The sequence below is a fragment of the Streptomyces sp. NPDC107517 genome (assembly GCF_055582645.1).
In genome coordinates, this window is the sequence record NZ_JBVJPM010000015.1 from 53,877 (window position 1) to 169,219 (window position 115,343).

Consider the following 115,343-nt stretch of genomic DNA (forward strand, 5'->3'; position numbering starts at 1 on the left):
CGTCAGCCACGTCAGCCACGTCAGCCACGTCAGCCACGTCAGCCACGTCAGCCACGTCAGCCACGTCAGCCACGTCAGCCACGTCAGCCACGTCAGCCACGTCAAGGATCCGGGAGCACTCGCCGGAGCGGATGCTCACCCGCGAGCATCCGCTCGCTCCGGGCCGCCGAACTGATGGCCCGCCTGTCCGCCGTCGCACGCGAACTGACGGCCGCCCCCTGCCTGACGCGGCCGAACGGCGCCGCCAGGTGACGCAGTCGGAGGAGCTGTTACGAGAGATGCGCCGCGCCCGCACACCGTGGTGGCGGACCGCGACGCATCCCTCAAGCGGCGACGCGGGGCGTCACTTCTCGCGTGAACCCGCGTACATCTCGTCGATCAGGTAGCCGTACTCACGCTCGACGACCGGCCGCTTCAGCTTCAGGCTCGGGGTCAGCTCGCCGTGCTCGATGTCGAGGTCACGCGGCAGGAGCTTGAACTTCTTGATGGTCTGCCACTTCTGGAGGCCCAGGTTGAGCTCCTTGACGTAGCCCTCGACCAGTTCGACCGTGGCGGGGGCCGCGACCACATCGGCGTACGACTTGCCCTCCAGACCGTTGTCCTTGGCCCACTCCAGGATGGACGGCTCGTCGAGAGCGATGAGCGCCGTGCAGAAGTTCCGGTCGGCGCCGTGCACCAGGATGTTCGAGACGTACGGGCAGACGGCCTTGAACTGGCCCTCGACCTCGGCGGGCGCGATGTACTTGCCGCCCGACGTCTTGATCAGGTCCTTCTTACGGTCGGTGATCTTGAGGTAGCCGTCGGGCGACAGCTCACCGATGTCGCCGGTGTGGAACCAGCCGTCGGACTCCAGGACCTCGGTCGTCTTCTCGGGCAGCCCGTGGTAGCCCTGCATGACGCCGGGGCCGCGCAGCAGGATCTCGCCGTCGTCCGCGATCCGCACCTCCGTGCCGGGCAGCGGCTTGCCGACCGTGCCGGTGCGGTACGCCTCACCGGGGTTGACGAAGGACGCGGCGGAGGTCTCCGTGAGGCCGTAGCCCTCCAGGATGTGCACGCCCGCACCGGCGAAGAAGTAGCCGATCTCGGGGGCGAGCGCGGCGGAGCCGGAGACGCAGGCGCGCAGCCGGCCGCCGAACGCCTCGCGCAGCTTGGAGTAGACGAGCGCGTCGGCGACCTTGTGCTTGGCGCCGAGCCCGAACGGCACCGAGGCCGAACCGGTCCTGCGGAAGTTGTCCTGGCTGGCCTTCGCGTAGTCGCGCGCGACCTCGGCCGCCCACTGGAAGATCTTGTACTTGGCGCCGCCGCCGGCCCGCGCCTTGGCCGCGACCCCGTTGTAGACCTTCTCGAAGATGCGCGGCACCGCGGCCATGTAGGTCGGCTGCACGACGGGCAGGTTCTCGATGATCTTGTCCACGCGGCCGTCGACGGCGGTGACGTGTCCGACCTCGATCTGCCCGGAGGTGAGGACCTTGCCGAAGACGTGCGCGAGGGGCAGCCACAGGTACTGCACGTCGTCCGGGCCGACCAGACCGGTCGAGGCGATGGCCTTCGCCATGTACGACCAGTTGTCATGCGGGAGGCGCACGCCCTTGGGCCGGCCGGTGGTGCCGGAGGTGTAGATCAGGGTCGCGAGCTGGTCCGCGGTGATCGCGCCGACCTTCTCCTTGATCAGGTGCGGGTGCTTCTCCAGGTACGCGGCGCCGCGCTTCTCCAGGTCGGCGAGCGTGAGCACCCAGCCCTCGGGGTCCGCGGCGTCCGGCTCGACCCCGGCCTCGTCGATGACGACGACATGCGCGAGATCGGGCAGGTCGGCCCGGCGCTCGCGGGCCTTGGCCAGCTGGGCCGCGTCCTCGGCGATCAGGACCTTGCTGTCCGAGTCCGCGAGGATGAACCCCGACTCCTCGGCGTTGGTCTGCGGGTACACGGTGGTCGTGGCGGCGCCCGCGCACAGGATGCCGAGGTCGGCCAGGATCCACTCGACCCGCGTGGAGGAGGCGAGCGCGACCCGCTCCTCCGGCTGGACGCCGAGCTCGATGAGGCCGGCCGCGATGGCGTAGACCCGCGTCGAGGCCTGCCCCCAGCTCAGCGACTTCCACTCCTCGGGGCCCTCACCGGAGGCCGATGGCACCGGGTAGCGGTAGGCCTCGGTATCGGGCGTGGCCGCCACGCGCTCCAGGAAGAGGGCCGCCACGGACGGCGGACGGTTCTCGATCAGGGTCTGTGTGTCGCTCACGACGTCCTCCGGGGGCCCGCGGCAGCGCGGCGAGACTGGGCGCGGCTGGCTGTTGGCGGATTTTGTTTAACTGGCGAGTAACTACCGAGCAGTGATCAGAGTAGAGCGCAGTCGCCCGGTGCGTAAGGGGCCGCAGCCTGTCACTTCTTGTCGACAGCCGCTGTACACACAGCCCCCACAAAAGACCCGCACGACAAGGCCGGGAAATCAAGAGGCCCGCCGCACTGACGTGCGACGGGCCCCCGGACTGCTGTGACGCGGCCTACTTCTTCTTCGAGCCGCTGTCGTCGCTGGAGAGCACGGCGATGAAGGCTTCCTGCGGCACCTCGACGGAGCCGACCATCTTCATGCGCTTCTTGCCCTCCTTCTGCTTCTCGAGCAGCTTGCGCTTACGGGAGATGTCACCGCCGTAGCACTTGGCGAGGACGTCCTTGCGGATGGCGCGGATCGTCTCTCGGGCAATGACCCGGGATCCGATGGCGGCCTGGATCGGCACCTCGAAGGCCTGCCGCGGGATGAGCTCGCGCAGCTTGGCGACCAGCCGCACGCCGTACGCGTACGCCGCGTCCTTGTGCGTGACCGCGGAGAAGGCGTCGACCTTGTCGCCGTGCAGCAGGATGTCGACCTTGACCAGGCTGGAGTCCTGCTCGCCGGTGGGCTCGTAGTCCAGGGACGCGTAGCCGCGCGTCTTGGACTTCAGCTGGTCGAAGAAGTCGAAGACGATCTCCGCGAGCGGCAGCGTGTAGCGGATCTCGACGCGGTCCTCGGAGAGGTAGTCCATGCCGAGCAGCGTGCCGCGGCGGGTCTGACAGAGCTCCATGATCGAGCCGATGAACTCGCTGGGGGCGAGGATCGTGGCCCGCACGACGGGCTCGAAAACCTTGTCGATCTTGCCTTCGGGGAACTCGCTCGGGTTGGTGACCGTGTGCTCGCTGCCGTCCTCCATGGCCACGCGGTAGACCACGTTGGGCGCGGTGGCGATGAGGTCGAGACCGAACTCGCGCTCCAGGCGCTCACGGATCACGTCGAGGTGGAGCAGGCCGAGGAAGCCGACGCGGAAGCCGAAGCCGAGAGCGGCCGAGGTCTCCGGCTCGTAGACGAGCGCGGCGTCGTTGAGCTGCAGCTTGTCGAGAGCCTCGCGCAGGTCCGGGTACTCCGAGCCGTCCAGCGGATAGAGGCCCGAGAAGACCATCGGCTTCGGGTCCTTGTAACCGCCGAGCGCCACGGTGGCGCCGTTGTGCAGGGAGGTGATCGTGTCACCGACCTTGGACTGACGGACGTCCTTCACGCCGGTGATGATGTAACCCACCTCACCGACGCCGATGCCGTCGGCCGAGGTCATCTCCGGCGAGGAGACGCCGATCTCCAAGAGCTCGTGGGTGGCGCCGGTGGACATCATCCGGATCCGCTCACGCTTGTTGAGCTGACCGTCGACGACTCGCACGTACGTCACGACGCCGCGGTAGGAGTCGTACACGGAGTCGAAGATCATCGCGCGGGCGGGCGCGTCGGCGACGCCGACCGGGGCCGGGATCTCGGCGACGACCTTGTCGAGCAGCGCCTCGACGCCCATGCCGGTCTTCGCGGAGACCTTCAGCACGTCCTCCGGCTCGCAGCCGATGAGGTTCGCGAGTTCCTCGGAGAACTTCTCGGGCTGGGCGGCCGGCAGGTCGATCTTGTTGAGAACCGGGATGATCTTGAGGTCGTTCTCCATCGCCAGGTAGAGGTTGGCGAGAGTCTGCGCCTCGATGCCCTGGGCCGCGTCGACGAGCAGGACCGTGCCCTCACAGGCCGCGAGGGACCGCGAGACCTCGTACGTGAAGTCCACGTGCCCCGGGGTGTCGATCATGTTGAGGATGTGGGTTTTGCCCGGGTCCTCGCTCGGGGCCCAGGGCAGTCGCACCGCCTGGGACTTGATCGTGATGCCGCGCTCGCGCTCGATGTCCATCCGGTCGAGGTACTGAGCACGCATCTGCCGCTGCTCGACCACACCGGTCAGCTGGAGCATCCGGTCGGCGAGCGTGGACTTGCCGTGGTCGATGTGCGCGATGATGCAGAAATTGCGGATCAGAGCCGGGGCAGTACGGCTCGGCTCGGGCACATTGTTAGGGGTCGCGGGCACGCAGGGTCCTGTCTCTTGAGGCGCCTGTCGCCTCGGGTCGGATCTATACGTAGGTTCCATGGTCCCACGGACGCGGGGCTGCGCCCGGTTTGGGCCGCTCGGAGCACGGCTGGTAACGTTGACAGCTGTGTCTCATGCCCTCTCGGCACGAGGCACTTCAAGAGAAATCACCGGCACGTGGGCGTGAGCTCGCGTGCCTGAACCTGAAAAGGCTCATTTCGTGGCGAACATCAAGTCCCAGATCAAGCGGATCAAGACCAACGAGAAGGCTCGTCAGCGCAACAAGGCTGTCAAGTCCTCCCTCAAGACCGCGATCCGCAAGGCCCGCGAGGCCGTTGCCGCGGGTGACACCCAGAAGGCCGAGGAGCTCACGCGCGAGGCTTCGCGCAAGCTCGACAAGGCCGTCTCCAAGGGCGTCATCCACAAGAACCAGGCCGCCAACAAGAAGTCGGCGCTTGCTTCCAAGGCTTCTTCCCTCAAGGGCTGAGTACCCACTCCCTCACGGGACGGCACTCCTTTGATGTGATCGCCGGACGGACCCGAGCGGGCCCTCTCTCTCCGCTCCCGGCCGGCACCCCGGATCTGCACGCGACTGCGTTCGCCACGCGGGTGCGGATCCATCGAGCTTGAACCTGAGACCCCGCACGGCTGTCCTTCCCCAGGATGGCTGGGCGGGGTTTTGGCGTGTTCGGGGGCTTGGGGCTTACGGGTTGCGGGTGGCCTGAGGGCGGGCCCTGCGGGGCCGGGGGCTTGTCTGTGGTGTGCGTGGGCCGAGGGCTTGTCTGTGGTGTGCGTGGGCCGGGGGCTTGTGAGTGGTGCGCGCGGGCGGGCGCCTACGAGAGGTGCGCGCGGGCCCGGGAGCTAGCGAGGGGTGCGCGCGGGCCGGCACATACGAGAGGTGCGCGCGGGAGCTTGCGAATGCCGGGTGTGGGCCTGTGTGACTCGAGCCGCGGCACTCAGCCGCGACGGGAGCGGGCGGCCCTTGCGATGGTGACCACGGCCTTCTCCAGGGCGTACTCGGGATCGTCCCCGCCACCCTTGACGCCCGCGTCGGCCTCGGCGACGGCCCGCAGCGCGACGGCCACACCGTCCGGCGTCCAGCCGCGCATCTGTTGACGCACCCGGTCGATCTTCCACGGCGGCATCCCCAGCTCGCGGGCGAGGTCAGCGGGCCGGCCGCCGCGTGCCGACGAGAGCTTGCCGATGGCGCGGACTCCCTGGGCGAGCGCGCTGGTGATCAGCACGGGCGCCACCCCGGTCGACAACGACCACCGCAGCGCCTCCAGCGCCTCCGCGGCACGGCCCTCGACGGCCCGGTCGGCGACGGTGAAGCTGGAGGCCTCCGCCCGGCCCGTGTAGTACCGGGCGACGACCGCCTCGTCGATGGTGCCCTCGACGTCCGCGCCGAGCTGCGTGACGGCGGACGCCAGCTCCCGCAAGTCACTGCCGATCGAGTCGACCAGCGCCTGGCACGCCTCCGGCGTCGCGGAACGGCCGATCGCCCGGAACTCGCTGCGCACGAACGCCAGCCGGTCCGCGGGCTTGGTCATCTTGGGGCAGGCGACCTCGCGGGCCCCGGCCTTGCGGGCCGCGTCGAGCAGCCCCTTGCCCTTGGCGCCGCCGGCGTGCAGCAGCACCAGCGTGATCTCCTCGGCGGGCGCCGCGAAGTACCCCTTCACGTCCTTGATCGTGTCGGCCGAGAGGTCCTGCGCATTGCGTACGACCACGACCTTGCGCTCGGCGAAGAGCGAGGGGCTGGTCAGCTCGGCGAGCGTGCCGGGCTGAAGCTGGTCGGATGTGAGGTCACGCACATCCGTGTCCGCGTCGGCGGCGCGAGCTGCCGCCACCACCTGCTGCACCGCGCGGTCGAGCAGCAGGTCCTCCTGCCCCACGGCGAGGGTGACAGGGGCGAGCACGTCGTCTGTTGCAGTCTTCCTGGCCATCGCGGTCAAGCATCCCACGCGGCACTGACAGCGCCCGCCGTGCCGGAGAATGGCCGGGTGACCGACGCTCGACATGTACTGGTGCTGCCCGACCGCGACGCCGCGGAGGAGGTGGCCGAGGAGCTTCCCGACCGGTTCGGCGTCACCGAGGAGCCCCAGCTCGTACGCGACGCGCTGGCCGGTGAGGACGACGCCGAGGACGCCCAGTGGCTCGTGGTGATCGAGGACCCCACCGGCCGCCTCGACCCCGCCTCACTCGACGAATTCGCCGCGGAGCACGAGGGCTGGCTCGAGGCGCCCTAGCCGCGGCGGCATCGGGGCGGCGGCTCGGGTAGGCCGCATCAGGGCGGCGGTTGAGGGCGGACCTTCGAGGGCTGACCGTTGAGGGCTGACCAGTGAGAGCTGACCGTCGAGGATGCCGCGGGGCGTCAGCCCTTCGGGACGATCTGGATGTCGAGTTCGATCTTCACGCTGGAGCCGACCGCCGCGATCCCGCGGGCCAGCATCGTCTGCCAGTTGACCGTGAAGTCGTCGCGGTGCAGCTCCGTGGTGGCGCGGCAGGCGGCGCGGGTCTCGCCCTCCATGCCGTTGCCCAGGCCCAGATACTCCGCGTCGAGCGTGACCGTGCGGGTCACACCGTGCAGCGAGAGCGCGCCGGGGATCGCCCAACGGCTGCCGCCCTTGTGCACGAACCGTTCGCTGTAGAACTCGAGCGTCGGGAACCGGTCCACGTCGAGAAAGTCGGCCGACCTGAGGTGGTCGTCGCGCATCTTCACGTTCGTGTCGATGGACGACGCATCGATGACCACATGCATCGCGGACCGCTCGACCCGCTCGGCGATGCGCAGCGCGCCCGCGAACGTGTTGAACCGGCCGTGGATCCGCGCCAGCCCGATGTGCCGCGCCGTGAACCCGACCGACGAGTGCATCGCCTCGATCTCCCACTCCCCGACGTCGGGCAGGGCCGGCGGCTGGGCGACCTGGAGCATGACGTCGCCGAGTGAGGAGTGCGCGCTCTCGGCGACCGAAGCGTTTCCCCGGTACGGCGTGTAGCCCTCCGCCGTGACCGCGAGCCGGTAGTCACCGGCGGGCACGGCCGCGACGAACGAGCCGAACGGGTCGGCCCCACCGCTCACGACCGTGCGCCCCATGACGTCGCTCACCGCGAACTCGGCGCCGCGCACCGGCTCGTTGACGGGATCGAGCACCCGGCAGCTGACGAATCCCGCACCGGGCGGCACGCTCAACCCCGCGAGGGGACTTGTTCGTTGAGCCCGGTTCGTACGGTTTCCCAGCCAGCGGCCGACCATGTGCGAGACACCCCAGTGAAGCTTGACACCACCATCAACGAAGATGCATTCGACCATCGTTGTGGCATTCGGGGCAACACAGGCCCACATCGCGGGAATGCCAGAGACTGTTACCGCCTGTATAGAGATGCCTGAATTAGTCATTCCGCTTACCGTTTCGCCAGCTCGGGGGCATTTCTACCGGCCGGTAATGACATGGGAGCCGCAGGGGCACGGCCGCCATGGGAACAGCGGGGGCACGGCTGCCACGGGAGCCGCAGAGGCGCGGCACCTGCCATCACCCACCCGTCACCACACCGAGCCCCGCCCCCTCCCCCGGCGCCTCCCCGGAACGGACCGAGCCGGATCTGTCCTGCCCCGATCCGGTGACCGCCAACGCCCCGTCCCGGTCCGTCCGGAGGACCGCCGCTCCACCGGCCCGCAACTCCGCGACCGTGCGCGCCGACGGATGCCCGTACGGGTTGTCCTCGCCACACGAAATCAGGGCAAGACGGGGCGCGACCCGCCGCAGAAGTACCGGATCCTGGTAGGCCGAGCCGTGGTGGGCGACCTTGAGAACGTCCACGGGTGGCAGGGACGCCGCCACGGGAGCTCTCAACAGGGCGCGCTGCGCCGGTGGTTCGAGGTCACCCAGGAGCAGCAGGGTGAGGCCCGCAGTGCGGACCAGCAGAGTGACGCTCGCGTCGTTCGGGCCGTCCGGGTCGGGAGCGGGTCGCGGCTGCGGCCACAGCACCTGCCATGCGAGCCGGCCCGTCCGCCGCTCCTCCCCCGCGACGGCCCGGCTCATCGTGATGTGCCGAGCGTCCGCCAGCCCTCGGACGAAACGCACCTGCTCCGGCGGCTCGGCGAACCCTGTCGTCTCGATCGCCCCCACCTCGCGCCCCCGCAGCACCCCGGGCAGACCCGCGACATGGTCCGCGTGAAAGTGGGTCAGCAGGACGAGCGGGACCCTGGTGATCCCGAGCGAGCGCAGACAGCGGTCGACCAGCACCGGATCCGGCCCCGCGTCGACCACCACCCCGGCCCCGGCGCCCGCCGCGAGCACCAGCGCGTCCCCCTGCCCCACATCGCACATCACCATCCGCCATCCCGGCGGGGGCCACCCCGTGATCACCCGGGTCAGGGGCCTCGGCTGCACGACCACGAGGATCAGGAGCAGCACACACATCCCTATGGCCCACGGGGACTTGAGTACCCGGCGGCCCACGAGGACCACGCCCAGAGTGACCACGGCCAGCAGCAGTCCACCGCTCGGGCCACCGGGCCAGTCCACGCCTCCGCCGGGCAGTGCGGCCCCCGCGCGGGCGATGTCCGCGATCCATCCGGCGGGCCAGCTCGCGCACCAGGCGAAGACTTTCGCGACCGGTATCGCCAGCGGCGCGGCGGCCAGGGCGGCGAACCCCAGCACCGTCGCGGGCGCGACGGCGAACTCCGCGAGCAGATTGCACGGCACCGCCACCAGGCTCACCCGGGACGCGATGACCACGACCACCGGCGCACACACGGCCTGCGCCGCCCCGGCCGCCGCGAGCGCCTCCGCCAGGCGCGGCGGGCATCTCCGCCGCCGCAGTGCCGCACTCCAGCGCGGGGCGAGGGTCAGCAGCGCGCCGGTGGCCAGGACGGACAGCAGGAACCCGTAACTCCGGGCCAGCCAGGGGTCGTACAGCACCAGCAGCAGTACGACCGTGGCCAGTGCCGGGATCAGGGACCTGCGTCGCCCGGTGCCGATGGCGAGCAGTGCGACGAGCCCGCAGGCCGCCGCCCTGAGGACACTCGGCTCCGGCCTGCACACGATCACGAAGCCGAGCGTGAGCGCGCCGCCGAGCAGAGCGGTCGCCCGCAACGGGATCCCGAGCCTCGCAGCGAGCCCACGGCGCTCCGCCCGGTGCGCCGTGCCGGGCGGACCGATCAGCAGAGCGAGCAGGATCGTGAAGTTCGCCCCGCTGACCGCCGTCAGGTGCAAGAGGTCAGTGGCCTCGAACGCCTCGTGCAGCTCGGGCGGGACACGAGACGTGTCCCCGACCACGAGCCCGGGGAGCAACGCGCGGGCATCCGCCGGCAGCCCCTCGGTCGCTTCCCGCAGCCCGCCCCTCAGCTTCCCCGCGAACCGCTGAGCCGTGGAGGGTGCGCCGACGGTCCGAGGGCTCTCGTCGCGTCCGACGCGGAGCAGGGCAGCGACCCGGCCGCCGCCGGCCGACGCGGGCGCCAGCCCTCCGTGCACGACCAGCCGCGTGCCGGGCAGGAGCGACAGCCACGGCGTCCTCCCCGGCGCGGCGCGGTCCACGTCGACGAGGACCAGGACCGGCGTACGCACCCGCGTCCCGACGCCCGAGTGCCTGCCCCGCCCCGCGTCGCCGACTCTCAGCACATCGGCGGCGATGACGACGGACGAGGGAGCCGCGTGGTCCCCCTTCACGCGGGGGCGTGTCAACCGCGGGTCGGCCGTCACTTCCAACTCGACCGTTACCCGGGCGAATTGCCGGGCAAGTCCGGGAACGGGACCGCGCGTCAGATCCGCACCGTGCAGCGTGGCCGAGGCCCCGGACGCGGCGACGCAGAGCAGCACGGCGGCCACGGACATACGAGGCAGGAGCGAGAACACTCTGCGGGGAGGGCGGGGTGGTGGTGGCCGCAATTCCGGGGGCGGGGGCTGTAGTGGCGGACGCGGTGGCTCCGTGCTCCCCTGCCGTCCCCGTGTCGCCCCTCCCAGTAACAACGCTCCCGCCACCGCCACGCAGGCCAGTGCGAGGGCCGTCACCCAGGCCGCCGGAGCGTCCAGTGTCACCGCTGCCGTGGCCCATGCCGCGAGCGCCGGAGGGACGAGACGGAGATCCGCCGGGCCTTCCTGCCTGGGGTTGGCGTCATCCGAAGTGAGGTCCACGGGCGGTGCGACTCCCGTGCTGTTCATGGCCGTACGAGGTTCTGGAGGTCGGAGAATCGACGGTCGCCGATGCCGTTGACCTCGCGCAGTTCATCGACGGATCGGAAACCTCCGTGCTCGGTGCGGTAGTCGATGATGTGCTGGGCCAGCACGGGTCCGACGCCCGGTAGCGTGTCGAGCTGCTCCGCGGAGGCGGTGTTGAGGCCGATGGGCCCCGCCGCCGCAGCTCCGGTTCCGGCACCCGTCCCGGCAGAACTCGCCGAACCCACGGAGCCGCCCGAGCCGGTCCCTCCGAGTGCCGCCGGTGCGCCCACGACCACTTGCTCACCGTCCGCCAGCAGTCGCGCCCGGTTGATGCCCGTGGGGTCCACTCCCGGACGGATCCCTCCGGCGGCGCGCAACGCGTCGGCGACCCTGGATCCGGCCGGCAGCCGATGGATCCCGGGGCTGCGCACCTTCCCGCTGACGTCCACGACGATCGCCGCCGCAGCCTCCCCGGCAGGCCCAGCCGTCCCGCCCGCAGCCGACGCCCCGGCGGGGGCAGGTGCCGGCCCGGTGTCCGGCTCCTGACCGGCCCCGATCTGACCCGCCGCCCCCTCGGGCGCCGCCGATCGCACCACCTCGGGCGCGCTCACCGGCTGAGCCCGGCCGGTCCAGAAGTGGTGCACGGCGAAGCCCGCCGCCGCGACCAGGACCACGACCAGAGCGATCACGCTCCGCCGCTCCAGCCCGCACCGCGTCTGCATCCACAGCGGCAGCCGCTCCCGCGCGGCAAGCCCCGCCCGCTCCCGCCACGAGGGCGTGTCGCTCTGGGCCTCGCCCTCCGGTTCGTCCCGCTCCTCCGTGTACTCCCCCGGCGCCGCACCCACCACCTGGACCCCGCAGTCGCCGGAATCAGCATCGGCATCCGCCCGAGCCCACCGAGGAGGACGTGAGGACACCGCCCCGGCCCACCGTGGAAGAGGCGGCCGCACCCACTCGGGCGGATCCGGCGAACTCGGCCCACCCGGTGAACCGGGCAAAAGGCTCGGCGCGCCGGACCAGCCCGGCGGCCCATCCCGCCCCTCCGCGAACAACGCCTGTGCCCGCAGCCTCAATGCCTCGGCCGACGCCTGCCGATAGCGCCGCCGCACACGCCTACGCCGCTGCCACGTCCCCGACGCTCCTCCCGGCGCCACATCCCGGGCAGCTGCCTCAAGCGTCTCCGAACGTACTGCTGTCTCTGAAAGTGCTGATCCAAGTGCCATGCCACGAACGCTAGGCACTCCGCCGAATCCGCGGTGATCTTGCTCAATTCCCGGGGACAACCCGCCAGTTGTGGATAACTCCGTCACCCACAAGAACCCCCAGACTCAGAGCACCGCACCGCGAAGCACCTCATCGAGGCGAAACAATCGCCCCCAGCAAACCCGGCCCCGTGTGCGCCCCGATCACCGCGCCGACCTCGCTGACATGCAGGTCCAAGAGCCCCGGCACCCGCTCCCGCAGCTTGTCCGCGAACGTCGCCGCCCTGTCCGGCGCGGCGAGATGGTGCACCGCGATGTCGACCTCGCTCGTGCCCGCGCGCTCGGCGACGATCTCCTGGAGACGGGCGATCGCCTTCGACGACGTACGCACCTTCTCGAGCAGCTCGATACGGCCACCTTCGAGCTGCAACAGCGGTTTTACGGCGAGCGCCGAGCCGAGGAGGGCCTGGGCGGCGCCGATACGGCCACCGCGGCGGAGGTAGTCGAGGGTGTCCACGTAGAAGAAGGCGGACGTGGCGGCGGCCCGCTTCTCCGCCGCGCTCACGGCCTCGTCGACCGTGCCGCCGCCGTCGGCCACCTCGGCGGCGGTGAGCGCGCAGAAACCGAGGGCCATCGCGACCATGCCGGTGTCCACGACTCTGACCGGCACCGGCGCCTCACGCGCGGCGAGTACCGCGGCGTCGTAGGTGCCGGAGAGTTCGGACGACAGATGGAGCGAGACGACGCTGGTCGCACCCTCTTCGGCCAGCTTGCGATAAGTGGCGGCGAAGATCTCGGGACTGGGCCGGGACGTGGTCACCGGCCGGCGCTTCTGCAGGGCTTCGGCGAGTGAGCGGGTGGAGATCTCGGCGCCCTCTTCGAGGGCCCGGTCGCCAAGGACCACGGTCAGGGGGACCGCGATGATGCCGTGGCGCTCCATCGTCCGCTGCGGCAGGTAGGCCGTTGAATCCGTGACGATCGCGACATGGCGGGACATGAGCTGGAGATTACCTGCCCGGGCCGGTGGACGGCAGCCCGGCCCCGGTGGCCCGGTCACACGTCAAGTCGTGCTCTCCGGACGGGCTTTCTTCTGCCAAGGATAGGACGGGCGCGGGTCGGTGGGCGAGAGCGCGGGCCGGTCGGACGCCTCGGGCTGTCCGCCCTGCGGAGTCCCTGGCCAGGTCTGATGTGCGGCAGGGCGCTCCGGGGCCGCTGCCTCGGGCCACGAGGACGGCGTCTGCGCGGGCTCGGACGACGGTTCGGTCGTCCAGTGCCGCAGGGCTCCCGCCTCGATGTCGATCTGGGCGCTCAGCGAATCGAGGTCATCATCGGCGATCCGGTGGGCACGGTCCATGGCCGCCCGGCGCAGGGAGTCGGCCGACGCGGTGATCTGCTCCGTCCGCTTGCGCAGGCTGGGCAGGAGCTCGGCGAGATGCGCCTTGTCCGGCTCGGTCTCCAGACGCTTGAGGTCGTCGTCCAGCTCGTGCCCGTGCACGCTGAGCCGGCCGAAGAGGTCCAGCGACTCCTTGAGCGAGGCGTCCTCGGCCACGCGCGCGTGGAGCGCCTCCTGCGTGGACCTCATCGACGTGCGCAGCTTGAGCCGCAATTGCGCGAGCTCCCCGGCCGCGCCCGGCTGCACGAAGGTACGTGCCTTGAGCGTCGTGTCCTCGACGGACCGGCGGGCCTGCGCGACCGTGCGGTCCACTCCCCGCTTGGCGGCGCCGACGACCTTCACCGTCACGTACCCGCCCAGGGCCAGGAACAGTACGAACATGAGCGCCACGATTGCGATCACGGCCTCTCCCATGACGCTCCTCCCGACAAGGTCGACGGTCCGTCCGCCTCTTCCACGGTAAACGGAAAAGGCAGGCTGGAGGTTCCAGCGGAACCCCCAACCTGCCCGTAGGGAACAACCCTGATCGTCCGGCTGGACGCAGCGGCTGTCGCTCACGCAGGAACGATGTTCACCAGCTTCGGCGCCCGCACGATGACCTTGCGGATACCGGCGCCGTCCAGCGCGGCGACGACCCGCTCGTCGGCCAGGGCCACCTTCTCCAGCTCCTCGTCGGAGATCGACGGGGAGACCTCCAGACGCGCCTTGACCTTGCCCTTGATCTGCACGACGCAGGTCACGGACTCGTCCACGACGTACGCGGGGTCGGCGACGGGGAAGTCCTGGTGGACGACGGAGTCGGTGTGGCCCAGCTTGCTCCACAGCTCCTCGGCGATGTGCGGGGCCAGCGGCGCGACCAGCAGCACCAGGCGCTCGGCCACGCTGCGCGACAGCGGGCCGCCGACCTTGGTCAGGTGGTTGTTCAGCTCGGTGACCTTGGCGATGGCGGTGTTGAACCGCATGCCCTCCAGGTCCTGGCGGACCCCGTCGATCGCCTTGTGCAGGGCGCGCAGCGTGGTCCCGTCGATGGCGGAGTCCTCGGTGTCGACGACCGTGACCTCGCCGCTCGCCTCGTCGACGATGTTGCGCCACAGGCGCTGCAGCAGACGGAACTGGCCCACCACCGCGCGCGTGTCCCACGGCCGCGACACGTCCAGGGGGCCCATCGCCATCTCGTACAGACGCAGGGTGTCCGCGCCGTACTCGGCGCAGATCTCGTCCGGCGTGACGGCGTTCTTCAGGGACTTGCCCATCTTGCCCAGCAGGCGGGAGACCTTCTCGCCCTCGAAGTAGTACGCGCCGTCGCGCTCCTCGACCTCGGCGGCGGGCACCGCGATGCCGCGGCTGTCGCGGTACACGTAGGCCTGGATCATGCCCTGGTTGTACAGCTTGTGGAACGGCTCGGCCGACGAGATGTGGCCCAGGTCGAACAGCATCTTCGACCAGAAGCGGGCGTACAGCAGGTGCAGCACGGCGTGTTCGGCGCCGCCCACGTACAGGTCGACGCCACCGGTCGGCTGTCCCTCGCGGGGGCCCATCCAGTACTGCTCGATGGCCGGGTCGACCAGCTTCTCGCTGTTGTGCGGGTCCAGGTAGCGCAGCTCGTACCAGCACGAACCCGCCCAGTTGGGCATGGTGTTGGTCTCGCGGCGGTACTTCTTGGGGCCGTCGCCCAGGTCCAGCGTGACGTGGACCCAGTCGTCGTTGCGGGACAGCGGGGTCTCGGGCTGGGTGTCGGCGTCGTCCGCGTCGAACGTGCGGGGGCTGTAGTCGTCGACCTCCGGCAGCTCCAGCGGCAGCATCGACTCGGGCAGCGAGTGCGCGACGCCGTCCTCGTCGTAGACGATCGGGAAGGGCTCGCCCCAGTAGCGCTGGCGGCTGAACAGCCAGTCGCGCAGACGGAAGTTGACGGTGCCGCGGCCGATGCCGGTGCGCTCCAGCCACTCCGTCATGCGCGCCTTGGCGTCGGTGACGCCCATGCCGTCCACGGAGATCTGGTCGCTCGCGGAGTTGACCAGCCGCGCGTCGTAGGAGGCGAACGCGTCGTCCCACGTGGCGGTGTCGGTGCCGCGGTCGTCCGAGGGCTCCACGACGCAGCGCATCGGCAGCTCGAAGGCGCGCGCGAACGCGAAGTCGCGGGTGTCGTGCGCGGGGACGGCCATGATCGCGCCGGTGCCGTAGCCCATCAGGACGTAGTCGGCGATGAAGACGGGGACCTGCTCGCCGCTGACCGGGTTGGCCGCGTACGCGCCGGTGAAGACGCCGGTCTTGTCCTTGGCCTCGGCCTGGCGCTCGACGTCGGACTTCGAGGCGGCCTGCTTGCGGTAGGCGGCGACGGCTTCGGCGGGGGTCGCGTGACCGCCCGTCCAGACGTCGTGCGTGCCCTCGGGCCATGCGGCCGGGACGATCCGGTCCACCAGGTCGTGCTCGGGCGCCAGGACCATGTACGTGGCGCCGAACAGGGTGTCCTGACGGGTGGTGAAGACGGTGATGGCCTCGTCGCCGACGGGGAAGTCGACGCGGGCGCCCTCGGAGCGGCCGATCCAGTTCCGCTGCTGCAGCTTGATCGCCTCGGGCCAGTCCAGGGCGTCCAGATCGTCCAGCAGGCGGTCCGCGTAGGCGGTGATGCGCATGTTCCACTGGCGCAGCTTGGCCTTGAAGACGGGGAAGTTGCCGCGCTCGGAGCGGCCGTCGGCGGTGACCTCCTCGTTGGCCAGGACGGTGCCCAGGCCGGGGCACCAGTTGACGGGCGCCTCAGACGCGTACGCCAGCCGGTACTCACTCAGTACGTCGGCCCGCTCGGCCGCGTTCAGCTCGTGCCACGCGCGCGTGGAGTCCGGTACGGCGCGCTCACCGCTCTCGAACTGCGCGATCAGCTGGTCGATCGGCCGGGCCGTCTTCGCCTCGTCGTCGTACCAGGAGTTGAAGATCTGGACGAAGATCCACTGGGTCCACTTGTAGTACTCGGGGTCGATCGTGGCGAACGACCGGCGCTTGTCGTGGCCCAGGCCCAGCCGACGCAGCTGGGACTTCATGTTGACCATGTTGGCTTCGGTGGACGTGCGCGGGTGGGTGCCCGTCTGCACGGCGTACTGCTCGGCGGGCAGGCCGAAGGCGTCGAAGCCCAGGGTGTGCAGGACGTTGTGCCCGTTCATGCGCTGGAAGCGCGCGAAGACGTCCGTGGCGATGTAGCCCAGCGGGTGGCCGACGTGCAGGCCCGCGCCCGAGGGGTACGGGAACATGTCCATGACGAACTTCTTGGGCCGGGCGGCCATGGCCCGGTCCGCCTCGGTGTCCCCCGCCAGGTCACCGCTCGGGTTCGGCGCCTCGTACGTGCCGTCGGCGTCCCAGAAGTCCTGCCAGCGTGCCTCGATGTCGGCGGCCATCGCCGCCGTGTAGCGGTGCGGCGCGGCCACCTCGGAAGCGGCAGCGGAATTCGTCTCGCTCATGATCCTCAAAGCTCCATCGATCGTCTCTGCTTACGGAACTGACCGCGCTGGCCAAACAAAAATGCCCCTCGCACAGGAGGGGGCGCCGCGCCGATTCCGATCCGCGATTCGTCAGCGGTCGGGACTGATCAGCGCGGCTCGCTAAGCAGAAGGCGTACGGCACGCATGGCGTCAGGGTACCGCAGGGCCCGCACGGGCCGCGACGGGCTTCCCGGGGAGCCCGTCGCGGGGCTGCGGGCGGACCACGGGGGGCCTTCGAAAGGTGCATGGGCCAAGGGTTACCCCGCGTACCGACCCCTATCGGGGCAACACAAAGTCCACACCTCCGATAGATAACAACGAGATAACTCAAACCCCGTACTGGCTGGTATGGGTCGACCTAGAGTGCGGCAGCGGGACCACTTTGCCGAACCATTCGGAGTCGCCCCCATGAACCCTCCACTGAACTCCCCGTTGAACTCCCCGACGAACGGGCAGCCGCTGAATCCGTTCCCCCAGCGTGGAAATACCCAGCGCCCCCGGCGCAGGATCCGCCCGTCCCCCGCACCCAGCCGGGCGACCCGAGGGGCCCTGTGCGCAGCGGCACTGCTACTGATACCCCTCGTGGTCCTCGTCGGGAGCGACGCCTTCCGCGCCGCGCTCGACTTCACCACCGGGGTGCTGTCCCTGGTCTCCCTGACGGCGTCCGTCGTCTGGGGCCTGGTCGCCTCCGACCGGCTGTTCCTGACCTCGCGCCAGCGCCTGCTCTCCCAGGGCGTGCACCGGGCCACGGCGGTCGCCTCGATCGGCTTCCTGCTCCTGCACGTCACCGTCAAGCTGGCCCTCGACCATGTGTCCGTGGTCGGCGCGCTGATCCCCTTCGGGCTCGGCGTGACCGGCAGCGCGGGCCTGATCGGCCTCGGCTCGCTCGCCGGGCTCCTGATGGTCACCACCGGCGTCACCGGCGCCCTGCGCAAGGCCTTCGCGTCCCCCGCCCAGATCGCCTCCCGCTGGCGCGCCCTGCACATGCTGGCCTACCCCGCCTGGTGCTCCGCGCTGATCCACGGTCTGTACGCGGGCCGGCAGCCCAAGACCTACGTAGTGGTCATGTACTGCCTGTGCCTGGTCGCGGTGGGCGGTGCGGTCGCCCTGCGCGCGGCGCCGGGACCGGTCAAGCGCAAGGTCGCCGCCCGCGTCCTGGCACTCCTCGACGGCGACGGCAGAACGCAGGGCACCCGCCGCAGGGACGTCACCCGGTCCCCGCTGCCCGGCGGCGCCGGCCGCCCCGCACCGTCCGACGCCCGCTTCGACGTGAACCGCGAGCCCCCGCCGCGGCCACGCGAAAATCCGCTCCCCATGCCGTCCCCCGACATTCCACCGCTCCACGAGGCTCCGGCGCGCCCCACGTTCGAGCCGCGCCCCGCCACCGCCGGCATCGGCTTCTCGGCCGCCTACCGCGCGGTCTCGGCCCCGGTGGACCCCCTCTTCGGCGCCCCGCCCCCCGGGGAGCCCCTGACCCTTCTGGACCTCCAGCCCACCGAGTCCCTCCCGTTCGTCGACCCCGAGCCCTCCGAGCGCTGGCCGGCCCCGTCCCCGCCGCCCCCCGCCCCGGCACCCCCCTCGGCGTACGACCCCACTCTCGACACCCCCTACGGCGGCATCCCGAGCTTCGAGGAAGAGGCCGCCACCGAAACGCTGCCCGGCCCGTTCCAGGCCCCCGCCGCGGGTGAGCCCTGGAGCACGCCGCCCGGAGGCATTCAGTGAACACCGCGCTGCCCGACGTCCCCGAAGTCCGCGTCGTCGGTCTCCCCCAGCTCACCTCGGGCTTCGACCTGGTCGAGCGACTCGACCTCGACATGCATCTCAAAGTGCACGGCCCGCTCGAACCAATGGGCGGCGAGCAACTGGCCGCGCTGGCCGGGCAGATATCCCTGCGCGGCCGCGGCGGCGCCGGCTTCCCCTTCGCCAAGAAGCTGCGCGCCGTCGCCCAGTCCGCGATACGCCGCGGGGTGCGCCCCGTCGTCGTGGTCAACGGCAGCGAGGACGAACCCGCCTGCCGCAAGGACACGGTCCTGATCAACCGCGCCCCGCACCTCATCCTCGACGGCGCGCTCCTGGTCGCCGAGGCCCTCGGCGCCCGCACCCTCGTGGTGGGCGTGACCCGCGACTCCACCGAGGCGTCGATGCAGGCCGCGCTCCTCGAAAGAGGCCTGTCCAACCGCCGTGGCGCCCCGCTGCGCGCGCGTGTGCAGCGCAACCCCGTACGCATGGTCACCGGGGAGTCCTCCGCGCTGATCCGCTCGGCGGACGGCGGGCCCCCGGTACCTCCGGGCCGCAAGGTGCGCGCCTCCGACTCCGGGGTGGGCGGCGCGCCCACGCTGCTGTCGAACGCCGAGACGTTCGCCCAGCTCGCCGTGGCGGCCCGCACCGGACCCGAGCGCTACTGCCGCACGGGCCTGCGCGACGAGCCCGGCACGATCCTGCTGACCCTCTCCGGAGCCGTCGCCCGCCCGATGGTCCTCGAAGTCCCTGCGGGGGTTCCCCTGCGGTACGTGCTCCAGCTCGCGGGCGCCCCGCCGATGCCCCAGGGCGTGCTCACGGGCGGTTACCACGGCAAGTGGCTCGACGCCTTCACCGCGCAGGAGGCGGTGGTCTCCCGCGCCTCCCTTGAGGCCGCCGGGGGCGCGCTCGGCGCGGGCGCGATCCTGCCGATCGGCCCGGACACCTGCCCGCTCGGCGAGGCGCTCCGGGTGGCCCAGTGGCTGGCCTCGGAGAGCGCGGGCCAGTGCGGTCCCTGCTACCTGGGTCTGCCGGCGGCGGCGCGCGGCCTGGAGGACGTGCTGAACGGCGGCGGCCCCACCGCCCTCGAAGCCCTTCAGCAGGTCACCAGGGCGGTGAAGCGGCGCGGCGCGTGCAAGCACCCCGACGGTTCGGCGGCGTTCCTGGAGTCGACGATCTCGGCGTTCACGGACGATCTCGCCGCACACGTCCTGGGCGGCGGCTGCGGGCGCCCGGTGCAGGGCGTGCTGCCCCTGCACACGGAGGCGCCGCAGGGCGAGTCCCCCAGTGGCCGGCGGCTCGCGGTGGACTGGACGCTGTGCGAGGGCCACGGCCTGTGCGCGGACATCGTCCCGGAGCTGATCCAGCTGGGCCCGGACGGCTATCCCTCGGTCGCGGAGGCCCCGGTGGCGCGCTATTCGGAGGCGCGCGCCGTACGGGCCGTGCGCCGGTGCCCCGCGCTGGCGCTGCGTATCGAGGAGGACCCGGCGGCGGCTCCGGCCCGCCCGGCCCTGCCGCCCGCGCTCCCGCCGGGCCGCGGGCGCAGGGCCCTGGGCAGCGGGCGCGGCTGACGCCCGCGGGACTGCGTGACGGCATACGAAAGCGGGCCACCCTGTTCGGGTGGCCCGTCTTCATGTCCATCTACTGTGGAGCTAAGGAGAATTGAACTCCTGACCTCCTGCATGCCATGCAGGCGCTCTACCAACTGAGCTATAGCCCCTCGCGTCCATCCGGCGGAGCCGCATGTTCACCGTGTCGCCCGGTTTCCCCGGCGGCGACGCCAACATTACCGGGCACCCGGTGCATCACCAAATCGTTTCCACCTTGGTACGGTTTGCCCGAATTTAAGGCACCCTCAGGCCGTGGCGAACGAGTAGAACCGCTTGAGCGTGCAGTGCTCGTCGAGCAGCCGGCCGTAGATCGGCTCGCCCTCCAGTTCCCGATACGTCTCGATCGGGTCGCCTTTTATGATCAGCGCCCGCGCGCACTCCTCGCACCAGTACTGGTAGTCGGGGTTGACCGGCTCCATGTCCCTGACGATGGGCGTGCCGCCGCCGCACCAGTCGCACTTCCTCCTGTGTGCACCCATCGATCAGCTCCAGCTGTGGCCGCAGGCCGTGCACACGTACGAGATCCCGCCGTTGTCGCCGAGCATCTGCGCGACGTGGAGGGAGCCGCAGGACGGACAGTCGAGGAAAGAGAACGAAGACGGAGAAGAGGAGAGGGAAGGAACGTGCCGCCCGGAATGGGCTGCTTCGGCCGGTCTCACTGTCACGCCGAGGGGGCGGTCGGCCGCCTCGGTGATGCGCGCGGGCATCGCGTTCTCCCTCCCGTCGGGCCGACTTCGTCGATCGGACGCGGCCCTCTACCGGCCGTCCGATTCTGCCACGGCCGGAGCGTCACGGTCAGCGACGCATGGGTACCGGTCCGGACACGGCGCCGAGTTCGCCCGCTCCGGCCAGCACTTACGCACACACCGACACACGAGGACCACATCCACAGACCTATACGCCCCCGGGACACCAAGCGCCTCAAGGCAGTTGGAAAGAGTGTTCCGGGTAACAAAAAATCCCGCCCTTACCCGGACGGGATCTTTGTGAAGCGGACGCTTCGAATGTGGAGCTAAGGAGAATTGAACTCCTGACCTCCTGCATGCCATGCAGGCGCTCTACCAACTGAGCTATAGCCCCTTGCGTTCTCCCCGCTCTGCGCGGCTGCGAACAAGAAGAACTCTAGCCTGCGACCTGCCGGAAAGTGAAATCCGGCCGTCCGGCCCCTGTCGGGGGGCTCAGTCGTCGTCGCCGAGCACAGGCTCCGGGAGCGTGCCCGCGTTGTGCTCGAGCAGCCGCCAGCCGCGTGCGCCCTGGCCGAGGACGGACCAGCAGCAGTTGGAGAGGCCGCCGAGGCTTTCCCAGTGGTGGGACTCGAGACCGAGGAGACGCCCGATGGTGGTGCGGATCGTGCCGCCGTGGCTGACCACGACGAGTGTGCCGTCCTGCGGCAGCTTCTCCGCGTGACCGAGCACGACGGGAGCGGCCCGGTCGGCGACCTCCGTCTCGAGCTCGCCGCCGCCGCGGCGCACCGGCTCGCCGCGCTTCCACGCGGCGTACTGGTCGCCGTAACGGGCGATGATCTCGTCGTGCGTGAGGCCCTGCCACTCACCGGCGTAGGTCTCGCGCAGGTCCTCGTCGTGCGTGACGCCGAGGCCCGTGAGCGCGGCCAGCTCGGCGGCCGTGGCGGAGGCCCTGCTGAGGTCGGACGCGACGATGGCGTCCGGCTTCAGCGAGGCGAGCAGCCGGGCGGCCCGGCGGGCCTGGGCGACGCCGGTCTCGGTCAGGCCGATGTCCGTGGAGCCCTGGAAGCGGCGCTCCAGGTTCCAGGCGGTCTGGCCGTGGCGCCACAGGATGACGCGCCGTCCGCGGGCCACTCCCCCGGCCGGTCCGGTGCCGGCCCCCGCGGCGGTCAACGCAGCTCTCCGCCGAGCTCGCGAAGCTCCTCGGCCTCCTCCGCGGCCTGCGTCGCCCGAGCGTGCTCCGCCGCCTTGCCGCGGGTGGCCTTGGCGTCCGCGGGAAGCTCCAGCTCGGGGCAGTCCTTCCACAAGCGCTCGAGGGCGTAGAAGACACGCTCCTCGCTGTGCTGGACGTGGACGACGATGTCGACGTAGTCGAGGAGGATCCAGCGGGCGTCGCGGTCGCCCTCGCGGCGGACCGGCTTGGCGCCGAACTCCTTGTTCAGGCGCTCCTCGATCTCGTCGACGATCGACTTGACCTGGCGGTCGTTGGGCGCGGAGGCCAGCAGGAAGGCGTCGGTGATCGACAGCACATCGCTGACGTCGTACGCGATGATGTCGTGCGCGAGCTTGTCGGCAGCCGCCTGTGCGGCGGCGGTGATGAGCTCGATGGAGCGGTCAGTGGCGGTCACTACAAGGCTTTCCGTCGGCGGGCAGTAATCCCTTGAAGGGATACCCCAAGGGTCTCACGGACCGCCGACGGCCCTTACTGGATTGCCCGGCCGGGAAAACGCGCCCCCGCGGCCGGGCACGCGCCTACTGTCCGCCCGTGTAGTTCTGCCCGAGGACCACGGACACGTCCGCGTTCGCCACGGTCTTCCCCTTGCGCACCGCGCTCGTCGGCAGGCCCAGGGTCTTGGCGACCTCGACGGCGTCCTGCTTGCGGTCGTCGTCCTGATACATGACCTGCGACGCGGCCTGGGCCGGGGTGCCCGTCCCGGCGTCGACGAAGGTGTAGCCGCCGTTGACCAGCGTGACCCTGGCCTTCTCCGTGCGGGTCTTCACGCCCGTGGCGTTCTTGATGCCGACGCGTACGGAGGCGTCCTTGCCGGGGCTCTTCACCGTGCCGCCGAGGACGTCCTTGACGACGCTGTCGGTGGCCTGCTCGGAGAGGGTGCCGTCCTGCTGCACGGGCAGGAGCGCGGTCTTGTAGTCGCCGCCCTTGGCCCGGTCGGCGAGCTTGGCGAGGAACGCGCCGAGGTCCTTCTCGCCCAGCGAGGGGTCGAGGATCTGGGCGAGGGACTGGACGGTGATGGTGGCGGCGTGCGGGTCGGACGACAGCTTGCGCAGCACGCCCTGCATGACCTGGCCGAACCGCATGAGCTGCGCGGTGCCGGACTCGCCGGGCGCGCGGTAGGTGGCGTACGCGACGGCCATGGGGCCGCTCAGCGTCTGCTGCTTCCCCTTCTTGACCAGCGGGGACGTCGCCTTCTTCCCGTTCTTCCCGGACTTGGCGGCCGGGTCGGGGACGTCGGCGTTCGTGTCGATGTCGATGTTGCCGACGAGTTCGACGAGGTTGTTGAGGTACGGGGTGTCGAGCCGCCACGTGCCCTCGACGTCCGTGCCGAGGACCGTGTCGATGGCGTCGCGCGTGCCGGAGGACCCGTCGTCGTCGACGGACTTGCCGAGCGTCGTCGCGCTGCCCTCGTCGTCCGTCAGGGCAAGGGAGTTGGGGAGCAGGACGGTGGTGCCCTGCTTGGTGGTGGTGTTGTTGACGAGCAGGGCGGTGGAGGTGCCGCCGCCCTTCGTGTTGTGCATGTGGACGACGATCACGTCGCGGTTCTGCGGGCCCGCGGTGTCGGCGGCGCCCTTGCCGGAGTCCTTGGAGCCGAAGCCGGGCAGCTTGCCCTCGTACCAGAGGTAGCCGACGCCGCCGGTCACACAGAGCACGAGGACGACGACGAGGGCCACGATCCGGCTGCGGCCGCGGCGGCGGGCCTCCTCGCGGCGCTCGGTGCGCGACTCGGTGAACTTCAGCCAGTCGATGACGTCTTCGGAGTTCTCGTCCGGCTCCTCGACGAAGGAGAACTGCTCGGTCCGGTACTCGGGCCCACCGTCACGTCGATCGCGCGCGGCGGGCTCGGTCCGGGGAGCGGCCTGCGCCGGAATGTGGGCGGTCGCGGCCTGCTCCTCGACCCGCTGCTGCTGCCCCGTTCCCGCGGCGGTCCCGTAGGGGTCGTAGGAAGGGGGCGGTCCCTGCTGCGCGGGCGCACCCGCCCCGTAGGGGTCGTACGTGTCGTACGAGGGCACCGGCGGCTGCTGGCCGGTGGCGTACGGGTCGTAGCCGTAGCCCTGGTCCTGGGACTGCTGCGGATACTCGTACTGCGCAGGCTGCTGGGGCACCTGCCGGTACACGGGCTGCCCGTACTCGTCGTAGCCGACGAGTTCGTACTGGTCGGACGTGTTGGACGCGTCCCCCGAGTACCTGCCCGAGTAACCGTCGTATCGGTCGTTCACCGGTGCCCCTCTCGGCTCACTCGCCGCGGTACAGCTCGCGCTTGTCGATGTAGCGCACCACACCGTCCGGGACCATGTACCAGACGGGGGCACCCTTGGCGACCCTCGCACGGCAGTCCGTGGACGAGATGGCGAGGGCCGGCACCTCGACGAGCGAGACACCGCCTTCCGGTAGACCGGGGTCGGTCAGCGGGTGGCCCGGCCGGGTGACCCCGATGAAGTGCGCCAGGGAGAACAGTTCTTCCGTGTACCGCCAGGTGAGGATCTGGCCCAGGGCGTCGGCGCCGGTGATGAAGAAGAGGTCCGAGTCCGGATTGAGCGCGCGCAGATCGCGCAGCGTGTCCGTGGTGTACGTCGGCCCACCGCGGTCGATGTCGATACGGCTCACCGAGAACTGCGGGTTCTCGGCGGTCGCGATGACCGTCATCAGATAACGGTCCTCGGCCGGAGTGACGTTCCGGTCCGTCTTCTGCCACGGCTGCCCGGTGGGTACGAACACGACCTCGTCGAGGTGGAACTGCGCGGCGACCTCGCTGGCCGCCACCAGGTGTCCGTGGTGGATCGGGTCAAACGTTCCGCCCATGACGCCGAGACGCCGCTTGGCGGTGCTGATCCGGGCCCGGTCCGGGCCGCCGGCCGGGCCGTTGACCGGATTTGTCACCATGTCGTGCTGTCCCATTCCGAATTCCCTCCCCGTGCGCCGGACAGGGTAGTAGATTGAGCTTTCGCCTTCGGGCAACGGTCAGGGCTTGGCCGTCATGAGGCTCTTCCCGAGCCGAGTGAGAAGCCGCTCCCCAAAGGAGTGGAGAAGTCACGCGTGCAGAGCCTACTGGGCAGCACGAACAGCGCCGTCTGTGGGGATGAAGCCTCGGGGCTTCATCCCCACAGACGGCGCTTTTGCACGTCAGCGGTCCCGGTTGAAGCGGGTGACGATCCACAGCATCAGCAGCAGCAGGAACAGGGCGCCGCCGCCGGTGAGGTAGGGGCTGAGGCTCGGGTGGTTGCCGCCGTTCTCGCCGCCCTCGGCGGCGAGGGTGGCCAGCTGGGCAGCGGTGCTGTGGAGGCTCATCGTCAGCAGGACCTATCCGGGTGAGACGGGATGGGGAGTCGGGATCTGGGTGGTGACATGAGGTCTGGATAAAGACTTCCCGCTCATCGTATGCGGGGGTGTCCTCGGCGATCACGCCGACTCTGCCGTATGCGCGCCCGTCCCGCAGCCGTGTCAGTCGTCGCGCTTGTAGCCGCGCAGCAGGAACCAGCCCAGGAACACGCTGCCGAGGAAGCCCACGACGATGACGATGCGCAGCAGATTGCCCGCGCCCTGCTGGTCGGAGGCTGCGGCGCTGACCGCCTGGGTGAGCCAGGCTGCGTCGGGTGTGTGCTCCATGGCGTTTCGCTCCTTCAGTGTGCTGCCCCGACACGGTATCTCCGCCTACTGTGGAGACCTCCTCGGGGGCACGACCGAACACGACGGCACACGAACATGGGGGACGCATGCCCGACGTCAACGACGGCAACGACGGCCGGCGAGAGCACGTACCGAGCAGGCAGCGGCGGCGCTTCGAGGGGATCTCCTCCCGGGCGTACGAACACCCGGCGGACCGTTCGGCCCTGGTGGCGCTGCGCAAGCTCACCGGTTTCGACACGGTGTTCAAGGCGCTCAGCGGGCTGCTGCCCGAGCGCAGTCTGCGCCTGCTGTTCCTGTCGGACTCGGTCCGGGTCTCCGACGACCAGTTCGCGCACCTCAACGACATGCTGCGGGACGCCTGTTACATCCTGGACCTGGAGAAGGTCCCGCCGATGTACGTCAACCAGGACCCCCAGCCGAACGCGATGTGCATCGGCCTGGACGAGCCGATCATCGTCGTCACGACCGGCCTGGTGGAGCTGCTCGACGAGGAGGAGATGCGGGCGGTCGTCGGCCACGAGGTGGGCCACGCGCTGTCCGGCCACTCGGTCTACCGGACGATACTGCTGTTCCTGACCAGCCTGGCACTCCGCGTCGCGTGGATCCCGCTCGGCAACCTCGCGATCATGACGATCGTCACCGCGCTGCGCGAGTGGTTCCGCAAGTCGGAGCTGTCGGCGGACCGCGCCGGTCTGCTGGTCGGCCAGGACCTCAACGCGTCGATGCGCGGCCTGATGAAGATCGCGGGCGGCAACCATCTGCACGAGATGAACGTGGACGCGTTCCTCAAGCAGGCCGAGGAGTACGAGGCCGGGGGCGACCTGCGCGACTCCGTACTGAAGATCCTCAATGTGCTGCCGCGTACGCACCCCTTCACCACGGTCCGCGCGGCCGAGCTGAAGAAGTGGGCCGCGACCCGCGACTACCAGCGGATCATGGACGGTCACTACCCGCGCCGCACCGAGGACAAGGACACCTCGGTCACCGACTCGTTCCGCCAGTCGGCCTCGCACTACGCGGACAACGTGCGCAACTCCAAGGACCCGCTGATGAAGCTGGTCTCGGACATCGCGGGCGGCGCGGGCGACCTGGGCGGCAAGCTGCGCGGGAAGTTCGGCGGCGGCGGCAACGGCGGCGCGAACACGGGCAACCACGGGACGCCGGAGGACGGCGAGTAGATTCCGCGGGGCTCAGAGCGACGGCTGGGCGCCCGGCGCGAGAGCACCGCACAGCGAGGCGGTGCCGCCCGTGTCGTACGGGTCGGTGCCGGCCGGGCCGCCCTCCTTCGGTGCCTGCCCCGCGAGCAGCGGGTGCAGACGGGCGGCCGAGTCGACGGAGCAGGACAGCGGCCCGGCCTGCGTGTAACTGACGAGCACCTCGGCCTGGTGCATGCGCAGGTCGTCACGGTCGAAGCGGAAGTGCAGCTCGCGGCGGACGGTGAACAGGGACGCCTTCGCGTCGGAACCGGCGCCGGCCGGGCGCAGCGCGTAGACGAAGGTGTGGTCGGAGACGACCTCGAGGGTGTCCGCGTCGGACTCCGTGGCGCGCAGGGTGCCCTGGACGCGGATCCCGGTGTCGGCGAGCTCGGCCTGCTTCGGGTCGAAGCGGACGAGCCAGCCGGTCGCCTCGTGCCGTCCGTCGGCGGCGGGCCGGTCGAAGCTCCGGTCGAACTGGTCGAGCTGCTGCGGGTCGAGCAGGATCCGCACGGGCCGCACGGCCTTCCCGGTGAGCACGTCGGGGTCGAGGGAGGACTCGACGAGATAGTCCTTGGCCGTGGTCAGGGCGGCGTAGACCTGGCTCTCGGAGAAGTGCGAAGTGTGCTGCTCCGGGGGCAGGTTGATGCCTTCGGCGGCCGTCCTGAACTCGGCGGCGGGGCTGTGCTTGTAGAGCTGGGACACCGAGACGGCGCCGGGCACCTTGCCCTGCGGCGAGAGCGGGATGACGGTCATGCGCAGCGGTTCGGGCCGGCGGGCGGTGGCGGGGCTCTGGTACGGGTTGCGTACGCCCATGTAGATCGCGGCGCCGAACGCGACAACGATCAGGATGACGAGGAGGACGGCCTGCCGGGTGAAGCCGCGGCGCAGTCCGGGGCGCCGGCGTACGGCGGGCGCGTGGTCGGTGATGCGCTCCTGCGCGGAGAACTCCTGGAGCCGGGCAGCGCGGATGAACGACTCGTCGAAGACGACGGATCGGTACTCGTCCTCACCACCACCGCCGGGAGCGCTCTCGGGGGTCCCCTCCGGTGGGTCTCCTGGCTCGCCCATACCTTCAGGGTAGGTCTGCCGGGGGTCCGGTAAACGCCCTGGTACACGACAACTTCCGACAGGTTCTCAACCCTGTGCTCACAGGGTGTACCCGTGCGTGGTCAGGGGGTCCGCGGGGTCGCGGGGACCGGTGGCTGGGAGTAGTCGGCCGAGGCGCTGGGGGCGGTCGGGAAGCCCTTCTCCAGCTCGGTCGTCGCGGGCGGCGGGACCCGGTCCTGGCGGCCGCCCGACGAGGCGCCGCGGTAGACGGCGGTGAAGGCGAGCGCGACCATCCCGATGCCCATGACGAGGGCGAGCAGCCAGGCGACGGGGCGGCGCCAGCGCACCTTCGCGGTGCCGGGGCGCGGGTAGCCGTCCTCGTCGACATCGGGGTCGTAGAGGTCGTCCACGTCCGGGCCGTGGGCGTAGCCGCCTCGCGGGTCGGGGCCGTACCCGTCGTCGTAGAGGTCGTCGTCGACCGCGGAGCCACGCGTGCGGGCCCTTCGCGCCTCGGCTTCCTGGGCCTCGGCGCGCGCCTGCGCCGCGGCGAGCAGTCGCTCGACCGCGGTGGGTTCATGGACCTCGGCGGCCTTCACGAAGGCCTCGTCGAAGACCACGGAGGCGAACTCTTCGTCCGCACCCCCGCGGTCGCGGTCGTCGTCGGGCTCCCAGCCGTCAGGGAACGGCGTGCCCCCCACGTCCTCCGGCACGCGTCCAGAGTAGACCTGGGGGGTCGTTTTGGGCAGTCGGTGCGGGAATTCCCTTTGTTCCCGTCCGCATGCCCGCGGCTACCGGGTGTGGCCGTCGCCGGTGACGATGTACTTGGTGCTCGTGAGCTCCGGAAGGCCCATGGGGCCCCGGGCGTGGAGCTTCTGGGTGGAGATGCCGATCTCGGCGCCGAAGCCGAACTGACCGCCGTCGGTGAAGCGCGTCGAGGCGTTCACGGCGACCGTGGTGGAGTCGACCAGTTGGGTGAAGCGGCGGGCCGCCTGCTGCGAGGTGGTGACGATGGCCTCGGTGTGGCCGGAGGACCAGAGGCGGATGTGCTCCACGGCGGCGTCCAGGGAGTGCACGACGGCGGCCGCGATGTCGTACGAGAGGTACTCGGTCTCCCAGTCCTCGGGGGTCGCCTCGACGACGGTGGCCTTGGAGCCCTCGGCGTACGCGAGGACGCGCTCGTCGGCGTGCACGGTGACGCCGGCCTCGGCGAGGGCCGCAAGGGCGCGGGGCACGAAGGCGTCGGCGATGTCCCGGTGGACGAGGAGGGTCTCGGCGGCGTTGCAGACGCTGGGGCGCTGCGCCTTGGAGTTGATCAGGATGTCGACGGCCATGTCGAGGTCCGCGTGGGCGTCGACGTAGACGTGGCAGTTGCCGGTGCCGGTCTCGATGACGGGGACGATCGAGTTCTCGACGACGTTCTTGATGAGGGAGGCGCCGCCGCGCGGGATGAGGACGTCGACCAGGCCGCGCGCCCGCATCAGCTCGTTGACGGAGTCGCGGCTCTCCCCGGGCACGAGCTGGATGGCGTCGGCGGGCAGCCCGGAGCCGCCGACCGCGTCGCGCAGCACCCGCACGAGGGCGGTGTTGGACTCGTACGCGGACGAACTTCCGCGCAGGAGAACGGCGTTGCCCGACTTGAGGCAGAGGGCGGCGGCGTCCACGGTCACGTTCGGGCGGGCCTCGTAGATGATGCCGACGACGCCGAGCGGGACGCGGACCTGGCGCAGGTCGATGCCGTTCGGGAGGGTGTTGCCGCGCACGACCGTGCCGACCGGGTCGGGCAGGGCGACGACGTCGCGCACGTCGGCGGCGATGGCGCGGACCCGCTCGGGCGTGAGCGTGAGGCGGTCGATGACGGACTCGCTGGTGCCGGCCTCGCGGGCGCGGGCGATGTCCTTGGCGTTCGCCTCGACGATCTCGGCCGTGCGCACTTCGAGGGCGTCGGCGATCGCGGCGAGGGCGTCGTCCTTCGCGGCCCGCGGCAGCGGGGCGATCACTCCGGCCGCGGACCGGGCGCGGTAGGCGGCCTGGGTGACGGGGGTCATCGAGTCGTACGGCGAGAGCGAGGTCATATCGGCAGGGTAATGCGCGCGGCGCGGCCGTCCGGCGGCTGTTCCGAACCCTGAGATGTGACCTAAAACGGGTGTACGCCGACCGGGGTGGCCGGCAGGGGCCCGTAGCCCTCGGCTATGCGCTGGTGGTACGTGTCACGGTCGATGACCTCGAGGCCGACGATCTCCCACGGCGGGAGCTGGGAACTCTGGCGGTGCTCGCCCCACAGGCGCAGCGCCACGGCGGCCGCGTCGTGCAGATCGCGGGCCTCTTCCCAGTAGCGGATCTCGGCGTGGTCGACGGCGTACCGGCTCGTCAGCAGAAAGGGGTGGTCGTGCGCCAGTTGTTCGAGTCCCCGCCGGACCTCGGCGAGGGGCGCGTCGGCGCCGGAGACGCTGAGAGTGACATGCCAGAGGCGGGGGCCTTCCTCCGTCACGGCGCTCTCCTCCTGCCCGCTGCCCTGGTACGACTCGCCGGCCGCGACGCTGGTCAGTGCCCGCTCCGCCGACCCTCGGGACGTCGCCCCCGGGCGCGCTCGTCTCACGACGGCCTCCTTTGCGCAATGGTCGTGCGGAACTTCCTGCACCAAAGTTGAGCAGGCCAAGCGCCCTCGTGGGGCGGTTTTGGGGAAGGTCCCCCGCGGGAGGCCCGGCTTTCGGCCGTCTACACGGTTTACGCCCGGTGTGGGCGCCGGATCTTCACGAGTTCGCCGGGCGGTCAGGGGTGCAGCAGCACCAGATCGTCCCGGTGGACGACCTCACGCTCGTACGCGGGCCCGAGCTCACGGGCCAGCTCGCGGGTGGAGCGGCCGATGAGCTGAGGGATCTCCTTGGCGTCGAAGTTCACCAGGCCGCGCGCGATCGCCCGCCCCGCGGTGTCGCGCAGCTCGACGGGGTCGCCCGCGGCGAACTCGCCCTCGACGGCCGCGATGCCCGCGGGAAGGAGCGACTTGCGGCCCTCGACCACGGCCTTGACCGCCCCGTCGTCGAGCGCGAGCGCGCCCTGCGGGGTGGAGGCGTGCTGGAGCCACAGGAGGCGGTCGGCGCTGCGCCGGCCCGTGCGGTGGAAGTACGTGCCGGTGTCGCGGGCGGCGAGCGCGTCGGCGGCGTGCACCGCGCTGGTGAGGACGACGGGGATGCCCGCGGCGGCGGCGATCCCGGCCGCCTCGACCTTGGTGACCATGCCGCCGGTGCCGACGCCCGCCTTGCCCGCGCTGCCGATCTTGACGTGCGCGATGTCGGCGGGGCCGCGGACCTCGGAGATCCGCGAGCTGCCGGGCTCGGCCGGGTCGCCGTCGTAGAGGCCGTCGACGTCCGAGAGGAGGACGAGGAGGTCGGCGTGGACGAGGTGGGCGACGAGGGCGGCGAGCCGGTCGTTGTCGCCGAAGCGGATCTCGTCCGTCGCCACGGTGTCGTTCTCGTTCACGACGGGCAGCGCGCCCATCGCGAGGAGCTGGTCGAGGGTGCGCGACGCGTTGCGGTGGTGGGCTCGGCGGGCCATGTCGTCGCTGGTGAGCAGGACCTGGCCGACGCGGACGCCGTAGCGCGCGAAGGAGGCGGTGTAGCGGGCCACCAACAGGCCCTGACCGACGCTGGCGGCCGCCTGCTGGCGGGCGAGGTCCTTGGGGCGGCGGCGCAGGCCGAGCGGGGCGAGCCCGGCGGCGATGGCGCCGGACGAGACGAGCACGATCTCCTTCTCGCCGCCGCTGCGGGACTTGGCGAGCACGTCGACGAGGGCGTCGACCCGGTCGGCGTCGAGGCCGCCCTCGGCGGTGGTGAGCGAGGAGGATCCGACCTTGACCACGATCCTGCGGGCTTCCGCCACGCCCTGCCTCATGTCCTGCCCTGCCGCTGACACGTGCGTTCCCCATCAGTACTGACCGGCCATGGGCCTCGTCGCGGCCACGGCCCTGGTTCTGCAATCTACGTGAGCGGTACGGCGCGGCGCCTCCGGGTTCCGAGGGGCGGACGGCAGGCTCACGCCAGAGGAATTCCGCCGAAGGCCGCGGAAGGAATCGTCGCCCCGAGCCCGCTGGGGCCTTTGCCCCTTTATCCGGTGATTGCTGTCACGAAGGATTGCTAGCGAGGGCGCGAAAGTCATACGGTCAGTGGTCGGCCTTCGTCGAAGAATGCCGCGCACCCCCGCACATCTCTTCCCCCCGCCATCCGATCCCCCCTGCCAGGAGCCCCGCCCAGTGCCCTCCGCCGGCCTTGCCTCCCGCCGCGTCGTGCAGCTCTCAGCGCTCTTCGCGATGTTCGCGCTCTACACGGCCCAGCTCGTCAGCGCGCTGATCCCGTACGTCCCGGTGTTTGTCGCCGCGAGCGCCGCAGGTCTCGCGCTCGACACGTATCTCCAGTACAAGCAGCCCGGCCTGCTCTCCCTCCTCGGCAAGATCCGCTTCGATGTCACCGTCCGGCAGCTGCTGCGCGACATGCTGATCCTGGTCGGGCTCCTGCGCATCGACGGCATCGAGCCGCTGGCCGAGCAGTCCTCCCTCACCATCGCGCTGCTCGGCTTCTACGCCCTGCACTTCGTGTGCCAGGCCGTGGCCGTCCTGGTGCGCCGCACGCGCGCGCTGCCCATCGTGACGCGGAACATCGACGCGTCGGAGCTGCGGCTGTCCGCGGCCCCGCCGCGCATCCTGGCCCGCCGCCAGGGTCACCGCCTGCTCGGCTTCGCCGCCCCCGGCACCGTCGGCCTGCTGATCACGGCGGCCACCACCGACGCGCTCTGGGGCGTCATCGGCCTCGGTGTCTCGATCGTGCTGCTCGGCGGCGGCACGGCCTATCTCGCGACCTGGCTGCTCCCGAAGAAGCGCGCCCTGAGCGAGCAGAAGGTCATGGCCTGGCTCGACCGCTGGCTGGCCGACTACAAGCCGACCGTCGCGATGTACTTCTCGGGCGGCACGTCGTCCGCTTACCAGGCGAACATGTGGCTCTCCACGCTCTCCGAGGTGGACGGCAAGCCGCTGATCGTGCTGCGCGAGCGGTTCATGGTCCAGAAGATCGACGCGACCGACGTGCCGATCATCTGCTTCCCGAAGGTCGCCACGATGTTCTCCCTGGAGAACTCGACGCTGAAGATGGTGCTGCACCCCGCGAACGCCGCGAAGACCTCCCAGGTCCTGCGCATCCCGACGATCAAGCACGCGTTCATCAACCACGGCGAGAGCGACAAGCTGTCCTCCTGCAACCCGTACGCGAAGGCGTACGACGAGGTGTGGGTGGCCGGGCCCGCGGCCCGCGAGCGCTACCAGCTCGCCGACATCGGCGTCGAGGACAAGGACGTCGTGGAGGTGGGCCGCCCGCAGCTGTCGCCCATCAAGCGCTCCACCGGCGCGCCGCAGGGCACGTACACGACGGTCCTCTACGCCCCCACGTGGGAGGGCTGGGACGGCAACCCGGGCAACACGTCGGTGGTTCTCGCCGGCGAGAACATCGTCAAGCACCTGCTCGCCGATGACTCCGTGCGTCTCCTCTACAAGCCGCACCCGATGACCGGCTCGGTCGACCCGCGCGCGGGCGCCGCGAACGAGCGCATCAAGGCGATGGTCCGCGAGGCGGCCGCGAAGCGCTCCGGCGCGCGGCCCGGCCCCGAGGCCGCCGCCGAGCTGGTGCGCCGCGCGGCGGAGCTGGACAAGCTGACGTCGACCGCGTTCCGCTCCAGCGCGGACGAGATGGAGCGCATGCTGCTCCAGGGCACGCCCGACGGGGACCGGCAGGCCGCTGTCGCCGAGGCGACCGCCGCGTGGGAGGCCGCGTACTGGGCGTCCTTCCCGGAGTGGGAGCACCTGGTCATCACGGACGCCCGCCCGGCGATCTTCACCTGCTTCAACCAGGCCGACGTCCTCATCAGCGACGTCTCCTCGGTCGTCTCGGACTGGCTGACGAGCGAGAAGCCGTACGCCGTCGCGAACACCTCCGGCATGACCGAGGGCGATTTCCGCGCCGGATTCCCGACGGTCAGCGCGGCGACGATCCTGACGCCCGCGGCAACGGAGGTACCGGCGCTTCTCGCGGCCGTACGCGCCCCGGAGACGGATTCCCACGCGGAGGCCCGCGCGGAGCTCAAGGAGCACCTCCTGGGCCCCTCGGACCCGCCGTCCCTGGACCGCTTCAACGACGCGGTGCGCGCGCTGTGCGCCCGGGCCGACGAGCGACGTGTGCGCATGGAGTCCCGCCTCGCGGCGGAGATCCCCGGCCAGCGCGACACGGACACGGCCGACGAGTTCGCCGAGACTCTGGAATCGGAGTCGGAGTCGGGCGACACGGTCACCGCGTAGCGCTCCGCGCGCAGGCTGAGCACGGGGAAGGCCCCCGGGAGATCCTCCCGGGGGCCTTCCCCGTGCTCAGCTGTTCCCGGCGGCGGCGCTCAGCGATGCGGAGCTCCTCCATGCGGTGGGCTGAACCACCCCACGGCAGCCCTCACACCGCTCGGCCGCAAGCGGCCTCCCGGGCCTCGGGGCAGCCGCGCCGGACTCGCCCGTCGGCCCGGCGCACCGCCCGACGGCCTAGAACGGCTTGAACTCGTCGTACTCCTGCTCCGCGTCGTCCCGCTCCGCCTGCTTCTCGCGGCGGCGCTGGGCAGCGGGGCGGGGCTCCTCCATGCGGTGGTCCTCGCCTCGGCGGCCGAGCATCTCGGCGCCCGCCATGACCGTGGGCTCCCAGTCGAAGACGACCGCGTTGTCCTCGGGGCCGATGGCCACGCCGTCGCCCGCGACCGCGCCGGCCTTCAGCAGGGCATCCTCGACGCCGAGGCGGTTGAGGCGGTCGGCGAGGTAGCCGACGGCCTCGTCGTTGTTGAAGTCGGTCTGGCGCACCCAGCGCTCCGGCTTCTCGCCGCGCACGCGGAAGAGGCCGTCCTCCTCCTGCGTGACCGTGAAGCCCGAGTCGTCGACCGCCTTCGGACGGATGACGATGCGGGTCGCCTCCTCCTTGGGCTTGGCGGCACGCGCCGAGGCGACCATCTCCGCGAGGGCGAAGGACAGCTCCTTGAGGCCCTTGTGGGCCACGGCCGACACCTCGTAGACCCGGTACCCGCGGGCCTCCAGGTCGGGGCGGACCAGGTCCGCGAGGTCCTGGCCGTCGGGCACGTCGATCTTGTTGAGGACGACGAGGCGCGGGCGGTCGTCGAGGCCGCCGTACTGCTTGAGCTCCTCCTCGATGATGTCGAGGTCGGAGACCGGGTCACGCTCCGATTCGAGGGTGGCCGTGTCGAGTACGTGGACCAGGACCGAGCAGCGCTCGACATGGCGCAGGAACTCCAGGCCGAGGCCCTTGCCCTGGCTGGCGCCCGGGATGAGGCCCGGCACGTCGGCGATGGTGTAGACGGTCGAGCCGGCCGTCACCACGCCGAGGTTCGGGACGAGCGTCGTGAAGGGGTAGTCGGCGATCTTCGGCTTCGCGGCCGACAGGACCGAGATGAGGGACGACTTTCCGGCGCTCGGGTAGCCGACGAGCGCGATGTCCGCGACCGTCTTGAGCTCGAGGACGATGTCCTGGAGGTCGCCGGGCACACCGAGGAGCGCGAAGCCGGGCGCCTTGCGGCGGGTCGAGGCCAGCGCCGCGTTGCCGAGGCCGCCGCGGCCGCCCTGGGCGGCGACGTACGTCGTGCCCTGGCCGACCAGGTCGGCCAGCACGTTGCCCGCCTTGTCGAGGATGACGGTGCCGTCCGGCACGGGCAGGACGAGGTCCTGGCCGTCCTTGCCGGAGCGGTTCCCGCCCTCGCCCGGCTTGCCGTTCGTGGCCTTGCGGTGGGGCGAGTGGTGGTAGTCGAGGAGCGTCGTCACGCCTTGGTCCACGACCAGGATGACGTCGCCGCCACGGCCGCCGTTGCCGCCGTCCGGGCCGCCGAGCGGCTTGAACTTCTCACGGTGAACGGAGGCACAGCCGTGGCCTCCGTTACCCGCGGCGACATGCAGTTCGACGCGGTCCACGAAGGTGGTCATGGTTCAGTGCCTCCTGGGGGTTCCCCCGGCGAAAGGCCGGAGGAGTACGAAATGTCTTTGCTCTGCGTCTATTGGAAACACGCGAAGGGCGGACCTGCTTCCCGATCCGGAAGCCGAAGCTTCTGGCCGGGCAAGCAAGGTCCGCCCTCGCGAAAACGCTCTACGGAGCCTGAGTCCTAGGAACTAGGGGTTTCAGGCGACCGGAACGATGTTCACGACCTTGCGGCCGCGGTGCGTACCGAACTCCACCGCACCGGCGTTCAGCGCGAACAGGGTGTCGTCGCCACCGCGACCGACGCCCGTGCCGGGGTGGAAGTGGGTGCCGCGCTGGCGGACCAGGATCTCACCGGCGTTGACGGTCTGACCGCCGAAGCGCTTCACACCGAGCCGCTGAGCATTGGAATCGCGCCCGTTCCGAGTGGACGATGCGCCCTTCTTGTGTGCCATCTTGTCTCAGTCCCTTACTTCGCAGCCGCGGGGATGCCGGTGATCTTGATCGCCGTGTACTGCTGACGGTGACCCTGACGACGGCGGTAGCCGGTCTTGTTCTTGTAGCGAAGGATGTCGATCTTGGCACCCTTGTGGTGGTCCACGACCTCGGCCTGCACCTTGATGCCGGCCAGCACCCACGGGTCACTGGTCACAGCGTCGCCGTCGACAACGAGCAGCGTAGAGAGCTCTACGGTGTCGCCAACCTTGGCAGTGGAAATCTTGTCAACCTCAACGATGTCGTCGACAGCAACCTTGTGCTGGCGACCACCGCTGCGCACGATGGCGTACACGCGGATCTCTCTTTCGCTCGGAACGAAACCCCTGAAGCCAGCCGCTCACACGCGCCCGAGGGCTCGTGATGTTCCGGATTGGACGAGCGGCCTCCCCCGGCGGACCGAGAGGTGAGGTGCTCAGAGGCGTGGCGCTCAACAGACGCCGACGGTCAAGGTTACGGGTCACCCGCCGAAAGGGTCAAACCAGCCCCCTTCCGCCGGGTGCGCGCGGGCTACGCGGGCGGCTTCTCACCGTCCTGCGGCAGCGGCTTCACGCCCTTGCACAGGTCCGTGGCGTCGGACGTGCCGGGCCAGGCGACGTTCCACACGCGGTTGAAGTGGTCGCGGTAGGCGTCGTGCACGGAGTCGTCGTCGACCTTGACGATCGCCTCGTCGTTCTCGCGCAGCGCGGGGCCCGTGTAGTTCTGCGACCCGGTGAAGGTGACCTTGTTCCGCTTGCCGTCGTACATGCCGTCCACCAGCAGGTACTTCGAGTGGATGATGTACGGCGTCGTGAGCTTCTTGCCGGGGTTCAGCGGGTCACGGTCGTCGTTGAGACAGCGCAGCGAGGGCCCGCCGCTGGCATGCAGCGCCTCCCACGTCCCCTTGGTGCCGCCCAGGCTCTTGGCGCTGTCGGTCTCCGCGTACATGAGGCTGACGGTGCAGCCCTGCTTCTTCAGCGAGACCAGCTTGTCGGCGATCTGCTTGCGGGTGACCTTGAAGATCGCGGCCCGGACGACGGTCTTCTTCGCGGCCCCGGTCACCGGGTCCTTGTAGGAGCACGCGACGTTGTTGAGGACCGAGTACATCGTGTCGGACTCGTTGACCGTGCCGGCCCGCGGGAAGAAGTACGCCTTGTACAGGCCGTTGCTGACGGTGCGGTAGTCCCACGTCGACCAGCTCTTGCCGATCATGTCCGTGAAGTAGTCCGAGTACGCCTCGTACATGACGCCGTTGTTCGGCAGCATCAGCGCGTCGTTGTAGAACTTCGTGTGCGCCGACGGCGTCGAGTTCGACGTGGTCTGCACGACGACGTTCGTGGCGCCCTCGACCGCGGAGAACAGCCAGAACTTGTTGTGCATGATCGACTGGCCGTACTTGGGGTCGCCCAGGCAGGACTTGTGCGCCGGGCAGAGCGTCACGAAGGACGGGCTCGTCCTGGTGGTGCCCAGAGCCGTCTTCAACTGGGCGTACGACGTGTTGGTGGGGCGGTCGCTGACGCTGGACTCGTCGAGCAGCATCTGCACGTTGACGCCGCGGTTCTTGGCCGCGACGAGCGCGTCGACGACCGACTGCTCCCACACGTGGTAGACCGCGACCTTGATCACCGAACCGGGCAGCGCCGCGTTCGTCAGCTGGATCAGCCTGGTGCGGATCGCGTACTGCTGGTCCGTCGTGCCGTGCGGGTCGTTGAAGATCGGCCCCTCGGTCCACGTCGGGGTGTCCGCGGCGGCGGTTCCCGTGGACGCGGTGGCCTGGATCCCGGCCGCCGAGAGCACCGTGGCGAGCGCCACGGCCTGTCTGGCTCCCTTGACCGGCTTGACGGCACGGTGACGGCCCGTGCCTCTCAGGCGCGCGTGCGCCATTGGTACCCCTCCCCTGTTCCACGGGCCGCGTGTTCTCCCCAACGCGCGGTCGCGTGACTGTTCTTGTTCACTCGTGTGACTCCATGAGTTTTACAGGTAGTTGGCCGGCCTCCAAGAGGCAGGGTGCGGCTCAGTGCTGTGACGTGACCTGTGACACGGCGACGCCCCCGTGCCGCAGGTGCGGAACGGGGGCGTCGGATCCGGCTCTACCGCGTTGCTCAGGCCTCGTCGGCCGCGGCGGAGACGGACGGCTGAGCCTGCTGCTCGGCCGCCACGGTCTTCTTCGCGGTCGCCTTCTTGGCGGCGGTCTTGGTCGCCGCCTTCTTGGCCGTCGTCTTCTTCGCGGCCGTCTTCTTGGCCGCGGTCTTCTTGGTGGCGGCCTTCTTCGCCGTCGCCTTCTTGGCCGTCTTACGGGCCGCCTTCTTCGCGGCGGGCGCCTCCTCGGCGGCCTCGGGCTCGGCCTTCTCCGCCTCGGCCTGCGCCGGCTCGGCCTGCGCCTCCGTGGCCGACGGGACGACCGTGACGGCCGTCTCCTCGGACGCGGTCGGCGCGGTGGCCTTGCGGACGGCACGGCGACGCGGGCGGGCCGGAGCCGCGCTCTCGACGGGCGCCTCGGCCTCAGCCGCCTCGGGCTCGGCCTTCTCCTCGGCCACGACGGGCTCCGGCTCGGGCTTGGCGGGCGCCGTGACGGTCACCTCGGCCTCGGCGACGTTCGGCGAACCGGCCGGGGCCGTCGCCTTACGGGTCGCCCGACGGCGCGTACGGCCCTTGGGAGCGGCGTCCTCGACCGGGGCGGGCTCCGCCACGACCGGCTCGGCCACCACGGGCTCGGCCTCGAACTGCGGGGCCTCCACCTCGGGAGCCTCCGCCTTGGCGGTCTCCTTCGGGGCGGCCTCGCCCTTGGGCGCGCCGGCCGGAGCCGACGCCCTGCGGGTCGCACGACGGCGCGAACGGCCACCACGGGCCGCGGCCTCCGCCTCGGCGGGGCTGCTGTACAGCTCCTCGTCGGGCACGAACTCGGGCTCGGCCAGGGCGACCGGCGCCGCGACCTCGGCGGCGACCTCTTCCTCGGTCTCCACCTCCGTCTCCAGCGCCGCCTGCTCGTGGTCGTGCTCGTGCGTGGGCTCCGCGCCGTTACCGCCACGGCCGCGCTTCTTGCGCTTGCCGCCGCCGCCGGCGGACGTGGGCTGCTCCATGTGGACGATGACGCCACGGCCGTTGCAGTGGACGCAGGTCTCGGAGAAGGACTCCAGGAGGCCCTGGCCCACGCGCTTACGGGTCATCTGGACCAGGCCCAGCGAGGTGACCTCGGCCACCTGGTGCTTGGTCCGGTCACGGCCCAGGCACTCGAGGAGCCGGCGCAGGACCAGGTCCCTGTTGGACTCCAGGACCATGTCGATGAAGTCGATGACGACGATGCCGCCGAGGTCGCGCAGGCGCAGCTGGCGCACGATCTCCTCGGCCGCTTCGAGGTTGTTCCTCGTCACGGTCTCTTCGAGGTTGCCGCCCTGGCCGGTGAACTTGCCGGTGTTGACGTCGACGACGATCATCGCCTCGGTCTTGTCGATCACCAGCGAGCCGCCGGACGGCAGCCAGACCTTGCGGTCGAGCGCCTTGGCGAGCTGCTCGTCGATCCGGTACGTCGCGAAGACGTCGACCTCGGAGGTCCACTTCGAGAGGCGGTCGGACAGGTCGGGCGCCACGTGGTTGACGTAGCCGTGGATCGTCTCCCAGGCGTCGTCACCGCTGACGATGACCTTGGAGAAGTCCTCGTTGAAGATGTCGCGCACGACACGGACGGTCATGTCCGGCTCGCCGTACAGCAGGCTCGGCGAGCTCGTCGAGATCTGCTTCGACTTCTTCTGGATCTCCTCCCACTGGGCCTGCAGACGCTCGACGTCGCGGCTCAGCTCCTCCTCGCTCGCGCCCTCGGCGGCGGTGCGCACGATCACGCCCGCGTCCTCGGGGACGATCTTCTTGAGGATGGTCTTCAGACGCGCGCGCTCGGTGTCGGGCAGCTTGCGGCTGATGCCGGTCATCGACCCCTCGGGGACGTAGACCAGGTAGCGGCCGGGCAGCGAGACCTGGCTGGTCAGGCGGGCGCCCTTGTGGCCGATCGGGTCCTTCGTGACCTGCACGAGGACGGACTGGCCGGACTTGAGGGCGGTCTCGATGCGGCGCGGCCCGTTGGCCATGCCGAGCGCCTCGAAGTTGACCTCACCGGCGTACAGCACCGCGTTGCGGCCCTTGCCGATGTCGATGAAGGCGGCCTCCATGGACGGCAGCACGTTCTGGACCTTGCCCAGGTACACGTTGCCGACGTACGAGGTCGACTGCTCCTTGTTCACGTAGTGCTCGACGAGGATGTCGTCCTCGAGCACGCCGATCTGGGTGCGCTCGCCGCTCTGGCGGACGACCATCACACGCTCGACGGCCTCGCGGCGGGCCAGGAACTCGGCCTCGGTGATGATCGGCACACGACGGCGGCCCTGCTCGCGGCCCTCACGGCGGCGCTGCTTCTTCGCCTCGAGACGCGTCGAGCCCTTGATGGACTGCACCTCGTCGGCGCCGGTGCCGCGCTCCTCCTGCTTGCGGGGCTCGCGGACCTTCACGACCGTGCGCTCGGGGTCGCTGTCGCCCGGCTCGCTGTCGGTGGAGGAGTCACCCGCGCGACGGCGACGGCGACGGCGGCGACGGCTGCTGCTGGAGCCGGACGGGCCGGACTCCTCGCGCTCGTCGGCCTCGTCGGCCTCATCGCCCTCGTCGGCGTGCTCGGCGGCCTCGTCGGTGTGCTCGGCCTCTTCTTCGATGTGCTCGTCGGACTCGGCGTCCGCGGAGTCACCACGACGGCGACGGCGGCCACCGCGGCGGCGGCGGCGCGTGGGGCGGTCGCCCTGCTCGTCGTGGTCCTCGTGGTCCTGGTCACCCTCGTCGGCGCCCTCGGCGTCCTCGGCCTCGGCGGGCTCCTCGGCGGCGGCGGGCCGCTGCGGCTCGGCGGCCTGGGCGGCGGGCTGCTCCTCAGCGGCACGGCCACGGCGACGGCGACGGCGCGGCGTCTCCTCCGCGACCACGTCGGCCACGGTCACGGTCTCGACGGGAGCCTCGGCCTCGACCGGCTCCTCCTCCACAGCGGCCTCGGCGGCTGCCGCCGCGGCGGCAGCGCGCTCCGGGGTCTGGAACATCGGCTCGGCGAAGACCGGCGCCTGGAAGACGGCGACGGACGGCCGCGCGGGACGGCGCGAGCCCTTCGTGCCCTTGGTCTCGTCGGCGGCGGGCTCGGCGGCGGCGCGCGTGGCGGACTTCCTGGCGGAGCGCTGCGCGGGCTCGGAGAAACCGACCGCGGCCTTGCGGGTGGCGCGGCGACGGGGGCGGCGCCCGCCTTCGGCGTCCTCCTCGGCTGCGGCGGGGGCCTCCGTCTTCGGAGCCTCGGCCTTGGCGGGGGCCTCCGTCTTGGGAGTCTCAGCCGCGGCGGGCTCGGCGGCGGCCACGGGCTCGGCCTGCTCGGGCGTCCCGGCGGGGGCGGTGGAGCGGCGCGTGGCGCGGCGGCGGCCGCGTCCGGCGGGGGCGGCCTCCGGCTCGGCGGGGGTCTCCTCCGCGGCCACGGCGGGCGCGGGCGCGGCGGCGGGCTCCGTCACGGCGGGAGCCTCGGCCTGCCCGGGGGTGCCGGCGGGGGCGGAGACGCGGCGCGTGGCACGGCGGCGGGTGCGCCCGGCGGGCGCGGCCTCCGGCTCGGGGGCGGTCTCTTCTGCGGCGACGGCGGGCGCGGCGGCGGCAGCGGGCTCGGCCTCGGCGCTCTCGGCTGCGTCGGAAGTCTTGGGTGCGCCGGCGGGCGCGGAGGCGCGGCGGGTGGCGCGGCGGCGGGTGCGCCCGGCGGGCGCGGCCTCCGGCTCGGGGGCCTCGGCGGCCGCGCTTGCCTCGGTCTCTTCGGCCTCGTCGGCGACGGGGGCGGCGGCCGTCACGGCCTGGGTGGTGTCAGCGGCGGCACCCGTGGGCGGGCCCGCGGGGCGCGAGGCCGCACGGCGCCGGCGGCGCGGCGGCAGGGTGTCGCTGGGGCTGTTGTTGTCGGTTCCCCCGGACGACGACGTCTCAGTGGGTTCGGTCGGCTCAAGCATGCGGGTGGATCTCCCGTCAGGCTCCCGGGCGCCGCGCCTGGTCCGGTGACGTCCGCGGCTCGCGCGTTCATGCGCGGTGCCGCCGTCCGGGGCGCGGGCGCCGCACGGGAGCTCTCTGTCTGTTCTCGCCGGTTCCGTACGCCATGTGTGCGTACGGCCTGGCGAAAGTCCTTGGGTTCGTGCGCTGCCCGACCCAGGTGGCTCCCGAGTACGAGGGCGGCGCTTCGACGACCGTCCTTACGCGGAACCTGGCACCGGCGCCGTCGCGGCGGCAGCTGCGGCGCTCCCCCCGCTTGCGGGAGGTGCGGCCTCGACTGCCTCGCGGTCGGGCGCGAGCGGGTCGGTCACCGTGCCGGTCTCTTCATCGAAAAGCCCCTGCGCCAGCCTGGTCACCGCTGCGGGGACCGGCGGCGCCAGGTCGGCCACAGCTCGGAGACCGGACAGGACGTCGTCGGGTCGAACGGCAGGCGTCACGTGCCGAACAACCAGGCGCAGTATCGCACAGGCCTTGTCGGTCGGCCTATCAGCCAGGTCCTCGTGCGCCTGCGGGGCCTCGACGGCCTCGAGGCTCACGACGGCGGCGCGGGCGTCGAACGTCCGCATCCCGTTCTTCGTCCTTCGCTGGACCTCGACGGCCTCCGCCGCGACGAACGCGCCCGCGGCGGCCTCGGCCTCAGCGGCCTCGACGCCGTCGAGCCGCAGCTCCCAGACGGATGCGGTGAGCCGGTCGGCGAGGCCCGAGGTGCGCGACTCGACGGCCTCGATGATGTCGAGCCCGGTGGGGAGCGACTCGTCGAGGAGCTCGCGCAGCGTTTCCGGATCGCGCGCTTCGGTGAGCGCGATCTCCAGATACTCGGCTTCGCTGCCCGTGCCGGTGGGTGCGGCATTGGCGTACGACACCTTCGGGTGCGGCGTGAACCCCGCCGAGTACGCCATGGGCACCTCGGCGCGGCGCAGCGCACGCTCGAAGGCGCGCTGGAAGTCACGGTGGCTGGTGAACCGGAGGCGGCCGCGCTTGGTGTAGCGCAGTCGGATGCGCTGCACCGCGGGTGCGGGCGGCGGGCCTTCGGGCTGTCGCTTGCCCAGTGTTCTAGTCCTTCGTGAGTGCGGTCGTACTGCTACCTAGAGTACGTGCCTGAGGCGCGCCAGGTTCCCGCCGGTCCTTGACCAGCGCTTGAGGCTCCGCCCGTTTCGCTCCGAAAAGCGCCTTGCGGACGTCTGCCCTGGCCTGACGCACGCTCTCCCGCGCCGCCGCGAGGGCCTGGCGCGCGGCGGCTCCCGCGTCCTTGGCCGCCCTGGCCGCGGGCCGCCATACGGAGTCCCGTACGAGGTGTCCCAGCGGGGTGCACACAGCGCGGTACGCCCAGCGCACCGGGTCCACGAAGATCCACCGCAGGAGTCGGCCGAGGAGCCGTCCGACGGCCCGGGAGATGTGTCCGGCGACACGCCACGCGTGCCCGAGCGCGTCACCGGTCTCCCGTACGAGGACGACGACCGCGCGCCCGACGGGCACGAGCACCCGGCGCCAGAGGGCGACCGCCGGCAGGACGAAGATCCACCGTACGAGGGTGACGACGACGGCCCCGAGCCCGCGCCCCGCCCACAGCAGTGCGGCCCCAGCGCGCCTTCCGAGCCGGGCGGCCCCACGCCCCGCCGGCGCGAGCGCGTACCGCCACAGCGCGACCCACGGCCACACGAAGAGAGCCCTGCCCAGCGACACGAGACCGGCGCCGAGCGCTCGCGCGGTGACGCCGAAGGCGGCGCCAACTGCCCTGCCCAGCACGACAGTTGCACGGCCCACCGGCGCGAGCACGTGGACGTGGAGCCAGACCCAGGGCCAGACGAACGCGGCCTTGGCGAGCCAGACCGCGGCGGCCGTGGAGCCCTTCGCGAGGAGTGCGACGCCGCGCCCGAGGGGGGTGAGGACATGTGCGAAGAGCCACACGGACGGGACGACGACGAGGAGCCGCACAAGCGCCACGGCGCCCGCGCCGAGAGCGCGACCGGCGGCCGCCACTCCCCGGGCCAGCCAGGCGATGCCGTGCCCCAGTGGCACGAGCGCCCGCGCATACAGCCACACCCATGGCCACACGAACAAGGCCCGCAGCAGCCACCCGCCGCCCGCGGAGAGGCCGCGCCCCAGGACGACGAGCCCGGACCGGACGCCGCTGGCCACCCAGGCGATCCCCCGCCCGACCGCGACAAGCCCGTCCCACGTCCGCGAGCCGAGCCAGGCGGCCCCGCGCGCGACGGCGGCGGCTCCCGCCCACGCACCGCGCGCCACCCGAGCGACTCCACGCCCTACAGCCGTAAGCGCGGCCCGGACCCGCGAGCCGAGCCACGCGATCCCCCGCCCGACCACCAACAGGCCCGCCCACACCCACGAACCCAGCCGGGCAGCCCCCCGCCCGACCGCCGTAAGCCCCGCCCAGACCCACGAACCCAGCCACGCGAGCCCCCGCCCCACCCCCGCAAGCCCCGCCCAGACAGCCCGCCCCAGTCGTGCGAAGCCGTGTCCGAGCCGGGTCATCACGTGGAGGTACCACCAGGCGACCGACGCCACGACGCCCTTCCACCACAGCCACAGCGCCGCGGCCCGCACCGCTCGGCCGGCCGGCGCGAGCACATAGCGCCAGAGCGCCACCCAGGGCCGGACGAAGAGCGCCTTGCCCAGCCACCTCAGCGCGACGACGGAACCCCGGCCGAACGGCGTCAGGACGTGACGCCACAGCGCCACCCACGGCCACACGAACAACGCCCGGCCCAGCCATCTGAGTGCCGCGCCCATGGCCCGGCCCGCCGGGGCGAGGACTCGCGTCCACAGCCACACCGGCGGCACCACGAACACCGCGTGCAGGAGCCGGCCCGCCCCGCGCGCCAGGGGCACGAGACCTTTCCGCCAGGCGAGGCGACCGCCGGCGGCGAGGGCGTCCCAGGCCAGGCGGACCGGTACGACGAGGACCAGGACGACGATGCGCACCGGGATGCGGATCGCGACCACGAGGCAGCCCTCGGGCGGGCGTTCAGCGGTCACGTGCTCCGCGGGCGTCGGGCGCCTCTCCCAGTCCATGCCTTCACAGACGCCGGAGCGCGGCATACGGATCCGCGTCATGGGAACTTCACGCACACCTCTGGCCCCGGCCACTTCTGTCTCGTATTCATAACGGGTCTGGGCCAAACAGGCCGCTCGCAGAAGGACGTTGGAGGACACCGCCGATGAGCACGAGCTCGCCGCACCCCGAGGACAGACCCGAACTCTCCCGTCGCACCCTCATCGGCGGCGCCGCGGCCGCCGGTGTGCTGGCCGCGCTGCCGCTGAGCCTGCGCACCGCGCTCGCCGCGCCGGGCAGGCCCGGCAAGCTGGAGGACATCCAGCACGTCGTGGTGTTCATGCAGGAGAACCGGTCGTTCGACCACTACTTCGGCACGATGCAGGGGATACGGGGGTTCGGCGACCGCGCCGCCGTGCGCGGGATCAACGGCAAGCCCGTGTTCCACCAGCCCGACCCTGCGCGCGCGGAGGGCTGGCTCGCGCCGTTCGCGATGAACGCCGCGCACACCAGCGCGTACCAGCAGGGCGCCGCCGCCTTCGGGTTCGGCGACTCGATGAACGCCCGCAACGACGGCGTAGCCGACGGCTACGTCACCCGGCGCGGCAGCGGCTGGCTCGGCCAGGGCTACTACGAGCCCGCGGACATGCCCTTCTACAACGCGCTCGCCTCGGTATTCACCATCTGCGACCACTACTACTGCTCGACCGAGACCAGCACCAACCCCAACCGCGAGCACCTGATGACCGGCACCAGCGGCGGCACCGTGCGCGACATCGCCGTCGTCGACAACCAGGAGCCCGGCTTCGAGTGGACGACGTACGCGGAGCGGCTGGAGGCGGCGGGGATCTCCTGGAAGACGTACCAGGCGCAGGAGAACTTCGACGACAACGCGCTCGCCTGGTTCAACACCTTCCGCTCCGCCGAGCCCGGTGAGGCGCTGTACGAGAAGGGCATGAAGAAGGTCGGCGACCCGGCGCAGACGAACGACCCGTGGGCGATGGGTGACGCGCTGGTCGCCGCGTTCGCGGAGGACGTGAAGAACGACACGCTGCCGCAGGTCTCCTGGCTCGTCGCGCCGGCCGCCCTGTCCGAGCACGCCAGCTACGCGCCGCCGCACGGCGAGGATCTGACGGCGCGTCTGCTGTCCGCGCTCGCCGACAACCCCGAGGTCTTCGCCAAGACCGCGTTCATCCTGAACTACGACGAGCACGGCGGCTTCTACGACCACCTGGTCGCACCCGTGCCGCCGGTCGCCGAGGGCCGCGGCCGGTCGACCGTGACGCCCGACGGCGAGGTCGTGGTGCGGGTCAGCAAGGGCAGCTCGTCCTTCTACCGGCCCGTCAACCAGCAGGGCCAGTACCGCGTGAAGGGTGCCGACGGGCAACTGACCTGGTCCGACACGCTCCCCGCCGGTGAGACGAAGGCCGCGGGGCCCTTCCCGCTCGGGCTCGGCATGCGCGTACCGATGATCGTCGTGTCGCCGTGGACGCGCGGCGGCGCCGTGGCGTCGACGGTGTGCGACCACACGTCCGTCATCCAGTTCCTGGAGAAGCGCTTCGGGGTGCACGAGCCCAACATCAGCCCCTGGCGCCGCGAGGTCACCGGCGACCTCACCGACGTCTTCGACTTCTCCGGCAAGAACCCGTCGTGGCCCACGCTGCCCGACACCAGCGGCAACCGCCAGAAGGTCACCGACACCGGCAAGCTGCCCGCGCCCACCGTGCCCGAGCCGCAGCTCCTGCCCGAGCAGCAGCGCGGCAGCCGCACCGCCCGCCCCACCCCGTACGACCTGCGGGTCACGCCCCGGGTGCGCGGCGGCAAGGTCACTCTGGACCTGGCCAACCACGGCCGTCAGGGCGCCGTCCTCGCGGTGTACCCCGAGCCCGGCATCGCGCCCAGGCACTACACGCTGAGCCCCAAGTCGAAGCTGTCCGACGTGTGGAGCCCCGGCGACAACGGCTACGACCTGCGCGTCCACGGGCCGAACGGCGCCCTGTGGCAGCTGCGCGGCGACGCGGCGGGCTCGTACGAGGCGCACCTGGACCTCGCCGACGACGGCCGCGACGCCGACGTCGAGCTCACCAACCACGCCCGCACCGCCCGCACGTTCGTCGTCGGTGACCTGGCCTACGGCGGCGGCACCCGCGAGTTCCGCGTCGGCGCGGGCGCGCACCGCACCGTCCGGATCCGCGTGCCGCGCGAGGGCTGGTACGACGTGGCCGTCACCGTCCGCGACGAGCCCGGCTTCCTGCGCCGGTACGCGGGCCGGGTCCCCGGCAGGCTCGAAGGCGTCACCGACCCCGCGATGGGGCTGCCCGACGCACTCGGTGTCACGGTGTCGCTCGAGGCCGCGTCGACGACGATCGACGAGGCGATCCTGGTCCCCGGCAAGGCCGCCCGCGTGCGCGCACGCTTCGACGCGAAGACCGCCGTGTCCGCGATCGAGGTGCACCCGGTGGTGCCCAAGGGCTGGGCGGTGAAGGCGGTTTCGGCGCCGCCCGCCTCGCTCGCGGCGGGCGCGTCGGCGACCGCCGAGTGGGAGGTGCAGGTCCCCGGCGAGCTGTCGGGCACGGCCGCGTACCGGCTGCTCGTGACGGCGCGGGCCCGGTCCGGCGAACGGTTCGTCCTGGCCGACGGCGAGGTCTCGGCGCGTACCGCCCCGTCGATGGCGGGTCATCTGCTCGGCGAGGACTTCGAGTCGGTGGCGGACTCTCTGGAGCCGGTGTCGGGGGTCATCGGCTGGACGGCGAAGGCCCCGAAGGGCTGGTCCGTGGTGAACGCGACCGGTATGCCGCAGGGCACCGCCCGCCTCCAGGGCTGGACGTTCCACACCAAGCGGGCCTGGTCACCGGCGGGGCAGGACCGGGGCGGCTTCGGCCGTGCGCTCGGCGTCATCGCGGTCGCCGACCCGGACGACTGGGACGACACGGGAGCGCCGTCGACGAAGGGCAGGTTCGACTCGACGCTGGTCTCCCCCGCGGTCCCGGTCCCGTCCGGCACGTCGAAGCTGTACGTCGCCTTCGACTCGCACTACCGCCAGGAGGCCCCGCAGAAGGCGGCGGTGACGGCGGTCTTCGACACGGGCGAGGAGACGCGTCTCCTCTACTACAGCGCCGACGCGACGGGCAACGACAACGCGGGCCACGACGCCGAGAACACCTTCGTGACGAAGGAACTCGCGGTGCCGGCGGGCGCGAAGTCGGTCACCCTGAAGTTCCGCATGTACGACGCGGGCAACAACTGGTACTGGGCGGTCGACCACGTCCGCGTGGACGACAAGCCGTTCACGGCGTGACATGCGTGAGGGGCCGGGACACCGCCATCGGCGTCCCGGCCCCTCGACTCGCGCTGTTCCTGCGTTACTTGACGACCGTCAGCGGCAGCAGCTTCTTGCCCGTCGGGCCGACCTGGATGTGCGTGTCCATCTGCGGGCACACGCCACAGTCGAAGCACGGAGTCCAGCGGCAGTCCTCGACCTCGGTCTCGTCGAGCGAGTCCTGCCAGTCCTCCCAGAGCCAGTCCTTGTCGAGGCCCGAGTCCAGGTGGTCCCACGGCAGGACCTCCTCGTACGTGCGCTCACGCGTCGTGTACCAGTCGACGTCCACGCCGAACTCGGGCAGCGTCTTCTCGGCGCAGGCCATCCAGCGGTCGTAGCTGAAGTGCTCGCGCCAGCCGTCGAAGCGGCCGCCGTCCTCGTAGACCGCGCGGATGACGGAGCCGATGCGGCGGTCACCGCGGGAGAGCAGGCCCTCGACGATGCCGGGCTTGCCGTCGTGGTAGCGGAAGCCGATGGAACGGCCGTACTTCTTGTCGCCGCGGATCTTGTCGCGGAGCTTCCCCAGGCGGGCGTCCGTCTCGGCGGCGGACAGCTGCGGGGCCCACTGGAACGGCGTGTGCGGCTTGGGCACGAAGCCGCCGATGGAGACCGTGCAGCGGATGTCGTTCTGGCCGGAGACCTCGCGGCCCTTCTGGATCACGTTCATCGCCATGTCGGCGATCTGGAGGACGTCCTCGTCGGTCTCGGTGGGCAGGCCGCACATGAAGTACAGCTTCACCTGGCGCCAGCCGTTGCCGTACGCCGTCGCGACCGTCCGGATGAGGTCCTCTTCCGAGACCATCTTGTTGATGACCTTGCGCATGCGCTCGGAGCCGCCCTCGGGGGCGAAGGTCAGGCCGGAGCGGCGGCCGTTGCGCGTGAGCTCGTTCGCCAGGTCGACGTTGAACGCGTCCACGCGGGTCGACGGCAGCGACAGGCCGATCTTGTCCTCGGTGTAGCGGTCGGCGAGGCCCTTCGCGATGTCACCGATCTCGGAGTGGTCGGCGGAGGACAGCGAGAGCAGGCCGACCTCCTCGAACCCGGTCGCCTTGAGACCCTTCTCGACCATGTTGCCGATGCCGGTGATGCTTCGCTCCCGCACGGGGCGCGTGATCATGCCGGCCTGGCAGAAACGGCAGCCGCGGGTGCAGCCGCGGAAGATCTCGACGGACATCCGCTCGTGGACGGTCTCGGCGAGCGGGACGAGGGGCTGCTTCGGGTACGGCCACTCGTCGAGGTCCATGACGGTGTGCTTGCTGACGCGCCACGGCACACCGGACCTGTTCGGCACGACGCGGCCGATGCGGCCGTCCGGCAGGTACTCGACGTCGTAGAACCCGGGGACGTAGACGCCGCCCGTCTTCGCGAGGCGGAACAGCACCTCCTCGCGGCCGCCGGGGCACCCCTCGGCCTTCCAGGCGCGGATGATCTCCGTCATGTCGAGGACGGCCTGCTCGCCGTCACCGATGACGGCGCAGTCGATGAACTCGGCGATCGGCTCGGGGTTGAAGGCCGCGTGGCCGCCCGCGAGGACGATCGGGTCGTCGATCGTGCGGTCCTTGGCCGCCAGCGGGATGCCGGCGAGATCCAGGGCCGTGAGCATGTTCGTGTAGCCGAGCTCGGTGGAGAAGGAGAGCCCGAACACGTCGAACGCCTTGAGCGGCCGGTGCGAGTCCACGGTGAACTGCGGCACCTTGTGCTCGCGCATCAGCGCTTCCATGTCCGGCCACACGCTGTACGTGCGCTCGGCGAGGACGCCCTCACGCTCGTTCAGCACCTCGTAGAGGATCATGACGCCCTGGTTCGGGAGCCCGACCTCGTAGGCGTCCGGGTACATCAGCGCCCAGCGGACGTCGGAGCTCTCCCACGGCTTGACGGTGGAATTGAGCTCACCGCCCACGTACTGGATCGGCTTCTGCACATGCGGGAGCAAAGCTTCGAGCTGTGGAAAAACCGACTCTGCGGCTTCGGCAGGCATACCCGGGACCTTCGTGAGCTGACAGGGATGACTGTCAAGCGTAACTCGGTCAGGAGACAGCCTTCGCCCACAGCGGTGGCAGCTCCGCCTCGGCCCGCTCCGCGAGCGCCTCCTCGCGCCCGTACAGCAGCCCGTATGTGAAAGAACTCTCCCCCGCCGCGTGAGCCTGCGCCGCCAGGTCGCGCAGCGCCTCGCGCGCCATCACGCTGTCCTGGTGCTCGCCGAGCAGGCTCTGCACCGCCTTCGCGTGCTTGCCGGCGTCCCTCGCCCGGTCGCCGAGCGCCGGCGCGGCGACCTCGGCCGCGTACCGGGCGCGCTTGGCGGCCTTGCGGGCGCCGTGCAGGGCGAGGTCGCGCGCCGGGCCGGGATCCATGTCGAGCGCCTCATCGACATGGCCCGCGAGCCGCATGTAGTCCCGCCGCACGGCCTTGGCCAGGGCGTTCTTCGGTTGCTTGCTCCGCAGCGGTGGCGTGTCCACGAGTGCGTCGAGAACGGCGAGGAGCGCCAGGTAGCGCTTGCCGTCGAGTACGGCGATCAGATGGCGGCGCGATCCGGAGCGCCGGGCCCGCGACCAGGTGCGCAGCCGGGTGCGGACGGGGCCGATGGACAGTTCGCGCGGCAGTTCGTCGAGGTCCGCGGTCAGCCGCTCGGTCAGGACCTCCTGGTCGCGGTCGAGACCGAGCTCACCGGCGAGCCACTTCAGCTCGTCGCCGATCGGATCCGTCACGGCGCGGTCGAGGATCTTGCGGTACGAGCGCAGGGCGCTGCGCAGCCGGCGGGTGGCGACCCGCATCTGGTGCACCGCGTCGGGCAGGTCGCGGCGGACGGCGGGGTCGAGGTCGACGATCGCGTCGCGCTGGGCCCTGAGGTAGGCGAGGACGTGGTCGGCGGGGGTCTCGGGGTCCTCGGCGGGCCGGGACGGGCGCGGGCCGATGCCGGTCTCCGTGAGCGCCCTCGCGAGCTTCGACGTGGAGGCCGAGCGGCTCGCGCCCGCCTTGCGGAGCTTCTTCTCCACCTTGCCGAGGAACGCCGGGTCGCCGCCGTCCGCCAGCTCGACCTCGATCTCGGTCCAGGCGGCGGCGCCGGCCCCGCCGCTGAGCCGCTCGGCCCGTACGCCGTCGACGCTGACCTCGGCGAGGAGCGCGCCGTCGGCGTCGGTGAGGTCGTGGACGTCACGCGAGGAGCGCAGCCGCATCAGGGGTACGAGATCGGCCTCGCGCACCCGGGAGCGCACGAGGCCGGTGAGGTCGCGGGGCACGTCGTCGGAGAGCGGGGCCCGGATCTCGTCCCGTACGCCCTCGGCGAGGGAGACGGGGAGCTTGAGGTGCCAGCCCGCGTCGGCGCCGCCGGTGCGGCGACGCAGGGTGATCGAGGCGGCCGCGAGGCGCTGGTCGACGGTGTCGTAGTAGACGGCGTCGAGGTCGACGACGCCTTGGTCGACGACGGCCGAGACCCCGGCGACACGGCTCAGATCCGGCAGCCCGAAGCCTTCGTCCGCCACAGGCGCCTCGTACTTGCGCTCGATCTCGCGCTTCGTCTCCGCCATCGGTCCTCCCGCTCCCTTCGAGTGACCACCAGTCCGTATCAGTGACGCCGATGCCGATGCGCTCTACGTTGTGCACCTGCCCTCGGGTAGCGGTCAGGGCTTGGCCGTCATGAAACTCGATGGAGCTGAGTGAGAAGCCGCCCTGCTCGCAGGGCGGAGGAGTCACGAACCGAATTTAGTCGCCATTCGGTCATATGGGCAGCCCTCTGCCGGAGCCGGGTACGTACCCGGCTCCGGCAGAGGGCTGTCTCGTCCTGCGTCCCTACGCCGACATCGGCCGCTGCACGCGGATCGACTGGAGCAGCCCGATCGCCACCCAGACGGCGAACATGGACGATCCTCCGTACGACACGAACGGCAGGGGCAGGCCCGCCACCGGCATGATGCCGAGCGTCATGCCGATGTTCTCGAAGGCCTGGAAGGCGAACCAGGCGATGATCCCGGCGGCGACGATCGTGCCGTAGAGCTCGGTCGTCTCGCGGGCGATGCGGCAGGCGCGCCACAGGACGACGGTGAGCAGGAGCAGGATCAGCCCGGCTCCGGCGAAGCCGAGCTCCTCGCCGGCCACGGTGAAGACGAAGTCGGTCTGCTGCTCGGGGACGAACTGGCCGGTGGTCTGGGAGCCGTGGAAGAGGCCGGTGCCGGTCAGGCCGCCCGAGCCGATCGCGATACGGGCCTGGTTGGTGTTGTAGCCGACGCCGGCCGGGTCGAGCGCCGGGTTGGCGAAGGCCGCGAAGCGGGCGATCTGGTACTCGTCGAGGACGTGCAGCTGCCAGACGGTGATCGCGCCGAGCACACCCGCGCCGAGCAGGCCGAACACCCAGCGGTTGGAGGCGCCGGAGGCGAGCAGCACACCGAGCACGATGACGGCCGCGACCATGATCGTGCCGAGGTCGGGCATGAGCAGCACGACGAGCATCGGGACGGTAGCGAGGCCCAGCGCCTGCAGCACCGTGCGGTGGTCGGGGTACTGCTTGTCGCCCGCGTCGACCCGTGAGGCCAGCAGCATCGCCATGCCCAGGATGATCGTGATCTTGGCGAACTCGGCGGGCTGGAGCGACACTCCGCCCGCGGACAGCCAGTTGCGCTGTCCGTTGATCGTGTCGCCGAGCGGGGTCAGCACCAGCAGCATCAGGAAGACCGAGGCGCCGTAGAGGATCGGCACGGCCGTGCGCAGGGTGCGGTGACCGAGCCAGATCGTGCCGATCATCAGGGCCAAGCCGATGCCGGTGTTCATGAGGTGCCGGAACAGGAAGTAGTACGGGTCGCCCTGGTTGATCACGGTGCGGTTGCGGGTCGCCGAGTAGACGAGCGCCGAGCCGATCAGGGACAGGGCGAGCGACGACAGGAGGATCGGCCAGTCGAGGCGGCGTATCACCGAGTCCCTGGCCATGAGCCGGGACAGGGTGGAGCGCTCGGGTCCGTACCCGGAGACGGAGAAACCGTTGGTACCGGCCATGGTGTCAGTGCCGCCTTCCGGTCAACGGGGTGCCGAGGACCGCCGCCAGTTCCGGTGTGGGGGACGGGCTCGGGTCGGCGGGCTTGTAGGGCTTGATGGTCGGCGCGTCGATCGAACCGTCCCGATGGATCTTCGGCAGGTTCTTCTCCGGCGAGGGCAGCAGGGCCTTCTTCTTGTCGATCGTGCCGTCGGCGGCGACGCCGTACAGCGCGTTGTAGATCTTGCGGACGGCCTCACCGGAGGCTCCGGAGCCCGTACCGGCCTGGGAGATCGTCATGATGACCGAGTAGTCCTTGGAGTAGGTGGCCAGCCATGACGTGGTCTGCTTGCCGTAGACCTCGGCGGTGCCGGTCTTGGCGTGCAGCGGGATCTTGTCCTGGGGCCAGCCGCCGAACTTCCAGGCGGCGGTACCGCGGGTGACGACGCCGGCGAGGGCGTCGTCCATGCCCTTGAGGGTCGCCTTGGTGATCGGGAGCTTGGCCTTGACCCGGGGCTTGATCTCCCTGACGTTCTTGCCGTCGGCGCTGATGATCGCCTTGCCGATGGTCGGGACGTACTCGGTGCCGCCGTTGGCGAGGGCCCCGTAGATCATGGCCTCCTGAATCGGCGTGAGGAGGGTGTCGCCCTGGCCGATGGAGTAGTTGATCGAGTCGCCCTCGCGCATCTTGTTGCCCTCGAGGCAGTTCTCGTAGGCGATCTTCTCGACGTAGCTGCCGTCCTTCTTGCCGGTCTTGCACCAGCTGTCCTTGTTGGCCTCCCAGAAGGCCTTCTTCCACTGACGGTCGGGGACGCGGCCCGTGACCTCGTTGGGAAGGTCGATGCCGGTGGTCTTGCCGAGGCCGAACTGGTGGGCGGCCTTGTAGAAGTAGTCCTTGGGGGTTTTCTTCGGGTTGATGCCGCCGTCCCTCTTCCACTCCCGGTCGGCGAGGCCGTAGAAGACGGTGTCGCAGGAGACTTCCAGCGCGCGGCCGAGAGAGATGGGGCCGAAGTTCTCCCCCTCGAAGTTCTTGAAGACCTGGCCGCCGACCGAGTAGGAGCTGGTGCAGGGGTAGCCGCCGTCCCACTTGTAGCCGGCTTCGGCCGCGGCGGCCGTGGAGATCACCTTGAACGTCGAACCGGGCGCGGACTGCCCCTGAATGGCCCTGTTGAGCAGCGGGTAGTCGGAGCCCTTGCCGGTGAGCTGCTTGTAGTCCTTGGCGGAGATGCCGCCGATCCAGACGTTCGGGTCGTACGACGGTGCGGACGCCATGGAGACGATCCGGCCGGTCTTGGCCTCCATGACGACGACCGCGCCGGAGTCGGCCTTGTAGTTCTCGCCGGTGATCTTGTCGAACTGCTGGCGGGCGGTCTTCATCGCCTCGTTCAGCTCGCGCTCGGCGACGCCCTGCACGCGGGCGTCGATCGAGGTGACGACGTTGGCGCCGGGCTCGGCCTCGTCGCTCTTGGCGCGCCCGATGACGCGGCCGAGGTTGTCGACCTCGTAGCGGGTGACGCCGGCCTTGCCGCGCAACTCCTTGTCGTAGGTGCGCTCGAGGCCGGAGCGGCCGACCTGGTCGGAGCGCAGATACGGCGACGAGGAGTCCTTGGCCTTCTCGATCTCGGCGTCGGTGACGGGCGAGAGGTAGCCGAGGACCTGCGCGGTGTTGGTGCCGCCCGGCCCCGCGTAGCGGCGCACGGCCTCGGGCTCGGCGGTGATGCCGGGAAAGTCCTCGGAGCGCTCGCGGATCTGGAGTGCCTGCTTGGGCGTGGCCTCGTCCGTGATCGGGATGGGCTGGTAGGGCGAGCCGTTCCAGCAGGGCTGCGGCGTCTTGGCGTCGCAGAGGCGGACCTTCTCCGTGATGTCCTTGGACTTCATCCCCAGCACGTCGGCGAGCTTGGCCAGTACGGCCTTGCCGTCGTCGGGCATCTTCATCAGGTCCGTGCGGGACGCGGAGACGACCAGGCGGGTCTCGTTGTCGGCGATCGGCACACCGCGGGCGTCCAGGATCGAGCCGCGCACGGCCGGGCTGACGACCTGCTGGACGTGGTTGCCGGAGGCCTCCTTGGCGTACTCGGCGCCGTTGCGGATCTGGAGGTACCAGAGGCGGCCGCCGAGGGTGAGCAGGAGGGACAGGACCAGGATCTGGAGAATGACGAGCCGGATCTGGACGCGTGGGGTCCGCCCGGTCTCGGGAATGTTGGTCATGCTGCCTCCCCCTCTCAGTGCGTGTACGCGGTGATGTGCGCGGCGGTCACAGGCGCTTGACCCCCTTGATGCGGCCGGCCCGCGCGGTGCGCGCCCTGGCGGCCTTCAGGCGGAGTCCGCCGCGCTGGTTGCCGATGCGCAGCCCCGTACCGGAGGAGAGCCAGCCGGCGGTGACGTCGGTCGCCCTGCCGGCGCCGGGCGAGGAATCGGCGAGCGGATCGTTCTCGGCCCGTCTGGCCAGGGCGATGATGAACGGGACGGTGAACGGCGCGAGGAGCAGATCGTAGAGCGCGGCCGTGAACAGCAGGCTGCCGATGCCCACATGGCGGGCGGCGGTGTCACCGACGAGGGCCCCGACGCCCGCGTAGAGCAGGGTCGAGCCGACAGCCGCGGCGACGACCACGACCATCGGGCCGAAGGCCGACCTGAGCTGGCCGTTGTCCGGCTTGGCGAGGCCGACGAGATAGCCGACGACGCACAGCACGAGGGCGTAGCGCCCGGCGGCGTGATCGGCGGGCGGCGCGAGGTCCGCGAGCAGACCCGCGCCGAACCCGATGAACGCGCCGCCGACATGGCCGTACACGAGGGCGAGACCGACGACGGTCAGGAGCACGAGATCCGGCACGGCGCCGGGCAGTTGGAGACGGGCGAGTACGCACACCTGGACCACCAGGGCGACGATCACCAGGGGGGCGGAGAGCAGCAACCGGTTGAAGCGCATGAGATCCAGCTCCTACTGCTCGTCGTCGATGCCGCCGGCGCCGGCCGGGGGCCCGGACGGCGTGGCCGTGACGGTCACGGTGGGCGTCGGCCTGGGCTTGGCCGGCTTGGTCGGCAGCACCTCGTCGCGCGGATCGGTGCGCGGAGCCTGCACGACCACGCCGACGACGTCGAGCTTGGTGAATCCGACGTACGGCTTCACATAGATCGTCCGGGTCAGGTCGCCACCGGCCGGATCGACGCGCACCACCTGCCCCACCGGCACGCCGGGCACGAACGGCTTGTCGGCCTGGGACCCGAAGGTCACCAGACGGTCGCCCTTCTTGATTTTGGCCTTGCCGTTGAGGAGCTGTACGCGCAGCGGCCGGTCGCCCTGTCCGGAGGCGAAGCCGAGCTCGTCGGTGCGCTCCATGCGGGTGCCGACGGTGAAGTCGGGGTCGTTGGCGAGCAGGACGGTCGCGGTGTTCGGTCCGACGGTGGTGACGCGCCCCACGAGCCCGTCCCCGTTCAGGACGGTCATGTCGCGCTTGAGGCCGTCGTTGGCGCCGGCGTCGATGGTGACGGTCCAGGAGAAACCCTGGGCTGCTCCTATGGCGATGACCTGGGCCCCCTTGATGCCGTACTGCCCTGCGCCGGCCGTCTTCAGCATGGAGTCGAGCTGGCGGATCTTGCTTCGGTTGCGGTCGTCGCTGCCGAGCTTCGCCTTCAAGGCTGCGTTCTCGCGCTCCAGTTCGCTGACGCGGTTGTGCCGCTCACCGGAGTCCTTGACGGCAGCTATGGCGTTGCCGATCGGGTCGACTGCGCTGGAGACGCCGTTCTCCACGGGGCCGAAGACCGTGGCGGCGGCCTGGCGGGCACCGTCGACCGGCGAGTCCTCCCCACCACGGATGTCCACCGTGATCAGTGCGAACGCAATGGCGATCAGCAGCACCAGGAGCAGCCGGCTCTCTCGTGTGTCCCTCACGTGCGGCGGCCGTGCCTTCCTCAATCGGATTCTGCGGAAACCTGAGGTACCGCAGGTTATGGGGAATTCTTACGCCTTGCCTATATATCAACGATCCGCCGCACGAAGTGGCAGGCACTCGTACGGCGGACGTCTCGCGTCAGGTCATCTGCGCGGCTGGGCGTCCAGCACCTGCTGGAGCGCCTCGAACTCCTCGACGCACTTGCCGGAGCCGAGCGCCACGCTGTCGAGGGGGTCCTCGGCGATGTGGATCGGCATGCCGGTCTCACGGCGCAGCCGCTCGTCGAGGCCGCGCAGCAGGGCGCCGCCGCCGGTGAGCACGATGCCCCGGTCCATGACGTCACCCGACAGCTCGGGCGGGCACTTGTCCAGCGTCGTCTTGACGGCGTCGACGATCGCGTTGACCGGTTCCTCGATCGCCTTGCGCACCTCGGCGGCCGAGATGACGACGGTCTTCGGAAGTCCGGACACGAGGTCGCGCCCGCGGATTTCGGTGTGTTCGTCGGAGTCGAGGTCGTACGCGGAGCCAATCGTGATCTTGATCTGCTCGGCAGTCCGCTCACCAAGAAGCAGCGAGTACTCCTTCTTGATGTGCTGGATGATCGCGTTGTCCAGCTCGTCCCCGGCGACCCGGATGGACTGTGCTGTGACGATTCCGCCGAGCGAGATCACCGCGACCTCGGTGGTGCCGCCGCCGATGTCGACCACCATGTTGCCCGTGGCCTCGTGGACCGGGAGGCCGGAGCCGATGGCCGCGGCCATGGGCTCCTCGATGATGTGCACCTGGCGGGCACCGGCCTGCGAGGAGGCCTCGATGACCGCGCGCCGCTCGACTCCGGTGATGCCGGAGGGCACGCACACCACGACACGGGGACGAGCGAGGTAGCGCCGCTTGTGGATCTTCAGGATGAAGTAGCGGAGCATGCGCTCGGTGATCTCGAAGTCGGCGATCACGCCGTCCTTCAGCGGTCGCACGGCGACGATGTTGCCGGGCGTGCGGCCGATCATCTTCTTGGCTTCGGCACCGACGGCGAGGATGCCGCCGGTGTTGGTGTTGATCGCGACGACGGACGGCTCGTTGAGTACGATCCCGCGACCCCTGACGTACACCAGCGTGTTGGCGGTCCCGAGGTCGACAGCCATGTCACGGCCGATGAACGACATTGAGTTCCCCATCAGGATTCGTCTGGCCTTCCCAAGTGGAGCGTTTGATGGCTTGTTAGGTAGGCGAGGTGGGTGCGAGTGGCGTGGAGGCTTACATCGTAGTCTCGCCTGCACGAACACGGCGCGAGGGTCTTCGCCATTGTCAGCAGATGAATCCCCGCTCCGCTAATGGGGACGTGCCGACGGAGTGTTGCGTTCCCCCAATGGGGGCGCATATGCCAAAAGGCGGCCGAATTTCTCCGGCCGCCCCCGTTCAGCAGCGCTCCGTGACTGACGCAGTGTCAGAAAAAGAACTTTACGGTCTCACGGACCGGACTACACCTGTCCAGGGAAGAAGATCTTCAGCTCGCGCTCGGCCGACTCCTCCGAGTCCGAGGCGTGGATCAGGTTCTCGCGCACGATGGTGCCGAAGTCACCGCGGATGGAGCCGGGCGCGGCGGCGATCGGGTCGGTCGGGCCGGCCAGCTGACGCACACCCTCGATGACCCGCTCGCCCTCGACGACGAGAGCGACCACGGGCCCGGACGCCATGAAGGCGACCAGCGGCTCGTAGAAGGGCTTGCCCTTGTGCTCGCCGTAGTGCTGCTCCAGGGTGTCCTGGTCCAGGTTCCGCAGCTCCAGCGCGCTGATCGTCCAGCCGGCCTTGCGCTCGATGCGGCCGATGATCTCGCCGACGAGTCCACGGCGGACGGCGTCGGGCTTGAGAAGGACAAGGGTGCGCTGACTCATGGTGCGGCTCCAAAATCTTCGTGGGATGCCCGCACGATACCGGGCATGGCTACGCGGCGTTACTTCCGGCCTCGGCCTGGGCGGCCCATCGCGCCTTGGCCTCGTCGATCTTGCGCCCGAAGTGAACGGAGGCCCACCACAGCCCGGCGAAACAGAGACCCAGGATGAACATCATCGGCACGACGAACCCGCTGGCGACGAGCGCCGCTTGAAGCACCCATCCCAGCTCGATGCCGCCGCGCCGCCCGAGCGCCCCGCACAGCAGCACGGACAGCAGCATGGCGACCCCGCACACGCCCCACACGACCCCGCCCGAGAGGTCGGGGTCCTTCATGGCGACGAGCCCGGCGAAGCCGATGACGAGAAACTCACCGATCAGGGTCGATGAACACAGCACGCGCACAGCGAATCAGCCCTTCCCCAACAGCAGCCGGGCCTCGCCGACAGTGATCACGGAGCCGGTGACGAGCACGCCGCCACCGGAGAACTCGCCCTCTTCCTCGGCCAGCGTGATGGCGGCCTCGAGAGCGTCGTCGAGGCGGGGCTCGACCTGCACGCGCTCGTCCCCGAAGACCTCGACCGCGATGGCGGCGAGCTCGTCGGCGTCCATCGCGCGGTGGCTGGAGTTCTGGGTGACGACGACCTCGGCGAAGATCGGCTCGAAGGCCTCGAGCACCCCGCGCACGTTCTTGTCACCGCTCGATCCGACGACACCCACCAGCCGGCTGAAGTCGAAGACCTCGCTGATGGCTTCGGCGGTGACGCGGGCGCCGGCGGGGTTGTGCGCGGCGTCGAGCACCACGGTGGGCGAACGCCTCACGACCTCCAGCCGGCCGGGCGAGGTGGCGCCGGCGAAGGCCCGGCGGACGGTGTCCAGGTCGAGGAGCCGGGCCTGCTCGGCCCCGATCCCGAAGAAGGCCTCGACGGCGGCCAGCGCGACGGCCGCGTTGTGCGCCTGGTGGGCACCGTGCAGCGGGAGGAAGATCCCGTCGTACTCGCCGCCGAGCCCGCGCAGGGTCAGCAGCTGCCCGCCCACGGCGACCTGGCGGGAGACGACGCCGAACTCGAGCCCTTCGCGGGCCACGGTCGCGTCCACCTCGACGGCCTTCTTCAGGAGCACCTGAGCGGCGTCGACGGGCTGCTGCGCCATGATCACCGTGGCGCCCTGCTTGATGATCCCGGCCTTCTCCTGGGCGATCTCGCCCGGGGTGGAGCCCAGCCGGTCCGTGTGATCCAGATCGATGGGCGTCACGACGGCCACCGACGCGTCGATCACATTGGTGGCATCCCAGCTTCCGCCCATCCCGACCTCGACGACGGCCGCGTCCACCGGTGCGTCGGCGAAGGCGGCGTACGCCATCCCCGTAAGCACCTCGAAAAAGGAAAGCCGGAATTCCTCTTTCTGGTCGACCATCTCCACATACGGGGCAATGTCCCGATAGGTCTCGATGAACCGCTCGTAGTCGATCGGCGCGCCGTCGAGACTGATGCGCTCGGTGATCGACTGAACGTGCGGAGACGTATAACGCCCCGTACGCAACTCGAATGCGCCGAGAAGCGCCTCGATCATGCGGGCCGTGGACGTCTTGCCGTTCGTCCCCGTGATGTGGATCGAGGGATAGGCGCGCTGCGGGTCGCCGAGCACGTCCATCAGAGCGGCGATGCGCGAGACGGACGGCTCCAGCTTGGTCTCGCCCCACCGCCCCGCGAGTTCGGCCTCGACCTCTCGCAGGGCCTCGGCCACCTCGGGGTCCTGCGGCCGCGCGGGCACGCCGTCCCCCTGCGGAGCACCCCCCTGCGTGCGGAGGGTACGGCTGCCGGCCTCGATCAGTGCCAGATCGGGGTCACGCTCGGTCTCGGCGTCCACGATGTCGTCGAAGCCGTCGGATTCGCCGCTGTCGCGCGGGGGGAGCTCACTCACACAAGCCAGTCTACGGAGAACCACCGACACGGCCCGGCCCGCACCCCACCCGGCAGGTCAGGGACTTTCGGCCCGTCCGTTTCGGGACCTTGGTCCATCCGGACCACAGCATCACCCTGCAAACTTGGCGATCATGGACATAGGCATCGATCTCGGCACCGCCAACACCCTTCTCTACGTACGCGGCAAGGGGATCGTGCTCAATGAGCCCTCCGTAGTAGCGCTGAAACAGAACAGGACGACCGTCGCCGTGGGCGCCGAGGCCAAGGAGACGCTCGGCCGGACCCCGGGCTCCATCACCGCGGTCCGCCCCCTTCGCGACGGTGTGATCAGTGACTACGAGGCGGCGGAGGAGATGCTCCGCCACTTCGTCCGCAAGGCGGTCCCGGGCCGCCGCCCCAGGACCCGCATGGTCATCTGTGTCCCCGGCGGAGTCACCCCGGTGGAGCGCCGGGCGATCGTCCACGCGGCACAGCGAGCCGGGGCCCGGGCGGTCCACGTCATCGAGGAGCCCCTGGCCGCGGCGATCGGCGCGGGCCTCCCGGTGGCCGAGGCGCGCGGCTCGATGGTGGTGGACATCGGCGGCGGCACCACGGAGGTCGCGGTGATCTCGCTGGGCGGCATCGTCACCGCACAGTCCCTGCGTGTCGGGGGCGACCGCATGGACGACGCGATCACGGCCCACGTGCGCAAGGAACACGGCCTGCTGATCGGCGAACGCACCGCGGAGGCGGTCAAGCTGGCCATCGGCTCCGCGGCCCCGTCCGAGGAACTCTCCGAAACGGGCACCTTCACGGTACGAGGCCGCCGGCGGCTGGCCGGCCTCCCCCACACCGCGACGCTCACCACCCAGGAGGTCCGGGAAGCCCTCAACTCCCCTGTCGAAGCGATCGTCTCTGCACTCAGGGCGACCCTCGAGGAGTGCCCGCCGGAGCTCTCCGGTGACGTCATGGAGCACGGCGTCGTGCTGACGGGCGGCGGCGCGCTGCTGCCCGGCCTGGACCTGCGCCTGGCGGAGGCCACCGGCATCCCGGTCTTCCCGGCCGAGGCCCCGCTGGACAGCGTGGCGCTGGGCTGCGGCAAGTGCGTGGAGGACTTCGACTCGCTCCAGCGCCTGCTCACGGCGGCGTAAGCGGGCCCGGACGGAAGGGTGCGTGGGGGCCACCGAGGGCTGACCCGAACCGGGGACGCCGGGAGACCCCCCGGCGCGGTGCGCCCCCACCCCCGTACGGAGAAGGTCCAATCGCACCATGTGGTACGCACACAACCCCGGCCGCCGCGCACTCCAACTCCTGGGCGACGGCGCCGCCCTGCTGTGGATCGCGCTGTGGGCAGCGGCGGCGCTGGCGGCGCACCGGCTGGCACAGCCGGCGCAGCACCGCCCCCGTATCCCGCTCCTCGGCAGTTCGGTGGACGGAGCGCTGCGGGGCGTGGCCCGCGCGGGCGACAGGATCGTGAGCGCGGCACCGGCCCCGCAGGGTCCGGCGGCCGCACAGGTCCTCGCGGTCCTGGGCGCGGTGGCGCTCTTCGTGATCCCGGTGGGCCTGATGCTCACGGTGTGGCTGCCCCGCCGCATCCGCTGGACGCGCCAGGCGGCGGCAGCGCAGGAGCTGGCCTCGACGGAGGACGGCCGTGAACTGCTGGCGCTGAGAGCGCTGTTGCGCCCGCTGGACGAACTCGCGGCAACGGCGGAACTGCTCCCGGCCGCCCACGGCGGAACCCCGGACCAGGACGCGGACGCAGACCCGGACCAGGACGCGGACCAGGACCCGGACCCGGACCTGGACGTCCTCCCTGATCCCGGCCCCGGCTCCCTCGCGAAGGGCTGGCGAGAGGCGGACCCGGTGGTCCTGGACGCGTTGGCGGACGCGGAGCTGCAACGCCTGGGGCTGCGTGCATAAAGCCGCTGCCGCCCGAAGAAACGCGAAGGCCCCCCGGAACCGAGAGGATCCCGGGGGGCCTTCGCCACACGTCAGGCGCGGCGGACGCGTCGGAGCACGTCGGACGCGTCAGGCCTGAGGCAACCGCTCCAGCTGCTGCTGGATACGGGCGATGTCCTCGTCCGCCTTGGCGAGACGCCCGCGGATCTTGTCGACGACGGCGTCCGGCGCCTTGGCGAGGAACGCCTCGTTGCCGAGCTTGCCCGTGGCCTGGGCCTTCTCCTTCTCGGCGGCGGCCAGATCCTTGGCGAGCCGCTTCCGCTCGGCCGCCACGTCGATCGTGCCGGACAGGTCGAGCGCGACCTGCGCGCCGGCGACCGGCAGCGTCGCGGTGGCCGAGAACGCGTCACCCTCGGGCTGCAGCCGCAGAAGCTGCCGGATGGCGGCCTCGTGCGGGGCGAGCGCGGTGCCGTCGAGGTCGAGGCGGGCCGGCACGCGCTGACCGGGCTGCAGGCCCTGGTCGGAACGGAAGCGCCGGACCTCGGTGATGACCTGCTGAAGCGTCTCGATCTCGCGCTCGGCGGCGTCGTCACGGAAGCCGCTGTCCTGGGGCCACTCGGCGGTCACCAGCGTCTCGCCACCCGTCAGCGTCGTCCACAGCGTCTCGGTGACGAAGGGGACGATCGGGTGCAGCAGACGCAGCATCACATCGAGGACCTCGCCCAGGACACGGCCCGAGACCTTCGCCTGCTCGCCGCCCTCGAAGAACGTCGTCTTCGACAGCTCGACGTACCAGTCGAAGACCTCGTCCCACGCGAAGTGGTAGAGGGCGTCGGAGAGCTTGGCGAACTGGAAGTCGTCGTAGAAGGCGTCGACTTCGGCGACGGTCTTGTTCAGCCGGGACAGGATCCAGCGGTCCGTCGCCGTCATCGCCTCGGGCGCCGGCAGCGGTCCCTCGACGGTCGCGCCGTTCATCAGCGCGAAACGCGTCGCGTTCCAGATCTTGTTGGCGAAGTTACGGGAGGCCTTGACCCAGTCCTCGCCGATCGGCACGTCGGCACCGGGGTTGGCGCCGGTGGCCAGGGTGAAACGCACGGCGTCGGAACCGTACGCGTCCATCCAGTCGATCGGGTCGACCGCGTTCGGGTTCGACTTCGACATCTTCTTGCCGAACTCGTCGCGGACGAGACCGGTGAGGGCGACGGTCTTGAACGGGACCTGGTCCTCCATGGCGTACAGGCCGAACATCATCATCCGGACGACCCAGAAGAAGATGATGTCGTGGCCGGTCAGCAGGACGTCGGTCGAGTAGAACTTCTCGAGGTCCGGGGTCTTCTCCGGCCAGCCGAGCGTGGAGAACGGCCACAGGCCGGACGAGAACCAGGTGTCGAGGACGTCCTCGTCCTGGGTCCAGCCCTCCGCCTCCGTGCCGGGGATCGGGTCGTCGGGGCCGACGCACACGACCTCGCCGTCCGGCCCGTACCAGACGGGGATCCGGTGGCCCCACCACAACTGGCGTGAGATGCACCAGTCGTTGAGGTTGTCGACCCAGTCGAAGTAGCGCTTCTCCATGTCCTTCGGGTGGAGCGCGACGCGCCCGTCGCGGACCGCGTCACCGGCGGCCTGGGCGAGCGTGTCGACCTTGACCCACCACTGCAGCGACAGGCGCGGCTCGACGGTGGTCTTGCAGCGCGAGCAGTGGCCGACGGAGTGGACGTACGGACGCTTCTCGGCGACGACGCGGCCCTGCTCGCGCAGGGCGGCGACGATCGCGGAGCGCGCCTCGAAGCGGTCGAGGCCCTGGAAGGGACCGTGCACGGTGATGACACCGCGCTCGTCCATGATCGTCATGGACTCCAGGTCGTGCCGCTGGCCGATCGCGAAGTCGTTCGGGTCGTGCGCGGGCGTCACCTTGACGGCGCCGGTGCCGAACTCGGGGTCGACGTGCGTGTCGGCGACGACCGGGATGGTGCGGTCCGTGAGCGGCAGCTTGATGCGCTTGCCGATCAGGTGCGCGTACCGCTCGTCGTCGGGGTGCACCGCGACGGCGGTGTCACCGAGCATGGTCTCGACGCGGGTCGTGGCGACGACCACCGTCTCGTCGCCCTCGCCGTACTTCAGCGAGACGAGCTCTCCGTCGTCGTCCTGGTAGTCGACCTCGATGTCCGAGATCGCCGTCAGACAGCGCGGGCACCAGTTGATGATGCGCTCGGCGCGGTAGATGAGCCCGTCGTCGTACAGGTTCTTGAAGATGGTCTGGACGGCCTTCGACAGGCCCTCGTCCATCGTGAAGCGCTCACGCGACCAGTCGAGGCCCGCGCCGAGGCGGCGCAGCTGGCCGAGGATCCGGCCGCCGTACTCGTCCTTCCACTGCCACACGCGGTCGGTGAACGCCTCGCGGCCCAGGTCCTGGCGGGACTTGCCCTCCTCGGCGAGCTGCTGCTCGACCTTGTTCTGGGTCGCGATGCCGGCGTGGTCCATGCCGGGCAGCCACAGCGTCTCGTAGCCCTGCATGCGCTTGCGGCGCGTGAGGGCGTCCATGAGCGTGACCTGGAAGGCGTGGCCCAGGTGGAGCGCGCCCGTGACGTTCGGCGGGGGGATGACGATCGTGTACGGCTCCTTCTCGCTGTTCGCGTCAGCGGTGAAGTAACCCCGGTCTACCCAGCGCTCGTACAGCGCCCCCTCTACCTCGGCCGGCGCGTACTGGGTCGGCAGTTCGGTGGTGGGCGCTGGATTCTGCTGCTGAGTGTTCTCGGTCACGGGCCCAGTTTAGAGGCGCGGCAGGGGTGCCCCGAAACCGGATTCCCGTGCGCCGCGGCGGCCGCCCCGGCCGTCTGGCACAACCTTTCAACAACATGGCACCGATCCGACCCTGGGTTCCCCACACACGGTCACCTTCCGCCAGGATGTTCGGAACGCATAAGCATCGGGAGGGAACCCCAGAAATGAGCTACAACCAGCCGGGCCCGTACGGCGGGCAGCAGCCTCAGCAGCCCGGACCCTACGGCCAGCAGCAGCCGGGCCCCTACGGGCAGCAGCCCCCGGCCGCGCCCCAGCCCGGCTACGGCTACCCGCAGCAGGCCCCGCAGGGCGTGCCGCCGCAGCAGCCCCCGTACGGCCAGCCGCAGCAGCCGTACGGCCAGCCCGGCGGCTACAGCCAGCCTCAGCAGCCGGGCCCCTACGGCCAGCAGCCCCAGGTCCCCTACGGGCAGGTCCCTCCGCCCCCCGGCCCGCCCCAGGGCGGCAAGAAGAAGACGGGCCTGATCATCGGCGCGGTGGCCGTGGTCGCGGCGATCGGCGTGGGCGCGTACTTCGTGTTCGGTGGGGGCGGCTCGTCCGTGGCGGACGACGGCCCGCACAAGCTGACGACGCCGGCGACGGTGCTCGGGGAGTACAAGAAGTCGGCGAGCGGCGACGACTCCAGCATGAGCGACAAGGACGTCAAGGACGCCGAGAAGAACGGCGTCAAGAACGCCCAGGGCGTCGGCGCGGACTACCAGGCCGGCGACGCCAAGACGAACCCTCTCGCGGCCAAGTACCTGAAGTTCATGGGCGTGTACGGCGAGATCTCCGACCCGGAGAAGGTCGTCGACGGCATGTTCGCCGAGATGAAGAAGAACTCTTCGACGGACAAGTCCGACACCGGTGAGCTGGTCGGCAGCCCGCAGAGCTTCGACTCCGACGGCGCGGTGATGAAGTGCCAGGAGACGAAGATCAAGAACGACACGCCCAGCAGCGGCGAGACCTCCTCCGCTCCCAAGGAGATGTCGATGCCGGTCTGCATCTGGGGTGACCACAGCACGCTCGGCATCGTCATCCCCGTCGACCTCGCGACGGCCATGACGGGCAAGAGCGCGGACCTGAAGGCCGCCGCCGACACGTCGACCAAGCTCCGCGGCGAGGTCCGCGTCAAGTCCTGACCTCGTACGGCGCGTAGGACACAGCATGAGAGAAGGGCCCCGGTCATCCGACCGGGGCCCTTCCTGTGTCTCACGTACGCGCTACGCCGACTTCTGTTCTCCGCTGCCCGAGCCACGGGCGTCGCGGGGGATCAGCGTCGGGTTCACGTTCGAGTGAACGGCCTCTGCCGTGATGACGACGCGCGCCACGTCCTTGCGGGAGGGGACCTCGTACATCACGGACTGGAGGACTTCCTCCATGATCGCGCGCAGGCCGCGCGCGCCGGTGCGGCGCAGGATGGCCTGGTCGGCGATGGCCTCCAGGGCCTCACGCTCGAAGTCCAGCTCCACGCCGTCGAGTTCGAAGAGGCGCTGGTACTGCTTCACCAGGGCGTTGCGCGGCTCCAGGAGGATCTGGAGGAGCGCCTCGCGGTCCAGGTTGTGGACCGAGGTGATGACGGGGAGACGGCCGATGAACTCGGGGATCATCCCGAACTTCACCAGGTCCTCCGGCATGACCTCCTGGAACTGGTCCTTCTCCTCCAGCTCGCGCTTGGAGTGGATCGTCGCGCCGAAGCCGATGCCCTTGGCACCCGCCCGCGACTCGATGATCTTCTCCAGGCCGGCGAACGCGCCGCCCACGATGAACAGCACGTTCGTCGTGTCGATCTGGATGAACTCCTGATGGGGGTGCTTGCGGCCGCCCTGGGGCGGGACGGAAGCCGTGGTCCCCTCGAGGATCTTGAGCAGGGCCTGCTGGACGCCCTCACCGGACACATCGCGCGTGATCGACGGGTTCTCGCTCTTACGGGCGACCTTGTCGATCTCGTCGATGTAGATGATCCCGGTCTCGGCCTTCTTGACGTCGTAGTCGGCCGCCTGGATCAGCTTCAGGAGGATGTTCTCGACGTCCTCGCCCACATAGCCGGCCTCCGTCAGCGCCGTCGCGTCGGCGATGGCGAACGGAACGTTCAGCATGCGGGCCAGGGTCTGGGCCAGGAGGGTCTTGCCCGAGCCCGTGGGGCCCAGGAGCAGGATGTTGGACTTCGACAGCTCGATCGCGTCGTCGCGTCCCTGGGCTCCGCCGTTCTCACCGGCCTGGACCCGCTTGTAATGGTTGTACACAGCGACCGAGAGGGCTTTCTTCGCGGCCTCCTGGCCGACGACATAGCCCTCGAGGAACTCGTAGATCTCGCGAGGCTTGGGAAGTTCTTCCCAGCGGACCTCGCTCGTCTCCGCGAGCTCTTCCTCGATGATCTCGTTGCAGAGGTCGATGCACTCGTCGCAGATGTACACACCGGGGCCTGCGATGAGCTTCTTGACCTGCTTCTGGCTCTTTCCGCAGAACGAGCACTTGAGCAGATCGCCGCCGTCACCGATGCGTGCCACGAGGTGCTTCCCCTTCGCCTGGGAGACGCTCGCGTAAGCGGCTCCTGGTGCCTGTATCCGACGGTACCTTGCCGGGCCCCCCGTTCGGGCCCCCCTTGGCACGGTTCACTTTGACGTGAACCGTGCCAAGGAGCGGCAGACGATACAGCGCTGCGTCACGCGACCGCGGAGTTGTTCATCTTCCGGGTGGAGATGATCTGGTCGATCAGGCCGTACGCCAGGGCGTCCTCGGCCGTGAGGATCTTGTCGCGCTCGATGTCGTCGCGGATCTTCTCGATCGGCGTCGTGGAGTGCTTGGCCAGCATCTCCTCGAGCTGCTCACGCATCCGGAGGATCTCGTTCGCGGCGATCTCCAGGTCGGAGAGCTGCTCACGGCCGGTGCCGCCGGAGGGCTGGTGGATCAGGACGCGGGCGTTCGGCAGCGCCATGCGCTTGCCCGGTGTACCGGCGGCGAGGAGCACGGCGGCCGCGGAGGACGCCTGGCCCATGCAGACCGTCTGGATGTCCGGCTTCACGAACTGCATCGTGTCGTAGATGGCCGTGAGGGCCGTGAACGAGCCGCCGGGGCTGTTGATGTAGATGGAGATGTCGCGGTCCGGGTCCATCGACTCCAGGCACAGGAGCTGCGCCATGACGTCGTTGGCGGACGCGTCGTCGATCTGCACGCCGAGGAAGATCACGCGCTCCTCGAAGAGCTTCGCGTACGGGTCGTACTCACGCACGCCCTGCGAGGTGCGCTCGACGAAGCGCGGGATCACGTAGCGGTTGTCGACCTGCGGGCCGGTGTACAGACCGCTGCCGGGGATGTTGTTCATGGTCGGTGTTCCGTCCTGGTGAGGTGGGCTTGGATGACCGCGTGACCGGGGTTTCAGGCCCCGGTGCCGCCGCCGCCCGGAACACCCGTAGCGGCACTGATGATCTCGTCGATGAGGCCGTACTCCTTGGCCTCGTCGGCGGTGTACCAGCGGTCGCGGTCACCGTCACGGATGATCGTCTCGACGGTCTGCCCGGAGTGCCGGGCGGTGATCTCCGCCATGCGCTTCTTGGTGCGCAGCAGGTACTCGGCCTGGATCTTGACGTCCGAAGCCGTACCGCCGATGCCGGCGGAGCCCTGGTGCATCAGGATGTCCGTGTTCGGAAGCGCGAAGCGCTTGCCCGGAGTGCCGCCCGTCAGCAGGAACTGGCCCATGGAGGCGGCCATGCCCATGCCGATGGTGACGACGTCGTTCTGGATGTACTGCATGGTGTCGTAGACCGCCATGCCGGCCGTCACAGAACCACCGGGGCTGTTGATGTAGAGGTAGATGTCCTTGTCCTGGTCGGCAGCGGCCAGGAGGAGCATCTGGGCAGTGATCTTGTTGGCGATCTCGTCGTCGACCTGCTGGCCTAGGAAGATGATGCGGTCGTTGAGCAGTCGGCTGTAGACCTGGTCACCGAGGCCACCACCGAGGGACGGCTCACCGGCGGCGGAAGGCATCAGATTCGTCACGTATCCACCTGCTCGTCTCTGACGGCAACGCGCCGTCTCGCGTCTTATCCGGAGGGCCGGGGCCCCACCTGCGCACCGCCCTTCGGCGGCGGCTGCGGGGACTCATCTGCCCTCGTATTCATGGACCCTAACGCGCGGGTCCCTCCGGTGAATCCCGCAAGGGGAACTGTTCGCTGTGAGCGCATGCCGCGCCCCGTCAGGGGCGTGGGGAACCACGCGACAGGCGCCGGGCAGTACCGGGAACGAAGCGGGAAAAGGGGCGGGCCCCCAGGGTGCCGCGAGGCGGCGTCCTGGGGGCCCGTGAAGCGTGCGGAGCCGGGACCGGCTCAGGCCTCGTTCTTCTCCTCGGCGTCGGCGGAGCCGTCCGCCTCGACGGCCTCGACGGTCTCGCCGGCGGCAGCCGACTCGTCCTCGTCGTCCTCGAGGTCGACGATCTCGCCGTTCGTGTCCTTGACCGTGGCGGCCTCGACGACGACCGCGAGAGCCTTGCCGCGGGCGACCTCGCCGACCAGCATCGGGACCTGGCCGCCTTCGACGACGGCCTGGGCGAACTGGTCGGGGGACATGCCGGAGGACTGCGCGCGCCGCATGAGGTGCTCGGTGAGCTCCTCCTGGTTGACGTTCAGCTTCTCCTTGTTGACGAGCTCGTCGAGGACGAACTGCGTCTTGATGCCCTTGACGGCCTGCTCGGCGGTCTCGGCGTCGAACTCCTCGACCGTCTTGCCCTGGATCTCGAGGTACTTCTCGAGGTCGAGGCCCATCTGGCCGAGCTGGTGGTGCTCGAGGTTGTGCTTGCGGGTCTTGACCTCGTCCTCGAGCAGCTTCTCGGGAACGGGGACCTCGACCAGCTCGAGCAGCTTCTCCAGGACGCGCTCCTGGGCCTGCGTGGCCTGGTCGTACTGCTTCATGTTCTCGAGGCGCTTGCGGCTGTCGGCCTTCAGCTCGTCGAGGGTGTCGAACTCGGAGGCGAGCTGCGCGAACTCGTCGTCCAGGGACGGCAGTTCACGAGCGGCGACCTGGGTGACCTTGACGGTGACCTCGGCCTCCTTGCCCTCGGCGGAGCCGCCCTTGAGCTCGGAGGTGAAGGTGGCCTCGCCACCGGCCTCCAGGCCCTTCACGGCCTCGTCGATGCCCTCGAGGAGCTCGCCCGAGCCGATGGTGTACGAGACGCCGGAAGCGACGCCGTCCTCGAGCACCTCGCCGTCGACCTTGGCCTCGAGGTCGATCGTGACGACGTCGCCGTCCTCGGCGGCACGCTCGACCGGGGAGGTGGAGGCGAAGCGCTCGCGGAGCTGCTCCACCGACTTGTCCACGTCCTCGTCGCTGACCTCGATGGCGTCGACCTCGACCTCGATGCCGGAGTAGTCCGGAATCTCGATCTCGGGACGGACGTCGACCTCGGCGGTGAAGTTCAGCGTCTCGCCGTCCTTCAGCTCCGTGATGTCGACCTCGGGCTGGCCCAGCACGTTGAGCTCGGCCTCGTTGACCGCTTCGGTGTAGAACTTCGGAAGCGCGTCGTTGACGGCCTCCTCAAGCACGGCACCGCGGCCGAACCGCTGGTCGATGACGCGGGCAGGGATCTTGCCCTTGCGGAAGCCCTTCACCGTGACCTGCTGGTTGATCTTCTTGTACGCCGCGTCGAGGCTGTCCTTGAGCTCCTCGAAGGGCACCTCGATGCTGAGCCGAACCCGGGTCGGGTTCAGGGTCTCCACGGCGCTCTTCACGGTTCGGTCTCCTTGGGGGCTGACTTCTGGGTTCCTGCCCGGTTAAGAGACACACGGGCACGCAGCTTGCATAGTAACGGCAAGCCGGAGCCGACCCACAACGCGATCTTGAGGGGGCGTTTACCGCTTGAGACGCTGCTGTTGCGAGGCTGGTCGGGGTGGCGGGATTTGAACCCACGGCCTTCCGCTCCCAAAGCGGACGCGCTACCAAGCTGCGCCACACCCCGTCGGTGCGACACGTAGGGTACATGCACGCGGCCGGTGCGGCTCCCGCATTACGAGCGGAGCGAATGCGGTGTGCGACGAGGGGGTCCGACCCGCTACGATGCTTCCCGTTGCCGCGGTCACCGACCTGCGGCGCACACTGTGCGGGCGTAGCTCAATGGTAGAGCCCTAGTCTTCCAAACTAGCTACGCGGGTTCGATTCCCGTCGCCCGCTCTTGAAACCCCGGGCCCGGTTCTCATGAACCGGGCCCGGGGTTTTTCACATCCTGGGCCGGACAGACTCCCGAGCGTTCAGAACTGGATCGAGTTGATCGTGTCCGCTATCGAGTTCAGGAACCTCTGGATGTCGTCGGCCATTCCGGTCGAGGCCAGGAAGAACCCGAACAGGACCGCCACCACGGCAGGCCCGGCCTTGATCGACCCTCCCCGGATCAGCACCACGAGAATGATCGCCAACAGCAGTACCACTGACAGCGAAATGGCCACACTGATCACACCCTAGGTCGGTCCGCTCTCCCGGCCCGGGGGGTACGACCCCGCACACCCCCGCCAGAACCATCGTGCCACCAACACGGCCTGCGTATGCGGCGGGTGACGCATCGTCGGCCACTCCCCTGCGGCGGCGCGCCGGCCCCGCACCCTTGGGGCACATGATCAGCGGGTGTTCCCCGGGCAATTTCACAGGTCTCCGTGGCCGGTAATTCGGCCTGATCGTTTCCATGCACACACAGCACGTCCACACCATGGGCACGCGAGGTCACGCATGTGCTGTTCGTTGTTAATTCGAATTGTCGCGGGGGCCACATCCCAGGCGATCGAGTGCGGCCGATATGCACTATTTAATCAGGATGAGAGTGGTCATAACGGACTCATCTGGATGCCTCCCGAAGTCCCACTGGAAGACCTGCGAAAACTTCGCCATCGCTATGCCGACTTCTCCGAATCGGGGGTACTCGCGCGGTAAGGAGGATTTGACGTGAGGGTTTTACGAAATACCGAGGGCGCCGCTAAGGTGCCTCAGATGTTCCGCGCTGCCCCCACCCGAGCCCCGCTCCCTGCGGCACAGACGGCCCCCGCCCACCAGCCACCGAATACGGCAGCCGCTCCCCCCACACCGGCCGCCAAGCCCGCGAAACAGCGGGACGCGTTCTTCGACAACGCCAAGTACCTGGCCATCGTGCTGGTCGCGATGGGCCACTCCTGGGAACCGCTGACGGATCACAGCCGCGTCGCCGAGGCGCTCTACATGACCGTCTACACGTTCCACATGCCGGCATTCATCGTGATCTCCGGCTACTTCTCGCGCAGCTTCGACATGCGGCCCGACCGGCTCCGGCGGCTCATCACCGGGGTCGCGGTGCCGTACGTGATCTTCGAGGTCGCGTACACCTTCTTCAAACGCTGGGCGAACGACGACCCGACGTACCCGATCAGCCTGCTCGACCCCTGGTACCTCACCTGGTTCCTGGTCGCCCTGTTCGTGTGGCGGCTCACCACCCCGCTGTGGAAGATCGTCCGCTGGCCGGTGCCGCTCGCGGTCGCCGTCGCCGTACTCGCCTCCGTGTCCCCCGACATCGGCGACGACCTCGACCTCCAGCGCGTCCTGCAGTTCCTTCCCTTCTTCGTGCTCGGCCTGTTCCTGAAGCCCGAGCACTTCCAGCTGGTGCGCCGGCGTGAGGTGCGGATCCTGTCCGTGCCGATCTTCGCGGCGGCCCTGGTGCTGGCCTACTGGGCCGCTCCGCGGATGACGTCGGCGTGGTTCTACCACCGCGACAGCGCGCAGGAGCTGGGCTCGCCGTGGTGGGCCGGTGCCGTGATGACGCTCGCGCTCTTCGGCTGCTCCGTCGTCCTCACCGCATGCTTCTTCGCGTGGGTGCCACGGCGGAAGATGTGGTTCACCGTGCTGGGCGCGGGGACGCTGTACGGCTACCTGCTGCACGGCTTCGTCGCGAAGGGCTCGCGGTTCTGGGGCTGGTTCGACGACTACGCCTGGCTGCACAAGCCGCTGGGCGAGGTGTTCGTGACGGTCGTCGCGGCCTCCCTGATCACGATCCTGTGCACTCCCCCGGTCCAGCGCATGTTCCGGTTCGCGATGGAGCCGAAGATGGAGTGGGCGTTCAAGAAGGACGCGGCCGAGGTGGCGCGGGGCCGCGGGCGGGCCCGCGTCTGAGGGAGCCGTCGACGCTTGTCGGGCCCGCGCGCCTGACGGTGTCGTCGCCGTTTGTCGGGTGCGCGGGTGAGGGCGCGTGAGGGGTTGTCGCGCGGCTCCCCCGCGCCCCCCGCATGGGCGCGTTGCCTACGGGGTTTCGTTGATGCCCAGAAGGGCCCTCATCCCCGCGTACTTCCTGGTCAGGCGGTCTCTCGTCGGTGCGTCCAGAGCCGCCAGACGGGTGGGGTCGGCGTTGTGGGCCAGGTCCGACTGCTTCACCAGCAGCGCGCCAGGAGTGGCCAGAATTCGTTGCGCGTAGGTCTCTTGAGGCTCTCCGGGGCGCTTGGTGAGGGCGAGGACGACGGCCTTCGTGCGGTCCGTGAGATCCGCCGCGGCCAGCCACTGCGGCGACAGCGCGTCGTCCTCGATCGCGTCGTGCAGCCAGGCTGCCGCGATCTGCTCGTCGTCGCCGCCCCGGGCGCGTACACCTTCGGCGACCGCCTCCAGGTGTTCCGCGTAGGGGCGTCCTGCCTTGTCCGTCTGGTTGATGTGGGCCCCGCGCGCCAGGGCCTCCACCTCGGCGAGGGTCAGCATGCGGCCGACCTTACGGCCCGCACAGGGCGCCGCCGACACTCCCCCAGAGCCCGAAGGGCCTGGGTGGACACCCCCAGCTGCCCGCCGCCGCTTGCCCCCTGTCGCCGAGGCCGGCCTGGGCGAGGAAATGGTTTGGTAAGCTAACTATTGACGCGTTCTTGACTCTCTCTTGACCTGAGTCGACCGTCTGGCCAAGCCAAGAACGGAAGGAACGGACCCATCGGACATGCAGACACCTTGATAGCCATGGGCGGCGCCTTTCTCGCCGCCGCCGTCCTCGCCCGCCTCGGCGGACGCATCGGGCTCCCCACCATCCCCCTGTTCATCCTGGCCGGGATCCTCCTCGGCCCGCACACACCCGGCATCGTGCTCGTCGCCGACCCGCACGACCTGGAGATGCTCTCCGCGCTCGGCCTGGTCCTGCTGCTCTTCTACCTCGGCCTCGAATTCCATCTGGACGACCTCAAGACCGGCGGCCGGAGAATGGCCGTCGCCGGCGGGACCTACCTCGCGCTGAACGTCGGCGCGGGCCTCGGCTTCGGATTCGCCCTCGGCTGGGGCACCTCCGAGGCTCTGGTCCTCGCCGGGGTCCTCGGCATCTCCTCGTCGGCGATCGTCACGAAGGTCCTGGTCGACACCGGCCGCCTCGGAAATCCGGAGACCAAGCCGATCCTCGGGATCATCGTCGTCGAGGACATCTTCCTGGCCCTCTACCTGGCGGCGCTCCAGCCGATCCTGTCCGGCGCGGACAGTCTCGCGTCGGCGGTCATGGACGGCGGCAAGGCGTTCGGCTTCCTCCTGCTGCTCGCGCTCGCGGCGCGCTTCGGCACCCGCGTCGTGGGCCACCTCTTCCACACCAAGGACGACGAGCTCCTCGTCATCTCCTTCCTCGGCGCGGCCGTGTTCGTCGCCGGGGTCTCCGAGTGGTTCGGGGTCGCCGACGCGATCGGCGCGTTCATGGTCGGCCTGATGCTCGGCTCCACCACGTCGGGCGAGCGCATCCGCAAGCTCGTGCACCCCCTGCGGGACGCGTTCGGCGCGATCTTCTTCTTCGCGTTCGGCCTCTCCATCGACCCGGGCGACCTGCCGACGGTGCTGTGGCCGGTCCTCGCGGCCGTCGCGGTGACGCTGGTGATGAACGTGCTCGCGGGACTCGGGGCGGCGCGCGTGTACGGGTTCGGGCCCGGCCCCGCCGCGAACATCTCCACGACGCTGCTCGCCCGGGGTGAGTTCGCCCTGATCCTCGCCACGATGGCGGCGGGTGCGGGCCTGGACGAGCGGCTGTCGCCGTTCATCGCGGGTTATGTGCTGCTGCTCGCCGTCCTCGGACCGATGGCGGCGGGCCGCTCGGAGTGGCTCGCGCGGGTCCTTCCAGGAGGGCGGGAGGATGGGGCGCCCCTCGAGGAACGGGTCGGCGCCCAGGTGTGACGGCTCCTCGCCGCAGGGGGTGAGCCTTCGTTGCCGGGTGCGGCGTTCGCCGTGGCTGGTCGCACAAGACCCGCACCCGGCAACGAACCCGCCCCCGGCGGAGCCGTCACGCGTCCCGGCAGATCAGCAGGAGCGCGCGGTCGTCGTTGACGTCCTTGGCCACCGCTTCGATGAGGTGCCAGGCCGCGCCGTGGAACCCGCCCGAGACATAGCGGTCCGCCTCGCCCGTGAGGCGGTCCATGCCCTCGGCGATGTCCCGGTCGGACGTCTCGACCAGGCCGTCCGTGAAGAGCATCAGGACGTCGCCGGGGCGCAGGGAGCCCTTTATGGGGTCGAACTGGGCGCCGTCGTAGACGCCGAGGAGCGGACCCTCGGCGGCCTTCTCCTCCCAGCGGCCGCTGCCCGCGCTGAGCTGGAGGCCCGGCGGGTGCCCCGCGGAGAAGAGTTCGTAGTCGCCCGACTCCAGGTCGAGGACGAGGTGGATGGACGTGGCGAAGCCCTCGTCCCAGTCCTGACGGAGCAGATAGCCGTTGGCGGCAGGCAGGAAAGCGTGCGGCGGCAGGGAGCCGAGGAGCCCGCCGAAGGCTCCGGACAGGAGCAGGGCCCTGGAGCCCGCGTCCATGCCCTTGCCCGAAACGTCGGTGAGGACCGCCTCCAGGGTGCGGCCGCCGTTCGTACGGGCCGCGACCACGAAGTCGCCGGAGAAGGACTGGCCGCCGGCCGGACGCAGCGCCATCTCGCGGTGCCAGGCCTTGGGCAGCTGCGGCAGCTTGCTCTGTACGCGGATGCGTTCGCGCAGGTCGAACAGCATCGTGCCGCCGCGCCGCCAGGGCACGCCGACCCGGCTGCGGAACTGGGCGATGAGCAGCCCGAAGAAACCGCAGGCCGCCACGACCAGGACGGTGCCCGGGGTGACCCGGGCGGCGCCCTCCGAGTAGGGGCCGAGCCTGACGGACTCCACGATGAGCGCCGCCGCGGCGGCCGCGTACAGGCCGAGGAGGCTGGCCGGGCGCAGCAGCAGTCCGCCCGCCACGATCGGCAGGACGAGCGCCGTCGGGGAACACCAGACCGAGTTGAGGAGGGTGCCGCAGGCGATGACCGGGACCGTGAGGAGCAGGCCCACCAGGGCGACCCAGTCGGAACCGTCGCCGCGGAAGTAGTCGACACCCGATTTGCGCAGGCCGATGCGGGCCCGGTGAAGTCTCATCTTCAACCGGGCCGGAAACGTCTCGGCCTGTGCGCGTCGTCCTGCCATTGCTCGTGGACCTTATCCATCGGGCCAGGGGCTTCGCACGGGAGGTCCCACTTGTCCCTCTTCCAGGCACCTTCCGGCGCCTTCCGGCACCTTCCGCGGGCGGGGAAAATCTCTCGCTTCGTCCGCGACGTCCTGGTAGGGATGCCCTATGACGATGGACGTGCGGGTGCTGCGCCAGAGCGACTGGCACGAGTGGTACGCGAAGCTGGAGCTGGCCTTCGGAGGGGTTCCCGAAGCGCCCGAGGAACGCGCGCTGTGGGACGACCTCACCGAGTTCGACCGGTCCATCGGCGTCTGGGACGGCGACCGGTGCGTGGGGACGGCGGGGGCGTTCACGTTCGGGGTGACGGTGCCGGGCGGGGCCCAGGTCCCGGCGGCGGGCGTCACGATGGTGTCCGTCGCGGCGACGGACAGGCGGCGCGGGATCCTGACGTCGATGATGCGGCGCCAGCTCGACGACGTACGGTCCTGGGGCGAGCCGCTCGCCGTGCTCACCGCGTCCGAGCCCGCGATCTACGGCCGGTTCGGGTACGGCATCGGGACGCGGCAGGCGAGCGTGGAGATCGACTCGACGCGGGTGCGGATCAACGCTCCGGCGGGGACGGACGACGTACGGCTGCGGTTCGCCGACGTCGCCGAGGCCGCCGCCGAGTGCGAGTCCGTGTACGTACGGACGATCGGCACCCGGCCCGGCATGCTCGCCCGCACGCCCGGCTGGGAGCGTCTGCCGCTGCTGGACGCGCCGTCGGAGCGCGAGGGCGCGTCGCCGATGCAGTGTGTGCTGGCCGAGCGTGACGGCGAGACGGTCGGCTACGTCCGCTTCCACAACAAGCCCGAGTGGGACGCGGCCGGGCCCAAGGGCCGGATCACGCTGCGGCACATCGACGCGCTCGACCCGGCGGCGTACGCGGCACTGTGGCGCTTCCTCCTGGACATCGACCTGACGTCGACCGTCCAGGCGCGCAACCGGCCGGTGGACGATCCGCTGTTCTCCCTGGTCAGCGACATCCGGCGGTGCGGGGTGCGGCTGCGGGACTCCATGCACGTACGGCTGGTGGACCTCGGCGCCGCGCTGGAGGCCCGCACGTATCAGGCGCCGGTCGACGTCGTCCTGGACGTGACGGACGAGTTCTGTCCGTGGAACGCGGGGCGGTGGCGGCTGACCGGGGACGCGAAGGGGGCGTCCTGCAAGCGCACGGGGGACAGTGAGGACACGGCCGATCTTGCCCTGTCCGTACGGGAGTTGGCGGCGGCCTACCTCGGCGACACGTCGCTGGCGGTGCTGGCGGCGGCCGGGCGGGTGCGGGAGCTGCGCCCTGGCGCGGTCGACGAGGCGGCGCTCGCGTTCGGGTCCGTCGTGGCGCCCTGGCTGCCGCACGGATTCTGAGCGGGCGGGGTGGGGCGGGCGCCGGTCAGCGGGGCGGCTGGCAGCTCGGGCACCAGAAGAGGTTGCGGGCCGCGAGTGACGCCGTGCGGATCTCCGTGCCGCACAGATGGCACGGCATCGTGGCCCGTCGGTAGACGTACACCTCGCCGCCGTGGTCGTCCACGCGCGGCGGGCGGCCCATCGCCTCGGGGGTGTGCTCCGGGCGGACGGTGTCGATGCGGTTGTGCCGGACGCCCTCGCGCATCAGCGCCACGAGATCCGTCCAGATCGCCGTCCACTCGTCGGGCGTGAGGTCCTTGCCCGGGGTGTACGGGTCGATGCCGTGCCGGAAAAGGACCTCCGCGCGGTAGACGTTGCCGACGCCTCCGATGATCTTCTGGTCCATGAGCAGTGCGGCGACGGTGGTGCGGCTGCGGGAGATTCGGCGCCAGGCGCGGTCCGGGTCGTCACCGTTCCTGAGCGGGTCGGGGCCGAGGCGGTCGTGTATCGCCTGCTTCTCGGCGTCCGTGATCAGGGCGCAGGCCGTCGGACCGCGCAGGTCGGAGTAGTGCGTGTCGCTCAGCAGGCGCAGCCGGACGGTGTCCGCGGGCGGCGGGGCGGGGGTCTCGCCGAGGGTGTACTTGCCGAAGAGGCCCAGGTGGATGTGGATCCAGCCGGTTTCCGCGAAGCCCAGGAAGAGGTGTTTGGCGTGAGCGTCCACCTCGTCGAGGACCAGGCCGTCCAGGAGCGCGGCGCTGTCGGAGAACTTGCCCTGCGGGCTGCGGACGCCTACCGGGCCGCCCACGAAGCGCTCCGCGTGGTCCTGGGCCAGGCGGTGGATGGTGTGGCCCTCTGGCACGGGTCTCTGTCTCCTGGGGTTGGCGGGGGCGGGCCGGGGGAATTCCCTCCCCCGGCCCGCCCCTTCCCGAAAGTCCTGGGGCTCCGCCCCGGACCCCGCTCCTCGACAAGCCGGAGGGGCTGGATCGAGGGGCTGAATCAGCCCTGCGGGTGGTGGGCCGGGACCGGGGGGAGCTCGCCCGTCTCCTCGTAGCGCGACAGCATCTCGATACGGCGCGTGTGACGCTCCTCGCCCGAGTACGGGGTGGAGAGGAAGATCTCGACGAACTTCGTCGCCTCTTCCTGCGTGTGCATGCGGCCACCGATGGAGACCACGTTCGCGTCGTTGTGCTCGCGGCCGAGCGCGGCGGTCTGCTCGCTCCAGGCGAGGGCCGCACGGACGCCCTTCACCTTGTTCGCGGCGATCTGCTCGCCGTTGCCGGAGCCGCCGATCACGATGCCGAGGGCGTCCGGGTCCGCCGCCGTGCGCTCCGCGGCGCGGAGGCAGAACGGAGGGTAGTCGTCCTGGGCGTCATAGATGTGGGGCCCGCAGTCGACGGGCTCGTGGCCGTGGGCCTTGAGCCATTCGACGAGGTGGTTCTTGAGTTCGTAGCCGGCATGATCCGAGCCGAGGTACACGCGCATGGGTCCGAGTGTGGCACGTCCCACCCGGACACGGCGCGGTCGGGTCGTTGTCACCGACCGTTCACGGGCAAACGTCTCGGATCGTTTACGCGCAAACGTCACGGAGGCGAAAATCACGATACGGAGTCAGGCCTTCCGTCCGGTACGTCCCTGGGTTTGAATGCGTGGGCTCGTGACCCGAGACTTAAGGATTCGTCCATGACCTCGCAACCCTCCCTTGCGAAGGCCGACCAGGCGCCCCACAATCCTGGAGATTCACAGCCTGACAACGGTCAGACCGGAAATAACGGTCCCGACCAGCTGAAGGCAGGCCTCAAGAACCGACACCTGTCGATGATCGCCATCGGCGGCGTGATCGGCGCCGGCCTCTTCGTCGGCTCCGGCTCGGGCATCGCCAAGGCCGGACCCGCCATCCTCATCTCGTACGCACTCGTCGGCCTGATGGTCGTCATGGTGATGCGGATGCTCGGCGAGATGGCCGCCGCACGGCCGTCGTCCGGCTCCTTCTCCGCCTACGCCGACCAGGCGCTCGGCCGCTGGGCGGGCTTCTCCATCGGCTGGCTGTACTGGTTCTTCTGGGTCGTCGTCCTCGCGGTCGAGGCCACCGCCGGCGCGGTGATCCTCAACGGCTGGGTACCGGCCGTGCCGCAGTGGGGCTGGGCCCTGATCGTGATGGTCGTCCTGACCGCGACGAACCTGGCCTCGGTCGCCTCCTACGGCGAGTTCGAGTTCTGGTTCGCGGGCATCAAGGTCGTCGCGATCGGCGGGTTCGTGATCATCGGCCTGCTCGCCGTGTTCGGCGTGCTGCCGGGCTCGGACAACCCGGGTGCGGGGTTCTCGCACCTGACGGACGCGGGCGGGTTCATGCCCAACGGCGCCGGGTCGATCCTCACCGGCGTCCTCATGGTCGTCTTCTCCTTCATGGGCAGCGAGATCGTCACGCTGGCCGCCGGCGAGTCCGAGGACCCGCAGCGTGCCGTCACCAAGGCCACGAACAGCGTGATCTGGCGTATCGGCGTCTTCTACCTCGGCTCGATCTTCGTCGTCCTGACGCTGCTGCCGTGGAACGACAAGTCGATCACCAAGGACGGCTCGTACGTCGCGGCCCTGAACTCGATAGGCATCCCCCACGCCGGTCAGGTCATGAACGTCATCGTGCTGACGGCCGTGCTGTCCTGCCTGAACTCCGGGCTCTACACCGCTTCCCGCATGGCGTTCTCGCTCGGCCAGCGCGGTGACGCGCCCAAGGCGTTCGCGAAGACGAACAAGAACGGTGTGCCGCAGGCCGCGATCCTCGGGTCCGTCGTCTTCGGCTTCGTCGCCGTCTGGTTCAACTACCAGTGGCCGGACACCGTCTTCAACTTCCTGCTGAACTCCTCCGGCGCCGTCGCCCTCTTCGTCTGGCTCGTCATCTGCTTCACGCAGCTGAAGATGCGCGGCATGATCCTGCGCGAGCAGCCCGAGAAGCTCGTCGTGAAGATGTGGCTCTTCCCGTATCTGACGTGGGCCACGATCGCGATGATCTCGTTCGTGCTCGTCTACATGCTCACCGACGACGCGGGCCGCGAGCAGGTCGTCCTGTCGCTGCTCGTGGCGGCCCTGGTGGTCGGCATCGCGCTCGTGCGTGAGCAGGCGAAGAAGCGGAAGAAGGTCTCCGCCTGACCCTTCCGGGTCCTCCCGGAAAGGTGTCGGCGCAAAAGCTGACGGCGGGTGTCAGGCAATGCGGGCAGAGACTGCCGCATGAGCTCCGACGGCGTCCGTGACAGCAGCTCGTCCTGCGGCCCGGCGACGCCGGGTACGACGAGGAACTCGCCGGTTTCCGGACCGGTTTCGCCCAGCGGCCACGACGTCGTCTTCGCGGTAACCCCCGCCGATGACGTCGTGGCCGCTGTCGCGTACGCGGCCGGTGCCGGACCGCCGGTCGGTGTTCAGGCCACCGGCGCGGGCTGCCCGGCGGCTTCGAGGGCGGCGTGCCGGCCTCCGCGCGGCGCACGGACGAGGTCGTGGTGGATGCGCGGAGCGCACCGTGCGGGTCTCCGCGGGGACCGGCTGGGGCCAGGTCGCAGAAGCGTCCGCCCCCGCGCGGGCTCGCCCCGCTGAACGGCTCGGCGCCGGGCGTGGGCACGGTCTCGCGCACGCGGGGCGGCGGACTCGGCGTCCTGGCGCGGGAGTTCGGCCACGCGACCGATCACGTCCGGTCGGCCGACGTCGTCCCGGCGGACGCACGCCTTCATTCGCGCTGTGCGGGCCGGACGCCTCTCCCCTGCACGCCGTGCAGGTCGACCACCTGGGCGGTGCCCTGTCGAGGCCCGGCGCGAGCGCGGTGCTGTACCGGGACGCGGGGTGACCGGTGCGGATCCTGTCGCCACTGGACAGCACGGACCGCGAGGCCGTCCGCGCCCATCACGCCCTCGCGTTCAGGCAGGTCGAGGAGCAGCGGAGAGGCCGGTCCCCGCACTTCGCGTTCGGCGGCGGCGACCGTACCGAGGCGCGGTACGGCGTACAGACGCGGAAGAGGCTCGCCGATGTGAAGGCCGCGAACGACCCGGCGAACCTCTTCCGGAGGAACTGCAACGTGCGCCGAGCGCCCGTGGCGGGAACTACTTGTTGGCGAACTTCCAGGCGGTGGGCAGCACGCCCATCGCCAGGGCCGCCTTCACCGCGTCGCCGATGAGGAACGGCGTGAGGCCCGCGGCGACCGCCTGCGTGAGGGTCATGCCGGTGGCGGCGGCGAGGTAGGGCACGCCGACCGCGTAGATGATCGCGGAGCCGAGGACCATCGTGCCCGCGGTGCGCAGGACCGAGCGGTCGCCGCCGCGCCGGGCGAGCGCGCCCACGACGGTCGAGGCGAGCAGCATGCCGATGACGTAGCCGAAGGAGGCGCCGCCCGCACCGGAGGTGCCCTGCGCGAACCACGGCATACCGGCCATGCCGACGAGCGCGTACACGGCGAGGGAGAGGAAGCCGCGGCGTGCGCCGAGCGCGGTGCCCACGAGGAGCGCGGCGAAGGTCTGCCCGGTGACCGGGACCGGGGAGCCCGGCACGGGCACGGCGATCTGGGCCGCGATGCCGGTGAGGGCGGCGCCGCCGAGCACGAGCGCGATGTCGCGGGTGCGCGAGGCGGGCAGCAGGTCGGCCAGGACCTTGCCGGGGCGGGTGGAGACGGCAGCCGTACTCATCGGGACTCCGCGGGGGTGAGGGCAGGTTGGGACACCGTGACGCTATCCCAGGGGCCGATCCCCGATCACGGTCACTGCTCGACAAAGGGTGACGCCGGGTGTTGGTGGGCTCTTCACAAAGGGCGTGACTCATGCGCGACTTGGGGTGATGCTCGTCACTGGGGCCAGAGCCGAAACGGCCCGTTTTGCGCCCGGGGTCGGCCGCCGGAGAGACTGTAGGTTCCTGCCAAACCCGCGCGAGCCCCGAAAGCAGTCTGAACCTCCCATGCACGACCAGCTCCCGTCCGAATCAGAACCGCTCGGCGGCGGACTCAAGCAGCGGCATCTGACGATGCTGGGCCTCGGCGGTGTCATCGGGGCGGGGCTCTTCGTCGGCTCGGGCGCCGGGATCGCGGTCGCGGGTCCCGGCATCGTGGTCTCGTATCTGATCGCGGGCGCGCTCGCGATGTGCGTGATGCGGATGCTGGGCGAGATGTCGGCGGCGATGCCCGCGTCGGGTTCGTTCTCGGTGCACGCGGAGCGGGCGCTCGGCCGCTGGGCCGGGTTCAGCGTCGGCTGGCTCTACTGGTTCCTGCTCGTCGTCGTCCTCGCCGTGGAGGCGACGGGAGCGGCGCAGATCGCGAACGGCTGGGCGCCGGGCGTGCCGCAGTGGGCGTGGGTGCTGGTGTTCATGCTGGTCTTCACCGGGGCGAATCTGGCGGCCGTGAAGAACTTCGGCGAGTTCGAGTTCTGGTTCGCCGCACTGAAGGTGTTCGCGATCGTCGCCTTCCTGATCCTCGGCACGCTCGCGGTCTTCGGGCTGCTGCCGGACACCGACCCGGTCGGCTTCACCAACCTCACCGGACAGGGCGGCTTCCTGCCGCACGGCTGGCAGGGCGTCATCTCCGGTGTGCTCGCCGTCGTGTTCGCCTTCGGCGGCCTGGAGGTCGTCACGATCGCCGCCGCCGAGTCCGACGACCCGGTGCGCGCGGTCTCGCGGGCCGTGCGCAGCGCGGTCTTCCGCATCCTGTTCTTCTACGTCGGCTCGATGCTCGTCATCGTGACGGTGCTGCCGTGGACGGCTCAGAAGGCGGGCATCAGCCCCTACGTCACCGTGCTCGACGCGATCGGGGTGCCGTCCGCGGGCCAGATCATGAACATCGTGGTGTTCGTGGCGCTCCTCTCGGCGCTCAACGCGAACCTCTACGGCTCCTCGCGCATGGTCTTCTCGCTGGCCGAGCGCGATGAGGCGCCCCGCGCGCTGCTGAAGGTCAGCGGCGGGGGCGTGCCGCGCCGGGCCGTGCTCGCGTCGGTCGTCTTCGGCTTCGTGTCGGTGCTGCTCAATCTGAAGTGGCCCGAATCGGTCTTCCTCTACATGCTCAACTCGGTCGGCGCGGTCCTGCTGTTCGTATGGGCGCTGATCGCCGCGTCGCAGCTGCGGCTGCGGCGGCTGGTCGAACGGGAGGCGCCCGAGCGGCTCGTGCTGCGGATGTGGGGCTTCCCCTGGCTGACGTGGGCGACGCTCGCCGCGATGGCGGCCGTCATCGGGCTGATGCTGACCGACGACACGGCGCGTCCGCAGCTGCTGTGGTCGACCGGCGCGACCGCGCTCGTCGTGGCCGTCGCGGGAGTGCGGGAACTGCGCGCGCGGCGTGCCTGAACGTTCACGATGTGTGAGCGTCGTGTCCGTATACCGGTCAGCTGTTCCCTGTAGCCGGTGCCGCTGCTCAGACTGTGGGCCTTTCCCCCGTCTCAGCTAATGAACAGGGCACCTCCATGTCTCGGACGTCCGCGCAGTCGCCGGTCGACGCGCAGCCGATCGATCAGTCGCCGGCCGAGCCGTCGCTGTCGGGCGGTCTCAAGCAGCGGCATCTCTCCATGATCGCGCTCGGCGGTGTGATCGGCGCCGGCCTCTTCGTGGGCTCCGGAACCGCCATCGCGGCCGCCGGCCCGTCGATCATCCTCGCCTACGCGATCTCGGGCGCGCTCGTGATGCTCGTGATGCGCATGCTCGGCGAGATGGCCGCCGCGTATCCCGCCTCCGGCTCGTTCTCCGTGCACGCGGAGCGGGGCATCGGCCCGTGGGCCGGGTTCACGGCGGGCTGGTCGTTCTGGTTCCTGCTCTGTGTGGCCGTGGGCCTGGAGGGCATCGGCGCGGCGGGCATCGTGCACGGGTGGCTGCCCGGCGTGCCCGAGTGGGCGCTGGTCGCGCTGTTCATGCTGCTGTTCACCGGCACGAACCTCGCGGCCGTGAAGAACTTCGGCGAGTTCGAGTTCTGGTTCGCGACGCTCAAGGTCGGCGCGATCGTGCTCTTCCTCGTCATCGGCGTCCTGGCGATCCTCGGCGTCCTGCCCGACGTCTCCGCGCCCGGCATGGACAACCTCACGGGCCACGGCGGCTTCATGCCCAACGGCACGGAGGGGCTGATCGTCGGCCTGCTCGCCTCGGTCTTCGCGTACGGCGGTCTGGAGACCGTCACCATCGCCGCGGCCGAGTCCGAGCACCCGGTGCAGGGCGTCGCGAAGGCGGTCCGCACGGCGATGTGGCGCATCGCGCTCTTCTACGTCGGCTCGATGGCCGTCGTCGTGGTCCTGCTGCCGTGGACGGCGAAGGAGATCCCGACCAAGGGCCCGTACGTCGCCACGCTCGACCACCTCGGCATCCCCGGCGCCGGCCAGATCATGAACGTGGTCGTCCTCATCGCCCTGCTGTCGGCCATGAACGCCAACATCTACGGCGCCTCCCGCATGGCGGGCTCGCTGGTCGCCCGCGGCATGGGCCCGAAGGTCATCGGCAAGGTCACCGGCGGTGTGCCGCGCGTCGCGGTCCTGGTCTCCGCCGTCTTCGGCTTCGTCTGCGTCCTGCTCAGCTACTGGCGCCCGGACGACGTCTTCGCCTGGCTGCTGAACACCATCGGCGCGATCATCCTCGTCGTCTGGTTCTTCATCGCCATCTCGCAGCTGGTCCTGCGCCGCAAGCTGGAGCGCGAGGCCCCGGAGAAGCTCGTCGTGAAGATGTGGGCGTACCCGTACCTCACGGTCCTGGCCCTCGTCGCGATGGTCGCCGTCTTCGTCCTGATGGCCCGTGAGCACGACACGCGCGTGCAGCTGTACTACACGGGCGGCCTGACCGTCGTGCTCGCGATCGTCGGCTACGTACGCCAGAAGGCGGCGGAGTCGCGGGCGGCGGCCACCGCGTAACCCGCTCCCCGTTCACCGAAGGACCCCCGGGCCGAACGGCCCGGGGGTCCTTCGCGTTGCGCCACGGACTACTGCTGCTAGCCTGCACTTGCACATTACTTGCAATAAGCTTTGCGGTACGCAGTCGGAGGGCTCGGACATGGCCATTTACACGCTTCCTGAACTTCCGTACGACTACGCGGCGCTCGAACCGGTCATCAACCCACAGATCATCGAGCTCCACCACGACAAGCACCACGCGGCGTACGTGAAGGGGGCGAACGACACCCTGGAGCAGTTGGAGGAGGCCCGCGACAAGGAGTCGTGGGGCGCCATCAACGGCCTGGAGAAGAACCTCGCGTTCCATCTCTCGGGCCACATCCTGCACAGCATCTACTGGCACAACATGACCGGCGACGGCGGCGGCGAGCCGCTGGCCGCGGACGGGGTGGGCGACCTCGCGGACGCCATCACCGCCTCCTTCGGCTCCTTCGCCGGGTTCAAGGCCCAGCTGACCAAGGCCGCCGCGACGACGCAGGGCTCCGGCTGGGGCGTCCTCGCGTACGAGCCGGTGAGCGGACGCCTCGTCGTCGAGCAGATCTACGACCACCAGGGCAACGTCGGCCAGGGCTCGGTCCCGATCCTGGTCTTCGACGCCTGGGAGCACGCGTTCTACCTCCAGTACAAGAACCAGAAGGTCGACTTCATCGAGGCCATGTGGCGCGTCGTCAACTGGCAGGACGTCGCCAAGCGGTACGCGGCCGCCAAGGACCGGGCGTTCAACCTGCTGGTCGCCCCCTGAGCCGCTGAAGCGTCCCGCCTCGTGATCGTCTTCTCAACCATCGCGACGGCGGGCGGAAAGACGGAAGACCCCCGCGAGGACATGACTCGCGGGGGCCTTCCGGTTTACGGGCTTCCGGGGCACCGTGGGCCCATGACGGACCCCTCCAAACGCTGCCGCAACTGCGACGACGAGCTTCAGCTCTTCCGCCCGCTCAAGCCCGAGGAACTCAAGTACGTCACTCCCCTGGCCAAGAAGGGCGAGGCCAACAACTTCCGGCGCTGCGCGAACGGCGCGTGCCGGAGGGTCCAGCACCACTTCAAGTACTGGGAGGGCTTCACCCTGCCCGAGACATTCGCCTAGTCGAAAATCGGCCCCTGCGTCCGCGTGCGCTTGATCTCGTAGAAGCCGGGGACCGAGGCGACCAGGAGCGTGCCGTCCCAGAGCTTCGCGGCCTCCTCGCCCTTCGGGGCCGGCGTGACGACCGGGCCGAAGAACGCGATCTGCTCGCCGTCCGCGCCGGGTACGGCGATGACGGGCGTGCCGACGTCCTGGCCGACCTTGTCGATGCCCTCCTTGTGGGAGGCGCGCAGCTCGGGCTCGTACTTCGTGCCGTCCCAGTGGTCGAGGAGGGAGGCGGGCAGGCCGACCTCCTCCAGGGCCGCGGCGACGGCCTCCTTCGTGGGGCCCTCGCCGCCGTTGTGGATGCGCGTGCCGAGCGCGGTGTAGAGGTCGCCGAGGACCTCCGCGCCGTGCTCCTCCTGTGCGGCGATGACGACGCGGACCGGACCCCAGGCCTTCGTCTCCAGGAGCTCGCGGTACTCGTCGGGCAGGTCGTCGAGCTTGTCCTCGTTCAGGACGGCGAGGCTCATCAGGTGCCACCTGACCTTTATGTCGCGGACCTTCTCCACCTCGAGGACCCACCGTGAGGTCATCCACGCCCAGGGGCACAGGGGGTCGAACCAGAAGTCGACGGGGGTCTTCTCGGACATGGCTCTCCTCGTGTAATCCGTGTCGTTCACTCACCCCGGGAACGTCCCGTACGGGCCTGCCATTCCCGGCTGTCAGCCGTCAGGGGCACATGGCAGGATCGGTCCTGTTCGCACCACAAGTGCAGCCAGTCGAGTCACAAGGGAGTGCCGCCCGTGCCCGGAGAGAATCTTTCCCGCGACGAGGCCCGCGAGCGGGCGGGCCTGCTGTCCGTCGACGGGTACGAGATCCAGCTCGATCTGCGGTCCGCGATCGGCGAGACCGAGGACGAAGGTCCCCGGACGTTCCGCTCGGTGACCACGATCCGGTTCCGGGCCACCGAGCCCGGCGCCGCGACCTTCGTGGACCTGATCGCGCCGTCCGTGAACGCGGTGACGCTGAACGGCGAGGACCTCGACACGGCGGCCGTCTTCGACGGGACCCGGATCGCGCTCGACGGCCTGGCCGCCGAGAACGAGCTGGTGGTCGACGCCCAGTGCGCCTACAGCCGCACCGGCGAGGGCATGCACCGCTTCGTCGACCCCGAGGACGGCGAGGTCTACCTCTACACGCAGTACGAGCCCGCCGACTCGCGGCGCGTCCACGCGAACTTCGAGCAGCCCGACCTCAAGGCGCCCTACCGCTTCAGCGTGCAGGCGCCCGAGGGCTGGACGGTCTGGTCGAACGGCTCGGGTGAACTCGTGGACGGCGTCTGGCAGTTCGCCGAGACCAAGCCGATCTCCACGTACATCACGGCCGTCGTCGCGGGCCCGTACCACTATGTGACGGACTCCTACGAGCGGGTCTTCGAGGACGGTACGAAGCTGGAGATCCCGCTCGGCGCGATGTGCCGCAAGGGGCTCGCGAAGCACTTCGACGCGGACGACGTGTTCCTGGTGACGAAGCAGGGGCTCGACTTCTTCCACGACCACTTCGACTACCCGTACCCCTTCGGGAAGTACGACCAGGCGTTCGTGCCGGAGTACAACCTCGGCGCGATGGAGAACCCGGGCTGTGTCACGTTCCGCGAGGAGTTCATCTTCCGCGGCAAGGTGACACAGGCGTCGTACGAGCGGCGCGCGAACGTCATCCTGCACGAGATGGCGCACATGTGGTTCGGCGACCTCGTCACCATGCAGTGGTGGGACGACCTGTGGCTCAAGGAGTCCTTCGCGGACTTCATGGGGACGTTCTCGATGGTCGAGGCGACGCGGTTCGCCAACGGCTGGATCACCTTCGCCAACAACCGCAAGGCGTGGGCGTACCGCGCGGACCAGCTGCCGTCCACGCACCCGGTCACGGCCGACATCCGCGACCTGGAGGACGCCAAGCTCAACTTCGACGGGATCACGTACGCGAAGGGCGCGAGCGTCCTGAAGCAGCTCGTCGCCTATGTCGGGCGCGAGGCGTTCCTCGAAGGCGCGCGGCGCTACTTCAAGCGGAACGCGTACGGGAACACGCAGCTCGGCGATCTGCTGTCCGTGCTTGAAGAGACCAGCGGGCGCGACATGGCCACATGGTCGCGGGCGTGGCTGCAGACGGCGGGCGTCAACTCCCTCACACCGCAGGTGACGTTGAGCGCCGAGGGCCGGATCACCGAGCTGGCCGTGATCCAGGAGGCCGCCGAGTCGCACCCCCAGCTGCGTCCGCACCGTGTGGCGGTGGGCCTGTACCGCCGCTCCGCCGAGGGAGAGCTGACACGGTACGCACGCGCGGAGGTGGACGTCGAAGGACCGCGCACGGCGGTGTCCGGGCTGGCCGGCGAGGAGGCGCCCGAGCTGGTCCTCGTCAACGACGACGACCTCACCTACTGCAAGATCCGCTTCGACGAGAACTCGCTGGCCACCCTGCGCGAGCACCTCGGTGACATCACGAACCCCCTGGCGCGCGCCCTGTGCTGGTCGGCGCTGTGGAGCCTGACGCGGGACGGGCTCATGCCCGCGCGCGACTTCATCGGCCTCGTGCTGCGCTTCGCCGGGCGCGAGAGCGACATCGGCGTCCTCCAGATGCTGCACACCTGGGCGAACTCGGCGGTCACGCACTACGTGGCGCCCGAGTGGCGCGCCGAGGGCAGCCGGCAGCTCGCCGAGGGCGCCCTGCGGGAGCTGCGGTTCGCCGAGCCGGCCAGCCAGAACCAGCTGACGTGGGCGCGGTTCTTCGCCTCCGTCGCGTCCGCCGAGGCCGACCTCCAGCTGCTGCGCGGTCTGCTCGACGGAACCGCGAAGATCGACGGGCTCGATGTCGACCAGGAGCTGCGCTGGCAGTTCGTGCAGGCCCTCGCCTCCACGGGCGCGGCCGACGAGTCGGTGATCGACGCGGAGCTGGCTCGCGACGACACCGCCTCCGGCAAGCGGCACCAGGTGCGCTGCCTCGCGGCGCGCCCGTCCGCGGCGGTGAAGGCGCAGGCCTGGGCGCAGGTCGTCGAGTCGGACGCGCTGTCGAACGCGCTCGTCGAGGCGACGATCGCGGGCTTCCAGCAGCCGGCGCAGCGCGAGCTGACCGCGCCGTACGCGGAGCGGTACTTCGCGGCGATCGAGCGCGTGTGGGCGGAGCGGTCCATCCAGATCGGCATGGACGTGGTGAAGGGCCTCTTCCCCTCGCTCCAGGACTCGCAGGGCACCCTCGACGCGACCGACGCGTGGCTGGCGGCGCACGAGGACGCGGCGCCCGCGCTGCGCCGTCTCGTCCTGGAGGCCCGCGACGACCTGGCCCGCGCCCTGCGCGCACAGGCGTGCGACGCGACGGCCGGGATGTAGCCCCGGCGAGTACAACAGGGGTGCTACGGCCGGGAGTTACCGAACGCGGGTACTTCCGGCCGTAACCCGGCGCCCCGCCTGCCCTTCTCGGCAGTCGAACGCCCGTACTTTAGGGCAGGCTTGTCCCTCTTTGTCGACGGGCGTGTAACAGGGGTTAGGAGCCCGGGCGGCGCCGGGAATGGCCGGGTCATGAACCACGACACCCCGCTGTCCCCCCACCCCCTCCAGCACCTCGACGACTGCCGGCAGCGCGTGCTGAGCGCCGCCCAGCTCAAGGCGCACGGGGTCACCTCCGCGGCCCTGACCGAGCAGTGCAGGCCGGGCGGCCCCTGGCAGCAGCTCCTGCCCGGCGTGTACCTGCTCCACCCCGGACAGGCCACCGCCGACGAGCGGCTGCACGCGGTCCTCCTGTACGCGGGCCGTCCCCAGACCCGTACCGCTGCCGCCGTGCCCACGCAGACCACCCCCGACGAGCCGCACCCCCCGCAGGCCGCGCCCCAGGCCTCGTACGCCAACGCCATGGTCACGGGTCTCGCCGCACTGGCCCTGCACCGCTTCGTGTCCGTTCCGCCGCTGCTCTCCCTCGACCGGATCGACGTCATGGTGCCGCGCACACGGCGGCTGCGCTCGACCGGTCTCGCCCGGCTCGTGCGCAGTCACGGGATGCCGACGCCGCAGCAGATCGCGGGGGTGCCGGTGGCGCCGGTGGCTCGCGCCCTCGCGGACGCCGTCGCCCAGCTCTCGGAAGCCGGGGCGGTGCGCCGCGTGCTCACCGAGGCCGTACGCGGCGGGCACTGCGAACCCGCCGCCGCGGTACGGGAGTTGAACCAGGCCAGGCTCCTCACCCGCCCGCACGTCATCGACGCCGTGGACTCGCTGCTCGCCGAGGGGCGCGCCATCGCCGAGGACCGGATGTACGAGATGGTGCGCGAGTACGGCCTGCCCGACCCGCTGTGGAACGTGGACCTGCGCCTGCCCGGCGGACCGCACCTCGGCGGTGTCGACGCGTACTGGCCCGACCAGGCCGTCGCGGTGGAGCTGGACACTTCCCCAAGCTCTCGGCTTCGCTCGAGCAGGGGAGGCCCCAACGCGCCCCGGCACGGGCTGCGCCCGGAGCTCCAGGAGGAGAGCGACGGCCTGGAGTGGTCCGAGTACGCCCGCAAGCGCGAGCACCTGGAGCGCCTCGGGATCACCGTCGTCCACCTCACGCCGCGCAAGCTGCGTGAGTCCCTCGAACAACAGGCGACGGTCGTACGGACCGCGCTGATGGCGTCGGTGGACCGGGAACCGGCGGCGTACGTGATGGTGCTGCCGCACTGAACACCGCCGGATCCCCGGTCGCCCGGCCGACCGGCCCTGTCGGCTACTCGGGGCAGAACTCGGCCTCGATGACGGCCTGGCTGTCGCCCGTCCAGTCGCCGTTGAAGTTGAACGAGAGGGTGTGGCGGCCGTCGGGCGTGGTCACGGAGTCCGTGTCGGAGCCGTGGATGCCGCCGCTGTGGCCCCACAGCTCCTTGCCGCAGCTGAGCTTCTGCCGCATGAGGGCGAGACCGTAGCCGAGACCTGGCTCGTCCTTCGAGACGGGGACGGTCTTCTTCATCTCGGCGAGCTGTGCGGCGGGCAGCAGCCGGCCGCGCAGGAGCGCCGAGTAGAAGCGGTTCAGGTCCGCAGAGTCGGAGACCATCTCGCCGGCCGACGAGGCGATGCTCGGGTTGAGTTCGGTGACGTCGTACGTCTTCTTGTCCGGGTCGTCGGGGAACTTGCTGTAGGCGCGGCCCGCCGGGCGCGGCACGGTGACGGCGGTGCCGGGCAGGCTGGTGGCGCGCAGGTGGAGGGGCTCGATGATGCGCCGGCGGATCTCGTCGGCGTAGGAGTGTCCGGTGACCTCCTTCACGACCATGCCGGCCAGCACGTAGTTGGTGTTGGAGTAGTTCCAGGACGTGCCGGGAGCGAAGTCGGGCCGGTGCGCCATGGCGACCGACACGAGTTTGCCGGGTGACCAGGTGTCGTAGCGGTGCTTCAGGAAGCCGTCGCGCCCGAAGACGGTCTGCTGGAAGTCCTTGTCCGCCGTGTAGTTGTAGATCCCGCTGGTGTGGTTGAGGAGCTGACGGACGGTGATCTTCCGGCCGTCGTGGCCGTGTCCGGTGACGACGCCGGGCAGCCAGTGGTCGACGGTGTCGTCCAGGCTCAGCCTGCCCTCGGCCTCCAACTGGAGGAGGACCGTCGCGACGAACGTCTTGGTGATGCTGCCGACCCGATAGCGGTCCCGGTCGCCGCGCGGGGTGCCCGTCCGCAGGTCGCCGAGGCCCGAAGTGCCCTTCCAGGTGCCGTACCTGTCCGTCGCCCGCCCCGTCACCCCGGGCACCCCCGCCGCGACGGCGGCGTCCATGGCCCGCTGCGTCGCCCCGTGTCCGCCCTTGGCCGGCGCATCGGCGAGCGCGGGGGTCGCGAGCGCCCCCGCCGTCACCGACACCACTACGGCCACACCCACCAGGCCGGTACGCACTGACATCCCGTGTCTCCTTCGCCGATGTTCTGCAGCTGTGTGCGCTGCGGTCGACCGGGGGGACTCCGGTGTCACGGGCGGGGGTTGAGGAGCATGATCGGGTTGAGCGGGATCAGGCCGTTCTCAGGCCTTGCTTCTCAGGGCTTGCGTCTCAGGGCTTGTGCAGGACGAGTTCCGTGTTGCGGTCGCCGGGCGTGCCGGAGAGGGTGGCGCGGGATCCGGGGGCGTTGAAGGAGAGTTCGCGGTAGAGGGCCGCGAGACCGGTCTGGCTGAGGTCGGTGAAGTCGGTGCGGTGCGGGGCCGCGGACTCGATGAGCGTGGTGAACAGGGAGACCGTGCCGTCGTGGTTGTCGGTGATCTCGATGATGCGGGCCAGCTGCGGGAAGTCGACATGGGACGCGGTCGAGACCTCCCAGAAGGAACGGCCTTCGGGGCCCGCGTGCGGGGTGATGGCGTTCTTGTGGCTGTGGCCGTTGACCCAGGCCAGGACGCTGCGGTGGCGGCCGAGGAGCGCGAGGAGCTCGTCGCCGCCGTGCCGGGCCTCGCCGGGGTGGTGCGGGTCCTGGCGGAGGTTGCGCATGGTCTTGCTGGTGTGGTGGCTGAAGACGAGGACGTGGGAGTCCCCGTTCTTCTCGTTGTCCTTGAGTGTGCGCTCCAGCCAGTTGAGCTGGGCCGTGCCGACGGAGCCCTCGTAGTGGCCGCCGGGGTCCGTCGTGTCGAGGCTGATGCCGAGGATGTCATCCGAGACGCGGAAGGCGTAGTACTGGGTGCCCGCGTCGACGTTGGCCTGCGTGTAGCCGTGGCCGTGCGGGCCCGGGCCCAGGTGCGCCGGGTCGAGGTGGGCCCTGAGGTACTCGGCCGGGGTGAAGGGGGCGCGGGACTCGTCCGGGGTGACCGAACGCATGTGGCGGGACTGGGACTTGAGGAGTTCCTTGAAGCCGTGGCCCTTGGGGTCGCCGCCGTTCTTCACGTTGTCCCAGATCGCCTTGCCCGCGGAGTCCGGCAGCTCCATGAGCTTGCGCCCGCCCACCGCGAATTCGGCGAAGAAGGAGTCGCCGGGCGCGTAGCAGCCGCCGGGCAGCGCGTCGTGGTTGCCGACGGTCGAGTACCAGGGCAGGTTGAGCCCCGGGCTGCGCAGCTCACCGATCGCGGCGTCCAGGAAGCCGCGGATGCGGGGGAAGCCCAGTTGCTTGTCGGCGTCGCGCAGGGCGGCGTCCGGGTGCCAGTACAGCTTGAGGCCGCTGTCCTGCACGCCTTCGTAGCGGCGCGGGTCGCCGGTGTTCGGGGTGATGCGGCCGCCGCTCATCGCCTTCAGGAACCAGTCCAGCTCCGACTTGGCGTTGTTGTCGGTGTTGTCGCCGGTCGTCATGACGAAGTGCAGGGGCGACGCGGTGACGGGCGCCCCGCGCAGCGCGTTGACCCGCTCCACGAGCGAGACCGCCCCGGCGACCGACAGGGACTCCTGGGGGCGCCAGGCGCTGGCGGTCTGCGAGCGCAGGTACTCGTAGCGCAGGGGGTGCTGTACGTCGACCAGGTGGAGGTCGGTGAACTGGACGAACGCGGCGAGCGCGGTGCGGCGGCCCTCACGCCCGGACTTGGCGGACGCGAGGTCGCCGCGGACGACGCGCTGCCAGGCGGGGCCGTCGCCGAGGCGCCGGTAGCCCGCGCCGGCCGGGGCCGCGGCGACGGATCCGAGGGTGGTGCCGCGCGTGTAGGGCGCGAGCGGGGCGGCCGGGGCCCGGCGGGAGACGGCCGCCGGGACGGGTCCCGGCACGGGCGGCGCCGCGGGGCCCGCGGCCGCGCTGCCCGTGCCGGGGCCGAGTGCGTAGCCGATCCCGGCCGTCAGGGAGACGGCTCCGGACGCGGCGAGGAAGGTGCGGCGGTCGAGTGCCGAGGCGATGGAGGCGGCCTTGGCGGCGGTGGCTGAAGCAGCGGTGTCGGCGACAGAGCGTATGCGCGGCATGGCGCGGTCTCCCCGAGTGCTAACGCGTCGGCAGTGGTCGCGGGGCGCTCGCCGTGGCAGAACTACCCGCTCGTACTGGATCGTTGGCATCGGGGATGACCTGCGCGTTAACGCGGCGGCAACGGGCAACGCCGATCACGCCACGTGGATCACCGGCCACCCTGCGCGGTCATGAACGCCTCTTGTGCCGGAGAGGAGCCGGTCACTCCGTGTTCATTTATCGGGGAAGACGTGGCCTGCCGCGGGCCGCTCGCGCCACAGTTCGAGGCCCACGTCGACGAGTTCGACGCGGGCGAGACGGGGCACGTCGTCGAGGGCGTGCCAGGCGGCCATGTCGGTGGAGCCGTTCACCTCGTGGCGCAGTTCGCCGCCGGTGATCCGGCCCTCGTAGACGAGACGCAGGCCGTGGAAGTCGGCGACGGCGCCGAGCTTGCGCGGGTAGCGGCGCAGGACGGAGTGGACGCCGAGGAGGGTGCAGGGTTCGACCGCGTAGCCGGTCTCCTCGTCGAGTTCGCGGATCACGGTGTCGTACGGGTCCTCGCCGTGGTCCATGCCTCCTCCGGGCAGCGTCCAGCGTCTGGTGCCGTCGCCGGCCACCCAGCGGGCGAGCAGCACCCGCCCGTCCCGTACGCAGACTGCGTAGGCCGCGACCCTCAGTTCCCTGTGCACACGGTGACGTTATGCGGTCCACGGCGGGTCGGGGTGGTGAACGTGCGGGTCGATGACGCGGCGGGCGGGACTCCTTGCGGGGCGCGTGTGCCGTGCCTCGCCGCGCACGTTTCCCCGTATGGGGCGCTTTGTCCGCGATGGCGTATGGCGGAAGTACGCCATGACCTGATCACGTCACGGGCAACTCTCCCCAAACAGGCACTACTTAAGTAAAGCTGACCGGTCATCCGGCACCGAATTCCGGACCCTTTCCGATCCTTTACGTACAGGGATGCTGATGACCCCCGATCCCCAGCGCGCACCGATATCCGGAGCGAGACGGGCGGCCCGGCTCGCGGCCGCGGCCGGCCTCGTCGCAGCGCTCACCGCAACCGGGCCGATACCCCTGGCCTACTCCGCGGTCGCGGACACCACTCCGTCGACCGACGCACCCGTCAAGGCGGCCGGTGACAAGCTCGGTTCGTCCGACGCGCAGCTCCTCGACCAGGCCGAGGCGGCCGGCGAGAAGAACGTGACCATGATGGTCGCGACCGCCCCCGGCGCGACCGAGCAGGTCGCGCACCAGCTCGACGCCGTCAAGGGCGGCTCCGTCGGCCGGACCTACGACAAGCTCGGCTACGTCCGCGCCACCGTGCCGACCGCCAAGGCGGACGCCGCGATCAAGGCGGCCGAGAAGCTCTCCTCCGTGCAGGGCATCGACCTGCGCCACGAGATCGAGCTCGACGACCCGACCCCGGCCGGCGACACCGCCAAGGGCTCCAAGGGCGCCGAGGGCTCGTACGCCGCGCCCGGCAGGTCCACCCCGGCGAAGAACCCGTACAACCCGTCCTTCGAGACGGGCGCCGTCGACTTCGTGAAGGACAACCCGAAGGCCGACGGCCGCGGCGTCACGATCGGCATCCTCGACTCCGGTGTGGACCTCGGTCACCCGGCGCTCCAGAAGACCACCACCGGCGAGCGCAAGATCGTCGACTGGGTCACCTCGACCGACCCGATCGTCGACGGCGACGCCACCTGGCGCGCGATGGTCACCAACGTGAGCGGCCCGACGTTCACGTTCGGCGGCCGGACCTTCAAGGCTGCGGCCGGCTCGTACCAGGTCTCCACGTTCAGGGAGTCCGCCACCACCGGCGGCGACGCCAAGGGCGACCTGAACCGCGACGGCGACACCACCGACTCCTGGGCCGTCCTCTACGACGCCAAGGCCGGCACGGTCACCGTCGACCTGAACGACAACGCCGACTTCACCGACGACACCCCGATGAAGCCGTACAAGGACGGCTACCAGATCGGGTACTTCGGCAAGGACAACCCGGCGACGGACGTCGTCGAGCGGATCCCGTTCGTCGTGGAGATCCGCAAGGACGTCCCGATGGACCCGTACGGCGGCGACTGGGTCGGCAAGAAGGCCGACTTCGTCAACATCGGCGTCATCGAGTCCGAGCACGGCACGCACGTCGCGGGCATCACCTCCGCCAACAGCCTGTTCGGCGGGAAGATGAACGGTGCCGCGCCCGGCGCGAAGCTCGTCTCCTCGCGCGCCTGCACCTGGTCCGGCGGCTGCACCAACATCGCGCTCACCGAGGGCATGATCGACCTCGTCACCAAGCGCGGCGTCGACATCGTCAACATGTCGATCGGCGGCCTGCCCGCCCTCAACGACGGCGACAACGCGCGCGCCGCGCTCTACAAGCGCCTCATCGACGAGTCCGGCGTCCAGCTCGTGATCTCCGCGGGCAACTCCGGCCCCGGCGCGAACACCATCGGCGACCCCGGCCTCGCCGACAAGGTCATCTCCGTCGGCGCGTCCATCTCCAAGGAGACCTGGGCGTCCAACTACGGCTCGGGCGTGACGAAGTCGTACGCCATGATGCCGTTCTCGTCGCGCGGCCCGCGTGAGGACGGCGGCTTCACGCCGACGATCACCGCGCCCGGCGCCGCGATCAACTCGACGCAGACCTGGCTGCCGGGCTCCCCGGTCGCCGAGGCGGGCTACAGCCTGCCGGCCGGCTACTCGATGCTCCAGGGCACCTCGATGGCCTCCCCGCAGGCAGCGGGCGCCTCGGCCCTGCTGCTCTCCGCCGCGAAGCAGCAGCACATCGCGCTCACCCCGGCGAAGCTGCGCACGGCGCTCACCTCGACCGCGAAGCACATCAGCGGCGAGCAGGCGTACGCCGAGGGCTCCGGCCTCATCGACATCGTCGACGCGTGGAAGTCCATCAAGCGCGGCGCGGACGCCCACACCTACACGGTGAAGGCCCCGGTCGACACCGCGATCGACTACGCGCTCAGGGACCCGGGCTTCGGCACCGGCATCTACGACCGCGAGGGCGGTCTCAAGGCCGGTCAGAAGAAGACCTACGACGTCACCGTCACGCGCACGTCGGGCCCGGACCGCGCGGTCCGCCACGAGCTGTCCCTCAAGAACAACTCGGGCTCCACGTTCCGCATCCTCGGCGACGACACCGTCTCGCTGCCGCTGAACAAGCCGGTCACCGTCAAGGTGCAGGCCGCGCCGAAGAGCGCCGGTCTGCGCAGCGCCGTCCTGGAGGTGGACGACCCGCGCACCGAGGGCGTCGACCAGCAGATCATGGCGACCGTGGTCGTCGCGACGCCGCTCGCGAAGCCGTCGTACACCTTCTCGGACTCCGGCTCCGTGCAGCGCAACAGCACGAAGTCGTACTTCCTGACGGTCCCCGAGGGCGCGAAGTCCCTCGAGGTCGCGATGAGCGGTCTGAAGGACAAGAGCCAGACCCGCTTCATCTCGATCCACCCGTACGGCGTCCCGGTCGACGACACGTCGACGCCGAGCTGCTACCCGAACTACAACCCGGCCAACGTCTGCCGCCCCGACCTGCGCTCCTACGCGGACCCGCAGGCCGGTGTCTGGGAGATCGAGGTCGAGGCACGCCGTACGTCGCCGCAGCTCGACAACCCGTACAAGCTGGACGTCGCCGTGCTCGGCGCGGCCTTCGACCCGGCCGTGCAGACCGTCCCCGAGGCCAAGGTCGGCACCCCGGCCGCCGTCTCCTGGAAGGTGACGAACCAGTTCGCCGCGCTCGACGGCAAGCTGAAGGGCGGTCCGCTCGGCTCGTCGAAGACGGCGCGTCCCTCCGTCAAGGAGGGTGAGACGCAGACCTCCACGGTCGCCGTCCCCGCGGGCGCCGAGCGTCTGGACGTCGCCATCGGCAACGTCTCCGACAACGCCGCCGACCTGGACCTGACGGTCTACGACCAGGACGGCAACGTGGTCGGCCAGTCCGCCGACGGCGACTCCGAGGAGGCCGTCAGCATCAGCAAGCCGGCCGCCGGCACGTACACGGTCGAGGTCGCGGGCTACTCGGTCCCGTCCGGTTCGACGGAGTACGACTACCGCGACGTGTTCTTCTCCCCGACGCTCGGCCAGGTCAAGGTCGACGAGGCGAAGTCCGTGAAGCTCGGCAACGGTGACACGACCCAGGTCACCGCCGAGGTCGTCGCCGCGGCCGCCGCGCCGGAGGGCCGCGAGTTCTTCGGCGAGGTGCAGCTCCTGAACGGGCGCGGCACGGTCGCCGGGCTCGGCAGCGTGAAGATCGAGAAGGTCACGCCGTAACGGTGACCGGACAACGGCAGGGGCGGGCGTCCGTACGGGCGCCCGCCCCTTGCCGTCCCGTTCGCACGACGCGTCACACGCCCGGGCCGGGGGCCTTCGAGCACTTCAGGCCGCGGGAACCGGGCAGGGCGTTGACGACCGTGTCGCGCAGGGACGCGCGGTCCGCGGCCTTCGTGGCCCAGTTGTCCGGGTACTCCTCGCCCTTGGGAATGCTGATCAGCGTGCGGTCGCCCGGCTTCAGGCGCGGGTCGACGTCGTGATCCATCCGGAAGGTGACCTTCGCCGGTCCCTCGGCGGGCTTGTAGTAGCGGGTCACGGTCAGCGTGATCGTGTCGCGCTGCGCGCCGGGCACGGGCTCGACCCGGACGACGGTGCCCTCGACGATGAGCCGCGAGCACGCCACGAAGCCCTCCGGCGTCATGTCCGCGCCCTCCTCGCCGCCCTTGCCCTTGGCGCCGTCCTTGGCGTCGCTCGCGGACTTGTCGCTCGCGGATTCGCTCACCCCGGCGCCCCCGTCGACCGCGAGCCACGCGAGCCCGCCCAGCATCCCCGCGGCGCACACCGCGGCGAGCGTCTTGAACGCGACGACGAGGGGCCGGGGACGCGGCCGCATCGGAAACGCGGACACGGACCCGAGCGGCTTCACCGGCGCGGACTCGGGAGCCGGACCCGGCCCGGGAGCCGGCACAGGCTCCGGTGCCGGTGGCGACTCCGGCTTCGCCCGCGCGGCCAGCGCGTCCCCGATCCCGCGCACCCGCTCCGCGAGCAGCGCGACGTCGGCCACGGCGGCGGCGTGCGCGGCCACCGTCCCGGGGTCTGCCGCGTCCTCCGCGGTCAGCGGTTCCCCTGTGAGCGCCCGCATCAGCGCCCGGTCCTCGTGCTCCATGTCACACCACCTCCCCTTCGCGCAGCCGCGCCCGCAGCATCCGTACCGCCGTGTGCAGTCTGCTCTTGACCGTGCCCTCGGGGATGCCCAGCTCCTCGGCTATCGCCCGCACCGGGAGATCCGCGTAGAAACGCAGGACGACGACCTGGCGCTGGGTGTCCGGCAGCTCGTCGAGGCCCTGTGCCACGGCCAGCGAGAGGACCCGCGACTCGGCGCCGTCCTCCGCGCGCTGCTCCTGGCGCAGGGAGGCGAGGCGCTCGCCGAGCCGTTCCTGGCGCCGGCGGGCCCGGTGCCAGTCCATCGCGAGGTTCGAGGCGACGACGGCGGCCCAGGCCGACACGTCGCGCGGCGCCTCGTCGCCCCGCGCGGCCCGTTCGAGGAGGCGCAGGCGCACCTGCTGCACGCCGTCCTGAAGGTCGCCGTGCGGCACCCCGCCCAGCGACAGGACGGCCCGTACCCGGTCCTCCTGTGCGGCATCCAGCGGATCGGCCGCCTCCGCGCGGCGCGTTCTTCTGCGCAGCAATGCCCCTCCCCTCCCCCTGGCTCTCCCGCGTTTCCCCTAGGACGCCGGGGCAGCCGGAAACGTTCGCACCGTGAGACAGGGATGAATGTGGCGTCCCGCACCCCGGACAATGGATTGGACAAGGCGGCCGGGGACAGACGCATCATGGAGCGGCACCCCCGCTGTTCTGTTCGTGTACGTACGGAGGAAAACCCTGTGAAGGTCGGAATCGTCGGAGCCACCGGTCAGGTCGGCACGGTCGTGCGCAAGATCCTCGTCGAGCGGGACTTCCCGGTCGACGAGCTGCGCCTGTTCGCCTCGGCCCGCTCGGCCGGGACGGTCATCGACGGTGTGACGGTGGAGGACGCCTCGACGGCCGACTACACGGGCCTCGACATCGTCATCTTCTCCGCGGGCGGCAGCACCTCCAAGGCGCTCGCCGAGAAGGTCGCGGCCCAGGGCGCGGTCGTGATCGACAACTCGTCGGCCTGGCGCAAGGACCCCGAGATCCCCCTGGTCGTCTCCGAGGTCAACCCGCACGCGATCGCGAACCGGCCCAAGGGCATCATCGCCAACCCGAACTGCACGACGATGGCCGCGATGCCGGTCCTGCGTCCGCTGCACGAGGAGGCCGGCCTCGAAGCGCTGGTCGTCGCCACCTACCAGGCGGTCTCCGGCTCCGGCCTCGCGGGCGTCGCCGAGCTGCACGGCCAGGCGCAGAAGGTCGTCGCCGAGGCGGACAAGCTCACGCACGACGGCTCCGCCGTCGAGTTCCCCGAGCCCCAGGTCTACAAGCGCCCCATCGCGTTCAACGTGCTGCCGCTGGCCGGCGCCATCGTCGACGACGGCCTGAACGAGACGGACGAGGAGCAGAAGCTCCGCAACGAGTCCCGCAAGATCCTCGAGATCCCGGGCCTCAAGGTCTCCGGCACCTGCGTGCGCGTCCCGGTCTTCTCGGGCCACTCGCTCCAGATCAACGCCCGCTTCGCCCGTCCGCTCTCCGTCGAGCGCGCCACGGAGCTCCTGTCCGGCGCCCCCGGCGTCGAGCTCTCCGACATCCCGACGCCGCTGCAGGCCGCGGGGCAGGACGCCTCGTACGTGGGCCGCATCCGCGGTGACGAGACCGTGGAGAACGGTCTGTCGCTGTTCGTCTCGAACGACAACCTCCGCAAGGGCGCCGCGCTGAACGCGGTGCAGATCGCGGAGCTGGTGGCGGCCGAGCTCAAGGGCTGACGGCCGCCCCCTTCCGGACGCCCGCCCCTTCCGGACCCCGCGGCGTCCTACGGCTGCGGCCTGCGCACCTCGAACTGGAAGCAGCCGTACTCCAGGGCCCGCACGTGGACGAGCGCCACGTGCGGGTCCTTGAACGCGTCGGCGAACGCCGCGTCGAAACCGGCCGTCGCATCCTGCGGGATCTCCAGGAGGCGCCCGCCGATGATGTGCCCCTCGGCGTCGTAGCGGCGCACGGTGCGCAGCGCGCCGGGCCGGTCGAAGGGGTAGCCGCCGGCCTCCGGCGCCGGCCCTTCGCAGTCGTCGGCGTGGATGAAGACCGGGCCCTGCTCGTCGTACGCGCCCGGATGCGCGCCCGTGGCCTCGCTCCAGCGCCGCAGCGGCGCGTACGAGACGAGCGCGATCCGCTCGCCGGGCTCGACGGAGCGCAGACAGCAGCGCAGCGGGGACCCGACGGCCGCGTCGTCGGTGGCGGTGAACGCGACGCAGGGGCGGCCCGCGTCGTCGGTGTCCCTCAGCTCCTTGAGCGTGGCCGGCGCGATGGGCTGTGCGGTGTACGTGGTCATGTACTCCAGGCTCGTCCCGCGCGCGCGTGTTCACCGGCGGAAAACGGACATCGCGCTCTCCGCTTCCCTCGTGGAAGGATGACCGGAACGTCAAAAACGTAGACCGGATCTAGGAGATGACCGCGTGCCTGGCACCAATCTGACCCGTGAAGAGGCGCAGCAGCGGGCGAAACTGCTCGATGTCGAGTCGTACGAGATCGATCTTGACCTCTCGGGAGCGCAGGAGGGCGGCACCTACCGGTCCGTGACCAGCGTGCGGTTCGAGAGCGCCGAGGCGGGCGCTCACACGTTCATCGATCTGGTCGCCCCGGCGGTCCACGAGGTCGTCCTGAACGGGCATTCGCTCGATGTCGCCGCCGTGTTCCGCGACTCGCGTATCGAGCTCAAGCACCTGGAGGCCGGGCCGAACGAGCTGCGGGTCGTCGCCGACTGCGCGTACACCAACACGGGTGAAGGTCTGCACCGCTTCGTCGACCCCGTCGACCAGCAGGCCTATCTGTACACGCAGTTCGAGGTGCCGGACGCGCGCCGCGTCTTCGCCTCCTTCGAGCAGCCGGACCTCAAGGCGACCTTCCAGTTCACCGTGAAGGCGCCGACGGGCTGGACGGTCATCTCCAACTCCCCGTCCCCGGAGCCGAAGGACGACGTCTGGCACTTCGAGCCGACGCCGCGCATCTCCACGTACATCACGGCCCTCATCGTCGGCCCGTACCACTCGGTGCACTCCTCGTACGAGGGCCCGGGCGGGCAGTCCGTGCCGCTCGGCATCTACTGCCGGCCCTCGCTCGCCGAGTTCCTCGACTCGGACGCGATCTTCGAGGTCACGCGGCAGGGCTTCGACTGGTTCCAGGAGAAGTTCGACTACGCGTACCCATTCGCCAAGTACGACCAGCTCTTCGTGCCGGAGTTCAACGCGGGCGCGATGGAGAACGCGGGCGCGGTCACCATCCGCGACCAGTACGTGTTCCGTTCGAAGGTGACGGACGCGGCGTACGAGGTGCGCGCGGAGACGATCCTGCACGAGCTGGCCCACATGTGGTTCGGCGACCTCGTGACGATGGAGTGGTGGAACGACCTCTGGCTGAACGAGTCGTTCGCCACGTACACGTCGATCGCCTGCCAGGCGTACGCGCCGGACAGCCGCTGGCCGCACTCGTGGACGACGTTCGCCAACTCCATGAAGACCTGGGCGTACCGGCAGGACCAGCTGCCGTCCACGCACCCGATCATGGCCGAGATCCGCGACCTCGACGACGTCCTCGTCAACTTCGACGGCATCACGTACGCCAAGGGCGCCAGCGTCCTCAAGCAGCTCGTCGCGTACGTCGGCATGGACGAGTTCTTCCAGGGCGTGCAGGCGTACTTCAAGCGCCACGCGTACGGGAACACGCGCCTGTCCGACCTGCTCGGCGCGCTGGAGGAGACCAGTGGGCGCGACCTGACCGCGTGGGCGAAGGCCTGGCTCCAGACGGCCGGCATCAACATCCTGCGCCCGCAGATCGAGACGGACGCGAACGGCGTCATCACGTCCTTCGCCATCCGGCAGGAGGCGCCCGCGCTCCCCGCCGGCGCCAAGGGCGAGCCGACGCTGCGCCCGCACCGCATCGCGATCGGCCTCTACGACCTCGACGACGACAGCGGCAAGCTGATGCGCGTGGAGCGCATCGAGCTGGACGTCACGGCCACCGAGCTGACCCAGGTCCCGCAGCTGGCCGGCAAGCGCCGCCCGGACGTGATCCTCCTCAACGACGACGACCTGTCGTACGCGAAGGTCCGTCTGGACGAGGAGTCCCTCGCGTTCGTCACCGAGCACCTCGGCGACTTCGAGTCGTCCCTCCCGCGCGCCCTGTGCTGGGCCTCCGCCTGGGACATGACGCGCGATGCCGAACTGCCCACCAGCGCCTACCTCGAGCTGGTCCTCTCGGGCATCGGCAAGGAGTCCGACATCGGCGTCGTGCAGTCCCTGCACCGACAGGTGAAGCTGGCCATCGACCTGTACGCGGCCCCCGTGGGACGCGACGGGGCGCTGGCGAGCTGGACCGAGGCGACGCTGGCGCACCTGCGGGCGGCGGAGGCGGGCAGCGACCACCAGCTGGCGTGGGCCCGCGCGTTCGCGGCGACGGCCCGCACCCCGGAGCAGCTCGACCTGCTCGAGGCGCTCCTCGAGGGCACGCAGACCGTCGAGGGCCTGGCCGTCGACACGGAGCTGCGCTGGGCGTTCGTGGAGCGGCTCGCCGCGGTCGGCCGCTACGACGAGCCGGAGATCGCGGCGGAGTACGAGCGGGACCGGACCGCGGCGGGCGAGCGCCACGCGGCGACGGCCCGCGCGGCGCGCCCCACCGCCGAGGCGAAGGCGGAGGCCTGGGCGTCGGTCGTCGAGTCCGACAAGCTCCCGAACGCGGTCCAGGAAGCGGTCATCGCCGGCTTCGTCCAGACCGACCAGCGCGACCTTCTCGCCCCGTACACGGAGAAGTACTTCGCCGCGGTGAAGGACGTCTGGGAGTCCCGCTCCCACGAGATGGCCCAGCAGGTCGCGGTCGGCCTGTACCCGGCGATCCAGATCTCCCGGCCCACCCTGGACGCAACGGATTCCTGGCTCACCACAGCCGAACCGAACGCGGCCCTGCGCCGTCTGGTGTCGGAATCGCGGGCGGGCGTGGAGCGTGCGCTCCGGGCGCAGGAGGCTGACGCGTAGTCCGTCACCGCCTGGTCCACGGGGGGCGCTCCGCCACGTGCGGGGCGCCCCTCCCCCTTTGACGCGTTCTCAGGCCAGCGCGCGGGCGATCCCTAGCATCGTCTGCGTGTGCAGGTTCGTCTGCGCCGTCAGCGGCACCCAGCGGGGCTCGTACTGGCGCTCCATGTCCGCGCACCACTCTGCGACCAGGCCGTCGAGCCGGGTCGCGACGGCCGCGTCCGCGGGCGCCGGCCGCTCGCCCAGGGCGCCCCGCAGCATGGCCGCGGCGCGCAGCGGGGCGCGGCGGGCGGAGATGCCGAGGGAGACGGAGTTGCCGACGGTGGCGGCGAGTTCGGCGGCGCCGAGTTCACGCGCGTCGTACGACGTCCAGGTGTCGACGATGCCGGGGGCGACCTCGATGAGTTCCTGGGCGGCGGCGAGGAAGGGCTGCCGCTCTTCGGGCACCCGGGTCGTCCACTCCCCGAGTACCGCTTCGAGCTGCTTGGTCCGGCTCAGCAACAGCTCGCCGAGCCTGGCGAGTTCACGCTCGCGGGTGCCGGCGGTGGGGCGCGCGTCACTCACCGCGGGCACGGCCCAGTACGGCGTCTCGACGACGGCGGAGACCGTCCCGTGCCGCATGGCGTACGTCCAGGTGGCCTCGGACGTGAAACCCGTCGGGTCGCGTTCGTCGGCGGCCCGTGCCCCGGGCAGCAGGAGCACACCGGGGGCGTCGACGTACCAGCCCATGCCGTCGAACGGGCGCAGCTCCAGCGGGATGCGCTGACGGGACGCCACCCCACGGAACACCTCGGCCGCGCCGGGGACCTGGCGCGTCAACTGCAGGAAGGAACCGCCGATCTCGACGCCGTGCAGCGAGAACTGGACGGCGGGGCGCAGCTCGTCGATGAGGCGCACCAGGGCCTGCGACTCGGGCATCGGGGCCCGGTCCTCGCCCCGCACGGGAAGGAATTCGGGCTGGCTGGTGAACGCGGGCCGGTAGAAGTTCCGGAAGTAGCCCTCGACGGAGCGCGGCCGGTGCAGCCAGCGCTCGGCCAGCCGCATCCCGTCCGGGTCGAGACAGAGCAGGAAGTGCCATGCGCAGCCGGTCCGGGCGAGCGCTTCGGGGTCGAGCGCGAAGTACCCGGCGAGGCCGAGCACTGAGGCCCCGCCCGCCGGTTCGTTCGCATGCGCGCCGGCCACGACGAGCACGTCACGTGGCCCGTGCCCCGCGGAAAGCAGCCACAAGGGGCTCCCGCCCCGCGAGACCCCGACGGATCTCAGCCGCAGCAGACGGGGCCTCGCCGCCACCAGCGCACGGGCACGCGCCTCCAGCTCCCCGACAACGGGACACGGACCACGCCACATCACAACCGAACCGTCAGGATCCGGCGGAGTTGCTGTCGCCCGTGGTCTCTTTCTTGTCGAGCGGGCGCATCACGATCTTCTTGGCCATGTCGGCTCCTCTCGGTCAACTTGCCTGCCGGATAAGGGACTTGGTGAACCAGCCGCACCGAAGTGGCGCGTCTTGTCAGGCTCACCCGGACGGGCGAGAGTGTCAAGAACACGTTCCCGGGTGCGGAGGTGGCGGTGTGGCGGACGGCGTCGAGTCCTTGCGGAACCCGCGGGTCAAGCCGGAGCATCGCGCGTACCGGACCGCGGACGGCCATGTGCGCATCGGCAGCGTGATCCACGGCATAGGGGCCGAGATCCTGGACGAGGACGGCTGGGTGTGGTCGCTGGTGCAGGCACTGGACGGCAGCCGCCCGCCCCGGGCCGTGGTGTCCGAGGTGCTGCGGACGCATCCGACGCTGGAGGGCGAGGACGTCCTGCAGGCCATGACCGACCTGTGGGAAGCAGGATTCCTGGACGATGCCGTACCCGCTCCGCCCGACCTGTCCGCCCGCGAGCAGACGCGCTACAGCCGCGGAGTGCCCCTGCTGCGGTGGATGGATCTGGGCCCGCGGACGAGCCCCTGGCAGACGCAGCTCGGGCTGCGCGGGGCCCGGGTCCTGCTCGTCGGCGTCGGCGGTACGGGCGGGTTCGCGGCGCAGGGGCTCGTCGCTTCCGGTGTGGGTCTGCTGCACTGCGTGGACCCCGATGTGGTCGAGCTGTCGAACCTGAACCGCCAGCCCCTGTACCGCGAGCGCGATCTGGGCGAGCCCAAGGTCAAGGCCGCGGTGGAGGACCTACGGGCACTGAACTCGGACGTGACGGTGACCGGCGAACAGCGTGCGGTGGAAAGCCCCGAAGATCTCGCCGCTCTCCTGTCGCCCGGGGACCACGGCTCCCCCGGTTACGACGTGGTGCTGATCGCCGCCGACCAGCCCGCGGACATCCGTCGCTGGGCCAATCGCGTATGTCTGGCGGCCTCGGTGCCGTGGGCCGTCGCCGGCTACCGCGGCCCGTTGGTCACGGTCGGAGTCCATGTGCCGGGCCGGGGCGGGTGCTGGGAGTGCCTGCGTGCGGGCGAGGTGGAGCGGCGTGATCTGCGCCTCGGACCCGGACAGGACGAGTCGGTCGCGTCACCCCGCATGCCGTGGAACCCCGCCGGCGCCGTCACGGCCGGGCTGTCGGGAAGCCTCCTGGTCCACGCCGCGATCGCGCTGATCACCGGTGTCCCGCCGCTGGAGCCCGGATTCCGGTACGGCATCAACCTCATGACCCCGGGCGAGCCGGTGCTGGAGCGCTTCCCGCGCAGGCCCGACTGCACGGCCTGTGCGGACGTTCCGGCCGGAAATCCGCGGCCGTGACCGGCGCACCCGTCCGCGTCCGGCTCCATGAGCTGGCCGCGCGCCCGGACGGTGCGGAGTGGATCGTCGGGCGCATGAGCACGGGACGCTTCGTGGCGCTGCCGGACGACGGCAAACGCTGCCTCGACCTCCTCGGGCAGGGTGTGAGCGTACCGGAGGTCGCGGAGCGGATACGGGCGGAGACCGGCGAGGAGATCGACGTCCCGGACTTCGTGGAGGCCCTGATCGGCCTCGGTTTCGTCGCGGCCGCGGACGGCCGGGACCTGCCGTCGGAGGTCGTGCCCGCCCCGCCCCTCGCGCGCGTTCGGGGCCACCATGTCCGGTGGATGCTGAACCCGTTCGTGCCTGTGCTATTCGCCCTGCTGATCTGCGCGGCGGTCGTCGTCCAGGTGAGCCGGGCTCCCGTGCCGCTCACCTACCGCTCCCTGTTGTGGAGTTCGCACGGGAGCCTGGTCATCGCCATGAGCGCCGGCGTGGGCTGGACACTGCTCCTGCTGCACGAGTGCGCCCATCTGATGGCGGCTCGGGCCACCGGTGTGCCCGGCCGGATGCGCCTGGGCACAAGGCTGCAGTTCCTCGTCGTGCAGACGGACATCAGCGGCATCGAACTCGCGCCCCGACGGCACCGGCTGACCGCCTATCTGGCGGGCATCGCCACCAATGTGACCGTTGCCTCGGCGGGGGTCCTGGTCGCCTCCCTGGTGGATCCGGGCACGACGCTCCACCGGATCCTCTCCGCGGTGACGCTGCTGGCCCTGGTGCCGCTGCCCTTCCAGCTCCTGGTCTTCATACGCACCGACCTGTACTTCGTACTCCAGGACCTCACCCGGTGCCGGGATCTCTTCCGCGACGGGGCCGCGTACGCCCGGTACGCGGCCCGGCGCCTCGTGCGCGTGGCACATCGCACCCTTCCGGCCCCACAGGACCCCAGCCGGGAGCTCCCCGAGCACGAGCGCCGGGCCGTGCGCACGTACAGCGTGGTGCTGATCGTGGGGACAGCTCTGTGCCTTCTGTTCTTCGCGGCGGTCACCCTGCCGGCCGACGTGACCCTCTTCGCCCGGGCGGTCGGCGGCCTGGGACCTGATCACCCATGGACGCGGAACCTCGACGCCGCGGCGGTCCTCGCCGCACTCGGCGGGATGCATCTGCTGTGGCTGCGCACCTGGTGGCGCCGGCGCCGTGCGGCGCCGCGGCGGGGCTGAGTGGATGCCCCGCCGCGCCGCGTCGGTCAGGCCTCGGTGCGGCCGTAGCGGTCCCGCAGGGCGTCGCGGCCCGTCTCCGTCAGGGAGCCGTGCAGGCGCATCCGGGCCACGCCGCCGTCCGGGAAGGCGTCCAGGCGTACGTGGGTGGCCACGGCCTGGGCGGCGAGTTTGAAGCGGTGGAGGGTGTCGGGCTGGAGGCGGGTGCGGGGGATGATTTCGAACCATTCGCCCGTGTCGCCGTTGCGGCCGCTCAGGGCGATCCAGCCGGCCGAGTTCCCCTTCAGGTACGCCGTGTCGATCTCCACCGCGCGGATCGCGCCCTGCGCGGCGAGGCGGAAGCGGACCCAGTCGTTCGTGCCGTGCACCCGGCGCCTGCGGTTCTCCCAGCCGTCGTCCATCTTGCGGGACGTGCCGGGCAGGATGATCTGCGTCGGCGAGGAGTAGAACTTGTCGGACGCGTCCTCGTACGTACCGCCGTTGAGGACCGAGAGCAGGTCGAACGTGCCGAGCAGGTCGAGCCACTCGGGGTCCGGGACCACCTCGCCGTGCACGCGCAGGCGGGCCACACCGCCGTCGGGGTGCTGGCAGAGGCGGAGGTGCGTGTAGCGGCGCTCCGACGTGACCGTGAAGCCGTTCGCCGCGTGGCCGCGCACCGGCGTCGGGGCGATCAGCTCCTCCCACTTCACGTCGGCCGCGGTGATGTCCTCGGGGCTCGGGGAGCCTTCCACGCACGCCGCCTGGACGCTGATGCGCTGCGGGTAGTTGCCGCGGAAGTGCGCGGTGTCCACGACGATGCCGCGGATCACGCCGGGCGCGCCGAGCCGGACGATCGCCCAGTCGTGGTCCTCGGGCGCGGGGAAGGGGGACTCGGCGGTGCCGCGGCGGCGGCGGGTCTCCCAGCCGTCCATGATCTTGCCCTTGTGCCCGAAGTGCTCGGGGTCGAACACCGCGGGCTCGCGGACGAGGAGGTTCTCGCGCTGGGCGAAGAACTCGTCGTTCGCGGCGATGACCCCCGCGCCCAGGCGCCGGTCGGCGAGGTCCACCAGCTCCGCGTAGCTCCCGGTGTCGCCGAAGTGGCGGTAGTCGGCGTACGGGTCGCCGCCGGAGTAGGGGGCGGCGTCGTTGGCGTGCGGGTCCTCGGGGGCTTCGAGCGGCGTGGCGTCGGATGTCGTCATACGTCCACTGTCGGACCCGCCGAGCCCTTAGGTCCATCGAAACTTTTCGACATGTACGTTCAGGTGAGCTGAACGGTCCGGACCGGCCTCAGCGCTCCGCCGCGGCTCCCCTCAGGGCCTCCAGCACCCTCGACACCCCCGGCGCCCCCTCCGACCCCCTGCGCACCGCGGCCACCACGTGCCTGACCGGCCGGTCCTCGCCCAGCGCGCACATCACGACGCCCTCGCGGCCCGCCGCCGCCATGCGCGGGACCAGGGCGATGCCCATCCCCGCCTCGACCATCGCCAGGATCGCCGTCCAGCCGGCCGCGCTGTGCGCCTGCTCGGGCACGAACCCGGCGGCCTCGCACGCGGCCCGCGTGATCTCCGACCAGGGTCCGGAACCGCCGAAGATCCAGTGCTCGCCGGCCAGCTCGGCCAGGCGCGGGCCCGCCGCTCCCGCCAGCGGATGCCCGGTGGGCAGGGCCACGTCGAGCGGGTCGGCGAGCAGCGGCACCCGCGTGAACTTGGGGTCCCGCGCGGTGGGCGCGTGCGCGGCGAGCGACAGGGCCAGGTCCACGTCACCGGCCGAGAGCAGCTCGTACGCCTCCGCGGCCTCGGCCTCGCGCACGCGGACCGCGATCCCGGGGTGGGCGGTGCGCAGGGCGCGCACCGCGGGCACCACCAGCGCGGGCACGGCCGTGGAGAACGCGGCGACCCGCACCTCCCCCGACTCGCCCTGCAGATATGCGTCCAACTCCGCGTCGGCGCGCTCCAGTTGGGCGAACACGACTTCGGCGTGCCGCAGGACGAGGTGGGCGGCGTCGGTGAGGCGCACGCGCCGCCCGTGCGCCTCCAGGAGCGGCACGCCGAGCTGCTTCGCCAGGTTGGTCAGCTGCTGCGACACGGCCGACGGGGTCATGAGCAGCGCCTGCGCGGTGGCCGTGACGGTCCCCCGGTCCCGCAGAGCCCGCAGGATCGCGAGCTTCTTGATGTCCCAGTCGGCGGCGCGCATGGGGTCAACGTATCCGGGTCTCGCCCCGGGTCGCGGAGCCGAGGGCCACCCCCGCCAGGATCAGCGCCATGCACGCGATCTGCAGCCCGCCCATGGCCTCGCCGAGGACCGCGTACGAGAGCAGGGCCACGCACACCGGCTGGAGGTAGTAGACGACGCCGGCGCGGGCCGCGCCGATCTGGGCGATCGCCTTGTTCCACGCGAAGAACGCGACGGCGGACGAGACCACACCCACGTACAGGAGGGGCGAGACCGTCGCCGCCGTCGGCTCGAAGCCGCCCTGGACGGCGAGGCTGACGAGGAACACCGGGAGCAGCATCAGCGCCCCGAGCACGAACGTCGCAAAGAGGAACGCGGGCCCGCCGATCTCCGCCGGCCGGCGCCGCAGCAGCGCGCTGTACGAGCCGAAGCAGACCGCCGCCGCGACCACCCACAGGTCGCCCGCCGTGAAGTCCGGCGCGGTCGAGCCCTTGCTGACCAGCAGCAGGACACCCGCGCACGCGATGACGGTGCCGGTCACCCGGCGGGCCCCGAGCCGCGCCCCGCCGAGGCGTTCGTACGCCGCCATCAGGACCGGCGACGCGGCCATGATCATGCCCATGTTCCCGGCGGACGTCGTCATCGCCGCCTGGTTGACGAGCGTGTTGTAGACGGTCACGCCGAGCAGTGCGGCGAGCGACAGGAAGCGCAGGTGGGCGCGGAGCAGGGCACGTTGCCGCCAGGCGGAGCGCGCGGCGAACGGCGCCACCGCGGCGATCGCGATGATCCAGCGCCAGAAGGCGTGCTGGATCGGGGGCACGCTGTCGTGCAGCGCGCGGGAGGTGACGAAGCTGCCCGACCAGACCACCGTGGCGAGCAGCGCGAGCGCGAGGCCGGCGCCGAGGCCGGCGCCCGCGCGGCGCCCTCCTGCCCCGCCACCTCCCCCTGCGGCCTTCTCGGCGCCGGTGGTCGTCCGGTCCAGGACTGCCATCCCGTATCCCCTCCTGAGCTGTGATCTCGCTACGACCCGACTACCGTCGCAGCTCCCCACCCGTCAGGTCCATCGAAACTTTCCGCTCATTCTCTTCAGCAGAACTGAAAGGTGGAGAGAGGGAGCCGGCGTCAGCGACGACCCGGGACGGACGCCGCCCGAGCAGCGTCGCGCCCGAAGCCGGACCACCCCGCCGTCGACACCGGCCGCCTACGCCCGGAACGCATACGAGTCGATGCTGTCCGGGATGCCGGCGGAGACGGTGTCGCCGTCCGCCGGCTCCTCGTCCGACGCCCAGGCCACGTAGCCGTCGGGGCGCACCAGGAGTGACGTGCGGCGGTCGCTCGCCCAGTGGGTGACGGCACACCGGTCGCCGCCCTTGTCGTCGGTGCCCTCGGGGACGATCAGGACGAACATGCCCTGCCGCAGGGCCTCGTAGAGGCGGCCCTCCTTGAGCGCGACATCGGGGACGCGGGTGCCGACGAGGCGGTGCGCGCCGCGCGGGGCCGGGTAGGCGACGCCGGTGCCGGTGAGCTGACCGACCATCCGGGTGCGGGCGGGGCGGACGCGGCCGAGGAACGCGGTGAGGGCGGCGCGGGCGGCGAGCGTCCAGGGCCGGTTGGCCATGGCGAGCCTGACGATGCCGCCGCTGCTGCGCAGGACGGCCTTCCCGACGGGGTGGCGCTCGGCCTCGTAGGTGTCCAACAGGGCTTCTCCCGCATGCCCGTTGATGACGGCGGCGAGCTTCCAGCCGAGGTTGGCGGCGTCCTGGAGACCGGTGTTCATGCCCTGGCCGCCGGCCGGGGTGTGGACGTGCGCGGCGTCCCCGGCGAGCAGGACGCGGCCGACACGGTACGCGGGCGCCTGGCGCTCGTCGCTGTGAAAGCGGGACATCCAGCGGGCCTCGTGCATCCCGAAGTCGCGGCCGAGGGCGAGGCGGGTGACCTCCTTGATCTCGTCGAGGTCGAGGGGTGCGGACTCGGGGACGTTGCGCGTGCGGTTCCAGCCGATGATGCGGTAGTAGCCGTCGCCGAAGGGCGCGATGAAGGCGAAGGCGTCGCCCACGGCGTTGACCGTGAGGACGTTCTCGGGCTCCTCGGCGAGCTTCACGTCGGCGAGGACGACGGAGCGGATGACGGACTTGCCGGGGAAGGGGAGCCCGACGCTCTCGCGTACGGCGCTGCGCATGCCGTCGGTGCCGACGACGTACGCGGCCCGCAGCGCCGTCGTCTCGCCGTCCCCCGTGCGCACCCGGAGGGTCACCCCGTCCGCGTCCTGGGTGAGGCCCGTGACCTCGGTCTCGTACACGAACTCCACGCCCGCGTCGGTCGCGCGCCGCTGGAGCGCGGCCTCGACCTCGTACTGCGGCAGGACCAGGAGGTGGCGGAAGCGCGACGGGAGGACGGTCAGGTCGACGGCGAGGCGGCCGAAGAGCTGGAGCCTGTCGAGGGCCTGCCCCTTGGCCTCGATGCCGTCGGCGAGGCCGCGGGCGTCGAGCTGCTCCAGGGTGCGGGCGTGCAGGACGAAGGCCCGGGAGAGGTTGCTGATCTTGTGGGGGCGCTTCTCGACGACGGTCACGGGGACGCCCGCGGCGGCGAGGTCGCCGGCCAGGAGCAGGCCGGTGGGGCCGGAGCCGACGACGATCACGGTGCGAGGAGTGGTGCCGTTCATGGTGGCCTCCTGGTGCCTGCGAGCTCGGTGCGGTCGGGTCCGGCAGCTCATCGCCGACACGTGTTGGTCAACGAGTGTTGGTCAACGTCTGTTGGCAAACCTAGGTGCCCCGCTCTGGACTGTCAACAGGTGTTGGCCTACGTTTGTTGGCATGACAGGAACCACCCAGCAGGCACGCCGCTCGGACGCCACCCGCACCGCGATCCTCGTGGCTGCCCGCGAGCGCTTCGCCGCCGACGGCTACGAGCGGGCCACGATCCGCGCCATCGCCAAGGACGCGGCGATCGACCCGTCGATGGTGATGCGCTACTACGGCAACAAGGAGGGTCTCTTCGCCGCGGCCATCGACATCGACCTGCGGCTTCCGGACCCCGAGGAGATCGCGGTCGACGACATGGGCCGCACCCTCGTACGGCACTTCCTCGACCTGTGGGAGGAGAACGAGGTGCTCACCGCGCTGCTGCGCGTGGGCGTCACCAACTCCGCGGGCGCCGAGCGCATGCAGGACATCTTCAGGAAGCAGACGCTGCCGCTCGCCCTGCGCGTCTGCCCCGACCCCGCCGAGGCCCCGGTGCGGGCCGCGCTCTGCGCGTCACAGGTCCTCGGTCTCGCGCTCACCCGTTACGTGCTGCGCTTCGGCCCCGCCGTCGGGCTCGGCCGCGACGAGACGGTGGAGTGGCTGGCGCCGACGCTCCAGCGCTATCTGACGGCCGAGCGGCCGTAGGACGGCACCGGCCGGTCGCTCGGCCGAACGGCCCGGCCGAGCGACCGCGGAACGGGCCGGGAACGCACCGAGGGCGCCCTCGGTGCGTGGTGCACACGAGGACGCCCTCGGCGAAGACATACGTCAGAGGTGCGGTGGTCAGCCCTGCTTCTGCGGCTTGCGGGACTTGTCACCGACGATCACGAGGCCGGCGATCACCAGGAACAGCACGATCGGCGCCACGACATAGAGGCCGAGCGTCTCGATGACGGAGAGGCCCTGACCGGGGTCGTCACCGTCGTCGCGCGCCAGCGCGAGCGCGGGGGACGTCATGAGCAGCATCATCAGCGTCGTACCG

At 70.6% G+C, this 115,343-nt stretch carries 90 protein-coding genes and 4 tRNA genes (1 of these 94 only partly in view); 28 read left to right on the forward strand and 66 right to left on the reverse strand.

Translation table 11 applies throughout. From position 1 onward, the window contains the following. Positions 1-343: 343 nt before the first annotated feature. Together ACZ67T_RS29780 and lepA are read right to left on the reverse strand one after the other, a co-directional pair. Complete coding sequence (locus ACZ67T_RS29780) at positions 344-2,233, reverse strand: AMP-dependent synthetase/ligase (protein WP_469988088.1); 1,890 nt, start codon at positions 2,231-2,233, stop codon at positions 344-346. Between the two features lie 262 nt (positions 2,234-2,495). After that, positions 2,496-4,355, reverse strand: coding sequence for a translation elongation factor 4 (gene lepA / locus ACZ67T_RS29785; protein ID WP_469988089.1), 1,860 nt, complete (start codon positions 4,353-4,355; stop codon positions 2,496-2,498). Positions 4,356-4,575: 220 nt separating this feature from the next. On the opposite strand from lepA, the gene rpsT reads away from it, so the two are divergent. Beyond that, entirely contained in the window at positions 4,576-4,842 is a 267-nt protein-coding gene (rpsT, locus tag ACZ67T_RS29790) for a 30S ribosomal protein S20 (RefSeq protein WP_100594244.1), read from the forward strand. A gap of 469 nt (positions 4,843-5,311) precedes the next feature. Here the strand turns inward: rpsT and holA are convergent, their stop codons facing one another. Beyond that, entirely contained in the window at positions 5,312-6,298 is a 987-nt protein-coding gene (holA, locus tag ACZ67T_RS29795; protein WP_116513029.1) for a DNA polymerase III subunit delta, read from the reverse strand. Positions 6,299-6,355: 57 nt separating this feature from the next. Here holA and ACZ67T_RS29800 point away from each other — a divergent pair, with 57 nt between their 5' ends. Next, positions 6,356-6,601, forward strand: a complete 246-nt coding sequence (locus tag ACZ67T_RS29800) for a hypothetical protein (protein ID WP_100594242.1) — start codon at positions 6,356-6,358, stop codon at positions 6,599-6,601. Positions 6,602-6,726: 125 nt separating this feature from the next. On the opposite strand, the gene ACZ67T_RS29805 is transcribed toward ACZ67T_RS29800, so the two are convergent. The 6 genes from ACZ67T_RS29805 to leuS all read right to left on the reverse strand — a co-directional run bounded on the left by ACZ67T_RS29805 (position 6,727) and on the right by leuS (position 16,557). Then, complete coding sequence (locus ACZ67T_RS29805; protein WP_469988090.1) at positions 6,727-7,608, reverse strand: YceI family protein; 882 nt, start codon at positions 7,606-7,608, stop codon at positions 6,727-6,729. Positions 7,609-7,885: 277 nt separating this feature from the next. Next, complete coding sequence (locus ACZ67T_RS29810; protein WP_469988091.1) at positions 7,886-10,516, reverse strand: ComEC/Rec2 family competence protein; 2,631 nt, start codon at positions 10,514-10,516, stop codon at positions 7,886-7,888. Further along, the gene (locus ACZ67T_RS29815) at positions 10,513-11,358 is read right to left on the reverse strand and encodes a ComEA family DNA-binding protein (protein WP_469988092.1); all 846 of its coding nucleotides are present in this window, start codon (positions 11,356-11,358) and stop codon (positions 10,513-10,515) included. Before ACZ67T_RS29815 ends, ACZ67T_RS29810 begins: the two co-directional genes overlap by 4 nt. Positions 11,359-11,866: 508 nt before the next feature. Further along, entirely contained in the window at positions 11,867-12,712 is an 846-nt protein-coding gene (locus ACZ67T_RS29820) for a DegV family protein (protein ID WP_469988093.1), read from the reverse strand. 63 nt (positions 12,713-12,775) lie between these two features. Beyond that, a complete protein-coding gene (locus ACZ67T_RS29825) occupies positions 12,776-13,522 on the reverse strand; it encodes a hypothetical protein (protein WP_469988094.1) in 747 nt (248 codons plus the stop codon). A 140-nt stretch (positions 13,523-13,662) separates the two neighbouring features. Then, the gene (gene leuS, locus ACZ67T_RS29830) at positions 13,663-16,557 is read right to left on the reverse strand and encodes a leucine--tRNA ligase (RefSeq protein ID WP_469988095.1); all 2,895 of its coding nucleotides are present in this window, start codon (positions 16,555-16,557) and stop codon (positions 13,663-13,665) included. 603 nt (positions 16,558-17,160) lie between these two features. Between leuS and ACZ67T_RS29835 the strand changes: the two genes are divergently transcribed. Together ACZ67T_RS29835 and ACZ67T_RS29840 are read left to right on the forward strand one after the other, a co-directional pair. Then, complete coding sequence (locus ACZ67T_RS29835; protein WP_469988096.1) at positions 17,161-18,300, forward strand: cytochrome b/b6 domain-containing protein; 1,140 nt, start codon at positions 17,161-17,163, stop codon at positions 18,298-18,300. Continuing rightward, positions 18,297-19,886, forward strand: coding sequence for an NADH-ubiquinone oxidoreductase-F iron-sulfur binding region domain-containing protein (locus tag ACZ67T_RS29840; RefSeq protein WP_356278648.1), 1,590 nt, complete (start codon positions 18,297-18,299; stop codon positions 19,884-19,886). The genes ACZ67T_RS29835 and ACZ67T_RS29840 overlap by 4 nt, the downstream gene beginning before the upstream one ends. A 76-nt stretch (positions 19,887-19,962) precedes the next feature. Here the strand turns inward: ACZ67T_RS29840 and ACZ67T_RS29845 are convergent. The 10 genes from ACZ67T_RS29845 to ACZ67T_RS29890 all read right to left on the reverse strand — a co-directional run bounded on the left by ACZ67T_RS29845 (position 19,963) and on the right by ACZ67T_RS29890 (position 25,448). Next, positions 19,963-20,035, reverse strand: a tRNA-Ala gene (locus ACZ67T_RS29845). 135 nt (positions 20,036-20,170) lie between these two features. Further along, positions 20,171-20,404, reverse strand: a complete 234-nt coding sequence (locus tag ACZ67T_RS29850; protein ID WP_255951692.1) for a hypothetical protein — start codon at positions 20,402-20,404, stop codon at positions 20,171-20,173. A 3-nt stretch (positions 20,405-20,407) separates the two neighbouring features. Next, positions 20,408-20,632, reverse strand: coding sequence for a hypothetical protein (locus ACZ67T_RS29855; RefSeq protein WP_469988097.1), 225 nt, complete (start codon positions 20,630-20,632; stop codon positions 20,408-20,410). A 300-nt stretch (positions 20,633-20,932) separates the two neighbouring features. Further along, positions 20,933-21,005, reverse strand: a tRNA-Ala gene (locus ACZ67T_RS29860). A 98-nt stretch (positions 21,006-21,103) separates the two neighbouring features. Then, on the reverse strand, positions 21,104-21,781 hold the full coding sequence (locus tag ACZ67T_RS29865) for a histidine phosphatase family protein (protein WP_469988098.1): 678 nt from the start codon (positions 21,779-21,781) through the stop codon (positions 21,104-21,106). Further along, positions 21,778-22,236 (reverse strand): ribosome silencing factor, encoded by a 459-nt coding sequence (gene rsfS / locus ACZ67T_RS29870; protein WP_469988099.1) that lies wholly within the window; start codon positions 22,234-22,236, stop codon positions 21,778-21,780. Before rsfS ends, ACZ67T_RS29865 begins: the two co-directional genes overlap by 4 nt. A 124-nt stretch (positions 22,237-22,360) precedes the next feature. Then, complete coding sequence (locus tag ACZ67T_RS29875) at positions 22,361-24,061, reverse strand: LCP family protein (RefSeq protein ID WP_469988100.1); 1,701 nt, start codon at positions 24,059-24,061, stop codon at positions 22,361-22,363. A 16-nt stretch (positions 24,062-24,077) separates the two neighbouring features. Further along, positions 24,078-24,740 carry a nicotinate-nucleotide adenylyltransferase gene (gene nadD, locus ACZ67T_RS29880; RefSeq protein ID WP_469988101.1) on the reverse strand — a complete coding sequence of 221 codons (663 nt, stop codon included), beginning with the start codon at positions 24,738-24,740 and terminating at the stop codon, positions 24,078-24,080. 225 nt (positions 24,741-24,965) lie between these two features. Further along, on the reverse strand, positions 24,966-25,130 hold the full coding sequence (locus ACZ67T_RS29885) for a hypothetical protein (protein ID WP_469988102.1): 165 nt from the start codon (positions 25,128-25,130) through the stop codon (positions 24,966-24,968). A gap of 153 nt (positions 25,131-25,283) precedes the next feature. Next, positions 25,284-25,448 carry a hypothetical protein gene (locus ACZ67T_RS29890; protein WP_199841791.1) on the reverse strand — a complete coding sequence of 55 codons (165 nt, stop codon included), beginning with the start codon at positions 25,446-25,448 and terminating at the stop codon, positions 25,284-25,286. A gap of 107 nt (positions 25,449-25,555) precedes the next feature. Between ACZ67T_RS29890 and ACZ67T_RS29895 the strand changes: the two genes are divergently transcribed. After that, complete coding sequence (locus tag ACZ67T_RS29895; RefSeq protein WP_469988103.1) at positions 25,556-26,647, forward strand: M48 family metallopeptidase; 1,092 nt, start codon at positions 25,556-25,558, stop codon at positions 26,645-26,647. 12 nt (positions 26,648-26,659) lie between these two features. Here the strand turns inward: ACZ67T_RS29895 and ACZ67T_RS29900 are convergent, their stop codons facing one another. The 5 genes from ACZ67T_RS29900 to proB form a co-directional block, all read right to left on the reverse strand. Then, entirely contained in the window at positions 26,660-27,733 is a 1,074-nt protein-coding gene (locus tag ACZ67T_RS29900; protein ID WP_469988104.1) for an SCO2583 family membrane protein, read from the reverse strand. Between the two features lie 101 nt (positions 27,734-27,834). Further along, complete coding sequence (locus ACZ67T_RS29905) at positions 27,835-28,422, reverse strand: SCO2584 family spore wall biosynthesis protein (RefSeq protein WP_469988105.1); 588 nt, start codon at positions 28,420-28,422, stop codon at positions 27,835-27,837. Positions 28,423-28,500: 78 nt separating this feature from the next. Further along, on the reverse strand, positions 28,501-29,784 hold the full coding sequence (locus ACZ67T_RS29910) for a glutamate-5-semialdehyde dehydrogenase (protein WP_469988106.1): 1,284 nt from the start codon (positions 29,782-29,784) through the stop codon (positions 28,501-28,503). A 62-nt stretch (positions 29,785-29,846) separates the two neighbouring features. Further along, positions 29,847-30,308, reverse strand: a complete 462-nt coding sequence (locus ACZ67T_RS29915; protein WP_100594227.1) for a hypothetical protein — start codon at positions 30,306-30,308, stop codon at positions 29,847-29,849. Positions 30,309-30,481: 173 nt separating this feature from the next. Beyond that, the gene (gene proB, locus ACZ67T_RS29920) at positions 30,482-31,588 is read right to left on the reverse strand and encodes a glutamate 5-kinase (RefSeq protein ID WP_469988107.1); all 1,107 of its coding nucleotides are present in this window, start codon (positions 31,586-31,588) and stop codon (positions 30,482-30,484) included. A gap of 370 nt (positions 31,589-31,958) precedes the next feature. On the opposite strand from proB, the gene ACZ67T_RS29925 reads away from it, so the two are divergent. Next, entirely contained in the window at positions 31,959-34,046 is a 2,088-nt protein-coding gene (locus ACZ67T_RS29925; RefSeq protein ID WP_469988108.1) for a hypothetical protein, read from the forward strand. Positions 34,047-34,274: 228 nt separating this feature from the next. On the opposite strand, the gene obgE is transcribed toward ACZ67T_RS29925, so the two are convergent. The 7 genes from obgE to ACZ67T_RS29960 all read right to left on the reverse strand — a co-directional run bounded on the left by obgE (position 34,275) and on the right by ACZ67T_RS29960 (position 45,207). Further along, positions 34,275-35,711 carry a GTPase ObgE gene (gene obgE / locus ACZ67T_RS29930; protein ID WP_469988109.1) on the reverse strand — a complete coding sequence of 479 codons (1,437 nt, stop codon included), beginning with the start codon at positions 35,709-35,711 and terminating at the stop codon, positions 34,275-34,277. 192 nt (positions 35,712-35,903) lie between these two features. Continuing rightward, positions 35,904-36,158 carry a 50S ribosomal protein L27 gene (rpmA, locus tag ACZ67T_RS29935; protein ID WP_100594223.1) on the reverse strand — a complete coding sequence of 85 codons (255 nt, stop codon included), beginning with the start codon at positions 36,156-36,158 and terminating at the stop codon, positions 35,904-35,906. 14 nt (positions 36,159-36,172) lie between these two features. After that, a complete protein-coding gene (gene rplU / locus ACZ67T_RS29940; RefSeq protein ID WP_116513007.1) occupies positions 36,173-36,493 on the reverse strand; it encodes a 50S ribosomal protein L21 in 321 nt (106 codons plus the stop codon). 215 nt (positions 36,494-36,708) lie between these two features. After that, positions 36,709-38,061 (reverse strand): phospholipase D-like domain-containing protein, encoded by a 1,353-nt coding sequence (locus tag ACZ67T_RS29945; RefSeq protein ID WP_469988110.1) that lies wholly within the window; start codon positions 38,059-38,061, stop codon positions 36,709-36,711. Between the two features lie 218 nt (positions 38,062-38,279). Next, a complete protein-coding gene (locus tag ACZ67T_RS29950; RefSeq protein ID WP_469988111.1) occupies positions 38,280-42,173 on the reverse strand; it encodes an Rne/Rng family ribonuclease in 3,894 nt (1,297 codons plus the stop codon). 237 nt (positions 42,174-42,410) lie between these two features. Continuing rightward, positions 42,411-43,217: a TIGR03936 family radical SAM-associated protein gene (locus ACZ67T_RS29955; RefSeq protein WP_469988112.1), complete on the reverse strand. Its 807-nt coding sequence runs from the start codon at positions 43,215-43,217 to the stop codon at positions 42,411-42,413. 46 nt (positions 43,218-43,263) lie between these two features. Beyond that, positions 43,264-45,207: a hypothetical protein gene (locus ACZ67T_RS29960; RefSeq protein ID WP_469988113.1), complete on the reverse strand. Its 1,944-nt coding sequence runs from the start codon at positions 45,205-45,207 to the stop codon at positions 43,264-43,266. Positions 45,208-45,389: 182 nt separating this feature from the next. On the opposite strand from ACZ67T_RS29960, the gene ACZ67T_RS29965 reads away from it, so the two are divergent. Next, positions 45,390-48,521 (forward strand): phosphocholine-specific phospholipase C, encoded by a 3,132-nt coding sequence (locus ACZ67T_RS29965; RefSeq protein WP_469988114.1) that lies wholly within the window; start codon positions 45,390-45,392, stop codon positions 48,519-48,521. A gap of 64 nt (positions 48,522-48,585) precedes the next feature. Here ACZ67T_RS29965 and ACZ67T_RS29970 read toward each other — a convergent pair whose 3' ends face one another. The 10 genes from ACZ67T_RS29970 to folC form a co-directional block, all read right to left on the reverse strand. Then, entirely contained in the window at positions 48,586-50,520 is a 1,935-nt protein-coding gene (locus ACZ67T_RS29970) for a TIGR03960 family B12-binding radical SAM protein (protein WP_469988115.1), read from the reverse strand. A gap of 49 nt (positions 50,521-50,569) precedes the next feature. Further along, a complete protein-coding gene (locus tag ACZ67T_RS29975; protein WP_469988116.1) occupies positions 50,570-52,066 on the reverse strand; it encodes a CYTH and CHAD domain-containing protein in 1,497 nt (498 codons plus the stop codon). A gap of 262 nt (positions 52,067-52,328) precedes the next feature. Then, entirely contained in the window at positions 52,329-53,525 is a 1,197-nt protein-coding gene (gene rodA / locus ACZ67T_RS29980) for a rod shape-determining protein RodA (RefSeq protein WP_469988117.1), read from the reverse strand. Positions 53,526-53,529: 4 nt separating this feature from the next. Further along, entirely contained in the window at positions 53,530-55,710 is a 2,181-nt protein-coding gene (gene mrdA, locus ACZ67T_RS29985) for a penicillin-binding protein 2 (protein ID WP_469988118.1), read from the reverse strand. Between the two features lie 46 nt (positions 55,711-55,756). Next, on the reverse strand, positions 55,757-56,431 hold the full coding sequence (gene mreD, locus ACZ67T_RS29990; protein ID WP_469988119.1) for a rod shape-determining protein MreD: 675 nt from the start codon (positions 56,429-56,431) through the stop codon (positions 55,757-55,759). Positions 56,432-56,443: 12 nt separating this feature from the next. Further along, positions 56,444-57,394, reverse strand: coding sequence for a rod shape-determining protein MreC (gene mreC, locus ACZ67T_RS29995; RefSeq protein WP_469988120.1), 951 nt, complete (start codon positions 57,392-57,394; stop codon positions 56,444-56,446). A gap of 144 nt (positions 57,395-57,538) precedes the next feature. Further along, entirely contained in the window at positions 57,539-58,558 is a 1,020-nt protein-coding gene (locus ACZ67T_RS30000) for a rod shape-determining protein (protein ID WP_059131610.1), read from the reverse strand. Between the two features lie 315 nt (positions 58,559-58,873). Next, entirely contained in the window at positions 58,874-59,287 is a 414-nt protein-coding gene (gene ndk / locus ACZ67T_RS30005; RefSeq protein WP_100594213.1) for a nucleoside-diphosphate kinase, read from the reverse strand. 49 nt (positions 59,288-59,336) lie between these two features. Then, positions 59,337-59,690: a DUF4233 domain-containing protein gene (locus tag ACZ67T_RS30010; RefSeq protein ID WP_469988121.1), complete on the reverse strand. Its 354-nt coding sequence runs from the start codon at positions 59,688-59,690 to the stop codon at positions 59,337-59,339. Between the two features lie 6 nt (positions 59,691-59,696). Next, positions 59,697-61,208 carry a bifunctional tetrahydrofolate synthase/dihydrofolate synthase gene (gene folC, locus ACZ67T_RS30015; protein WP_469988122.1) on the reverse strand — a complete coding sequence of 504 codons (1,512 nt, stop codon included), beginning with the start codon at positions 61,206-61,208 and terminating at the stop codon, positions 59,697-59,699. 133 nt (positions 61,209-61,341) lie between these two features. Here folC and ACZ67T_RS30020 point away from each other — a divergent pair, with 133 nt between their 5' ends. Together ACZ67T_RS30020 and ACZ67T_RS30025 are read left to right on the forward strand one after the other, a co-directional pair. Beyond that, on the forward strand, positions 61,342-62,340 hold the full coding sequence (locus ACZ67T_RS30020) for a rod shape-determining protein (RefSeq protein ID WP_469988206.1): 999 nt from the start codon (positions 61,342-61,344) through the stop codon (positions 62,338-62,340). 118 nt (positions 62,341-62,458) lie between these two features. Continuing rightward, complete coding sequence (locus ACZ67T_RS30025) at positions 62,459-63,109, forward strand: hypothetical protein (RefSeq protein ID WP_469988123.1); 651 nt, start codon at positions 62,459-62,461, stop codon at positions 63,107-63,109. 108 nt (positions 63,110-63,217) lie between these two features. Here the strand turns inward: ACZ67T_RS30025 and ACZ67T_RS30030 are convergent, their stop codons facing one another. Next, entirely contained in the window at positions 63,218-65,848 is a 2,631-nt protein-coding gene (locus tag ACZ67T_RS30030) for a valine--tRNA ligase (protein WP_469988124.1), read from the reverse strand. 185 nt (positions 65,849-66,033) lie between these two features. On the opposite strand from ACZ67T_RS30030, the gene ACZ67T_RS30035 reads away from it, so the two are divergent. After that, positions 66,034-67,008 carry a hypothetical protein gene (locus tag ACZ67T_RS30035; RefSeq protein ID WP_469988125.1) on the forward strand — a complete coding sequence of 325 codons (975 nt, stop codon included), beginning with the start codon at positions 66,034-66,036 and terminating at the stop codon, positions 67,006-67,008. Between the two features lie 81 nt (positions 67,009-67,089). Here ACZ67T_RS30035 and clpX read toward each other — a convergent pair whose 3' ends face one another. The 5 genes from clpX to ACZ67T_RS30060 all read right to left on the reverse strand — a co-directional run bounded on the left by clpX (position 67,090) and on the right by ACZ67T_RS30060 (position 71,816). Further along, positions 67,090-68,376 carry an ATP-dependent Clp protease ATP-binding subunit ClpX gene (gene clpX / locus ACZ67T_RS30040; RefSeq protein ID WP_266564255.1) on the reverse strand — a complete coding sequence of 429 codons (1,287 nt, stop codon included), beginning with the start codon at positions 68,374-68,376 and terminating at the stop codon, positions 67,090-67,092. 155 nt (positions 68,377-68,531) lie between these two features. Further along, positions 68,532-69,191 (reverse strand): ATP-dependent Clp protease proteolytic subunit, encoded by a 660-nt coding sequence (locus tag ACZ67T_RS30045; protein ID WP_454400373.1) that lies wholly within the window; start codon positions 69,189-69,191, stop codon positions 68,532-68,534. A 53-nt stretch (positions 69,192-69,244) separates the two neighbouring features. Beyond that, the gene (locus ACZ67T_RS30050) at positions 69,245-69,853 is read right to left on the reverse strand and encodes an ATP-dependent Clp protease proteolytic subunit (RefSeq protein WP_227300339.1); all 609 of its coding nucleotides are present in this window, start codon (positions 69,851-69,853) and stop codon (positions 69,245-69,247) included. A gap of 338 nt (positions 69,854-70,191) precedes the next feature. After that, complete coding sequence (gene tig / locus ACZ67T_RS30055) at positions 70,192-71,589, reverse strand: trigger factor (RefSeq protein WP_469988126.1); 1,398 nt, start codon at positions 71,587-71,589, stop codon at positions 70,192-70,194. 150 nt (positions 71,590-71,739) lie between these two features. Continuing rightward, a tRNA-Pro gene (locus ACZ67T_RS30060) sits at positions 71,740-71,816 on the reverse strand. 141 nt (positions 71,817-71,957) lie between these two features. Between ACZ67T_RS30060 and ACZ67T_RS30065 the strand changes: the two genes are divergently transcribed. Beyond that, positions 71,958-72,028, forward strand: a tRNA-Gly gene (locus tag ACZ67T_RS30065). A 77-nt stretch (positions 72,029-72,105) separates the two neighbouring features. Here the strand turns inward: ACZ67T_RS30065 and ACZ67T_RS30070 are convergent. Continuing rightward, positions 72,106-72,300 (reverse strand): hypothetical protein, encoded by a 195-nt coding sequence (locus tag ACZ67T_RS30070; RefSeq protein WP_100594330.1) that lies wholly within the window; start codon positions 72,298-72,300, stop codon positions 72,106-72,108. A 535-nt stretch (positions 72,301-72,835) separates the two neighbouring features. Here ACZ67T_RS30070 and ACZ67T_RS30075 point away from each other — a divergent pair. Next, the gene (locus ACZ67T_RS30075) at positions 72,836-73,984 is read left to right on the forward strand and encodes an acyltransferase family protein (RefSeq protein WP_469988127.1); all 1,149 of its coding nucleotides are present in this window, start codon (positions 72,836-72,838) and stop codon (positions 73,982-73,984) included. 126 nt (positions 73,985-74,110) lie between these two features. Here the strand turns inward: ACZ67T_RS30075 and ACZ67T_RS30080 are convergent, their stop codons facing one another. Next, positions 74,111-74,557 (reverse strand): HD domain-containing protein, encoded by a 447-nt coding sequence (locus ACZ67T_RS30080; RefSeq protein WP_469988128.1) that lies wholly within the window; start codon positions 74,555-74,557, stop codon positions 74,111-74,113. A gap of 246 nt (positions 74,558-74,803) precedes the next feature. On the opposite strand from ACZ67T_RS30080, the gene ACZ67T_RS30085 reads away from it, so the two are divergent. Beyond that, positions 74,804-75,985, forward strand: a complete 1,182-nt coding sequence (locus ACZ67T_RS30085; RefSeq protein ID WP_469988129.1) for a cation:proton antiporter — start codon at positions 74,804-74,806, stop codon at positions 75,983-75,985. Between the two features lie 106 nt (positions 75,986-76,091). Here the strand turns inward: ACZ67T_RS30085 and ACZ67T_RS30090 are convergent, their stop codons facing one another. Then, positions 76,092-77,240, reverse strand: a complete 1,149-nt coding sequence (locus ACZ67T_RS30090; RefSeq protein ID WP_469988130.1) for a PP2C family protein-serine/threonine phosphatase — start codon at positions 77,238-77,240, stop codon at positions 76,092-76,094. A 148-nt stretch (positions 77,241-77,388) separates the two neighbouring features. On the opposite strand from ACZ67T_RS30090, the gene ACZ67T_RS30095 reads away from it, so the two are divergent. Then, entirely contained in the window at positions 77,389-78,627 is a 1,239-nt protein-coding gene (locus ACZ67T_RS30095; RefSeq protein WP_469988131.1) for a GNAT family N-acetyltransferase, read from the forward strand. A gap of 25 nt (positions 78,628-78,652) precedes the next feature. On the opposite strand, the gene ACZ67T_RS30100 is transcribed toward ACZ67T_RS30095, so the two are convergent. Beyond that, complete coding sequence (locus ACZ67T_RS30100) at positions 78,653-79,465, reverse strand: Fpg/Nei family DNA glycosylase (protein WP_469988132.1); 813 nt, start codon at positions 79,463-79,465, stop codon at positions 78,653-78,655. A 137-nt stretch (positions 79,466-79,602) separates the two neighbouring features. Beyond that, the gene (locus tag ACZ67T_RS30105; RefSeq protein ID WP_469988133.1) at positions 79,603-80,088 is read right to left on the reverse strand and encodes a ribose-5-phosphate isomerase; all 486 of its coding nucleotides are present in this window, start codon (positions 80,086-80,088) and stop codon (positions 79,603-79,605) included. A gap of 198 nt (positions 80,089-80,286) precedes the next feature. Between ACZ67T_RS30105 and ACZ67T_RS30110 the strand changes: the two genes are divergently transcribed. Together ACZ67T_RS30110 and ACZ67T_RS30115 are read left to right on the forward strand one after the other, a co-directional pair. After that, complete coding sequence (locus ACZ67T_RS30110; RefSeq protein ID WP_469988134.1) at positions 80,287-81,750, forward strand: amino acid permease; 1,464 nt, start codon at positions 80,287-80,289, stop codon at positions 81,748-81,750. Positions 81,751-82,438: 688 nt separating this feature from the next. Then, positions 82,439-82,762 (forward strand): BBE domain-containing protein, encoded by a 324-nt coding sequence (locus tag ACZ67T_RS30115; protein ID WP_469988135.1) that lies wholly within the window; start codon positions 82,439-82,441, stop codon positions 82,760-82,762. On the opposite strand, the gene ACZ67T_RS30120 is transcribed toward ACZ67T_RS30115, so the two are convergent. Continuing rightward, positions 82,689-83,267 carry a biotin transporter BioY gene (locus tag ACZ67T_RS30120; protein WP_329057854.1) on the reverse strand — a complete coding sequence of 193 codons (579 nt, stop codon included), beginning with the start codon at positions 83,265-83,267 and terminating at the stop codon, positions 82,689-82,691. The two genes, ACZ67T_RS30115 and ACZ67T_RS30120, sit on opposite strands and share 74 nt — an antisense overlap. 265 nt (positions 83,268-83,532) lie before the next feature. On the opposite strand from ACZ67T_RS30120, the gene ACZ67T_RS30125 reads away from it, so the two are divergent. The 4 genes from ACZ67T_RS30125 (at position 83,533) to ACZ67T_RS30140 (ending at position 87,570) form a co-directional block, all read left to right on the forward strand. Then, entirely contained in the window at positions 83,533-84,906 is a 1,374-nt protein-coding gene (locus ACZ67T_RS30125; protein ID WP_469988136.1) for an amino acid permease, read from the forward strand. A 116-nt stretch (positions 84,907-85,022) separates the two neighbouring features. Continuing rightward, positions 85,023-86,447 (forward strand): amino acid permease, encoded by a 1,425-nt coding sequence (locus ACZ67T_RS30130; RefSeq protein WP_469988137.1) that lies wholly within the window; start codon positions 85,023-85,025, stop codon positions 86,445-86,447. 139 nt (positions 86,448-86,586) lie between these two features. Then, positions 86,587-87,228 carry a superoxide dismutase gene (locus ACZ67T_RS30135; RefSeq protein WP_362902480.1) on the forward strand — a complete coding sequence of 214 codons (642 nt, stop codon included), beginning with the start codon at positions 86,587-86,589 and terminating at the stop codon, positions 87,226-87,228. A 132-nt stretch (positions 87,229-87,360) separates the two neighbouring features. Continuing rightward, a complete protein-coding gene (locus ACZ67T_RS30140) occupies positions 87,361-87,570 on the forward strand; it encodes a hypothetical protein (RefSeq protein ID WP_469988138.1) in 210 nt (69 codons plus the stop codon). Here the strand turns inward: ACZ67T_RS30140 and ACZ67T_RS30145 are convergent. Next, positions 87,567-88,199 carry a mycothiol-dependent nitroreductase Rv2466c family protein gene (locus ACZ67T_RS30145; RefSeq protein WP_469988139.1) on the reverse strand — a complete coding sequence of 211 codons (633 nt, stop codon included), beginning with the start codon at positions 88,197-88,199 and terminating at the stop codon, positions 87,567-87,569. The two genes, ACZ67T_RS30140 and ACZ67T_RS30145, sit on opposite strands and share 4 nt — an antisense overlap. 153 nt (positions 88,200-88,352) lie before the next feature. Between ACZ67T_RS30145 and pepN (ACZ67T_RS30150) the strand changes: the two genes are divergently transcribed. Together pepN (ACZ67T_RS30150) and ACZ67T_RS30155 are read left to right on the forward strand one after the other, a co-directional pair. Then, on the forward strand, positions 88,353-90,932 hold the full coding sequence (pepN, locus tag ACZ67T_RS30150; protein WP_469988140.1) for an aminopeptidase N: 2,580 nt from the start codon (positions 88,353-88,355) through the stop codon (positions 90,930-90,932). Between the two features lie 189 nt (positions 90,933-91,121). Further along, entirely contained in the window at positions 91,122-92,252 is a 1,131-nt protein-coding gene (locus ACZ67T_RS30155; RefSeq protein ID WP_469988141.1) for a hypothetical protein, read from the forward strand. Between the two features lie 43 nt (positions 92,253-92,295). Here ACZ67T_RS30155 and ACZ67T_RS30160 read toward each other — a convergent pair whose 3' ends face one another. The 3 genes from ACZ67T_RS30160 to ACZ67T_RS30170 form a co-directional block, all read right to left on the reverse strand. Further along, positions 92,296-93,444, reverse strand: a complete 1,149-nt coding sequence (locus ACZ67T_RS30160; RefSeq protein WP_469988142.1) for a serine hydrolase domain-containing protein — start codon at positions 93,442-93,444, stop codon at positions 92,296-92,298. Between the two features lie 145 nt (positions 93,445-93,589). Continuing rightward, entirely contained in the window at positions 93,590-95,401 is a 1,812-nt protein-coding gene (locus tag ACZ67T_RS30165) for a TIGR03767 family metallophosphoesterase (protein ID WP_469988143.1), read from the reverse strand. A 213-nt stretch (positions 95,402-95,614) separates the two neighbouring features. Further along, on the reverse strand, positions 95,615-96,070 hold the full coding sequence (locus ACZ67T_RS30170; protein WP_469988144.1) for an NUDIX hydrolase: 456 nt from the start codon (positions 96,068-96,070) through the stop codon (positions 95,615-95,617). 277 nt (positions 96,071-96,347) lie between these two features. On the opposite strand from ACZ67T_RS30170, the gene ACZ67T_RS30175 reads away from it, so the two are divergent. Further along, positions 96,348-99,662, forward strand: coding sequence for a S8 family serine peptidase (locus tag ACZ67T_RS30175; protein WP_469988145.1), 3,315 nt, complete (start codon positions 96,348-96,350; stop codon positions 99,660-99,662). A gap of 73 nt (positions 99,663-99,735) precedes the next feature. Here the strand turns inward: ACZ67T_RS30175 and ACZ67T_RS30180 are convergent, their stop codons facing one another. Both ACZ67T_RS30180 and ACZ67T_RS30185 read right to left on the reverse strand, forming a co-directional pair. Then, positions 99,736-100,548 (reverse strand): hypothetical protein, encoded by an 813-nt coding sequence (locus ACZ67T_RS30180; protein WP_469988146.1) that lies wholly within the window; start codon positions 100,546-100,548, stop codon positions 99,736-99,738. A 1-nt stretch (position 100,549) separates the two neighbouring features. Next, a complete protein-coding gene (locus ACZ67T_RS30185; RefSeq protein WP_100594182.1) occupies positions 100,550-101,071 on the reverse strand; it encodes a sigma-70 family RNA polymerase sigma factor in 522 nt (173 codons plus the stop codon). Between the two features lie 195 nt (positions 101,072-101,266). On the opposite strand from ACZ67T_RS30185, the gene ACZ67T_RS30190 reads away from it, so the two are divergent. Next, positions 101,267-102,283, forward strand: a complete 1,017-nt coding sequence (locus ACZ67T_RS30190) for an aspartate-semialdehyde dehydrogenase (RefSeq protein WP_469988147.1) — start codon at positions 101,267-101,269, stop codon at positions 102,281-102,283. 47 nt (positions 102,284-102,330) lie between these two features. Here ACZ67T_RS30190 and ACZ67T_RS30195 read toward each other — a convergent pair whose 3' ends face one another. Further along, on the reverse strand, positions 102,331-102,846 hold the full coding sequence (locus ACZ67T_RS30195; RefSeq protein ID WP_469988148.1) for a DUF1203 domain-containing protein: 516 nt from the start codon (positions 102,844-102,846) through the stop codon (positions 102,331-102,333). Between the two features lie 124 nt (positions 102,847-102,970). Here ACZ67T_RS30195 and pepN (ACZ67T_RS30200) point away from each other — a divergent pair, with 124 nt between their 5' ends. Next, positions 102,971-105,541: an aminopeptidase N gene (gene pepN, locus ACZ67T_RS30200; protein WP_469988149.1), complete on the forward strand. Its 2,571-nt coding sequence runs from the start codon at positions 102,971-102,973 to the stop codon at positions 105,539-105,541. A 69-nt stretch (positions 105,542-105,610) separates the two neighbouring features. Here the strand turns inward: pepN (ACZ67T_RS30200) and ACZ67T_RS30205 are convergent, their stop codons facing one another. Continuing rightward, entirely contained in the window at positions 105,611-106,885 is a 1,275-nt protein-coding gene (locus ACZ67T_RS30205) for a M14 family zinc carboxypeptidase (RefSeq protein WP_469988150.1), read from the reverse strand. A 224-nt stretch (positions 106,886-107,109) separates the two neighbouring features. Here ACZ67T_RS30205 and ACZ67T_RS30210 point away from each other — a divergent pair, with 224 nt between their 5' ends. Together ACZ67T_RS30210 and ACZ67T_RS30215 are read left to right on the forward strand one after the other, a co-directional pair. Then, entirely contained in the window at positions 107,110-108,270 is a 1,161-nt protein-coding gene (locus ACZ67T_RS30210) for a HesA/MoeB/ThiF family protein (protein ID WP_469988151.1), read from the forward strand. Beyond that, entirely contained in the window at positions 108,267-109,472 is a 1,206-nt protein-coding gene (locus ACZ67T_RS30215) for a hypothetical protein (protein ID WP_469988152.1), read from the forward strand. The genes ACZ67T_RS30210 and ACZ67T_RS30215 overlap by 4 nt, the downstream gene beginning before the upstream one ends. 26 nt (positions 109,473-109,498) lie before the next feature. Here the strand turns inward: ACZ67T_RS30215 and alc are convergent, their stop codons facing one another. The 4 genes from alc to ACZ67T_RS30235 form a co-directional block, all read right to left on the reverse strand. Beyond that, on the reverse strand, positions 109,499-110,647 hold the full coding sequence (gene alc / locus ACZ67T_RS30220) for an allantoicase (RefSeq protein ID WP_469988153.1): 1,149 nt from the start codon (positions 110,645-110,647) through the stop codon (positions 109,499-109,501). A gap of 88 nt (positions 110,648-110,735) precedes the next feature. Next, positions 110,736-111,641, reverse strand: coding sequence for a LysR family transcriptional regulator (locus ACZ67T_RS30225; protein ID WP_469988154.1), 906 nt, complete (start codon positions 111,639-111,641; stop codon positions 110,736-110,738). 4 nt (positions 111,642-111,645) lie between these two features. Beyond that, positions 111,646-112,611 carry a DMT family transporter gene (locus ACZ67T_RS30230; RefSeq protein ID WP_469988155.1) on the reverse strand — a complete coding sequence of 322 codons (966 nt, stop codon included), beginning with the start codon at positions 112,609-112,611 and terminating at the stop codon, positions 111,646-111,648. A gap of 210 nt (positions 112,612-112,821) precedes the next feature. After that, complete coding sequence (locus tag ACZ67T_RS30235) at positions 112,822-114,282, reverse strand: FAD-dependent monooxygenase (protein ID WP_469988156.1); 1,461 nt, start codon at positions 114,280-114,282, stop codon at positions 112,822-112,824. A 151-nt stretch (positions 114,283-114,433) separates the two neighbouring features. Here ACZ67T_RS30235 and ACZ67T_RS30240 point away from each other — a divergent pair, with 151 nt between their 5' ends. Then, positions 114,434-115,006, forward strand: coding sequence for a TetR/AcrR family transcriptional regulator (locus ACZ67T_RS30240; RefSeq protein WP_469988157.1), 573 nt, complete (start codon positions 114,434-114,436; stop codon positions 115,004-115,006). A 138-nt stretch (positions 115,007-115,144) separates the two neighbouring features. Here the strand turns inward: ACZ67T_RS30240 and ACZ67T_RS30245 are convergent, their stop codons facing one another. Continuing rightward, positions 115,145-115,343, reverse strand: the 3' portion of a protein-coding gene (locus ACZ67T_RS30245; protein ID WP_469988158.1) for a hypothetical protein. It continues 41 nt past the right edge of the window; 199 of the gene's 240 nt are visible here — the last part of the coding sequence; its start codon lies beyond the right edge, outside the window; the stop codon is at positions 115,145-115,147.

What these genes read in the sequence shown, in the direction of transcription:
- holA (WP_116513029.1), bottom strand. Translation starts at nt 6,298, where the DNA reads ATGGCCAGGAAGACTGCAACAGACGACGTGCTCGCCCCTGTCACCCTC.
- ACZ67T_RS30175 (WP_469988145.1), top strand. Translation starts at nt 96,348, where the DNA reads ATGACCCCCGATCCCCAGCGCGCACCGATATCCGGAGCGAGACGGGCG.
- ACZ67T_RS30225 (WP_469988154.1), bottom strand. Translation starts at nt 111,641, where the DNA reads ATGCGCGCCGCCGACTGGGACATCAAGAAGCTCGCGATCCTGCGGGCT.
- ACZ67T_RS30155 (WP_469988141.1), top strand. Translation starts at nt 91,122, where the DNA reads ATGAACCACGACACCCCGCTGTCCCCCCACCCCCTCCAGCACCTCGAC.
- ACZ67T_RS30095 (WP_469988131.1), top strand. Translation starts at nt 77,389, where the DNA reads ATGACGATGGACGTGCGGGTGCTGCGCCAGAGCGACTGGCACGAGTGG.
- ACZ67T_RS29975 (WP_469988116.1), bottom strand. Translation starts at nt 52,066, where the DNA reads ATGGCGGAGACGAAGCGCGAGATCGAGCGCAAGTACGAGGCGCCTGTG.
- ACZ67T_RS29820 (WP_469988093.1), bottom strand. Translation starts at nt 12,712, where the DNA reads ATGTCCCGCCATGTCGCGATCGTCACGGATTCAACGGCCTACCTGCCG.
- ACZ67T_RS30135 (WP_362902480.1), top strand. Translation starts at nt 86,587, where the DNA reads ATGGCCATTTACACGCTTCCTGAACTTCCGTACGACTACGCGGCGCTC.
- ACZ67T_RS30145 (WP_469988139.1), bottom strand. Translation starts at nt 88,199, where the DNA reads ATGTCCGAGAAGACCCCCGTCGACTTCTGGTTCGACCCCCTGTGCCCC.
- ACZ67T_RS30230 (WP_469988155.1), bottom strand. Translation starts at nt 112,611, where the DNA reads ATGGCAGTCCTGGACCGGACGACCACCGGCGCCGAGAAGGCCGCAGGG.
- ACZ67T_RS29805 (WP_469988090.1), bottom strand. Translation starts at nt 7,608, where the DNA reads ATGGTCGGCCGCTGGCTGGGAAACCGTACGAACCGGGCTCAACGAACA.
- ACZ67T_RS30105 (WP_469988133.1), bottom strand. Translation starts at nt 80,088, where the DNA reads ATGCGCGTGTACCTCGGCTCGGATCATGCCGGCTACGAACTCAAGAAC.
- ACZ67T_RS30130 (WP_469988137.1), top strand. Translation starts at nt 85,023, where the DNA reads ATGTCTCGGACGTCCGCGCAGTCGCCGGTCGACGCGCAGCCGATCGAT.
- ACZ67T_RS30000 (WP_059131610.1), bottom strand. Translation starts at nt 58,558, where the DNA reads ATGTCGTTCATCGGCCGTGACATGGCTGTCGACCTCGGGACCGCCAAC.
- ACZ67T_RS30035 (WP_469988125.1), top strand. Translation starts at nt 66,034, where the DNA reads ATGAGCTACAACCAGCCGGGCCCGTACGGCGGGCAGCAGCCTCAGCAG.
- ACZ67T_RS30045 (WP_454400373.1), bottom strand. Translation starts at nt 69,191, where the DNA reads ATGAACAACATCCCCGGCAGCGGTCTGTACACCGGCCCGCAGGTCGAC.
- ACZ67T_RS29895 (WP_469988103.1), top strand. Translation starts at nt 25,556, where the DNA reads ATGCCCGACGTCAACGACGGCAACGACGGCCGGCGAGAGCACGTACCG.
- ACZ67T_RS30120 (WP_329057854.1), bottom strand. Translation starts at nt 83,267, where the DNA reads ATGAGTACGGCTGCCGTCTCCACCCGCCCCGGCAAGGTCCTGGCCGAC.
- ACZ67T_RS30195 (WP_469988148.1), bottom strand. Translation starts at nt 102,846, where the DNA reads ATGACCACGTACACCGCACAGCCCATCGCGCCGGCCACGCTCAAGGAG.
- mreD (WP_469988119.1), bottom strand. Translation starts at nt 56,431, where the DNA reads ATGCGCTTCAACCGGTTGCTGCTCTCCGCCCCCCTGGTGATCGTCGCC.
- ACZ67T_RS29850 (WP_255951692.1), bottom strand. Translation starts at nt 20,404, where the DNA reads ATGGGTGCACACAGGAGGAAGTGCGACTGGTGCGGCGGCGGCACGCCC.
- ACZ67T_RS30025 (WP_469988123.1), top strand. Translation starts at nt 62,459, where the DNA reads ATGTGGTACGCACACAACCCCGGCCGCCGCGCACTCCAACTCCTGGGC.
- rodA (WP_469988117.1), bottom strand. Translation starts at nt 53,525, where the DNA reads ATGGCCGGTACCAACGGTTTCTCCGTCTCCGGGTACGGACCCGAGCGC.
- ACZ67T_RS30090 (WP_469988130.1), bottom strand. Translation starts at nt 77,240, where the DNA reads ATGGCAGGACGACGCGCACAGGCCGAGACGTTTCCGGCCCGGTTGAAG.
- ACZ67T_RS30205 (WP_469988150.1), bottom strand. Translation starts at nt 106,885, where the DNA reads ATGTGGCGTGGTCCGTGTCCCGTTGTCGGGGAGCTGGAGGCGCGTGCC.
- ACZ67T_RS29885 (WP_469988102.1), bottom strand. Translation starts at nt 25,130, where the DNA reads ATGAGCCTCCACAGCACCGCTGCCCAGCTGGCCACCCTCGCCGCCGAG.
- alc (WP_469988153.1), bottom strand. Translation starts at nt 110,647, where the DNA reads ATGACGACATCCGACGCCACGCCGCTCGAAGCCCCCGAGGACCCGCAC.
- ACZ67T_RS29825 (WP_469988094.1), bottom strand. Translation starts at nt 13,522, where the DNA reads ATGGGAGAGGCCGTGATCGCAATCGTGGCGCTCATGTTCGTACTGTTC.
- ACZ67T_RS29890 (WP_199841791.1), bottom strand. Translation starts at nt 25,448, where the DNA reads ATGGAGCACACACCCGACGCAGCCTGGCTCACCCAGGCGGTCAGCGCC.
- ACZ67T_RS29970 (WP_469988115.1), bottom strand. Translation starts at nt 50,520, where the DNA reads ATGCCTGCCGAAGCCGCAGAGTCGGTTTTTCCACAGCTCGAAGCTTTG.
- ACZ67T_RS29855 (WP_469988097.1), bottom strand. Translation starts at nt 20,632, where the DNA reads ATGCCCGCGCGCATCACCGAGGCGGCCGACCGCCCCCTCGGCGTGACA.
- ACZ67T_RS30125 (WP_469988136.1), top strand. Translation starts at nt 83,533, where the DNA reads ATGCACGACCAGCTCCCGTCCGAATCAGAACCGCTCGGCGGCGGACTC.
- ACZ67T_RS29965 (WP_469988114.1), top strand. Translation starts at nt 45,390, where the DNA reads ATGAGCACGAGCTCGCCGCACCCCGAGGACAGACCCGAACTCTCCCGT.
- ACZ67T_RS29910 (WP_469988106.1), bottom strand. Translation starts at nt 29,784, where the DNA reads ATGACCTCGCTCTCGCCGTACGACTCGATGACCCCCGTCACCCAGGCC.
- ACZ67T_RS30165 (WP_469988143.1), bottom strand. Translation starts at nt 95,401, where the DNA reads ATGCCGCGCATACGCTCTGTCGCCGACACCGCTGCTTCAGCCACCGCC.
- obgE (WP_469988109.1), bottom strand. Translation starts at nt 35,711, where the DNA reads ATGACCACCTTCGTGGACCGCGTCGAACTGCATGTCGCCGCGGGTAAC.
- ACZ67T_RS29900 (WP_469988104.1), bottom strand. Translation starts at nt 27,733, where the DNA reads ATGGGCGAGCCAGGAGACCCACCGGAGGGGACCCCCGAGAGCGCTCCC.
- ACZ67T_RS30085 (WP_469988129.1), top strand. Translation starts at nt 74,804, where the DNA reads ATGGGCGGCGCCTTTCTCGCCGCCGCCGTCCTCGCCCGCCTCGGCGGA.
- ACZ67T_RS29950 (WP_469988111.1), bottom strand. Translation starts at nt 42,173, where the DNA reads ATGCTTGAGCCGACCGAACCCACTGAGACGTCGTCGTCCGGGGGAACC.
- mrdA (WP_469988118.1), bottom strand. Translation starts at nt 55,710, where the DNA reads ATGACCAACATTCCCGAGACCGGGCGGACCCCACGCGTCCAGATCCGG.
- ACZ67T_RS29945 (WP_469988110.1), bottom strand. Translation starts at nt 38,061, where the DNA reads ATGGCGCACGCGCGCCTGAGAGGCACGGGCCGTCACCGTGCCGTCAAG.
- ACZ67T_RS30110 (WP_469988134.1), top strand. Translation starts at nt 80,287, where the DNA reads ATGACCTCGCAACCCTCCCTTGCGAAGGCCGACCAGGCGCCCCACAAT.
- ACZ67T_RS30050 (WP_227300339.1), bottom strand. Translation starts at nt 69,853, where the DNA reads ATGCCTTCCGCCGCCGGTGAGCCGTCCCTCGGTGGTGGCCTCGGTGAC.
- nadD (WP_469988101.1), bottom strand. Translation starts at nt 24,740, where the DNA reads ATGGGACAGCACGACATGGTGACAAATCCGGTCAACGGCCCGGCCGGC.
- leuS (WP_469988095.1), bottom strand. Translation starts at nt 16,557, where the DNA reads ATGAGCGAGACGAATTCCGCTGCCGCTTCCGAGGTGGCCGCGCCGCAC.
- ndk (WP_100594213.1), bottom strand. Translation starts at nt 59,287, where the DNA reads ATGAGTCAGCGCACCCTTGTCCTTCTCAAGCCCGACGCCGTCCGCCGT.
- ACZ67T_RS30140 (WP_469988138.1), top strand. Translation starts at nt 87,361, where the DNA reads ATGACGGACCCCTCCAAACGCTGCCGCAACTGCGACGACGAGCTTCAG.
- rpmA (WP_100594223.1), bottom strand. Translation starts at nt 36,158, where the DNA reads ATGGCACACAAGAAGGGCGCATCGTCCACTCGGAACGGGCGCGATTCC.
- ACZ67T_RS30160 (WP_469988142.1), bottom strand. Translation starts at nt 93,444, where the DNA reads ATGTCAGTGCGTACCGGCCTGGTGGGTGTGGCCGTAGTGGTGTCGGTG.
- ACZ67T_RS30020 (WP_469988206.1), top strand. Translation starts at nt 61,342, where the DNA reads ATGGACATAGGCATCGATCTCGGCACCGCCAACACCCTTCTCTACGTA.
- ACZ67T_RS30235 (WP_469988156.1), bottom strand. Translation starts at nt 114,282, where the DNA reads ATGAACGGCACCACTCCTCGCACCGTGATCGTCGTCGGCTCCGGCCCC.
- ACZ67T_RS30075 (WP_469988127.1), top strand. Translation starts at nt 72,836, where the DNA reads ATGTTCCGCGCTGCCCCCACCCGAGCCCCGCTCCCTGCGGCACAGACG.
- ACZ67T_RS30240 (WP_469988157.1), top strand. Translation starts at nt 114,434, where the DNA reads ATGACAGGAACCACCCAGCAGGCACGCCGCTCGGACGCCACCCGCACC.
- ACZ67T_RS30180 (WP_469988146.1), bottom strand. Translation starts at nt 100,548, where the DNA reads ATGGAGCACGAGGACCGGGCGCTGATGCGGGCGCTCACAGGGGAACCG.
- ACZ67T_RS30080 (WP_469988128.1), bottom strand. Translation starts at nt 74,557, where the DNA reads ATGCTGACCCTCGCCGAGGTGGAGGCCCTGGCGCGCGGGGCCCACATC.
- ACZ67T_RS29810 (WP_469988091.1), bottom strand. Translation starts at nt 10,516, where the DNA reads ATGAACAGCACGGGAGTCGCACCGCCCGTGGACCTCACTTCGGATGAC.